Source organism: Lysinibacillus sp. fkY74-1 (assembly GCF_053165895.1).
Genome location: NZ_CP170173.1, coordinates 3,227,572 through 3,342,914, shown reverse-complemented (window position 1 = coordinate 3,342,914; position 115,343 = coordinate 3,227,572). Strand labels below are relative to the sequence as shown.

115 protein-coding genes, 1 tRNA gene, 4 pseudogenes, 1 riboswitch and 2 other annotated features (2 of these 123 only partly in view) are annotated in these 115,343 nt (G+C 35.9%); of the genes and pseudogenes, 96 read left to right on the top strand and 24 right to left on the bottom strand.

Annotation, left to right across the window (positions count from 1 at the left end; all coding sequences use genetic code 11):
* The 3 genes from trxA to ACE1MS_RS16425 all read left to right on the top strand — a co-directional run.
* Positions 1-40, top strand: partial view of a thioredoxin gene (trxA, locus tag ACE1MS_RS16435; protein ID WP_008179170.1) — the final stretch only. Its footprint begins 272 nt before the window's first position; the window shows 40 of its 312 coding nt (coding positions 273-312); the start codon falls outside the window, past its left edge; its stop codon occupies positions 38-40.
* Positions 41-158: 118 nt separating this feature from the next.
* Entirely contained in the window at positions 159-1,949 is a 1,791-nt protein-coding gene (gene uvrC / locus ACE1MS_RS16430; protein WP_012295566.1) for an excinuclease ABC subunit UvrC, read from the top strand.
* A gap of 95 nt (positions 1,950-2,044) precedes the next feature.
* Positions 2,045-2,223, top strand: a riboswitch (Lysine riboswitch).
* A gap of 131 nt (positions 2,224-2,354) precedes the next feature.
* Positions 2,355-3,581 (top strand): aspartate kinase, encoded by a 1,227-nt coding sequence (locus ACE1MS_RS16425; protein WP_036164424.1) that lies wholly within the window; start codon positions 2,355-2,357, stop codon positions 3,579-3,581.
* A gap of 90 nt (positions 3,582-3,671) precedes the next feature.
* Here ACE1MS_RS16425 and ACE1MS_RS16420 read toward each other — a convergent pair whose 3' ends face one another.
* Positions 3,672-4,106, bottom strand: a complete 435-nt coding sequence (locus ACE1MS_RS16420) for a YslB family protein (protein ID WP_012295564.1) — start codon at positions 4,104-4,106, stop codon at positions 3,672-3,674.
* Positions 4,107-4,378: 272 nt separating this feature from the next.
* On the opposite strand from ACE1MS_RS16420, the gene ACE1MS_RS16415 reads away from it, so the two are divergent.
* From ACE1MS_RS16415 to ACE1MS_RS16355, 13 genes are all read left to right on the top strand, one after another.
* Positions 4,379-4,987 (top strand): succinate dehydrogenase cytochrome b558 subunit, encoded by a 609-nt coding sequence (locus ACE1MS_RS16415; RefSeq protein WP_031419376.1) that lies wholly within the window; start codon positions 4,379-4,381, stop codon positions 4,985-4,987.
* Positions 4,988-5,054: 67 nt separating this feature from the next.
* Positions 5,055-6,809: a succinate dehydrogenase flavoprotein subunit gene (gene sdhA / locus ACE1MS_RS16410; RefSeq protein WP_012295562.1), complete on the top strand. Its 1,755-nt coding sequence runs from the start codon at positions 5,055-5,057 to the stop codon at positions 6,807-6,809.
* Between the two features lie 5 nt (positions 6,810-6,814).
* Entirely contained in the window at positions 6,815-7,594 is a 780-nt protein-coding gene (gene sdhB / locus ACE1MS_RS16405) for a succinate dehydrogenase iron-sulfur subunit (RefSeq protein WP_012295561.1), read from the top strand.
* A 253-nt stretch (positions 7,595-7,847) separates the two neighbouring features.
* A complete protein-coding gene (locus tag ACE1MS_RS16400) occupies positions 7,848-8,312 on the top strand; it encodes an acyl-CoA thioesterase (protein WP_031419375.1) in 465 nt (154 codons plus the stop codon).
* Positions 8,313-8,499: 187 nt separating this feature from the next.
* Positions 8,500-8,721: a helix-turn-helix domain-containing protein gene (locus ACE1MS_RS16395; protein ID WP_004226437.1), complete on the top strand. Its 222-nt coding sequence runs from the start codon at positions 8,500-8,502 to the stop codon at positions 8,719-8,721.
* A 74-nt stretch (positions 8,722-8,795) separates the two neighbouring features.
* Entirely contained in the window at positions 8,796-9,248 is a 453-nt protein-coding gene (locus ACE1MS_RS16390; RefSeq protein ID WP_025114538.1) for a MarR family winged helix-turn-helix transcriptional regulator, read from the top strand.
* A 10-nt stretch (positions 9,249-9,258) separates the two neighbouring features.
* Positions 9,259-10,056: a glutamate racemase gene (gene racE, locus ACE1MS_RS16385; protein ID WP_012295558.1), complete on the top strand. Its 798-nt coding sequence runs from the start codon at positions 9,259-9,261 to the stop codon at positions 10,054-10,056.
* A 131-nt stretch (positions 10,057-10,187) separates the two neighbouring features.
* Positions 10,188-10,934: a ribonuclease PH gene (gene rph / locus ACE1MS_RS16380; RefSeq protein WP_031419371.1), complete on the top strand. Its 747-nt coding sequence runs from the start codon at positions 10,188-10,190 to the stop codon at positions 10,932-10,934.
* 1 nt (position 10,935) lies between these two features.
* Positions 10,936-11,529, top strand: a complete 594-nt coding sequence (locus ACE1MS_RS16375; protein ID WP_012295556.1) for an XTP/dITP diphosphatase — start codon at positions 10,936-10,938, stop codon at positions 11,527-11,529.
* 12 nt (positions 11,530-11,541) lie between these two features.
* Entirely contained in the window at positions 11,542-12,045 is a 504-nt protein-coding gene (locus tag ACE1MS_RS16370) for a metallophosphoesterase (RefSeq protein ID WP_099805939.1), read from the top strand.
* A 124-nt stretch (positions 12,046-12,169) separates the two neighbouring features.
* Entirely contained in the window at positions 12,170-13,630 is a 1,461-nt protein-coding gene (locus ACE1MS_RS16365) for a protein adenylyltransferase SelO (protein ID WP_447402484.1), read from the top strand.
* 109 nt (positions 13,631-13,739) lie between these two features.
* A complete protein-coding gene (locus ACE1MS_RS16360; protein ID WP_080695228.1) occupies positions 13,740-13,904 on the top strand; it encodes a DUF2639 domain-containing protein in 165 nt (54 codons plus the stop codon).
* Between the two features lie 59 nt (positions 13,905-13,963).
* Positions 13,964-14,626 carry a YqjF family protein gene (locus ACE1MS_RS16355; RefSeq protein WP_031419368.1) on the top strand — a complete coding sequence of 221 codons (663 nt, stop codon included), beginning with the start codon at positions 13,964-13,966 and terminating at the stop codon, positions 14,624-14,626.
* A 24-nt stretch (positions 14,627-14,650) separates the two neighbouring features.
* Here ACE1MS_RS16355 and ACE1MS_RS16350 read toward each other — a convergent pair whose 3' ends face one another.
* Both ACE1MS_RS16350 and ACE1MS_RS16345 read right to left on the bottom strand, forming a co-directional pair.
* Positions 14,651-15,319, bottom strand: coding sequence for a hypothetical protein (locus tag ACE1MS_RS16350; protein ID WP_227256901.1), 669 nt, complete (start codon positions 15,317-15,319; stop codon positions 14,651-14,653).
* A gap of 74 nt (positions 15,320-15,393) precedes the next feature.
* Complete coding sequence (locus ACE1MS_RS16345) at positions 15,394-16,140, bottom strand: SDR family NAD(P)-dependent oxidoreductase (protein WP_447402483.1); 747 nt, start codon at positions 16,138-16,140, stop codon at positions 15,394-15,396.
* Between the two features lie 223 nt (positions 16,141-16,363).
* On the opposite strand from ACE1MS_RS16345, the gene ACE1MS_RS16340 reads away from it, so the two are divergent.
* Positions 16,364-16,437, top strand: a tRNA-Arg gene (locus ACE1MS_RS16340).
* A gap of 94 nt (positions 16,438-16,531) precedes the next feature.
* On the opposite strand, the gene ACE1MS_RS16335 is transcribed toward ACE1MS_RS16340, so the two are convergent.
* Positions 16,532-17,707, bottom strand: coding sequence for a tyrosine-type recombinase/integrase (locus ACE1MS_RS16335; protein ID WP_447402482.1), 1,176 nt, complete (start codon positions 17,705-17,707; stop codon positions 16,532-16,534).
* Positions 17,708-17,938: 231 nt separating this feature from the next.
* On the opposite strand from ACE1MS_RS16335, the gene ACE1MS_RS16330 reads away from it, so the two are divergent.
* Positions 17,939-18,151 (top strand): hypothetical protein, encoded by a 213-nt coding sequence (locus ACE1MS_RS16330; RefSeq protein WP_036164411.1) that lies wholly within the window; start codon positions 17,939-17,941, stop codon positions 18,149-18,151.
* 364 nt (positions 18,152-18,515) lie between these two features.
* Here the strand turns inward: ACE1MS_RS16330 and ACE1MS_RS16325 are convergent.
* From ACE1MS_RS16325 to ACE1MS_RS16310, 4 genes and pseudogenes are all read right to left on the bottom strand, one after another.
* A pseudogene (locus ACE1MS_RS16325) lies at positions 18,516-18,791 on the bottom strand (flagellin); the annotation flags it as partial.
* A 1,287-nt stretch (positions 18,792-20,078) separates the two neighbouring features.
* A pseudogene (locus tag ACE1MS_RS16320) lies at positions 20,079-20,510 on the bottom strand (flagellin N-terminal helical domain-containing protein); the annotation flags it as partial.
* 1,026 nt (positions 20,511-21,536) lie between these two features.
* Positions 21,537-21,788, bottom strand: a pseudogene (locus ACE1MS_RS16315) (tyrosine-type recombinase/integrase); the annotation flags it as partial.
* A gap of 364 nt (positions 21,789-22,152) precedes the next feature.
* On the bottom strand, positions 22,153-22,338 hold the full coding sequence (locus tag ACE1MS_RS16310; protein ID WP_080717375.1) for a tyrosine-type recombinase/integrase: 186 nt from the start codon (positions 22,336-22,338) through the stop codon (positions 22,153-22,155).
* 82 nt (positions 22,339-22,420) lie between these two features.
* Here ACE1MS_RS16310 and ACE1MS_RS16305 point away from each other — a divergent pair.
* The 3 genes and pseudogenes from ACE1MS_RS16305 (at position 22,421) to ACE1MS_RS16295 (ending at position 23,653) form a co-directional block, all read left to right on the top strand.
* Positions 22,421-22,966 (top strand): annotated as a pseudogene (locus tag ACE1MS_RS16305) (ERCC4 domain-containing protein).
* Between the two features lie 125 nt (positions 22,967-23,091).
* Positions 23,092-23,340, top strand: coding sequence for a hypothetical protein (locus ACE1MS_RS16300; protein WP_036164410.1), 249 nt, complete (start codon positions 23,092-23,094; stop codon positions 23,338-23,340).
* Positions 23,341-23,410: 70 nt separating this feature from the next.
* Positions 23,411-23,653 (top strand): hypothetical protein, encoded by a 243-nt coding sequence (locus tag ACE1MS_RS16295; RefSeq protein WP_198695927.1) that lies wholly within the window; start codon positions 23,411-23,413, stop codon positions 23,651-23,653.
* Positions 23,654-24,105: 452 nt separating this feature from the next.
* Here ACE1MS_RS16295 and ACE1MS_RS16290 read toward each other — a convergent pair whose 3' ends face one another.
* Positions 24,106-24,366 (bottom strand): hypothetical protein, encoded by a 261-nt coding sequence (locus ACE1MS_RS16290; protein ID WP_447402481.1) that lies wholly within the window; start codon positions 24,364-24,366, stop codon positions 24,106-24,108.
* A gap of 527 nt (positions 24,367-24,893) precedes the next feature.
* Between ACE1MS_RS16290 and ACE1MS_RS16285 the strand changes: the two genes are divergently transcribed.
* The 9 genes from ACE1MS_RS16285 (at position 24,894) to ACE1MS_RS16245 (ending at position 32,449) form a co-directional block, all read left to right on the top strand.
* On the top strand, positions 24,894-25,055 hold the full coding sequence (locus tag ACE1MS_RS16285) for a hypothetical protein (protein ID WP_447402480.1): 162 nt from the start codon (positions 24,894-24,896) through the stop codon (positions 25,053-25,055).
* Positions 25,056-25,160: 105 nt separating this feature from the next.
* Complete coding sequence (locus tag ACE1MS_RS16280; RefSeq protein ID WP_198696207.1) at positions 25,161-25,430, top strand: hypothetical protein; 270 nt, start codon at positions 25,161-25,163, stop codon at positions 25,428-25,430.
* Between the two features lie 1,187 nt (positions 25,431-26,617).
* A complete protein-coding gene (locus ACE1MS_RS16275; protein ID WP_198696208.1) occupies positions 26,618-27,226 on the top strand; it encodes a hypothetical protein in 609 nt (202 codons plus the stop codon).
* A gap of 14 nt (positions 27,227-27,240) precedes the next feature.
* The gene (locus ACE1MS_RS16270; RefSeq protein ID WP_036164402.1) at positions 27,241-27,426 is read left to right on the top strand and encodes a hypothetical protein; all 186 of its coding nucleotides are present in this window, start codon (positions 27,241-27,243) and stop codon (positions 27,424-27,426) included.
* A 512-nt stretch (positions 27,427-27,938) separates the two neighbouring features.
* Positions 27,939-28,856, top strand: a complete 918-nt coding sequence (locus ACE1MS_RS16265) for a hypothetical protein (RefSeq protein ID WP_447402479.1) — start codon at positions 27,939-27,941, stop codon at positions 28,854-28,856.
* Positions 28,857-29,489: 633 nt separating this feature from the next.
* Complete coding sequence (locus tag ACE1MS_RS16260; protein ID WP_289449652.1) at positions 29,490-29,888, top strand: hypothetical protein; 399 nt, start codon at positions 29,490-29,492, stop codon at positions 29,886-29,888.
* Positions 29,889-30,193: 305 nt separating this feature from the next.
* The gene (locus tag ACE1MS_RS16255; RefSeq protein WP_012295540.1) at positions 30,194-30,880 is read left to right on the top strand and encodes a DUF421 domain-containing protein; all 687 of its coding nucleotides are present in this window, start codon (positions 30,194-30,196) and stop codon (positions 30,878-30,880) included.
* A 314-nt stretch (positions 30,881-31,194) separates the two neighbouring features.
* Positions 31,195-31,809 carry a hypothetical protein gene (locus ACE1MS_RS16250; RefSeq protein WP_031419351.1) on the top strand — a complete coding sequence of 205 codons (615 nt, stop codon included), beginning with the start codon at positions 31,195-31,197 and terminating at the stop codon, positions 31,807-31,809.
* Between the two features lie 34 nt (positions 31,810-31,843).
* Complete coding sequence (locus ACE1MS_RS16245; RefSeq protein ID WP_036217306.1) at positions 31,844-32,449, top strand: hypothetical protein; 606 nt, start codon at positions 31,844-31,846, stop codon at positions 32,447-32,449.
* A 142-nt stretch (positions 32,450-32,591) separates the two neighbouring features.
* Here the strand turns inward: ACE1MS_RS16245 and ACE1MS_RS16240 are convergent, their stop codons facing one another.
* From ACE1MS_RS16240 to ACE1MS_RS16230, 3 genes are all read right to left on the bottom strand, one after another.
* Complete coding sequence (locus ACE1MS_RS16240) at positions 32,592-33,125, bottom strand: hypothetical protein (RefSeq protein ID WP_036162279.1); 534 nt, start codon at positions 33,123-33,125, stop codon at positions 32,592-32,594.
* Between the two features lie 120 nt (positions 33,126-33,245).
* A complete protein-coding gene (locus tag ACE1MS_RS16235) occupies positions 33,246-33,611 on the bottom strand; it encodes a hypothetical protein (protein ID WP_230584482.1) in 366 nt (121 codons plus the stop codon).
* A gap of 126 nt (positions 33,612-33,737) precedes the next feature.
* The gene (locus ACE1MS_RS16230) at positions 33,738-34,100 is read right to left on the bottom strand and encodes a hypothetical protein (RefSeq protein WP_447402478.1); all 363 of its coding nucleotides are present in this window, start codon (positions 34,098-34,100) and stop codon (positions 33,738-33,740) included.
* A 1,176-nt stretch (positions 34,101-35,276) separates the two neighbouring features.
* On the opposite strand from ACE1MS_RS16230, the gene ACE1MS_RS16225 reads away from it, so the two are divergent.
* The 19 genes from ACE1MS_RS16225 (at position 35,277) to ACE1MS_RS16135 (ending at position 53,964) form a co-directional block, all read left to right on the top strand.
* Positions 35,277-35,435, top strand: coding sequence for a thiazolylpeptide-type bacteriocin (locus ACE1MS_RS16225; RefSeq protein ID WP_080695225.1), 159 nt, complete (start codon positions 35,277-35,279; stop codon positions 35,433-35,435).
* 72 nt (positions 35,436-35,507) lie between these two features.
* Positions 35,508-35,681: a thiazolylpeptide-type bacteriocin gene (locus tag ACE1MS_RS16220; protein WP_012295531.1), complete on the top strand. Its 174-nt coding sequence runs from the start codon at positions 35,508-35,510 to the stop codon at positions 35,679-35,681.
* Positions 35,682-35,758: 77 nt separating this feature from the next.
* Positions 35,759-35,932 (top strand): thiazolylpeptide-type bacteriocin, encoded by a 174-nt coding sequence (locus ACE1MS_RS16215; RefSeq protein WP_012295530.1) that lies wholly within the window; start codon positions 35,759-35,761, stop codon positions 35,930-35,932.
* A gap of 348 nt (positions 35,933-36,280) precedes the next feature.
* Positions 36,281-37,093, top strand: a complete 813-nt coding sequence (locus ACE1MS_RS16210; RefSeq protein WP_422761800.1) for a hypothetical protein — start codon at positions 36,281-36,283, stop codon at positions 37,091-37,093.
* Entirely contained in the window at positions 37,062-39,539 is a 2,478-nt protein-coding gene (locus tag ACE1MS_RS16205; protein WP_447402477.1) for a lanthionine biosynthesis protein, read from the top strand. Before ACE1MS_RS16210 ends, ACE1MS_RS16205 begins: the two co-directional genes overlap by 32 nt.
* Positions 39,540-39,550: 11 nt before the next feature.
* Complete coding sequence (locus ACE1MS_RS16200) at positions 39,551-40,276, top strand: ABC transporter ATP-binding protein (RefSeq protein WP_012295527.1); 726 nt, start codon at positions 39,551-39,553, stop codon at positions 40,274-40,276.
* 12 nt (positions 40,277-40,288) lie between these two features.
* Positions 40,289-41,029, top strand: coding sequence for an ABC transporter permease (locus tag ACE1MS_RS16195; RefSeq protein WP_012295526.1), 741 nt, complete (start codon positions 40,289-40,291; stop codon positions 41,027-41,029).
* A gap of 5 nt (positions 41,030-41,034) precedes the next feature.
* The gene (locus ACE1MS_RS16190; RefSeq protein WP_200990579.1) at positions 41,035-42,459 is read left to right on the top strand and encodes a hypothetical protein; all 1,425 of its coding nucleotides are present in this window, start codon (positions 41,035-41,037) and stop codon (positions 42,457-42,459) included.
* Entirely contained in the window at positions 42,459-44,132 is a 1,674-nt protein-coding gene (locus tag ACE1MS_RS16185; protein ID WP_012295524.1) for a YcaO-like family protein, read from the top strand. Before ACE1MS_RS16190 ends, ACE1MS_RS16185 begins: the two co-directional genes overlap by 1 nt.
* 20 nt (positions 44,133-44,152) lie before the next feature.
* Positions 44,153-45,319, top strand: a complete 1,167-nt coding sequence (locus tag ACE1MS_RS16180) for a hypothetical protein (protein WP_200990578.1) — start codon at positions 44,153-44,155, stop codon at positions 45,317-45,319.
* An 11-nt stretch (positions 45,320-45,330) separates the two neighbouring features.
* Entirely contained in the window at positions 45,331-46,164 is an 834-nt protein-coding gene (locus ACE1MS_RS16175; RefSeq protein ID WP_012295522.1) for a thiopeptide-type bacteriocin biosynthesis protein, read from the top strand.
* Positions 46,165-46,188: 24 nt separating this feature from the next.
* On the top strand, positions 46,189-46,920 hold the full coding sequence (locus ACE1MS_RS16170) for a SagB/ThcOx family dehydrogenase (RefSeq protein WP_227256817.1): 732 nt from the start codon (positions 46,189-46,191) through the stop codon (positions 46,918-46,920).
* A gap of 19 nt (positions 46,921-46,939) precedes the next feature.
* Positions 46,940-47,782 (top strand): ABC transporter permease, encoded by an 843-nt coding sequence (locus ACE1MS_RS16165; protein ID WP_200990576.1) that lies wholly within the window; start codon positions 46,940-46,942, stop codon positions 47,780-47,782.
* 157 nt (positions 47,783-47,939) lie between these two features.
* Positions 47,940-48,530, top strand: a complete 591-nt coding sequence (locus ACE1MS_RS16160) for an accessory gene regulator AgrB (protein WP_012295519.1) — start codon at positions 47,940-47,942, stop codon at positions 48,528-48,530.
* Positions 48,531-48,545: 15 nt separating this feature from the next.
* Entirely contained in the window at positions 48,546-48,677 is a 132-nt protein-coding gene (locus ACE1MS_RS16155; protein ID WP_012295518.1) for a cyclic lactone autoinducer peptide, read from the top strand.
* A 109-nt stretch (positions 48,678-48,786) separates the two neighbouring features.
* Entirely contained in the window at positions 48,787-50,088 is a 1,302-nt protein-coding gene (locus ACE1MS_RS16150; protein WP_036162271.1) for a sensor histidine kinase, read from the top strand.
* Positions 50,089-50,097: 9 nt separating this feature from the next.
* Positions 50,098-50,841 carry a LytR/AlgR family response regulator transcription factor gene (locus tag ACE1MS_RS16145; RefSeq protein WP_031419338.1) on the top strand — a complete coding sequence of 248 codons (744 nt, stop codon included), beginning with the start codon at positions 50,098-50,100 and terminating at the stop codon, positions 50,839-50,841.
* 336 nt (positions 50,842-51,177) lie between these two features.
* Positions 51,178-53,130: an LTA synthase family protein gene (locus tag ACE1MS_RS16140; protein ID WP_036162269.1), complete on the top strand. Its 1,953-nt coding sequence runs from the start codon at positions 51,178-51,180 to the stop codon at positions 53,128-53,130.
* Between the two features lie 318 nt (positions 53,131-53,448).
* Complete coding sequence (locus ACE1MS_RS16135) at positions 53,449-53,964, top strand: DinB family protein (protein WP_031419335.1); 516 nt, start codon at positions 53,449-53,451, stop codon at positions 53,962-53,964.
* A gap of 156 nt (positions 53,965-54,120) precedes the next feature.
* Here ACE1MS_RS16135 and ACE1MS_RS16130 read toward each other — a convergent pair whose 3' ends face one another.
* Complete coding sequence (locus ACE1MS_RS16130; RefSeq protein WP_012295513.1) at positions 54,121-54,585, bottom strand: DinB family protein; 465 nt, start codon at positions 54,583-54,585, stop codon at positions 54,121-54,123.
* Positions 54,586-54,775: 190 nt separating this feature from the next.
* Here ACE1MS_RS16130 and ACE1MS_RS16125 point away from each other — a divergent pair, with 190 nt between their 5' ends.
* Positions 54,776-55,204 (top strand): NUDIX hydrolase, encoded by a 429-nt coding sequence (locus ACE1MS_RS16125; protein ID WP_036164375.1) that lies wholly within the window; start codon positions 54,776-54,778, stop codon positions 55,202-55,204.
* A gap of 68 nt (positions 55,205-55,272) precedes the next feature.
* On the top strand, positions 55,273-55,590 hold the full coding sequence (locus tag ACE1MS_RS16120) for a hypothetical protein (RefSeq protein WP_012295511.1): 318 nt from the start codon (positions 55,273-55,275) through the stop codon (positions 55,588-55,590).
* Between the two features lie 45 nt (positions 55,591-55,635).
* On the opposite strand, the gene ACE1MS_RS16115 is transcribed toward ACE1MS_RS16120, so the two are convergent.
* The 4 genes from ACE1MS_RS16115 to ACE1MS_RS16100 form a co-directional block, all read right to left on the bottom strand.
* The gene (locus ACE1MS_RS16115) at positions 55,636-55,827 is read right to left on the bottom strand and encodes a hypothetical protein (protein ID WP_031419331.1); all 192 of its coding nucleotides are present in this window, start codon (positions 55,825-55,827) and stop codon (positions 55,636-55,638) included.
* A 275-nt stretch (positions 55,828-56,102) separates the two neighbouring features.
* Complete coding sequence (locus tag ACE1MS_RS16110; RefSeq protein ID WP_031419330.1) at positions 56,103-57,599, bottom strand: serine hydrolase domain-containing protein; 1,497 nt, start codon at positions 57,597-57,599, stop codon at positions 56,103-56,105.
* Positions 57,600-57,768: 169 nt separating this feature from the next.
* Positions 57,769-58,890 carry a hypothetical protein gene (locus ACE1MS_RS16105; protein ID WP_012295509.1) on the bottom strand — a complete coding sequence of 374 codons (1,122 nt, stop codon included), beginning with the start codon at positions 58,888-58,890 and terminating at the stop codon, positions 57,769-57,771.
* Positions 58,891-59,171: 281 nt separating this feature from the next.
* Positions 59,172-60,179: a nucleoid-associated protein gene (locus ACE1MS_RS16100; RefSeq protein ID WP_012295508.1), complete on the bottom strand. Its 1,008-nt coding sequence runs from the start codon at positions 60,177-60,179 to the stop codon at positions 59,172-59,174.
* Between the two features lie 314 nt (positions 60,180-60,493).
* On the opposite strand from ACE1MS_RS16100, the gene ACE1MS_RS16095 reads away from it, so the two are divergent.
* The 7 genes from ACE1MS_RS16095 to ACE1MS_RS16065 all read left to right on the top strand — a co-directional run bounded on the left by ACE1MS_RS16095 (position 60,494) and on the right by ACE1MS_RS16065 (position 66,986).
* Positions 60,494-62,164 carry a spore germination protein gene (locus ACE1MS_RS16095; RefSeq protein WP_438821803.1) on the top strand — a complete coding sequence of 557 codons (1,671 nt, stop codon included), beginning with the start codon at positions 60,494-60,496 and terminating at the stop codon, positions 62,162-62,164.
* Positions 62,142-63,239, top strand: coding sequence for a spore germination protein (locus tag ACE1MS_RS16090; protein WP_198694863.1), 1,098 nt, complete (start codon positions 62,142-62,144; stop codon positions 63,237-63,239). The genes ACE1MS_RS16095 and ACE1MS_RS16090 overlap by 23 nt, the downstream gene beginning before the upstream one ends.
* Positions 63,236-64,426 (top strand): Ger(x)C family spore germination protein, encoded by a 1,191-nt coding sequence (locus tag ACE1MS_RS16085; RefSeq protein WP_281487005.1) that lies wholly within the window; start codon positions 63,236-63,238, stop codon positions 64,424-64,426. The genes ACE1MS_RS16090 and ACE1MS_RS16085 overlap by 4 nt, the downstream gene beginning before the upstream one ends.
* Positions 64,427-64,651: 225 nt before the next feature.
* The gene (locus tag ACE1MS_RS16080) at positions 64,652-65,068 is read left to right on the top strand and encodes a YugN family protein (protein ID WP_031419325.1); all 417 of its coding nucleotides are present in this window, start codon (positions 64,652-64,654) and stop codon (positions 65,066-65,068) included.
* A gap of 152 nt (positions 65,069-65,220) precedes the next feature.
* Positions 65,221-65,385, top strand: coding sequence for a hypothetical protein (locus tag ACE1MS_RS16075; protein WP_012295503.1), 165 nt, complete (start codon positions 65,221-65,223; stop codon positions 65,383-65,385).
* 63 nt (positions 65,386-65,448) lie between these two features.
* Entirely contained in the window at positions 65,449-66,516 is a 1,068-nt protein-coding gene (locus tag ACE1MS_RS16070; RefSeq protein WP_031419323.1) for a PQQ-dependent sugar dehydrogenase, read from the top strand.
* A 50-nt stretch (positions 66,517-66,566) separates the two neighbouring features.
* Positions 66,567-66,986: a universal stress protein gene (locus ACE1MS_RS16065; RefSeq protein WP_012295501.1), complete on the top strand. Its 420-nt coding sequence runs from the start codon at positions 66,567-66,569 to the stop codon at positions 66,984-66,986.
* Between the two features lie 82 nt (positions 66,987-67,068).
* Here the strand turns inward: ACE1MS_RS16065 and ACE1MS_RS16060 are convergent, their stop codons facing one another.
* The 7 genes from ACE1MS_RS16060 to ACE1MS_RS16030 all read right to left on the bottom strand — a co-directional run bounded on the left by ACE1MS_RS16060 (position 67,069) and on the right by ACE1MS_RS16030 (position 74,335).
* Positions 67,069-67,926 carry a DUF6612 family protein gene (locus tag ACE1MS_RS16060; protein WP_031419322.1) on the bottom strand — a complete coding sequence of 286 codons (858 nt, stop codon included), beginning with the start codon at positions 67,924-67,926 and terminating at the stop codon, positions 67,069-67,071.
* 255 nt (positions 67,927-68,181) lie between these two features.
* Positions 68,182-68,463 (bottom strand): cytochrome aa3 quinol oxidase subunit IV, encoded by a 282-nt coding sequence (gene qoxD / locus ACE1MS_RS16055; RefSeq protein ID WP_012295499.1) that lies wholly within the window; start codon positions 68,461-68,463, stop codon positions 68,182-68,184.
* On the bottom strand, positions 68,463-69,062 hold the full coding sequence (gene qoxC, locus ACE1MS_RS16050) for a cytochrome aa3 quinol oxidase subunit III (RefSeq protein ID WP_012295498.1): 600 nt from the start codon (positions 69,060-69,062) through the stop codon (positions 68,463-68,465). Before qoxC ends, qoxD begins: the two co-directional genes overlap by 1 nt.
* 1 nt (position 69,063) lies before the next feature.
* Positions 69,064-71,007: a cytochrome aa3 quinol oxidase subunit I gene (gene qoxB, locus ACE1MS_RS16045; protein ID WP_031419321.1), complete on the bottom strand. Its 1,944-nt coding sequence runs from the start codon at positions 71,005-71,007 to the stop codon at positions 69,064-69,066.
* A gap of 59 nt (positions 71,008-71,066) precedes the next feature.
* On the bottom strand, positions 71,067-71,972 hold the full coding sequence (gene qoxA / locus ACE1MS_RS16040) for a cytochrome aa3 quinol oxidase subunit II (protein ID WP_012295495.1): 906 nt from the start codon (positions 71,970-71,972) through the stop codon (positions 71,067-71,069).
* Positions 71,973-72,790: 818 nt separating this feature from the next.
* A complete protein-coding gene (locus tag ACE1MS_RS16035; RefSeq protein ID WP_036164365.1) occupies positions 72,791-73,633 on the bottom strand; it encodes a DUF2785 domain-containing protein in 843 nt (280 codons plus the stop codon).
* A 237-nt stretch (positions 73,634-73,870) separates the two neighbouring features.
* Positions 73,871-74,335 (bottom strand): hypothetical protein, encoded by a 465-nt coding sequence (locus tag ACE1MS_RS16030; protein ID WP_012295493.1) that lies wholly within the window; start codon positions 74,333-74,335, stop codon positions 73,871-73,873.
* A gap of 213 nt (positions 74,336-74,548) precedes the next feature.
* On the opposite strand from ACE1MS_RS16030, the gene ACE1MS_RS16025 reads away from it, so the two are divergent.
* From ACE1MS_RS16025 to pheA, 38 genes are all read left to right on the top strand, one after another.
* Positions 74,549-75,532: a DUF3196 family protein gene (locus ACE1MS_RS16025; protein ID WP_031419319.1), complete on the top strand. Its 984-nt coding sequence runs from the start codon at positions 74,549-74,551 to the stop codon at positions 75,530-75,532.
* A 119-nt stretch (positions 75,533-75,651) separates the two neighbouring features.
* Positions 75,652-76,941, top strand: a complete 1,290-nt coding sequence (tig, locus tag ACE1MS_RS16020; RefSeq protein WP_012295491.1) for a trigger factor — start codon at positions 75,652-75,654, stop codon at positions 76,939-76,941.
* A 513-nt stretch (positions 76,942-77,454) separates the two neighbouring features.
* A complete protein-coding gene (gene clpX / locus ACE1MS_RS16015; RefSeq protein ID WP_008180649.1) occupies positions 77,455-78,726 on the top strand; it encodes an ATP-dependent protease ATP-binding subunit ClpX in 1,272 nt (423 codons plus the stop codon).
* Between the two features lie 229 nt (positions 78,727-78,955).
* Positions 78,956-81,280 carry an endopeptidase La gene (lon, locus tag ACE1MS_RS16010; RefSeq protein ID WP_031419316.1) on the top strand — a complete coding sequence of 775 codons (2,325 nt, stop codon included), beginning with the start codon at positions 78,956-78,958 and terminating at the stop codon, positions 81,278-81,280.
* A 4-nt stretch (positions 81,281-81,284) separates the two neighbouring features.
* On the top strand, positions 81,285-81,866 hold the full coding sequence (yihA, locus tag ACE1MS_RS16005) for a ribosome biogenesis GTP-binding protein YihA/YsxC (protein ID WP_031419314.1): 582 nt from the start codon (positions 81,285-81,287) through the stop codon (positions 81,864-81,866).
* Positions 81,867-82,001: 135 nt separating this feature from the next.
* On the top strand, positions 82,002-82,175 hold the full coding sequence (locus tag ACE1MS_RS16000; RefSeq protein ID WP_012295488.1) for a YjfB family protein: 174 nt from the start codon (positions 82,002-82,004) through the stop codon (positions 82,173-82,175).
* A 145-nt stretch (positions 82,176-82,320) separates the two neighbouring features.
* Positions 82,321-83,979, top strand: a complete 1,659-nt coding sequence (locus ACE1MS_RS15995) for a hypothetical protein (protein ID WP_036162259.1) — start codon at positions 82,321-82,323, stop codon at positions 83,977-83,979.
* Between the two features lie 205 nt (positions 83,980-84,184).
* Positions 84,185-85,633: an S-layer homology domain-containing protein gene (locus tag ACE1MS_RS15990; protein ID WP_031419312.1), complete on the top strand. Its 1,449-nt coding sequence runs from the start codon at positions 84,185-84,187 to the stop codon at positions 85,631-85,633.
* A gap of 18 nt (positions 85,634-85,651) precedes the next feature.
* Positions 85,652-88,573 (top strand): S-layer homology domain-containing protein, encoded by a 2,922-nt coding sequence (locus ACE1MS_RS15985; protein ID WP_012295485.1) that lies wholly within the window; start codon positions 85,652-85,654, stop codon positions 88,571-88,573.
* A 196-nt stretch (positions 88,574-88,769) separates the two neighbouring features.
* Positions 88,770-90,134: a glutamyl-tRNA reductase gene (gene hemA / locus ACE1MS_RS15980; protein WP_012295484.1), complete on the top strand. Its 1,365-nt coding sequence runs from the start codon at positions 88,770-88,772 to the stop codon at positions 90,132-90,134.
* A 173-nt stretch (positions 90,135-90,307) separates the two neighbouring features.
* The gene (locus ACE1MS_RS15975) at positions 90,308-91,135 is read left to right on the top strand and encodes a cytochrome C assembly family protein (protein WP_031419310.1); all 828 of its coding nucleotides are present in this window, start codon (positions 90,308-90,310) and stop codon (positions 91,133-91,135) included.
* 18 nt (positions 91,136-91,153) lie between these two features.
* Entirely contained in the window at positions 91,154-92,086 is a 933-nt protein-coding gene (hemC, locus tag ACE1MS_RS15970; RefSeq protein WP_012295482.1) for a hydroxymethylbilane synthase, read from the top strand.
* Positions 92,076-92,837: a uroporphyrinogen-III synthase gene (locus ACE1MS_RS15965; RefSeq protein ID WP_012295481.1), complete on the top strand. Its 762-nt coding sequence runs from the start codon at positions 92,076-92,078 to the stop codon at positions 92,835-92,837. The genes hemC and ACE1MS_RS15965 overlap by 11 nt, the downstream gene beginning before the upstream one ends.
* Complete coding sequence (gene hemB, locus ACE1MS_RS15960; RefSeq protein ID WP_012295480.1) at positions 92,834-93,814, top strand: porphobilinogen synthase; 981 nt, start codon at positions 92,834-92,836, stop codon at positions 93,812-93,814. Before ACE1MS_RS15965 ends, hemB begins: the two co-directional genes overlap by 4 nt.
* A complete protein-coding gene (gene hemL, locus ACE1MS_RS15955; RefSeq protein WP_031419306.1) occupies positions 93,815-95,107 on the top strand; it encodes a glutamate-1-semialdehyde 2,1-aminomutase in 1,293 nt (430 codons plus the stop codon).
* 241 nt (positions 95,108-95,348) lie between these two features.
* The gene (locus ACE1MS_RS15950) at positions 95,349-95,795 is read left to right on the top strand and encodes a CoxG family protein (RefSeq protein WP_012295478.1); all 447 of its coding nucleotides are present in this window, start codon (positions 95,349-95,351) and stop codon (positions 95,793-95,795) included.
* 174 nt (positions 95,796-95,969) lie between these two features.
* Positions 95,970-96,650: a hypothetical protein gene (locus ACE1MS_RS15945; RefSeq protein ID WP_012295477.1), complete on the top strand. Its 681-nt coding sequence runs from the start codon at positions 95,970-95,972 to the stop codon at positions 96,648-96,650.
* A 273-nt stretch (positions 96,651-96,923) separates the two neighbouring features.
* Positions 96,924-97,181, top strand: a binding site (T-box leader).
* Positions 97,182-97,253: 72 nt separating this feature from the next.
* Positions 97,254-99,899: a valine--tRNA ligase gene (locus ACE1MS_RS15940; protein ID WP_012295476.1), complete on the top strand. Its 2,646-nt coding sequence runs from the start codon at positions 97,254-97,256 to the stop codon at positions 99,897-99,899.
* A 251-nt stretch (positions 99,900-100,150) separates the two neighbouring features.
* The gene (locus ACE1MS_RS15935; protein WP_031419303.1) at positions 100,151-100,549 is read left to right on the top strand and encodes a hypothetical protein; all 399 of its coding nucleotides are present in this window, start codon (positions 100,151-100,153) and stop codon (positions 100,547-100,549) included.
* Between the two features lie 137 nt (positions 100,550-100,686).
* Positions 100,687-101,967 carry a bifunctional folylpolyglutamate synthase/dihydrofolate synthase gene (locus ACE1MS_RS15930; protein WP_080717373.1) on the top strand — a complete coding sequence of 427 codons (1,281 nt, stop codon included), beginning with the start codon at positions 100,687-100,689 and terminating at the stop codon, positions 101,965-101,967.
* The gene (locus tag ACE1MS_RS15925; RefSeq protein WP_447402476.1) at positions 101,964-103,214 is read left to right on the top strand and encodes a bifunctional folylpolyglutamate synthase/dihydrofolate synthase; all 1,251 of its coding nucleotides are present in this window, start codon (positions 101,964-101,966) and stop codon (positions 103,212-103,214) included. Before ACE1MS_RS15930 ends, ACE1MS_RS15925 begins: the two co-directional genes overlap by 4 nt.
* A 179-nt stretch (positions 103,215-103,393) precedes the next feature.
* Positions 103,394-104,038 (top strand): hypothetical protein, encoded by a 645-nt coding sequence (locus ACE1MS_RS15920; RefSeq protein WP_012295472.1) that lies wholly within the window; start codon positions 103,394-103,396, stop codon positions 104,036-104,038.
* Positions 104,039-104,135: 97 nt separating this feature from the next.
* Positions 104,136-104,729 (top strand): Maf family protein, encoded by a 594-nt coding sequence (locus tag ACE1MS_RS15915; RefSeq protein WP_012295471.1) that lies wholly within the window; start codon positions 104,136-104,138, stop codon positions 104,727-104,729.
* A gap of 33 nt (positions 104,730-104,762) precedes the next feature.
* Complete coding sequence (gene radC / locus ACE1MS_RS15910) at positions 104,763-105,434, top strand: RadC family protein (RefSeq protein ID WP_012295470.1); 672 nt, start codon at positions 104,763-104,765, stop codon at positions 105,432-105,434.
* 591 nt (positions 105,435-106,025) lie between these two features.
* Positions 106,026-107,045: a rod shape-determining protein gene (locus ACE1MS_RS15905; RefSeq protein ID WP_012295469.1), complete on the top strand. Its 1,020-nt coding sequence runs from the start codon at positions 106,026-106,028 to the stop codon at positions 107,043-107,045.
* Positions 107,046-107,058: 13 nt separating this feature from the next.
* On the top strand, positions 107,059-107,973 hold the full coding sequence (mreC, locus tag ACE1MS_RS15900; protein ID WP_031419298.1) for a rod shape-determining protein MreC: 915 nt from the start codon (positions 107,059-107,061) through the stop codon (positions 107,971-107,973).
* Positions 107,973-108,497 carry a rod shape-determining protein MreD gene (mreD, locus tag ACE1MS_RS15895; protein ID WP_004226656.1) on the top strand — a complete coding sequence of 175 codons (525 nt, stop codon included), beginning with the start codon at positions 107,973-107,975 and terminating at the stop codon, positions 108,495-108,497. The genes mreC and mreD overlap by 1 nt, the downstream gene beginning before the upstream one ends.
* Positions 108,498-108,524: 27 nt before the next feature.
* Positions 108,525-109,193 (top strand): septum site-determining protein MinC, encoded by a 669-nt coding sequence (gene minC / locus ACE1MS_RS15890; RefSeq protein WP_012295466.1) that lies wholly within the window; start codon positions 108,525-108,527, stop codon positions 109,191-109,193.
* 1 nt (position 109,194) lies between these two features.
* Positions 109,195-109,992 (top strand): septum site-determining protein MinD, encoded by a 798-nt coding sequence (minD, locus tag ACE1MS_RS15885; RefSeq protein ID WP_012295465.1) that lies wholly within the window; start codon positions 109,195-109,197, stop codon positions 109,990-109,992.
* 88 nt (positions 109,993-110,080) lie between these two features.
* Positions 110,081-110,635 (top strand): peptidoglycan DD-metalloendopeptidase family protein, encoded by a 555-nt coding sequence (locus ACE1MS_RS15880; RefSeq protein WP_447402475.1) that lies wholly within the window; start codon positions 110,081-110,083, stop codon positions 110,633-110,635.
* Entirely contained in the window at positions 110,625-111,236 is a 612-nt protein-coding gene (locus ACE1MS_RS15875; protein WP_036217258.1) for a stage IV sporulation protein FB, read from the top strand. The genes ACE1MS_RS15880 and ACE1MS_RS15875 overlap by 11 nt, the downstream gene beginning before the upstream one ends.
* A gap of 45 nt (positions 111,237-111,281) precedes the next feature.
* Positions 111,282-111,363: a sequence feature (ribosomal protein L21 leader region), on the top strand.
* Between the two features lie 14 nt (positions 111,364-111,377).
* Positions 111,378-111,686: a 50S ribosomal protein L21 gene (rplU, locus tag ACE1MS_RS15870; protein WP_012295462.1), complete on the top strand. Its 309-nt coding sequence runs from the start codon at positions 111,378-111,380 to the stop codon at positions 111,684-111,686.
* 16 nt (positions 111,687-111,702) lie between these two features.
* Positions 111,703-112,059 carry a ribosomal-processing cysteine protease Prp gene (locus tag ACE1MS_RS15865; protein WP_031419295.1) on the top strand — a complete coding sequence of 119 codons (357 nt, stop codon included), beginning with the start codon at positions 111,703-111,705 and terminating at the stop codon, positions 112,057-112,059.
* Positions 112,056-112,355, top strand: a complete 300-nt coding sequence (gene rpmA, locus ACE1MS_RS15860; RefSeq protein WP_004226673.1) for a 50S ribosomal protein L27 — start codon at positions 112,056-112,058, stop codon at positions 112,353-112,355. Before ACE1MS_RS15865 ends, rpmA begins: the two co-directional genes overlap by 4 nt.
* A 342-nt stretch (positions 112,356-112,697) precedes the next feature.
* Positions 112,698-113,225: a Spo0B domain-containing protein gene (locus ACE1MS_RS15855; RefSeq protein WP_031419294.1), complete on the top strand. Its 528-nt coding sequence runs from the start codon at positions 112,698-112,700 to the stop codon at positions 113,223-113,225.
* A 5-nt stretch (positions 113,226-113,230) separates the two neighbouring features.
* Positions 113,231-114,520 carry a GTPase ObgE gene (gene obgE, locus ACE1MS_RS15850; protein WP_036162247.1) on the top strand — a complete coding sequence of 430 codons (1,290 nt, stop codon included), beginning with the start codon at positions 113,231-113,233 and terminating at the stop codon, positions 114,518-114,520.
* 24 nt (positions 114,521-114,544) lie between these two features.
* Complete coding sequence (locus tag ACE1MS_RS15845; protein ID WP_004226679.1) at positions 114,545-115,000, top strand: ACT domain-containing protein; 456 nt, start codon at positions 114,545-114,547, stop codon at positions 114,998-115,000.
* Between the two features lie 181 nt (positions 115,001-115,181).
* Positions 115,182-115,343 carry the 5' portion of a prephenate dehydratase gene (gene pheA / locus ACE1MS_RS15840; RefSeq protein ID WP_099805926.1) on the top strand. The gene runs 717 nt beyond the window's last position, so 162 of the gene's 879 nt are visible here — the first part of the coding sequence; its start codon is at positions 115,182-115,184; its stop codon lies beyond the right edge, outside the window.

Sequence of the window (115,343 nt, the reverse complement as noted above, 5' to 3'; positions counted from 1 at the left end):
AAAAGAAGCTTTAGAAGCATTTATCGCAAAACATGCGTAATGAATGAAGTTCACAAAAGCCGGACCATCAATTGATGTGTTCGGCTTTTTTTCGTTATATACTATAGAAAGATAAAATGATTTATTGAGGGGAATTTTAAGTAGGAGGCAGGTAGGTAATGAACGATTTAATCAAGCGTAAACTGGATATTCTACCAGATCAGCCTGGCTGCTATTTGATGAAGGATCGACAGGGGACCATTATATATGTCGGGAAAGCGAAGGTACTGAAAAATCGTGTCCGTTCATACTTTACAGGAACACATGAAGGTAAAACGCAAAGACTTGTAAGCGAAATAGAAGATTTTGAGTATATCGTGACATCATCAAATATAGAAGCACTTATTTTAGAGCTGAATCTCATTAAACTGCATGACCCAAAATACAATGTCATGTTGACCGATGATAAGACGTATCCGTATTTAAAAATTACGAATGAAAAACATCCTCGTCTAATTACGACACGTAAAGTAAAAAAGGACAAAGCTAAATATTTTGGACCGTATCCTAATGCCTATGCGGCAAGTGAAACAAAGAAGCTGTTGGATCGCTTATATCCACTACGAAAATGTGTGCAACTACCTTCAAAAGTTTGTTTGTATTATCATATGGGCCAATGTATAGCACCATGTGTGAAAGAAATTGAAGGTCACGTTTATCAGGAAATGATTGAGGATATGACGAAGTTTCTTAACGGTGGAGTTGAGGCAGTCAAAAAGGAGCTTGAAGTAAAAATGCTTGCGGCTGCTGAAAACTTGGAGTTTGAACGAGCTAAGGAGTTTCGTGATCAAATTGCTCATATAGATACGGTTATGCAAAAGCAAAAAATAGTATCAAGTGATACGACCAACCGCGATGTCTTTGGCTATGCTGTGGAAAAAGGATGGATGTGTGTACAGGTTTTCTTCGTTCGCCAAGGGAAGCTGATCGAACGGGATGTTTCTATTTTCCCCATCTATCAAGATCCAGAGGAAGAGTTCCTAACCTTTGTAGGACGGTTTTATGAAAAACCAGAACATATTAAGCCAAAAGAAGTCTTTATTCCACAAGCAATTGATGGTGCGATTTTAACGGAATTATTAGGCATTAAAGTTCTTACACCAAAAAGAGGTCAAAAGAAGGAGTTGGTGGATTTAGCGACGAAAAATGCTGAAATTGCAGTTGCCGCTAAATTCCAGCTTATCGAACGGCAGGAAGAACGTACTATTGGTGCATGTGAGGCACTAGGCGATGCAATGGGTATAACGACACCATTACGAATTGAAGCTTTTGATAATAGTCATATGCATGGAACGGACGCAGTATCTGCAATGGTTGTTTTCATTGATGGCAAGCCTGCCAAAAAGGAATATCGCAAATATAAAACTCGGACAGCAGCTAAGCATGATGATTATGGTGCTATGCAAGAGGTCATTCGCCGGCGCTATATTCGTGTTTTGAAGGAAGGTCTTCCACTACCAGATTTAGTGCTAATAGATGGTGGTAAAGGTCAAATGGAAGTAGCACGAGAAGTATTAGAGGATGAGCTAGGACTTGTTATACCTATTGCTGGTTTAGCAAAGGATGACAAGCATAATACATCGCAACTATTGTTTGGTGATCCGCCCGAGGTCATTGCCTTAAAACGTACAAGTGACGGTTTTTATTTATTACAACGAATTCAAGATGAAGTCCACCGTTTTGCGATTACCTTTTTACGTCAACAGCATGAAAAGCATGCTATCCAATCTGTGCTGGATCAAATTGAGGGTGTCGGTCCAAAACGAAAACAGCAGCTACTTAAACACTTTGGGTCCGTTAAGAAAATACGTGAGGCTAGTGAGCTGGCTTTACAGGAAGCCGGGATGCCAGCTAATTTAGCAAGTCATATTTATGCCTATTTTCAGCAGGAGTCATTGTCAAAGGAATAGACATATGCTAAGGTTATAAATAACATTGTTGTCCAATGTTAACAGCCCACTTGTTTTAATGAGGGCGAACATAAATTTAATACATTCACTTTTAAGGTGATGATAGAGGTGCAAGATTCAAAAGTAGCGCAATAGAGGATGAACAAATCCTAAGACATTGCGTGAAAGGGGAGCTTGCCGAAGTACAGTAATGTTGTTTCCACTGTTGTACTGGTTTTGCATTTAAGAAATGTAAGACTGTCGATTCTACAAGTTTCGGAGAGCTATCACACATGCGCAAGTTTCATTTATTGTACATGTTAGAGGCAGCTTTCACGTTTTGTGAAGGCTGCCTTTTAGTTTTCTAGAGGCTGTTTTACACCTTATATTAGGTGAATTACCAGACTGGAAAGGAGAACAAAAGAAATGTCTAGAATAGTGATGAAATTTGGAGGGGCTGCATTAGCATCACCCGAACAAATTCAAGAGGCTGTACGAAAAGCGATTGCTGAAAAAGATAGAGGTTTCGATGTGGTAGTAGTAGTAGCTGCAATGAGACAAACGATACAAGACGTGAAAATGAGCGTACTTCATTTCACAGATGATGTGTCAAAACGTGAATTAGACGCAGTTGTGTCTTCATGCTCTCAGCTATCAAGCTCAGTCTTTGCCATTGCGTTACAAGAAGCTGGCTATAATGCGGTGTCATTAACAGGCTGGCAGGCTGGTATTTACACGGATCATATGTATAGTCATGCACGGATAGATCATATCGATGTTAGTCGTATCGAAGAACATTTAATGCAAGGACAAATCGTCGTTATTGCTGGAGATCAAGGCATTGACAATGACCACAATATAACAACGCTTGGGAAAGGTGGGACCGAAACGACAGCCGTCGCACTTGCTGTTGCATTAGATGCCGAGCGGACAGACATATACACGAATGTTGACGGTGTGTATACAGCAGATCCACGCTTTGTTGTACAGGCACAAAAACTACAGGAAATTTCCTATGATGAAATGTTAGAGATAGCTCATTTAGGATCACAGGTCATACATCCACGTGCAGTTGAGTTAGCTAAAAAGTTTCAAATACCAGTTATCATACGCTCTAGTTTAGTGGAGTCAGTAGGTACTTTATTGAAGGAGGAAGTAGAGATGGAGAAAAATTTAATAGTTCGTGGTGTTGCCTTTGAATCAGATGTTATTCGTTTAACAATTGGCTATGATGCATATTCGGGTGCTTCATTAGCGGATATATTTTCAACTCTTGCTGAAAATCGCATCAACGTGGATATTATTGTTCAAGCCATTATTGATGGATTAAAACCAACTGTGTCCTTTTCAATTTTGAAAGAAGAATTTGCGGAAGCATTACGTGTTTTAGAGGACAGTAAAGTATCGCTTGGCTTTAGCTTTGCTGATTTCGAAATTGGATTAGCAAAAGTTTCTATTGTTGGCTCTGGTATGGTTTCTAATCCAGGTGTCGCTGCCCGTATGTTCGACCGGTTACGTCGTGAAAATATCCCTGTGAAGATGGTCAGCACCTCGGAAATTAAAGTGTCTGTTGTAGTTCCGCAGGATGAAATGATTCGTGCGGCAAATGCATTACATGATGAATTTAATTTAGAGCAGGCTCTTTACATATAATAATAGAAGAAACAGCATTTTCTGTCATTGTCCGAAATAAAAGGAAGGATTGTCATCCCGTTTATTGATTGGGGAGACAATCCTTTTTTGTTACTCTGTTGGGATCGTATGCATGATCCGTTCCTTTACGTCCCATTTGACTGTAAACATAACGTAATGTTGCTTTTCACGTTTTTCATCATAGCATTCTGTTAAATAGCCTTTAGCTAGCTGAATTTGTTCAGCTATAAATCCTGCCTCAAGTCTAAAGCTACGTTGTTTGATTTGTAATATTTCAGGGTCGTTTGTCAACTGGAAAATGCGTCCGTCTTTCGATTCTTTCATGAGCTCTAATGTACCCCAACAGGCATCTGCGAAAAATGCGATAAGTTCGTCTTGACTTTTACATGGAAACTTACGCGCAAGCTCTTTGCCTGCCCAATAAAGGACATCATTCTCATGTTTACCGAGTATAGAAGATAGAATATGATCGCGAATGATCTCATAACCAAAGGAAGAGATTGTAGGAGATGGAGTGTTTAACATTGTTATCCTTCTTTCTTAGAATTTTCTTAAAATTTAACGTTAATAAAGTAATGGTAGATTTTTCGAGAAAAAACGACGCATTATGCACTAGATTAGTTCTTTAATAAGCTCTATGAAAAACTTCGAGTTGCCTTGACGCTCGTAGCTCTTGAGAGTACAATAAACATGTCATAATATTGTACCATGATGAAATACACAGTCAATGAAGTATCATTTACAAAATGATGACTTCTTTTGTTGTGCTATTTTAAGTACTAAGGGGGGTAACAGTCTTGTCGAAAGATCGAGAGTTTTTATGGCGTCGCTTACATTCTCTACTTGGGATCATTCCAGTAGGTCTGTTTTTAACGATGCACCTGTTCATTAACTTTACAGCAACAGGCGGGGCAGATAGTTATAACGATGCTACCGCAGTAATGGAGAAGATTCCATTCCTTATCCTAGTTGAATGGATTGTCATCTATATTCCATTGATGTTCCATGCATTTTATGGAGTGTTCATTGCATTCACTGCTACACCAAACACAGGACGTTTCAGCACATACCGTAACTGGATGTTCTCATTACAACGTTTCACAGGTGTATTCCTAGTGATTTTCATTGCATGGCATATTTTCCAAACTCGTATTCAAAAAGCACTTGGCACACACGTTGATTACGACATGATGGCGAATATCGTTGCTAATCCATTCATGCTTGGATTCTACATTGTTGGTATTTTATCAGCAACTTTCCACTTATCTAACGGTTTATGGGCATTCCTAGTAAGCTGGGGTATTACACAATCTCCACAGGCTCAAAAGATTGCTACTTACGTAACAAACATCATTTTCGTAATTCTAAGTGTAGTTGGTATTGCTGCTATTTTAGCTTTTGTATAATTCCATAGAAAGCTACGATAGAGCAAATGCAATCAATGCAATTTTTTAAGAGGAGTGAGAAATAATCATGGCGAAAAGCAAAATAATTGTTGTCGGCGGTGGTCTTGCCGGTCTGATGGCAACGATTAAAGCAGCTGAAGTTGGTACTGAAGTTGATTTATTCTCATTAGTTCCTGTAAAACGCTCACACTCTGTTTGTGCGCAGGGCGGAATTAATGGTGCGGTAAATACTAAAGGTGAAGGGGATTCTCCATGGATCCACTTTGATGATACAGTATATGGTGGTGACTTTTTAGCGAACCAACCACCAGTTAAGGGTATGTGTGATGCAGCCCCTGGGATTATCCATTTAATGGACCGTATGGGTGTTATGTTCAACCGTACACCAGAAGGATTATTAGATTTCCGTCGTTTTGGTGGTACTTTAATGCACCGTACAGCTTTCTCTGGTGCAACAACTGGTCAACAATTACTATATGCGCTTGATGAGCAAGTTCGTTCTCATGAAGTAGCTGGTTTAGTAAATAAATATGAGCACTGGGAATTCCTTGGTGTTATTATCGATGAAGACGGCGTGTGCCGTGGTATCGTAGCGCAAGATATGCGTACAGAAGAAATTAAATCATTCCGTGCAGACGCTGTTATTATGGCGACTGGTGGCCCTGGTATTATTTTCGGTAAAACAACAAACTCTGTTATTAACACAGGTTCTGCTGCTTCTATCGTTTACCAACAAGGTGCTTCATATGCGAATGGTGAGTTCATCCAAATTCACCCAACAGCGATTCCTGGAGATGACAAAAACCGTCTAATGTCAGAATCAGCTCGTGGTGAAGGTGGTCGTATTTGGACTTATAAAGACGGTAAACCTTGGTACTTCTTAGAAGAGAAATACCCAGCTTATGGTAACTTAGTACCACGTGATATTGCAACACGTGAAATTTTCGACGTTTGTGTAAACCAAAAACTTGGTATCAATGGCGAAAACATGGTATACCTAGATCTTTCACATAAAGATCCACATGAGTTAGACGTTAAACTTGGTGGTATCATTGAAATCTACGAAAAATTCGTAGGAGATGACCCACGTAAATTACCTATGAAGATTTTCCCAGCAGTTCACTATTCAATGGGTGGATTATGGGTTGACTACAACCAAATGACTGAAATTCCTGGTCTATTTGCAGCAGGTGAGTGTGATTACTCTCAACACGGTGCCAACCGTCTTGGTGCGAACTCATTATTATCTGCTATCTATGGCGGTATGGTTGCAGGACCAAACGCAGTAGATTATGTAAAACATCTTAAAAAGCATGCAGAAGATATTCCACAAGAGATTTACGATGCTCGCGTAACAGAAGAACAAGCGAAATGGGATGCTATCATGAAAATGGAAGGCACAGAAAACGCTTACTTACTGCATAAAGAGCTTGGTGAAATGATGACTGCTACAATGACTGTAGTACGTTACAATGATCAGCTTGAAGATACATTGAAAAAACTTGATGACCTTACTGAGCGTTGGAACAACATCAACATTAACGATACGCAAAAATGGAGTAATCAAGGCGCACACTTTACACGTCAGCTTAAAAATATGTTAGTGCTTGCGAAAGTAATGACAAAAGGCGCATTATTACGTAATGAATCTCGTGGTGCGCACTATAAACCTGATTTCCCTAATCGTGATGACGAGCAATTCTTGAAAACAACAATGGCGAAGTTTGACCCAACTACTGGTAATCCAATCATCACGTACCAAGAAGTCGACGTTTCTTTAATCCCACCACGTAAACGCGACTACTCTGCGAAAGGAGACTAAAAGTTATGCAAATCGCAGCTAATACTGGAAGAATGGTTAAAGTAGAAATCTTACGTCAAGATACACAGGGCGGCAATAGCTACTGGCAAAAATTCCAAGTGCCTTACCGTCATGGTATGAACGTAATTTCTATTTTAATGGAAATTCAAAAAAATCCTGTTACTGAAAATGGTGAAAATACATCACCAGTTTCATGGGATATGAACTGTTTAGAAGAAGTTTGTGGTGCATGTTCAATGGTTATTAATGGCCGTCCACGTCAATCATGTTCAACACTTGTTGACCAATTGACTGAGCCTATTAAATTGGAGCCAATGAAAACATTCCCTGTTATTCGTGACTTACAGGTTGACCGTGAACGTATGTTTAACGCGCTTAAAAAAGTGAAAGCATGGGTACCAATCGATGGTACGTATGATTTAGGTGAAGGTCCTCGTATGCCAGAAGGTAAACGTCAATGGGCTTATGAATTATCTAAATGTATGACTTGTGGTGTATGTATGGAAGCATGTCCAAACGTGTCTGAAAAAGCTTCATTCATCGGGCCAGCTCCATTATCACAAGTACGTCTTTTCAACACTCACCCAACTGGTGCAATGATTAAAGACGAACGTTTAAATGCTATTATGGGCGATGGTGGCCTAGCGAACTGTGGTAACTCTCAAAACTGTGTTGCTGCATGTCCAAAAGGTATTCCTTTAACAACATCAATCGCTTCATTAAACCGTGCTACTACAGTGCAAATGTTCCGTAACTTCTTCGGTTCTGACCACTACGTAGATTAATATCGGACAAGCTGAACTCCCTTACACTTAGTGTGAGGGAGTTTTTTTATAGTGATATAAACATAGTTAACATGTTTCAAGAAAAAACCATACTATTTAAAGAAAAAGGGATTTTAGTAATAAAATAAGGGGAATTCGGTTTTTCCTATGATAATATAGTGTTTTCTTATATAATGAATAAGTATTCATTGCTGATTGACAGTCTAAACTGACTGAAAAGGATGGTAAATAAATGATAGGGGATGGCGTTATTATGAAAGCAAGCTATATTGGAAATTTACAAGAGTGGGAAAAGGGGTTTTCCTTTTATAGTGAGGCACGTGTACGATTCTCAGAAACAGATATGTATGGGCATATGAACAATACTGTAAGCTTTACTTATTTTGAACAGGCGAGAATTGATTATTTTCGACATATAGGTATTTTAATGCCATCAGTAGCTGATGAGAATGTGAGGAGTATACCGATTGTAGCTGATTTACAATGTGATTATGTAAAGCAGGTTTTCTTTGATGACCTACTAAGAATTTATACAAAGGTAGCGAAAGTTGGAAGTTCATCAATGGACCTTCATTATCTAGCAAAAAATCAAAAGGACGAAGTTTGCTTCACAGGTCGTGGAACAATTGTGCAAATGGACCCTCGAACAGGCAAGAGTGTACCGATTTCTAAAGAAGAAAGAGCGCACTTGATTGATTTGGGAATTATACCCAATTAGTGAGTTGCGTTACAACGTAAAAAATTATGAACATAGTAGGAATATTGTTTTACATAAAATTGTTGAAAATGTCGAAGCAATTTCCGAAATTTTTAAGGAAACATGTAATAATCATGCAAATAGCCGTCACCGCTTCAAGCCCCTTAACATAAGTTACAATACGTGCGGGGGAGGAGGGTGTAACTGAATGAATGGCTCTCATCATCGTTCTCTATTGACAAACCGAGAACGTGAAATATTTGCGCTTTTATTAGCTGAAAAAACAACGAGAGATATTGCAGAGCAGCTTGGTATTAGTGAAAAAACAGTGCGAAATCACATTTCCAATACAATTCAAAAGCTAGGTGTAACGAATCGATCTCAGGCGTTAATTGAGCTGTTACGCTTAGAAGAATTTAAATTAGACTAATGGACACTTGCTATTTCGTGAAAAAAACGACAAAATAGAACTATTCAACGTATCTTTAGGAGTGAAATAGTTATATGTCGGATGAAGTAACAAAACACTCACCTGAAACCGTTGCAACGGTTGAAAAGGAATTACGCTATATAGCGGCCATCGTGAAGCAAAAGGGAAGAGAAATTGTTTCCGACTATGCGATTACGCCGCCACAATTTGTTGCGTTACAGTGGTTAGAAGAGCTTGGTGATATTACAATTGGCGAATTATCAAACCGTTTATATTTAGCTTTTAGCACGACAACAGATTTAGTGGACCGGATGGAGAAAAATGAATTAGTCAAGCGTATGCGTGATGAAAATGACCGCCGTGTCGTTGTTGTTCATCTTCTCGAAAAGGGCGAACGTATTATTCAAGAGGTTATAGAAAAAAGACAGCAATATTTGCAAGAGATGCTTGTTGGTTTTAATGAGCAAGAAGTCGCGCAATTATCAAGCTACCTAGAAAAACTACATGTACACATGAAACAGGATTGAGGCGGAAAGTATGAATGCCCCGATAGGCGTTATTGATTCAGGAGTAGGCGGGTTAACCGTAGCAAAAGAAATTATAAAGCGATTGCCAAACGAAACGATTTATTACATTGGCGATACAGCAAGATGTCCATATGGTCCAAGAAGCCGTCAGGAAGTACGGAACTTCACTTGGCAAATGGCGAAAGCGCTAGAAAAAATGAATATTAAGATGCTCGTTATTGCTTGTAATACAGCGACTGCAGTAGCACTCGAAAGTTTACAAAGAAATATGCCTTTTCCGGTACTAGGCGTTATAAATGCTGGCGCACGTGCAGCTGTAAAGAAAACGAAGCGACATGAAGTCGTTGTGCTTGCAACAGAAGGAACAATAAAAAGTGGTGCATATGAAGAGGCCTTACTGTCACTTAATACGTCAACACATATTATTCCACTAGCCTGTCCAACCTTCGTTCCACTTGTAGAAAGTGGCGAATATAAAGGTGAATTTGCAACGAAGTTAATAGCAGAAGGCTTAAAGCCGTTGAAAAATCAACAATTTGACACGGTTATTTTAGGGTGTACACATTACCCTATTTTACAAAAACAAATTGAAGCTGTCGTAGGAGAAGAAGTGAATGTTTTATCTTCTGCGGAGGAAACAGCAAAGGATGCTCAAGAAATGCTAGCTTATAATGGCACTTTAGCAAATGCAAATACAGTGCCTGCTCATAAATTTTTTGCAACTGGTTCTGTTCCAATTTTCCGTTCAATCGCTGAAAATTGGTTGGAGCAAGGTACTCTCGACATAAGACGCATTACATTAAAATAAAAAATCAGCTTAGCAATGGGCTAGGCTGATTTTTGCCGTTTTCAGCATTTTACATAAACGTTGAGTACTTTTTTGAAGAAATAAATTATGTTAAGATGAGGGCGCGAAAGTTTTTAGGAGGAACAATAAATATGACAAGATTTGATGGAAGAATGGCAGATGAACTGCGATCTGTAAAAATGGATAGTGAATACCTAATACACCCAGAAGGCTCGGTTTTAATTCAAGTAGGAAATACAAAAGTAATTTGTACAGCAACAATTGAAGATAAGGTTCCTGGCTTTTTACGTGGGCAAGGGAAAGGCTGGATCACAGCAGAATATTCGATGCTACCTCGTGCAACCGCTCAACGTACACCACGTGAATCATCTCGTGGGAAGGTTAATGGACGGACGATGGAAATTCAACGATTAATTGGGCGTGCATTACGTGCTGTGGTCGATTTAGAGGCACTAGGAGAGCGTACAGTATGGATCGATTGTGATGTGATTCAAGCAGATGGTGGCACTCGTACAGCCTCCATTACGGGAGCATTTGTAGCAATGACACAGGCAATTGCTAAATTTGCAGAAGAAAAGCCGTTCGTTAAGTTCCCTGTAACAGATTTTTTAGCCGCAACTAGTGTAGGGATTGTAGAAGAGCAAGGTGCCGTTTTAGATTTAAATTATGTAGAAGATGTGGCTGCTGCTGTTGATATGAATATTGTTATGACAGGTGCAGGTCGCTTTGTAGAATTACAAGGCACTGGCGAGGAAGCAACATTCTCTCGGGAAGAATTGAATGAATTATTAGCTTTAGGTGAAAAAGGCATCCAGCAATTAGTTGAGCTCCAAAAAACAGCGCTTGCTGAACAAGCAAACATGGTCGGAGGGAAATAATATGAAACAGGTAGTCATTGCAACCAAAAATAAAGGGAAAGCAAAAGATTTCGAAGCATTATTTGGCCCACTGGGTTATGAAGTTGTCACAATGTTTGAAGTAGCACCAGATATGGAAATAGAGGAAACAGGTACAACATTTGAAGAAAATGCAATCTTAAAGGCAGAAGCCTTAGCGAAAAATCTTGGCACCATTGTTATTGCTGACGATAGTGGTTTAGCAGTGGATGCATTAAATGGTGAGCCAGGGGTCTACTCTGCGCGTTACGCTGGTGATCATGATGATGAGGCTAATATGGTGAAGCTGTTAGAAAATCTACAAGGTGTTGAAGATGACAAACGTACAGCTCGATTCTGCTGCTGTATTGCCATTGCAGGTCCAGATTTTAACACGACAACAGTATTTGGCACATGCGAGGGCGTCATTGCACATGAAAAACGTGGCACGAATGGGTTTGGCTATGATCCCATTTTCTTTGTCCCAAGTCTAAATCGTATGATGGCTGAGCTTACGCCAGAAGAAAAGGGCGCCATTTCTCACCGAGGTAATGCTATTCGTAAGCTGAAGGAGCAATTGCCGAATCTTATGAAATAAGAGGTGGTATACATGGAAATACTAATCATGAGCGATACACATGGCGACAGTCATGTGATCGACAAGGTCAGAAATTTTTATCCTGAAATAGATGTTCGGATACATTGTGGAGATAGTGAGCTTCCTTATGTGCACGATGCATTAAAGGGAATGAAAAAAGTACGAGGGAACTGTGATCGGGAGGAAGCTTTTCCTGAGGAAGAATTTTTTACGATCGAGGATGTAAAAATTTTGGTGACTCATGGCCATTTATTTAATGTAAAAAGTTCCATGTTGTCATTATCCTATCGTGCAAAAGAATTGAATGCCCAAATTGTTTGTTTTGGGCACTCTCATATTCTCGGTGCTGAAATGTTGGATAATATTTTATTTATCAATCCAGGAAGCCTACTAAAGCCTCGGGGTCGCAAAGAAAAAAGCTTTGCTATGCTAAAAATAGAAGATTCGACTTTTACAGTGGAATTTTGGACGGATGATCAGCAGTGTATGTCACGTCATACTTTCCAACGAAATTAATACGACCTAAAAATCCGCCTTACTCTTAAAGTAAGCGGATTTTTAGGTTGGATGGTAAAATTGACTAGGAATGAATGATGTTGAAATAGAAAAAATAAATGGAAAAGGTAACAAAGGAGAAAATATGGAAAAGACAATTGGCTGGAATCTAGACAATAGTTATGTACAATTACCAAGTATTTTTTATTCCGAAATGACATTAAACCCCGTTCCTTCACCTAAATTAGTCCTGTTAAATGAAACGGTTGTTGCGTCATTGGGATTAAATAGTCAAGCTTTAAAAAGAGAAGAGGGCATAGCTGTATTAGCGGGTAATAAAGCACCTAGTGGTAGTAATCCTATTGCGCAAGCGTATGCAGGTCACCAGTTTGGGCATTTTAATATGTTAGGCGATGGAAGGGCCCTTTTATATGGTGAACAAATAACACCCTCAAAGGAACGCATGGATATCGCGTTAAAAGGATCTGGAAGAACACCTTATTCCCGTGGTGGGGATGGAAGAGCCGCATTGGGACCTATGCTTAGGGAGTACATTATTAGTGAAGCGATGTTTGGGTTGGGGATTCCTACTTCTCGAAGTTTAGCGGTAGTGAGCACAGGTGAAACGATTATCCGTGAAACTGACCTACCTGGTGCTATCCTTACGAGAATTGCCAGCAGTCATTTACGGGTAGGGACCTTTCAATATGCTGCACAATGGGGAACAGACGAGGAGCTCCAGACCTTAGCAGATTATACATTAGAACGACATTTCCCCAATTATCTTGGGAACACAAATCCCTATCTTTATTTACTACAGGAAGTCATAAAAAAACAAGCATCCCTTATAGCAAAGTGGCAGTTAGTGGGCTTTATTCATGGGGTCATGAACACAGATAACATGACCATCAGTGGGGAAACCATTGATTATGGACCATGTGCGTTTATGGATGCCTACGACCCAGCAACCGTGTTCAGTTCCATTGACCGACAAGGACGTTATGCATATGGTAACCAGCCAAGCATGGGGGGCTGGAACTTAACACGGTTGGCAGAGGCGTTACTTCCTTTAATTCATGAAAATCAAGAGCAGGCCATTGAACTTGCTCAAGCTGCCCTAGAACAATACCCTCAGTTGTACGTTCAAAACTGGCTAAAAGGAATGCGAGCAAAATTAGGATTATTTGATGAAGAGCAAGACGATATGAAGCTTATAGAAGAACTTCTGCAGCTTATGCAACAAGACAAAGCAGACTATACAAATACGTTTATCGCCCTAAGTTTTGACCATATCGACAAAACCTCATTATGGCGGACTTCAGCATTTAAAGAGTGGCATCAAAAATGGCTCGCACGATTAGCGAGACAGCCACAAACAAAAGACATGTCCCAACAATTGATGCGCCAGCATAATCCTGCTGTTATTGCACGTAATCATAGGGTAGAGGAGGCATTGGAAGCGGCTGTAGAGAGGGAAGACTTTAGTGTGATGAATAAATTAGTAACAGCCCTGTCCCAGCCCTTTGCCCACACAAATGAACAACAGGAATATGCTTCATTACCAGAGACGTCTAGTCAACCATACCGTACTTTTTGCGGCACATAAGAAGACAACGAGAGGGAATGCTCCTCTCGTTTTTTTATTATGCCATGACACCATACCCAAACCAGGCGCATACCCTATGTATGAATAAAGGTAAAGGGGAATGGATTCGATGCACAAATATTCAAAAGGTTGGTTTGTAAAAGAGTTACGAGCATATGGCATTCTAGTACATCCACAACTTAAAAGTCATTTAGGGTTATTTAAAGAATCTGAATTACGAAATCTATATTATCGCTATGTAGAAATAGAAACGACAGAGCAGGAACAAAAATAGCCTTTATGGTTTGAATAACTCCTTTCTAGGAAAAAATGAGGGTAGAAAGGAGTTTTACTATGTGGATGATAGCACAGACATGGCAGGATGTACTATTTTTACATTGGCCGGTATCACCCCTAGAATTAGAAAAGCATTTACCTCCAGAAGTAGAGCTAGATTTATTTGCACATGATGCCTGGGTGAGTGCGGTTCTTTTTAAAGTGCATGGGCATCGCTTGCGATTTCTGCCACCTATTCCGGGCTTGAATACCTCCTTACAATTGAACGTACGAACATATATTGAGTATGAGGGCAAGAAAGGCATCTATTTTTTTCATTTAGATGTGACCAATTTTATCTTCTCAAAAATAACAGCATTGGGCAGTTTACCATATCGATACTCAAAAATTATAGGAACGCAAAGGAACAATGACAATACCTATACCAGCTATTACAAAACGTTGGACGAAAGATTAAGGGTGTCCTATACAATAGGGGATAACACTCAAACTAATTTTGATCAATGGCTAGTCGAACGTTATCATTCATGGGCAAAATGGAACCATACATTATTTCGTATTGATATTCAACATACACCGTGGGATTTACAACAGGCTGATGTGAAAATTCAAAGTAATACGTTAGCTTCTTTTATGAAGGGAACCTTTCAGGGAATTCAACCCATTGCGCATTATGCAAAGAAAAAGGAGACAAAGATTTTTCTTCCAGTGATTGAATGATAAAAAATATTGTAAGTGAGAGCATTAAAAGAGATAACAAAATTGCATGACGATAGCGCCCGCTATCATATCTGACATGGCAAGCGCCTCTGCCTCTATTTCATCAAATATGTCCACGTCGGCTTGATAATTTTTTTGAATCATGGTCACAGCTTCGTTTTTTGTTAAAGACAAATGCATATAAAACATCTTTTGTACGGCCTCCATACTTAAGTATGGATTAATCGTATGCAAAAATTGTGCAATATCGTCTGCATTACGATACCAATCTCTCTCTTTTGCCTCAGCCGTGGCAGTATCCCCTTTAGTCGCAGCAGTCACTAACTGAGCAGCAATAACAAGATGCTCTTTAATTAAAGCCGCATAACGATCTGCTATAGAGTCGCCATAAAAAGGGCGAAGGCAATTGCCCAAATCAGTCGCATTTCTTAACAAACGCTGCTGCACAAAAGGTAAATCTGGCAAATTGAAAACGATGCTAATAATCGTCATCCGTGTCCAATTCACATGCTCCATCCATAGTAATTGATTCATCGCCATATAATCTGCCTCAGTTTTACTAATGCAGTGTCGATGATCAGTTGAACGTAAAAAATGACGAATCGGTGCTGTATATTGTGTAGAGGGTGATTGGTACAACTGGCTTAATGAAAACCTACTTGAATAAGGGTACAAAACCTCGCTCCTTTTCATTTGTTCTCCTACATTAGCATACTCCTAAGCAGCTCTATGTATGAAAGCAATGAAGACAAAGGGAAGGTATGACATTAATCCTCGTACATCATTTTCTTTGTCATCCCACCGTCGACCGTTAAATTAATACCTGTAACGAAATCATTCAGCGGATTTGTTAAATAGAGACATGCTTGAGCAATATCCTCCGGTACACCCACTCTCCCTGACAAATGCTGCGCATGATCTATCGGACGAAGCTCCTCATAATTGCCAGTCTCAATCCACCCGGGCGAAATACAATTTACAGTGATCTGATCAGGACCAAACGATCGTGCTAAAGCATGAGTTAATGCCACAATCCCCCCTTTTGTAGCAGCATAGGCTTCAGTAAAAGGCTCAGACATCTCAGCCCGTGTAGACGCTAGAGATACAATCGAGCCACCTTTGACATTGTGCCTCATCACCTTCGCAGCCTCTCTTGCACAGAAAAAGGCACTCGTTAAATTCGTTTGCAAAAGATCATTCCATGCCTCCAACGTAATATCATAAGGAGATGTATGTTGTAACTTTCCAGCATTATTAATTAATATATGAATCGACCCATACTGTTCGACTGCTTGTTTCATTAATGAAACAATATCCTGTTCCTTCGCCACATCCGTATGAACAAAGATGACAGAGAAGCCCTGCTCGAGCAACTCTCTCTCTAATTGCTCACCTAAGCCCTTATTGATATCAGCAATCACCACCTTCGCACCCTGTCGTGCATATGCTAGCACAATCCCCTTACCAATCCCTTGTGCACCACCAGTAACAACTACAACAGAATCCTTAAACATCTATATACCTCCTATTGATTTCTAGTCAATATTCTAACAAAAATTTTTATGTTCTTGCTATCGATAAGGCAAAGACGTGGTATAATCTATATGGCGAAAACATATGATAAAACATAGATGAGGGAAACCTTGCCTACATAGTAAAATTATTGTTGACATTACGCCATATAATACATATAATAAATATTGTCCTTCCTATGGAATACATAAGAAACGACATCATGTCTCAGTAGCTCAGCAGGATAGAGCAACGGCCTTCTAAGCCGTCGGTCGGGGGTTCGAATCCCTCCTGGGACGTCAATAAAAGCCTTACAGCCACAACGGTTGTAAGGCTTTTTATTTTTATGCAAGAATGTATAATTCTTTGTTTGGTGCCCAAGAGGTGCCCAAATCAATCTTTATCATCAAAAAGTTTATCAAAGTGGGAACTGGCTCGCTGATCCGTTTCTTGTAAAAGATGTCCATAAGTATTCATGGTAGTTGTGATATTAGAATGACCTAATCTCGACTGAATAACTTTTGGATGTTCACCAGCATGAATCAAGAGGGTAGCAGAAGTATGTCTTAAATCGTGAGAACGAATTCTAGGTAAATCAGGATTCTTTTTCATAAAACGATCCCACCACTGACTTATTGAATCTGGTCGATAAGGTTTACCAAAATCATTTGAAAAAAGAAAAGTATGTCCTTCCCATACTCGTTCATCGCCAGCCTCTTCTAGTTGATATTTTTTCACTGCAGCCAGCGTTACTAAATCATTCATAATATTTGAAGGAATAGTAACTACTCGTTTTCTTTTACCTTTTGTTTCTTTTACGATAATTCCATCCCCAGTTAAATTAACTAAAGCTTGTTCTATTAATAAGGTATTGTTTTCGACGTTTAAATGTTTTTCTTCAATGGCAACTAGTTCACCTTGTCGAGCAGCACTTACCACGGCTAGTTCAACTAACAACCGTTTTTCAGCAGTCTCTCTATTATTTAATCGTTCAAACAATAATTTAACTTGTTCCTCGCTGTAGGCCTTACCTTCTTCATATTTGAGTTTTGGTAGCTTTATATTTTTACAAGGACTCTCCTCGATTAAATTCCACTCAACTGCTACATTCATAATACTAGCGAACGCCTTGTAAATATTATGAATAGTGGAAGGGGCTAACTCGCTTTCTTTGCCGTCTAATCTTCGTTTTTTCTTCTGTAAATCACCTACAAAAAATACTACATCTACTTTTTTAATATCCTTTAATTTGATATCACCGAAAATAGGGAGGATGCGTTTTTCTAAATGCGTACAATTATCATGAAATGATCGTGCACTATAATGTTGTTTAGCATAATTATCTTTCCATCGTGGAAAAAGATGATTTAATGTAATTGATTCAATATCACTAAAATAAACATCCTTATTTTGCTTCATTTCTTCTTCAAACAGTATTAGTTGGCGCATCGCTTCTTTTTCGCTTTTGGCTTCTACATTTTTAGTTTTACGAATACGGCGATTACCTCGATAACCTAAATCTGCGATAAGTTTGAATTTATTCTTACTGATTTTTTGTACATATCCCATTGCTAACAGCTCCTTCGAAACAGAGTACAACGTTATGTTAATAAAATAACCTATTATATTAAATTATCCTTCTTTCTAAATCATCTCATAGTTAGTGATAAAGTATTATTCCAATCGAGCATAATTTTATATTGCAAAAGCAATGAATATATCTCAACAAGCAGTCAACAAGGCAAAAAATAAAGCTATTGATGAAATTAGACTAAATGCTAGTAAATAAGGAGTATCACCATGGAAAATAAAATAGATTCATTAGAAGTAATCGAAATGATGCAACCAAAAATTAAGAAACTGTTATATCAAACGTCTATTGACAATAGAGAAGATTTGGAACAAGAGTTAAATTTGTTAATTATAACTTCAATGGAAAAGATTAAATTTAAGAATATGCCGAGCTTTTCTAAATTAATAAGTTTATTTGAGTACAGTGAAAAAGTTAGCTGATCTACAATTAAATGACACACATTTTATTGTGTTTTTCAATATTAATAAGCTGTTACGATTGTTAAATTGAGAGCTAGCATAGTAGAGAAAGTAAGAGATCCTAATTTTAATATGAAGACATAGTAATCTGCTTATATTATTACTTGATATAAGAGGGGATTTTTCAGCACTTATTATTTAACAAATACATGGGTTAATGTTAATCATGTATTAGTAACTAAAAACTAGAACTAAAAGATATTTTAATAAGATTAAAGACTAGCCAAGCAATTTGCCAGGCTAGTCTTTTTTATTTGTAAAGGTCACTGTTAAATAATGAGAAATTATAGTCATTATTAATGTACAATTATATTTCCAAGGTAGATCACTGTAGAAGTTGTAAAATTCCTTCTGGTTGTTTATTTGATTGAGCCAGCATTGATTGAATAGCTTGTAGTAAAATATTATTTTTTGTGAATATCATCATTTCTTTAGCCATATCAGTGTCACGAATACGTGATTCAGCTTGAGTTAAATTATTGGATGTATTACTAAGATTATTCATTGCTTGTTCTAGCTTATTATTATAAGCCCCAAATTCACTTCGATGAAGGGATACAGTTTCAATTGCTTTATTTATTATAGATATTGCTGAACCTGCGCTTGTTTGTGAAGTTAAATCTAAATCACTCAATTTTAAATTTGAAATTCTAACATCACATAGATTAATTTTCATATTCTGATTACTATTAGCACCTAACTGAAAATGTAAAATTCCATTAGGTGAACTGCTTTGGTTTGATTCATCCGGATTTTTTTCTATACTAAAAGATAAATTCTTTGTCTCGAACAGTAATTCTCCTACGGCATTACCAGAGAAATTGTTAATGATACCATCACCATGTTTAGTAAATACCAGATGGTTTGAAGTGTCGAATTCAGCGAATAAGTCAATACCCTTATTAATTAACTGGTTATTAATCTCATTTATTAATTGGTTTGGACTATAACTACCTATAGAAAGAACAATTGAGTGAGTGACTCCGTTAATATCAAAATTAAGCGTGTCGTTTTCACCAGATAGGATATTCATCCCGTTTGATAGGTCTACTCTACCTTGAACTGTAGTATTCGAAGAAGTAATACTACCATTCACTAATGAAGAGGAATCAATAAGTGTCCACCCATCTAAAATGTTTTGAAAAAGAGTATCTTTAGCATTTCCACCGAAATTTCCAAACGTATGATTGCCATCAGTAAGTTGGTATAACCCATCTTGATCTGATGAAGCGATTAATGTAAGTACAGTTCCATCTAGAGGAGGAGAATCTCTTAGATATAAAAACTGTGCTTTTACTGGAGCACCAGCAGCAGTAAATTGTTTATTTAATTCGTTTATAAATTGAGAGTTTATATTTTGGCCACTTTGATTAGGTCCGTAAATTGTGTATGCGCCTGGGCTTAAAGTAATTGAATATGTTTGTGAATCTATATCAAATGTTAAAGTATCATTCACTCCAGAGGTTATAGTAATACCTGGGTTTAGAGTAGGGTATCCATCTATTTTGATATTGCCAGTTCTATTGGAAGCTGAAATTATAGGTGATAAAAAATTAGCTCCGATATTCCCTTTGATACTATTAAAGATTAGATTTTTGTTTGAACTAACAAATTCAATGTTATTAGTTTTATCTGAGAATTTAGCTGTTAAGTCTATCTGATTATTGTTAAATACATTATTAAGTTCTTGTATAAAGTTATTTGCAGAATAAGTATTTGCAGGTATTTGAACTACTTTAGATACACCATTTATTTCTACTTCTAAAGTGTCATTAACGTTAGCTAGAACAGTGTATATTGGTTTATAAGTGAGTGAAGAAATTATTTTAGTAGCTACTTCATCGCTAGGATTTTCTGGGGAGGTAATATCACTCACCTTTTGATTTAAAAGATTTATTGTATTGAAATGTGTGTTATTTGCTATTTCGTCGATTCCGTTTTTCAAATGATTTATTTCATGTTGAATTTTTAAACGATCTTCATAGACCGAAGTATCGTTTGCTGCTTGTATTGCCAATTCTCTCATTCTTTGAAGCAAAGAATGCACCTCGTTTAATGCACCTTCAGCAGTTTGTAAGAGTGAAATACCATCCTGAATGTTTTTACCTGCCATATTAAGACCGCGAATTTGACCACGCATTTTTTCAGAGATTGCTAAACCAGCAGCATCGTCTCCAGCTTTATTAATTTTATATCCAGAAGACAGTTTTTCTAATACACTATTAGTCTTTTTATTATTTTGAGTTAATCTATTATTTGCATTTAGAGATGAGATGTTGTGTCTAATAATCAAAACAGATCCTCCGTTTATAACTTTCATTTAAAATAAAGTATATTTCTAATTTAAGATAATATTACCATTTACCCTTTATTTTTGTAACTATTAGATTAAAACTCCTAATTTATAAGAAATCTCCTCATTTGGTTGAAAGAAATAACGAGAAGGACTCCTAACTTGATATGAAGAAATAGTAACTTGCTATTACTTTATTGAGTCACCTAAGAACTTTTCCGCACTTATTAATTAACAAATACTAGGGTTAATGCTAAACAAGCTTTAATAAATAAAAACTAAATTTTAAAAGATATTTTAATTATACCTACAGGGACACCTTGAGGATTCACTGGCTATGATTATATAGTAGAGTCTTTTAAATGTTTTTTTTGTGGTTGAAATACGCTTTCATTTGATGGAGTTTTTTCATTGATTAAAGCATCCTTTAATTAAAGATAGGATGCTTTTTATTATCTCGATATTCACACAGCTATTCCACATCAAAGATCGTTTGAACCAGTAATGTACAAGGCTGTTTCAATGAATGTGAATCAGGTTGAAGTACTGCATATTGCATCTGGTCAAATGTATCATTGGAGGATTAAAGGTAGGTGCCCAAGGGGTGCCCAAACAAATACCAAAACGTATAAATAGAAGGAAATATTCAATAAGTTTTTAATATATCGGTTGATAAAAAGCTATAAATACAGGTTTTATAGTAATGTATAAAAGTTTAAAAACCTATTACCACAGCCTTCTAAGCCGTCGGTCGGGGGTTCGAATCCCTCCTGGGACGTCAATAACAAATCAAAGGTTGATGTTTAACCGAAATAAAAAGCGCTTGAAACCTTATGAAAATTGGGTTTTGAGCGTTTTTTGTTTGTATGGATATTTATAAGAATCGTATTGAATGACATATAAAAAATAAATTTGGTAAACAAAATGTAAACATGGTGAACAAAGAAATTAAGATGAATAAACATTAATCGCTATTGCTTCATCTCGTTCTTCCATTTCTTTTAATACGTGCGAATAGTGATCAAGGGTTGTTTGAATATCTGAATGTCCTAATCATTTAGAAACAGAATGATTATTAGCTCCTTTATAGATTAAGGCACTGGCATGCGTGTGTCGTAAACCATGAATGGAGATATGTTCGATTCCTAATGCATCTAATGTTTTTCGTAATAATTTATTAGCTCCTTCATTTTTTACTGTTTTTATGGAAGATTGTCTATAGAAAACCAAGTTGTTTTCATTTTCAGGTACCGCCAATATTAGTTTCTTAAATTCATTCATAACTTTCTTATTTATAGATGTTTTTCTTTCGGATTGTTCATTTTTTAATGGTCCAAAACCAGTTCCTCTTTTATAGTCCTATGCTCGGTAAACTTTTAATTGGTTTAGTTTAAAATCCAAACATCTGAAGTGAGTCCTGTTAACTCCCCAAACTGCAATCATGATACAAGCCCCAATAAAATTAAATGGTATGTGCTTGTGGAAGGCGAAAGGCGATAAAAAAAAGTTCTTTGTATAATTTTGCGCAATCATTGTAATTCAAATGTTTATCTTCACTCTTTTTAGCGTTATTAGTAGCGTTTAATTCTAATATCCTTCCTCAATTGCATCCCTTACATACGCTCTTATATGTGTATTGAGCTTTCTAAAAGTCTCCTTTGATTTACCTTTACCATTCATTTAAAAACATTTGGTAATCAGCTCGAGTAATTTTTTGAATCGGTTTATCTTTAAAATGTTCCTTGACCCGTTCAACAGAATTTGAATACCGGTTATAGGTGTTAATATGTTTGTTGGATTTATACAATTCAATCCATTCTTCAAAATAATTCGCAAATGTTTTTTCTTTAACAATTACTTGATTACCTTTTTAATAATAATACTTTTTCTGCAGCTTCTCTTTGTGCTTCTCCTTTAGTCGCAAAACCACCTTTTGAATGATTCATTATGCTTACACCGATACAGAGTTAAACAAAATCATGAAAACCATGACGATAGTGGTTGATACTCGCGAACAAGTAAACGGCCATATTCTTGAATATTTACGCAGCAAGGATGTATCTATTAAATTAAAAAAACTCTACCCTGCCTGGCGATTACACAGCTATGCTGCCGAAAAATGAGGAACTTGGTATCATGCGAGATATTTATTTAAACAGTAGAGAGTTGAACGGAAAGCTAGTGTAGACGAGATAGTAGGAAACTTAGGTAAGGACGAGCGTACATGCTTTGAAAATGAATTAATTCTAACTCAGAATATGCCATTCACAATCTTACTTGAAGATCCAGAAGGATATAAAAAAATTCTAAATGGGACCTACAGAAGTAAATACGATCGACTTGCATTACTTTGCTCATTGAATACTTTCAAAGCTCGTTACGGCTTTGAAATTACGTACTTAAATAATAAGTTTAGTGGGAATTTTATTTACTACCATTTCTATTACCAAATGAAGAACTACCTAAAGAGAGAGGTGTTCTAACTATCATGAACATGTGGAATGAGAACGAGGATTTATGATAAAAAATACATTTCTTAGCTGGCTAATAACCTCGAATAATTTAAAATATATCTTAGGTAATTTAATTAAAGTATTTGGAGGATATAATGGTAAGTTTATTTATTTTACAAGGTTTATCACTTTCGGGTGCTGAAAAGTATTTATTTGAAGCAGGTTATATAGAAGAAGAAACCATCGAGAAAAATAGCCTAGAATGTGACATTATCATAACTTATGTTTATGTACTTTATGATATAGAAGGCAAAGTTATAGATCGAGTTGGCTACGTTGAATATTGTTTTATTGATGAAGATGGTGATCAAGATGCATTTAAAGTTGAATGGATAAGATTATAATACTAAAAGTGTAGCAAGGAATGACTATAGCTCACTTTTAAAAAATAAACAAACAAGGTAGGTGCTGCACATGCATTATGAGTGGTTAAAAAACTATCAAAAATTAGAGGATGAAATTGCAGATATCGAATTTAATTTAGAATGTAGTAAAAATGAATTGAAACGTTGGGTGGAGGGCGACTTAACAAAAGTTAAATTAACTTCAGAAAGCCATGGTGCTCAATTAGATGAAATCATTGAAGCTGCTGAACGTGAATTAGCACATAAAATGAATGATTTAGATGAAATGAAAAATCTGATTAATACATTCTGAGGGTTAGATAATCAGATACTGTACAAGAAAATAGTTAAATTAGGTTTAAAGTCAAATATTTGGGGAGTTATAACTACCCTTACAATAATTCAGGTAGAGTGTGCAGCAGAAATGGATAAAAAATTCCCAGGGAAAAGTAATTGTGAGTAAGATAGTGTGGCAAAATAGAATGTAAAAGATGGAGACTACTAAATTGGTAGTCTTTTTCTTTAACTAAAATTGTTAATTTATTCAACCTTCTAGTATATAATTCTGTAGTGAAGGTTGATAAATATTGCATGATTACCCAATAACAAGATATATCGGATTCGCAATAATTGCACTAGCTGTTTTGGAAGTATTGGAAATTACGAATTTCAAACCTTTGTTTTTACTTGGGTTTTCTTTTTCTGCACTTCTACTAACATTTGTTGATTTTATTGAAATAAAAGCAGAAGAAAAAAATGATCCTTTCAAATATAGAAAAATAAAATTGGGTGTTTTAAATACTGTTTCAAAACTTCTCTATCATACCCCAAGAAATAACCTTTTTCGTTAGTAACTACACCTTTCTCATAAATTAACCCTAAGGAATCTTCCATTAATGCAATCTCTTCTAAATTCTCATTTTCTCTTGCATTAGTGTTTTCACTAAATACCCCTAGGATTGAAAACATAGCGATTGCTACTACCATAATAATTTCGAACAATCCATTTTTTATTATAAATGTCATATTATACCTATTGTTGTATATAATACCATTTCATTTTTTTATATTCAATGAATAATTAAATAAGAAAAATAGTGTAGACAACATTATTGTAATAATAATTTGTATAAACAAATTTATATTTGTTTGTAGCTGCATAATAAGTAATAATGCTACAAAGAAAAAAACAGATGCCCAAAACACTTTATTTTTTATTATACTTTTTATAGAGCTCAACTAAAAATCACCTCATTTTAATATAATAAATACCCAATTAATTATACACTAAATTATGTAATAAATGTTGTTTAATTGTATGGATCGGATCTTAATACCACATTCTTGGTAATAAATTCAATTGTTTAGTTATAAGTTAATTCACTAGTGTTCTAGCAAAAAAGTCACGACTCACATTGAGCGTGACCTACCACTTGTTTCCGATATATACGGACAAGCGAACGTGTTTTTTTGTAATTTTGTTAGCAAATTTCGGCGCGCTTTTTGATACTCCTAAAATTTCTGAACAACATACAGAAAAGGATGATGATACGATGAAATTCACAAGCACAACCGCAAAAGCTGCAGTACATGATTATATTCAACAAGCAGTCGATAAAGGATTGATTAATGAATCTTGGTTGGAGAAATTCGATAATGGAACTATGACTAGTGTTGATTTTGAAGGATTGAAGATTATCATTTTCACAACGTAGCGCTTAACAGCAGATGCCTGTTACCTTAATTGGTAATTGGCTTTTTTTTATTACTTATAAGATGGTATAATATAGGTATTAAAGGGAAATTAAGGATGTGAATTTATGAAATGTAAATACTTCTTATATATTATTTTAAGTTTGAGTATATTGAATGGATGTAGCAAGCATGATGAGTTAGAAAAAGGAAAAGCAACCGTCACTGAAGAAGGCGTAACCTTATTGGCTAAGTATGAAAATTTAACAAAAAAGTCGCAAAAAGCATTATTAGAGAATTTAGATGACAATAATATAGATTATGTAATTGATAATCAAGGATCTGTGTTTGTAAACATAAAAGTTATGGACAAAGCCATTTCGTGTTGCATGCAATAATATATAGATTTTATTACCACAGATTTCACTTGATAAAATACGAACCAAAATAAAAACTAAGATAACTTAATTGTTGTCTGATATCATCCCCTTTAGGTAGACAATGTTAAAAAAACTACAGTACACTGTAGATAACATTATACGTAAAGGGGATAATATCACCACCGAAGTGGTTGTCATAAAAGATTCGAAACACTCGTTTACAAAACGGGTGTTTTTTTGTGGGAAAACGTTGATATATCAATGTTTGTGTTAGTTCATTAAATTATTAATGCTGAATGTAATAGGGAGAGGGGGAAGTAGGAAAAGGCATGTACCCCAAAATCATTATGTTTTGATTTCCTTCGATTTTTCAAAATTCAAAGTGCTGATATCATCCAGGAGGTTAGATGCATGTATCTCATCTTTTTCGAATGAAAGGTAATCGTGTTTCTATTGGTGTAGAAATTTGTTACAGCAAAAGTGGTGATGTCGCTATAGGATTGCAGAGGAAAACGCTGTTCAATATATATCTGAGCTATTAAAGCAACTTGGTTGGGTCATTGAGCGAGTTAAGAAGCATCAGGATTGGAACGGCAAATATTGTCCGCACCGTATATTGGCAGAAAATCGTTGGAATAGTTTCTTGAAACGTATTGCAGAAGCAATGAAGCCGATGGAAATAAAAAAACCAACAGAAAAGGATGAGGATACTATGAAATTTACAAACTTAACAACTAAGACTTAGGTACATGATTATATTAAAAAATTTATAGGAAAAGGAAGGATAGATAAATAATGGTTAGAAAAATTCGATTCAGGTGCAATGAAAAGTGGTAATTTTGAAAGTTTTGAAGGTTATCATTAAATAGCGAAATAACTAGCTATCCTGAAATAAAATATTATTATCATTTTAAAACAAGAAATTTCAAGAAATAATTTTAAGTTTTTACTTTGGAGCAAAAATGTATCTTTTGGCTTATGAAGGGATAAAACAACGCCAATTCACGCCAGTAAATGAAGAAATAATTGGCGTGAACTGGCGTGATATGAAATGTACGCCATATAATTGGAATATGACCACCAAGAATTCGGTGGTAATACACCCTTGAAGTGGCGTTGTTGGCAATGATAGGATAATAATTACTCGAGGTAAGTTTAGCTATAGCTATTCAAAATATTATTATCTGAAAATAAGGTGGTTCATTATGAAATTTAAAAATATAATCTTAGCATCGACTTTAACTCTATCAATGATTTCTTTTTCTAACATACAGGATGCATCAGCATATGAAATAAGTAATCCATCAAATTTTGCAGACCAAGAATTTTTTTCTAATACAGTAGAAACAAATACAAGTGCAAATGATGTTGATATAATAAAGTTAAATAATAGTTCATTACAGATTAATATCACTAATGAAAATGTAAACGTTGACTTCAATGAAAATGGAGTAGTGACATTAACTAACGGTGAAAATTCAGAAGTTTTACCGACAACTGCAATTGATGTAAATGGAAATACTGTTAATTTAGTCTATAATGAAATTGAAAATGGGTTATTAGTTGAATTACAAAATGATACTGAAACAAATCAAGTATCGTTATCAAGAAGCAAAAGGAGTTTTAATCCAGTAAAATGCGCACTTGGAACTGCAGGAGCCTGGATAAGTGGAGGAGTTGCTGGCGCAGGTACTGGTGCTGCTATAGGCGAAAAATCGGGTGCAAATGGTAAAGCTGTAACAGGTGTTGGAGGTGCTATAGTTGGTGCTATAGGTGGCGGTATGGCTGGATTTGCTACATTCTGTACTGATTAATGAGGTGATGATTTTTGAATGAATGGTTTTCTAGACCGATGATATTGAGCTATCTTGTAATATGGATTCTGTTTATATTTTTACAATTTGCATTAGAAGCAGATTTAAAATGGATTATTTTTAATCCTTTAAATTTACTTTTTATATTTAATCTTATTACAGGTGTCACTTATCAAATCAAAAAAAATGATACTCAGTAATTAATTCGGAGTATAGACAAAAAGCTCAGGTACTCAATTAATTGATATGCTCCCTATTAGGTAGACAGATGAAAAAATAAAATCTGTTTATCTAAGGGGAGTCTTTTTTTGGGGGCGAAGCAAACATCCACTCGAGTTAAAATGACATATCCTTCAATTGTTTGAAGAAGGTAACTATTCTATCAACGAATTGTGTGAAAAATTTTCATTAAATCATCAAACTTTATATAGCTAGAAAATGAAATACGAGGCAAGTGGACGTGATGGATTACACAAAGCTACTTCATGTAAATTCTATTCAAAAGAGTTAAAGTTAGCGGCCATGGAGGACTACGTTCAACGGAATTATTCACAGATGGAAGTGTTAGCGAAATACGAGATTAGTAGTACCTCAGTTTTAAAAAGGTGGGTAAAAAAGTATACTAGTCATAGTGAATATTTTTCGTGCGGTAAGTACACCTAAACCAGGTGCAAATTTGATTATTGATTAAGAGGCGAGGATGAAAAATTTCATGGAAAAATTGCATTCGAACGGACATTCACTTATACAAAATGAAAATACACTATCTTTCGCAAGTTTTTCTGAAGAAGAGGATAAGACTTACTATTATCAATATAATGGTGAAAATCTAAGAGAAATATCAAAAAAAACGTATGTAGAAAGTAAATTTGGTGATAAATGGGGCAATATATCTAGTCAATTAGAGGAGTCAAATTATTCATACATCGAAAGTATAGCGAAATGCTGGATAAATGAAAAAGGAAAAAGAAAATTAATTAGTCTTAGTGAATACTATAATAATACATTTGGAGAAAATTGGGGAGATAACTATGGTTTTAATATCATACCTAATCATATTTTTTCTGATGTTACTAATTTTATGACATGTGTTATAAGAAATGAAACAATTTGTCTTCTGTGGCCTCATAATATCATACTGCACTTTAATGAGGATGATAAGCTTGTTCAATATATTTTGTTGGAAACCTCTGACTATTATGATACATTGTATAAAATTTGTTCAGATGGACAAGCAGTCTGGGGCGTATCTCCCACTTTGAATTCTGTTGTAAAATATAAATTTCCGAGTTTTGAAATAGAAAAAATCTACCACTATATGCCTGATGAAGAACTCTCACGAAAGACAGAAGTTATAAGTAATGAAATCAATGTAATTTATTGTGAAAATGAACTAACAGGTTTAAATTACCCAGAATATATTTCTTATATTGATGAGAAATTATATATTTGTGATATGGAAAATAAACGAATTGTAACGTTGAATCCAAACAGTGGAAAAATTGAACAGTATATAGCTCTGAATTCTAAACCGTTTGAGTTTTTAAAATATAAAAATCAATTTGTTATTCAAACAGACACAGGAATATATTTATTGAATAAGAATGAAAAGAAGGATTTTTCCGATTAGAGATTTCTCAAAAATGACCAGGCGCTCAATTAATTTTATTGAAAGTGTAGAAGTAACTGACGATGAAGAAACTGTTTCTTTGAAGTTAAAGATAGGCTATCGACTGTTTCCAATAATCAAGGTGGTGGTGTAGGTATCTCATGGATTTATGAGTATACAAATCCCGGTTCTTTTAATTTAACAAGTATTACTACTTCTGTTGTTATAGGAATTCTAGCCACAATTGCTACAGCACTAATAGCTACAATGACAAACAACGAGAAGAAAACTATATATTGTATTGAAGAAGATATTGGCAACCAGACTAAAACTGGCCACTAGTATACAAAAACTATACATTAGAAGTAACTTTTTATGAATACAGCACATATAAAGGGGTATATAACTTCTACAACAATATACCATCAATAGAATAATTTAATAATTTGATAAAATTAAAAAAATTCTTGAATCTACATTTCTCACAATTGCCCAAACAGAACACTGTTAAGTTCAAACTACACTTATTAGTTGTAATAAGTGTAGTTTTTTATTTACATTTTAATGTAATTTGTTTTGAGATTCTTTTTAGTCGAATCCACATGTAGTTGAATATGTAACTTTTGGTAGACAATTGGTGTCTATATAAAAGAGGTGGGTGGTTTGAAAATAAAAAAATTATTCTATGGTTTGATCGCATTAGCTTTATTCATGATTACAGGATGCAATATTCAAGGGGGAACTACAACCGTATCAATTGACAGGATAGATGCCGAAGAAGTTTTAACATTAGATTCTGATGCTGATATTTTTCAGTATGATGGAGTTATCTACAAAGCTAATATTGATTGGGTTGAAGAATTGTCTTTAACAAAAGATGTTCAAATCGGTGAAATAAAAACAAAAAATGATGCTAATACAGATTTTAGAGATGGGATGTCGAATAAACTTCCTGTTGGTACAAAGATTTTTTCCACCAAAGAACGAGGAGAGATTTTAATTGTTGAATCTAAAGGAGAAATCAAAAAATATCTTGCAATTGTTGAAGGGTAAACAAAATAACTTGTTCAACAAACGTGGTGCTTTAATTGAATAGCTAGAATGATGTATCCATCTCATACGAGGTGGTCTTTTTTTATTTATACAGTGCCAACTTAAAAGTTTTGATTCTTATAAAAAATAGGCGGGAGGAATATTCGTGTTAGATATCACTACTAGGAGGCAAAACGATTACCCTTAGACCATATTCTAAAAAACTTTCCTTGTTAATTCCTTTGCCATTTTATCTTTGTTGAGCCTAGGCTATTTGTGTAATTTCTTAAATACTTGACCATTCTATGATAGATAGGGGTGAAACAATGAACGATGTAAGCTACTTACAGATAGCGAGTGAAACAGTTATTACTTTTTTTGTCCTTCTAGCTCTTACACGTCTTTTAGGAAAAAAACAATTAAGTCATTTAACTTTTTTTAACTATGTAACAGGAATAACAATAGGATCAATGGCTGCAAATATGGTTGTTCTTAGTACAAAAGATTACACAAAGGATTTACTCAGCCTAGTAATTTGGTGTTCACTTACTATAATAGTCAGTTATATAAGTCTTAAGTCTGGAAAAATTAGAGTGATCTTTGATGGTCAACCTACCATTATTATAAAACATGGAAAGATAGACAGAAAAGCATTAAAAAGAACAGGTGTTAATATCGATGACCTGACGATGTTGATTAGGCAATATCAAATCTTTTCAATAGCAGAAATAGATTTCGCCATTCTAGAACCAAATGGTAGACTTAGTATTCTCAAAAAACCTGAATATCAAGGAACACAAAAAAGCGACTTACAAATATATCCTTCGCCGCCGACTTATTTACCTATTGAAATAATTGCTGATGGAAAATTATTACCGAAAAATTTATTGGAGGTTGGTAAAAGTAGAGATTGGTTAGAAAACGAATTAAGCAGGGCAAATATAAAAGAGGTCAAAGAAGTGTTTTATGCTGAAATTCAATCTGATGGAAGTTTATTTATACAAAAATTCTAAACAAAAGTAACCAGGCGCTCAATTAAAAATGAGTATCTGGTCACTTTTTTGTTTTTATTGCTGTTTGTTAATGATACCTAAACGCTGAAGTATTTTAATGCTGCATGGATCGAAGGGTTAGGAATTCCTTCTCAATCTTCGTCCATTCCATATAAGAAACCTGCTAATAATTACTTAGCCATATAGATACAGCTTCCTCCATTTCGGAACGGGTGTTTTTTATTGTAAAGCGTAAAATATGTAGAAATATGAAAATAGTAATAGATATTCCTTCATTATCCATGTATATTTGTGGAGAAGGGAGATTGAAAAAAATGAAAAAATTTCTTATTTTACCACTTACATTGCTATTAAGTATTTTGTTAATAGCTTGTAATCAGGATGATGATAGTGGGAAGAAAACAGATGGTGCTGATAAAGCATCCGAAGAACCATTAAAAGTTGATAAAGGTCTTATAAATGTTGAAGTCACAATACCAGCTACATTATACAAGGGGCAAGACATAGATTCTATTATTTCTGAGGCAAAAAATAGTGGCATTAAGGAAGTTATTAAGAATGAAGACGGATCTTTAACTTATAAAATGTCTAAATCCGAGCACAAAAAGATGATGAAGGAATTAAAAGAAAGAATTGTAAAAAGTGTAGAAGAACTTAAAACAAGCGAAGATTTTGTTTCCATAAATGATGTAACTTATAATAAATCTTTTTCTGAGTTTACACTGACAGTAAATAAAGAAAAGTTTGAAGGTAGTTTCGATGCAATTGCATCTTTTGGACTAGCTTTAGCAGGCATGTACTACCAGCTATTTAACGGTGCAGACATTGAAGATTATAAAGTCACAGTAAATTTAAAAGATGAAACAAATGGAGAGATATTTGACACGATGGTTTATCCAGATTCCTTAAATGAAAATAACAATAAGTAAGTTGAAGAGCACCTATAATATAGGAGGGGTTTTCATGAAAAAATTAGCATTATTATTATGGGTGTCTATGTTATTGGTGGCTTGTGGTCAAAGCGATAAAAATAACAATTCAGATAGTAATCCAAAAGAATCTGTTGGAAAAAATGCAGAAGAAGAAGTATCTGAAAATAATAATGAAAATGAAACAGAGGTAGAGGAAGTTCTGACGATTACTAAAGGAAACGCATTGGTAGTTGATAATTACGCAGAAATCACTATTAACAACAATGTTTTCGGTAAACAAATTTCACCGCCAAATCCAAACTCTATGTATACATATTACAAAAATGAAGAGGAGGGTGAAGTGTACTTAGATACTATTATTTCGGTAAAAAGTTTACTAACAACAGGTCAATCATCTGATGAATTTTTAAATGTGAAAATTATTTATGATGGAAAATATGAATATACAACTTTCTCAACAATAGAAGATCGAGGTGGAGCGGATTTCACGTTTACCAATATTACATCGATCGAGCCTTTGAAAACGGGTACTCTACATTTTATAGCTTCTGTACCAGAACAAGTGGAGAAGGATGGGAAACCATTAAAAGCAATCATTACAGTAAAAGGGAAAAAGTATGAACAAATAATTAGGTAAATAGAAATTATACTGTTCTTTTTTATTTCAATAGCCAAGAGAGTAAAAGTACTCCTCACTTTTAGTAGAACAAGGTTTACTACAACCAAACTATTCAAAGCGAGGAGCACTATCTGTTGAAATTATTAGTAGTAATTTCCCCTTACCAAACAAATCCGACTGGCCAATATGGCATTTTATAGAGGCCGGAAATATCATGCCTTTCCGCCATTTCTTCCATTTTGTCCATTGTATAAGCATAGGTATCTTCGTTTATTTTCTCGACCGACTCTGGAATACGGATATAGCCTGATAGCAATTCACCGATATGGTAAGCATGTTGAAAAACAGCTGCTTCTCCAACAGGTTTGTAATGAGGTATAAAATGAGGTATAACGATGGTGTGATCCAAGTTCACATCTTGTAGGGCACCAACGTTCATTGAAAAACCAACACCTGAATGATAAAAACCAACGACTTGAAAATCCATTACTTCAGAAATTAATTCCAAGGAAAATATATCGCCAATTTTATAAATATCCTTATACGCATTCCCCAACACAACACTAATAGGTTTGTTGGGTGCCTCAAGCGAAAAATCAGACTTTTGAAGGTTTCTGCCTTCTTCAATACTATTATCGAAGTGATTAAAAGTGCCTTCACCTAATAAAATTGTTTTTAATGGGGTTGTCAACACTTCATTACCTTCCTGATCAAGCGAAACAACATTCACTGGGTTTGAAATAATTTTATCGTTGCCAGCGGCTTGATACTCTTCATATCCTTCTACAAAACTTGTTTCGCCTTCATAATGTCCTCAATAAACTAAGGGGTATTCATTCACAAGAATATAATCAAAAGCTGTTTTTATTTCGTTATACATAGCCTTTACTTCTTCAATTGGCACAGATTTGATGCCATCTGGAAGTTCTTCAAAAGCAAAAACGGTTTTATAGTACGGTTCAAATTCAGGTATATCGGAGACGTAATTAATATAATCCTCGTAATCATCAAATGACTCAGGCTTAGGTGTCGTCGTTTGTGATTTTTCTGGTTCAACTGTGTTGGTTTGAGGTTGCTGTACATCTGGTATACTTACTTCATCTGTTGCGCTACATGCAGTTAAAACGACGAGGAATAGAATTTCGACAATTGTATAAATAGGTCTTATCAAGCGTAGCAATAAGTTTTTTCTCTTCATTACCAATTATAGAAAATACGAGGTGTCGCATCTGGAACTAGGCCTGTAGCTAGATAAGAAGTTGCATTGGCTCTAATCCCACTATTCAAATGGTTATTACCAGTAGTGTTAAGTCGACCATTGGACCAAACTTCTGCACGTGCAGTAAATCGTGGCTACCCAGCCAGATGCAAAATGGTCACCGCCATGCCCATGTGAAGAATCCACATACAACCGAACATCACTACCTGTAACTTTATAAGAATTTCTAGAGATACTCATAGTGTTGTTGTCTTGTGACGCACTATCACTTCCACCGCCAGCGGACTTATCCATTACCAACACTTTCCCATCCATAGTAATTGATTCTGGCAATTCTACCATAGTATTTGACTCTGGCAATTCTGTGGCAAAGGCAGGAATGCTTGAAAATATAATTCCAGAAACCACCATGATAGGGGTCATCTTGCTTATAAATTTTTTCTTTTTCATACGAATCATCCTTTCTTTTTTCACACTTTGACCTTTCGCTTATAAAACCTAAATGAATAATAATGTATATGGTAATATAAGAAAATTTAATATAATGATGTAAATTTATTTATACACCTAACCTGAAGATTGGCAGGAGTTACAGAGGTTTTAGCAATGGCAGTTTGGAGATAAGATGGGGCGGTCAGTTTATCTAAGTGGATTAATAGGAGCCCGTGATAATTGCTAAGTATTTTATATATAGCTACACAAACTAAAAACATATTAAGTATTGGCTAATGAACAACAAAAGATCAGCTACTCAATTAATAGTGAGGCTGATCCTTTTATGTTGACGAAAAGTTAAATTCATTTAAAAAAAATTTTTATGGTCCACAAATTGAGAAACAATTGTGCTCCTTGAAATTTTCATTCACCCAATAATCAATTTTATTGAAAAGTCGTAAGAATTGGATATCCGCTGTATTATTTAGTGAACATGCATTGAAAGCGATTTGATTCCATTGTTCTTGATTAACGCAGTTGGGACCAAAGTAATTGAAAGCAGGTAATACATCTTCTATAAATAAATGTAAAAAATCAAAGGCTTCTGTTGTTAGATAAATAGAAGTATCATGCCAATGTTTATTTTTAAAAGGACCTTGCATGAATTCAAAAACATCATGCCTTCCCTGTAAATTTTCTAAAGTATTTATTTTCAGTATATATTCCTCCAATGTAAGGTTAAGTTATTTTAGGGTAGAAAGTGAATTTAAAAGATTTGCATCTCTAAAAATTACTCTTTATGCCAATTTCTTTTCGTGTTGTTAAGGGATTTGTATTACTTACAAAAATAAATAAATGTCAATGTTGAGTCAAGATAATCTTATTGTTGAATTTTTATTTTTACTTATTCTAACATTACACGATTGTCCCGTTCATCCCTTAATTAAATGAAAAAGACCCGCTTAAGAATAGTGCTTAAGCGGTTTTTTTTATAAAAAACAATCAGGTTTACGTTGGTATGAATCAGCAGATACACCCCATTTTATTGACAGTTAAGATGGAAATTAGAACACCTATTTTAGTTAACTAGGACACCTAAGTATAGAGGAGCGGTTTGTATGAAAAGAATGAATAACTGTAGATTTCTCGAGTTATAGTGTGTATGTAAATAAATGAAAGGAGAAAAGAAAAATGGAAAAAGAACGGAATGCAAATGAATTCGATTTAGAAGTAGAATTATTAGATTTGGATGAAGTGTCAGCGATTCCAGAAACAACAGCAAGCAGTGGCTCGACAAGCTGTTCGGCATCATCGACATGTGGCTCAACATCATGCTGCGGTTCTTGTTAAATCATTTAGAGGAATTGGTGTAAGTTTTTATTGTAGTAGCCAAATAATCACTATTTATAGGAGGAACTAAAGATGAAAAAAGAGATGAATACTCAAACAGTAAATGCAAAAGAATTTGATTTAGAAGTAGAATTATTAGATTTGGATGAAGTGTCAGCGATCCCAGAAACTACAGCTAGCAGTGGCTCAACAAGTTGTTCAGCATCATCAACATGCGGTTCAACATCATGCTGTGGTTCTTGTTAATAAATTGTTTGGAAGATGTAGAGTCGGTTTCGAAAATAGTATAAACAACTAATTACTATTTATGGGAGGAACTAAGGATGAAAAAAGAGATGCATACTCAGGAAGTAAATACAAATGAATTCGATTTAGAAGTGGAATTACTAGATTTAGACGAGGTGTCAGCAATTCCGGAAACAACAGCAAGCAGTGGCTCGACAAGCTGTTCAGCATCATCAACATGTGGCTCAACGTCATGCTGTGGTTCTTGTTAATGACTTGAAAAATAATGGAGCGGTTGAAACAAACTATTGTGACAACCGCCCGATTATCTTCTATCTAAGAGTTGTATTTGGAGAATCCAACAGGGTAAAAAAAATACATAAGGGTGTGTTGCAATGTATCAAACCTGTATTTATAACTATGACAGTTCATTAGAACAATCATTGCTATTACTTATTGATGATATGTGGAATACAAATCAATATTTTGTGTCAAAGGGGTGGGAGGGTGGACCTCATATTCAGTTAGTTACAAAAAATAAAATATCGCAATCTGAATATAAAACTCTGAAAAAGAGAGTGCACCAGCTAATCGAAGAGAGACCATTGGATAAATCCTATATGGATCAAGTGAAGAAAAAATATGAACAAAGTTCCCTATTGATTTCTAATTTGGAAAATAAGAAAAGTGAACGTGCAATTCGAGAACACGGAGAAATAGACATACATCCTTATTTTTTGCAATTTCATAATGAACGATTAACTAATTTATTTATGAACGAACGATTCAGACATTACCAATTGCTACTGGATACTAGAAAATATATAGAAGCGCAGAATATTAAGCTAGATGAGCTGTTTCCACTTATTTTTTCAAGAATTTCAGATGTCTATCATGAAAAAAATAATAATAAAGGTTACTTTTCATTTGTCTCGCATGTTCATGGCTTCTTTGAGCTTTCTGCCAAGCAAGAGAAACCCTACAACGAAAATTTATTTGAGACACTTTATGTAGAAAGGCAATTAGGTTTTGAAATTGCAGAGAAAGCACATTCTCAGCTAATTAATAGATGGTATAAATATTTTTCAGAGTTTTATGGATGTTGTTTAAGTCAGGTGGACGAATTATTAGACGATCATTATAAAGCTGAATTGGCTCGTACTATAGAGGAATTAGAAAAAAATTTTAAAAATGATTTTCATAGGAATTTTGTTGCCTATTCAAAGAAAAATAACTTTATGGAAAAACCTGAAGCAACGGCCTATAGATTTACAGTCAATCTGCTGTATTTACTATTACCTTACTTTAATATAAGTGCCTTGAAGAAGCAAAAGTATATTTATATGGCTTACAGAGTAGTGGAAAGTAAAAAAGGGATGACTTGGAGGGAGGAGTTAGGACTTGACTATAACAGTTACTCAAAATCCATTTAGTATTTATCGAGGAACCAATACCTCTGATTATTGGTACTTTGAAATGCGAGAAAAAGCGAAGGAAATTCAGTCTGCTAAAGACGAGATTGACAATGTTCATGAACAAATTGAAAGAGAGAAAGAAATTGTAGTCAGTCAAATTGAAGAAGAGTTCTCTCTACAAAAGGATCCTAAGCTATTGAATCTGAAACGGGATGTTCATAATTTACGTAGCATTCGTTTAAGAAAATACTCAGGGCCAATTTTGTTGAAGCAACTAGTAGACCTTTTAGATCAATTAGAGTTGTACCAAGAAGCACTGCATCGACGTTATGAGGAAGCCGTATTGAAATCGAGGGAGATTCTTCAAAGAGAAATAGCGGATGAACAACTGCAAAAGACCGTTTTATTTTTTAATCAAACTATTTATAAGAACATTGAAAAGTATTTATCCAAACCGGTACAAACACATAATAAAAAAGAAAAAAAGTTGGACAATTTTATTATCAACTTATTAATGCGCAGCTCTATGAAAACTAGTCCGTTTTCTTACCTTACCCAAACGGGCTCTTCTGGTAATCGATTTTTAATAAAAAAGAAGGCAAACATCGAATTAAATCATGCTCTACTTTTTAGAATATTTTTGGAAGCTATTCGTACCGACGAGGAATCATTAGAAAAAATCCCTGTCCATGTTTCTAAATTTGGGCAAAGGAATTCTAAGATTTTCTTTGTCACGCAAGAGAATGTTCCACAATCTAAGAAAATATATGAAACAAGAGATAAGCTGGTTGAAATGGGGATTGCGGAAGAAGTAATTCAATTTCTAAAGAAAAAACAAGGGCAAACTATATTTTATAAAGAATTTGCTCAATTTCTAAGGGAAAAAGAACTTTATTCGGGGCATGAGTTGGATGTATTTAAAAAACTTGTTTCCACAAAAATAGTAGTACAAAAAATTTCAGTAAATGCTAAAAGAAATCTTGTAAAAGAAATGATTTCCTTTTTAAACGAACATGGTATTTGCGAAGAGCTATCACGCCAGCTTCAATTAATGAATGAAATGCAAAAGGAGTTTGAGCAGGCAGATACAAATGAGCGGTTAGTCCTTTGGAGAAAGATTGAGGATATGATTAAAAGTTTGAGTGAAACCATTCCGAATTTTGGTACGGAAATTCTATATGAAGATATCTTGTTTGATGCTCAGAGCAATAAGAGCAGTCTCAAAGATATTGAAAATAAGTTTTCTAATCGTTTTTTTGAAGAAATTACGGCATTTTTACTGTTATTTGATGTGAATATTCGTGTGCAATACGAAGTGGCAGCGCTATATAAAAAATTATATGGCCATTCGGAAATCAGTTTGTCTGACAGCAATTTATTAAACAATGTATTCTTCGAAAAATTGAGATACTTCTTCCCTTATTTCCAGGACATGGATTACCGATATGATGAAGCGATTGCACCTGAAGTAAAGATTTTGGATGATCTTAGAGATGAATTTAAGGCATTCTTTTCTCAATACTTAGATGAAAATCAAGCTGGAGAAATTGACTTTCAGGAACTAATACAACCTTTTTCTAAAAAAATTCCTAAATATATTAAATACGGCAATGAATTTAGTATGACCTTTTTTTATCAGCTTTTTCAGGAGAAAGTAATTTTAAACGATATTTATGATGGTCAGGAGAAATTTTTATCTAGATTTAAAGACTTCTTCGAGGACTTAAATAGTGATACACAGTATCAAGAATATATAGGGAAAAATTATTATGACAAAAATTATTACGAAGTAACAGAGCTGTTTGGATTTAATGGCGGCATTCATGATAGAAATTATAGTCAAAAATTAAATCTGGAATTTGGATATCAGAGATTCCATGATGTTGGGCATCCTCATATATCAGATTTTTCGGTTAAATATGATGAGAAAAAGAAAAAATTGATAGTGCTTGACCATCAGAAGAATGAAGCGAGAGTAGCCTATAAATCATCATTAGTTCCAGTGTTTCTCCCGGGAGTTTTATCTGTATTGCTACTTTTGTTTCAAAGCGGAAGAATCAACTTTGATATAAATTACTTTTTGAAAAAAAGAAGTGATATGCCAAGAATTATTTTTGAAAATATTGTGATGTACAGAAAGAAATGGACTATCAAACTCGAAGATTTAAAGCGTATCAGTAAAGAAGCCGCAGATGAAGTAGAGCTATATTCATGCATTAATAACTATTTTAAAGATCGGCATTTACCTGAAACTTTCTTTTTAAAGAAATATCGTATGGGTGAAGAAATTTCTGCGATGAAGCCATTGTTTATTGATATTACAGTACCAATACTATTCAAACATTTTATGAATGAAATTACCAATGAAGAAAGTCAAGATCCTACGTTCTTTATCGAAGAGGTGTTACCTGAATTTAAGAATGACCTTAGGGAATTTGTTGTGGAATATACGATTGACAATTAGGAGGGTGAACAATGCAGAATTTTAATGTAAAGGTAGAAAAACTAACAAAGAACTATGGAAAAAAAGCTGTTCTGAAAGGAATAGATTTTATTGCTGAAAAAGGTGAAATTATTGGTGTTATTGGAAAAAATGGTGCGGGGAAATCGACATTCTTAGAAATTTTAATGACCATTAAGGACTTCAATGATGGGAAGGTTGTTGTCTTTGGTAATAATTTAAAGGAAATTGATCAAGCCCAGCTCGGAAAAATTAAAAGCAATATATCCGCGGTTCTGCAACCTACACAGTTTTATAAAAAATTAAAAGTAAAAGAATTACTAGATCTTTTTAGATCCTATTATGGTAGCAAAGTAGATCTGAATGAAATTATTGAAGAGTTTGAATTGCAGGAGCATCTCAATACATTCTTTGATAATTTATCTGGGGGCTGGAAGCAAAAGGTTAGCCTAGCAATTGCTTTTTCTTCTAAACCGCGTTTGATTATTTTGGATGAACCGACTACTGGCCTGGATCCTCATATGCGAAATATATTATGGGAAAGCATCACAGGATATATTAAAAAAAATGATAGTACAGTGATTTTATCGACGCATTATATGGACGAAATCGAACTCTATTGTGATAAAGTTCTTTTCATTAATGACGGTGTAACCGAAGTATTTGATACGCCAGAAAATATACTAAAATCCGGTCATAAATCTATTAATAGCTTCTATCTTGATAAAATTGCCAAATAAGGGGGAGTAAATATGTTATTAACACAAATTAAATATGACTTAAAAATGTTCTTTAGAGAGTTATTTTATTTAGTCTTCACGGTTGTTGTACCGCCTGTCACATATATTTTAATGGGACAAATGTTTAGTAATGCAACCTATAGCGGAGGGATGAACTATGTTCAAATGTATACACCTTCGTTTATTGTCCTGATTAGTTTTTCAGTCGTATTTTTTGCCTTTGGTTTTGATCAGGTAATGAATCGTGCAGCTGGAATTGAAAAAAGACTTTTCATTACGCCCATCACTGATAAAATTCTTCTCATGTCCAGCATTGCTAAGTCATTCATTATTGCTACTGCAGGATTTTTCTTAATAACTTTAATCGGCTTACTTGTTTATGATTTGCAGCTTTCCATTGTTAATTTCTTGGTTTCATATTTAAGCTTATTACTCATTAATGCGGTGATGCTGGTTTATTCTCACGCAATTTATTCAAACTTTAAGGAAGTTAAAACAGCACTTATTTTGTCTATTGTGTTATTCCAAATTGTTATGTTCACTGGTGGCTTCTCTGTTCCAGTGGAAAGTCTCCCGAATTTTGTGAAGTATGTATCTTATGTGAATCCGTTCTATCATTTAAATAATATTTATATTTCAATTTGGAATGAGACATTTGAATTCAATCAAGATATGTTGATTTCAATCGGGTACACGTCAGCTCTTCTGATTATTTCATTAGTTGTCATTAAGTTCAACAATAAGAAGGAGTGAGTAATATGCTAATAAAGGCTCGAAGAAATATTCGTTATCATTATAATGAACCAGACTTATTTATATATGGGCCAAACGAACTAATAAAATTAAAACTAAGTGTTTCAGAATATGAAGATATCACTTCCTTGATTAGTAATGCCTATCAGGGAAGTGAAGAAACAGCACTTTTTGAAGAGTTTAGCCGCTACACAAAACTTATTCAATTTCTTATAAAAAAACATGTTTTTTATTTAATTGATCCGAAGGTCTATGATCTTCACAAAAGCAGCCTCTATTTACCATGGGTAGAAGAGCAATGTCTATCAGTAGAAAAAGGTTTGAGAGACATTGAGAAAGTTTATGTGAAAATTCCCACATCCTATTTTGGTGCAATTTGTCTCAGTGAATTATTGGCAGAAAATCATATTCAACATGAAATTGTAGAAGTTGAGAATATAGAAGTTTTTGCAGACGGGAAAACCGTTGTAAATTATTATATTGGGAAAAAAGAAGAGAGAATATGGATTACCACAAGAAAGCATACAAATTTTGAGTCCGTATCCGCTGAGGATATTTCAGAGAAACTTCTTGCAGGCTTCCTTTATTATGGCGTCATTATATCTATTGTTGCGGAAAGTGCCCCGGTATTCAATATTAATTCTCTTATGGAAGTTGAGAGGAAATTGGCGTTTGACGGAATTAAAAAGGTGGATTATCAAATTTCAGGACGAGCGCCTCAAGATGCTATCAAGAATTATAATTCACTTGAAAATTTTGTGAAAAAATATGATTCAAAGATAGTATCTTTTAATAAAAATAAAGAGTATTTTACTTACAACCAATCACCGTTGCAGATTATTACCGTGCAAACAGAAGACAAAGAAAATTATTACTTTGCAGATATTTCTTATGAAAGACTCGCACAGTTTCTCTCAGAGGCAGCATTTATCGAAATATTAAAAAATAGCTATTCAAAAGATCTTCTATTGAAGCAACAGGAAAAAGTTATCTATAGTACCCAACATAATAAAGCAGGGAAACTGTCCAGATTATATCTGAATGAGCTGGAAGAATCAGAGCTTATTATTAATTTAATGAATCAAGAAAAGCTATCTACTCATTTCTACCTTCAGGCATGTATTAGTGGGGGGTATTACTTGTATGCTGTAAATCATAATTCAGAAGCATTCATTTTTCAGCTACCCGTAAGAACAGCAGCCCAGTTGATAACAGTTTTACTGACTTGGATTAGTATGCATATGAATGCTGTATCCATTAAAGAATCATTCTTCCAATCCATAGACGTAAATGAGCTCCACTTAAAAGAAGGCAGCTCTTTCAATTGGGACATATCTCATCAACAAAATCTAGTAAGTGGACAGCAGACAACTGTGGGGAAAATTCTCAATGATCATGGTTTTGAATATGAACTTTTGGAGGTGGAGTGATGACCATACTAACAAACGTTGCTACGATTATTACAAACCAAAAGTATATTTTTGTACATTCATCCAAGAATGATTCATTCTTTTGCCTAAACTGCTTTAAGGAGCGAACAAAAGAACTGAAAAGCTACCAACAATATTTTGGTTGGCAAGAAGATGAGCCTAGCCACCTAGAAGCAGAAATAATTGCTACTCTCTTGCAAAAGCTTCAAACAAGTAATGAACCGTACCTTTATGAAATAAATCGAGATACATTGGAAATTCAAGCGAAAGCAACTTTCAAGCGAGGAGATTGTCACTGTAATGAAGATACTGCTCCACATAAACTTCAGGAATTGGATACGATGTTCGATGCAAAGGATAATCGGCAATTGAGCTTTGAACAGGTAAGAGAGAAGATTGAAAGAAACAAAAAACTAATCTATGCGCATCCATCGTCGATCGTGAATGCATTGGCTCGTTCTGGAGATTCTTATGGTACACCAATGGTTCAGACAGAAGTATTGTACAAGGGGATTTCAATGCTTTCCTATGGTCGGACAGGGACGTATGAGAAGTCAAAATATATTTCTATTTTGGAATCGTTAGAGCGCTATGCTACAGCGTTTCCTTATAAAAAGCAAAAAAGGTCAATGCGAGAAAAGGATTCAGAAGTGATCGACCTAACGCTAAGTGAAGTAATGGCGCAATGCAATTATGGCAATCCAGAAAATTATTCAGAAGATCAGCCACTGAATTATGAGAAAGTTTGGGCATTGCATAGTGAAAAAGATGTTTTGATTCCCGAGCAGCTAATTTATTATAACTCTCATGTTGTTTCTGATGAAAAAAGATTTATTTATGAAAGTTCTAATGGCAGTGCTCTCGGTTCAACAGAAGCAGAAGCTAGCCTTCATGCGATGCTAGAACTGATAGAACGAGATGCCTTTTTAGCTACTTGGTATGGACAAATTCCACCTGTCAGAATTGATGAATCAAGCATTCATTCTAAAAAAATCCAAGCTTATTTGGAATCCCTAAAGCAAAAAAATATTCGTGTACATTTGTTTGATATATCTATGGAAGTGAAAATTCCGACTATCTGGGTCCTATTAGAAAAAAAGGAGCCTAGGGAAAATGAAATGGCCTTTTACACAGCTGCGGCAGCTTCCTTTGATTTGGAAGAGTCAATAGAACGAGCATTAATTGAAGCTACAACAGCGATTACTGTATTTACAAATGTATTTAATAACGAGGATTATCAGACAAGAAAGAGACAATTATTGATGAATCCTCAATCGGTTCACAAGTTGGAAGACCACTTGCTGCTTTACTCAAATAAGGAGATGAAGTATGCATTTTCGTTTGCATTAAATACAGAGATGGTGTCTTCCTATGAGCAATTGGAAACAGGATATACAGCATATCAAGGGAAATTTTCCGAGGTTGTTCGAACGCTTGAGAAGCAATTGGTCGATATTTCTGGTAAAGCGTATCGGGCTACGATGGAAAACCCGAATTTATTTTCTGCAGGATTTGTTAATGTGAAATATGTAGTGCCTGGCATGCTGACAATGACTTTTGGGCATCAAAATAGACGAGTTGTCAGTCAGCGAATTGAAAAGGCTATTCAATATAAGAAGAAAGGGAAGCTAGATAAAAACTGGATAGAGAAAACACCACATCCATTTCCATAATTGAACGGGAGGGAATAAGGATGATTGATCAACAATATTTAGATCGATTCGGAGAGAATCGTTATAAGCAAACATTGTCTGTTGCACAAGTGGATGATGAACCGCTATTTAAAAATCATTTAGATGTGATTGACATGAAATTTTTGAAGGAGCTTGGTAAAAGTGATGGCTGGAGTTCCATTATTTACGATCTCTATTATTATTTAGAAATGATTCAGCGGATAGATTTTTTCAGCAAATACTATTTCCATTCTTTTTCTCCAAAAGCTAGAAATATAGATAGTCTCAAATTGGTATTCGTTCATAAAACGCATATGTTTGTATACAAAGCATTAACAGACAAAATTTATGTATATAACCAAGAGTATTTTAAAGGGTTGAATGCTGAAAGAGATTATCTAGTAATCGTAAATGACAATCGTCAGCTCCAAAAATTCTATGGTGAATTTTCTTTGATGCTAGGTTTATTGAATACAGGTCATTATCTTTATAATCTTGACTATGTTTTAAAGGGCCATCGAATTCGTCACCGAAAACTAACAACAGCTTCACTTGAAAAGGCTCGTGATTTTGTAACAATTCCGCTTGTACTGGAAATAGCTTTAGACCAAGAATATCATTTGAGTACAGTAGATATAAAAGAGCAACCGGAAACCGAATTTTTCAGGAGAAGAGTATCGGAGCAAAATATTAAAGGCGATTCAGTAGTAAAAAAGTTAATGTTAGCTACTACACATCATCAATTCCTAAAGGAATTCCTAGTAGCAGCACAGGACTATCCTGAAATAGGTTTGTGGACCTTTATAGATAATATTGCTGATCTCAAAAGTGGATTTTATCGGATTGGAGAAACATGTGAATTTATTCAACCGAAAGAAAAACTTATGTATAAGAAGATGTTGCAAGAATATCAAGATTTCACTAATTTGGAAGGCATGTATTATTGGATATTTTTTACCTTTGAGAAAACAAGACAAGATTATGATGACATTTTTTTAAGGATTGGTCATTTTGCACAACATTTATCTATTATTGCTGCGAAGTATGGAATGGCTGCTCGAGGGATTAAAAATTACAATGACAAAATAATAAAAGAGAAATTCAATTTAGAGAACAATGTACAGCTTGGCTACTCATTAAATCTTTTTAAGAGCTGGAATACAAGTCACAGTATATTTTTAAAATAAAGGAGAGCCTTATGTGGATATCTAAACATTTATTCATTCATGATTATGTGTTAATTGAAGAGTTTTTAAAAGAGTATTTGTTGCCATTTTTAGAAAGAGAAAAGGTTCGATATTTTTTCATTCGTTATTGGGATGGTGGTCCCCACATCCGTTTGAGATACCAAACTGCACAAGATATAGCAGAGAAAGTTGATAAAGATTTGGAGCAAATATTAGAGAGCTTTCACCAAAAACATAAGAGCCATTCATTTCAAGCTATTTCCTATGATGAGGCGATTGTTCAGACAGAAGGTATTGTACCAACTGCTCCATATCCGAATTTTTCAATTCAGACGATTGAGTATGTACCAGAGCTAAACCGTTATGGGGGAGAGACAGCAATGGCGCTATCCGAAGAACTATTTGTCCACTCGTCAAAATTTGCTGGACAAATAATTCAAAACCTTAATCGAACTCAGCGTTATGTGTTAGCGATTGATCTCATGTACAACTGTACAAAAATTGCTCAAGAATTAGGGTATATCGAGAAGCATGAGACAATGTTTCATGCATATCGTGAAATATGGACGCAATTTTCTCAGAATAAGGCCCCGGAGCATATATTCAAAGTGATTAACAACAGAATCGATCAATTGAAAAATGGCGAGCTTGCAATTGAATTCTATCAACCATATCTTAAGGTGTTCAAATCTTTGCTTGCTCAAATAAAGTTATGTCAAACAACAATGGAGCCAAAGTACGCCTTTTATATTGTCATTTCTCATCTCCATATGTTGAATAATCGATTAGGAGTATCTCCGGAATATGAATTCATTTTTTCAGATGCTTTTCTTAAAGCTGGATGATTTCTTAAAAAGGAGGACATTAATTTGTGGAATTTTAAAGGTGAGCGGAATATAGAGAAAAAATTCATGGATTATCATATGATGTCAATCAATGAACCTGAATTTACCAATACTCAAGTATATGCTCATAGACCGAGGGAATTACAGGCAAATGGACATTATCCGTTAATAGATTTAGAGTATACGATAGACGAAAATAATATATTTGAAAAAATTTTAGGGACAAGATATACGGCAAGGGAACCATTCAAAGCGAATGTCAAAGTCAATAAAAAGTTAATGGCGCAATTTACTCAATTGGCTATGATTGGTGGTGAAAAAGAAAATCGTACATACCCTTCTGGGGGGGCACAGTACTATGTTAACATTTATTTTTTATTCAATGAGCAATTGGTTGACATGGATTTGATAGAGCAGGGAAATATTATGCTACTGAATAGTGATACTCAAAAGCTATTAGTTAAACAGTACGTGTCGTGGGATGAAATTAGTAAAGCGTTTATCCAAAAGTATTTGGCTAATACCGCTCAGTTTGCTGTTGCTTTGAGCTGTGATATGTCTGGAATCTCTGGAAAGTATACAGATATCTCCTATAAACTAGTTCAACAGGAGGCTGGACATATTGGACAAAATATCCAATTAGTAGCGAATTACCTTGGATTGGAAAGTGTTCCCCTGGGTGGTTTTTATGATATTGAGCTATCAAAACTTTTGAGTGATCATCAAACATCCTTGTATGCATTTCTGATAGGATAGAAAGGAGCTGAGGTAGAATATGTATTGCTTAAAATTAAAATATCAAGTAAAAAAAATGAACGATTTCTTTATGATTCAGGATTGTATAACATTAGAAACAGTCATGGCCTTTAAAGTCAAAGATATTGAGTTTAATAAATTAAAAGAGATTATCTATCATGGAATAGATGAAACAACAGACTCTTCGGAGAATAAGCTTGGAAAACAGCTTTTGGAAAAGGACCCTACATTGTTTATCTCCTATGAAAAACAAAAATCCAGAGATCTTTTGAATCTAGTTAGGAGCTATACAGAATTTTTTACACCTTATTTCATTTCCACGGAAGCAATTGTTGAATACTTGATTTTTGCAGAAAAAATTATTGATACAGGGAAAATCTTTAACATTCAAGTCATATTAGAAGATAAATTCCCAAATGTTCAAGAGTTTCTGGAAAAATCGCCGTTTGTACAAACTGTCTATGATGATAAGCCTCAGGACAATATTGATCTCCTAATTGGAACACAAAAGAAAATCGCAGAAATGAATCCAGTGGAGTCTTTTTCAAAGTATGTACTGGCATTGAGTTGTCAGGAAAAAAGTTTGGAGATTGGTCCATTAATTAATACAACAAAGTTCGAAATCCCAAAATTTTCAATAGAAGGCGAGCAGAATGCAGCCATAATGCATCATGAAGAGTTATTGATATGTTTCTTCCTAGAAAGAATTCTATTTATTCAGTTATTTAATTTGTATAATAAAATGCGGCAAAATGAATTTTTCCCAACAAGAAACAAAGTCTGTATCAATCGTATGAATCTTCAAGGATACAGTGAAGCGGTTACGCTTTATCCCAAATATTTTGTAGAGTTTGTCGTATGATAAATTTCATGATTGTAAGGAAAATACTCGTAACTGTGTATTTTCCTCTTTTTTTTTTGCATATAAGTAATCAGAGTAGTAAGTTACTAAACATTTGAAAAAATGCTAGATAACAAAGCTATACTTTTATTGTAAAGACAAACAAGGAGGGGGAAAAATGGAAATACTGCTAAAAGGATTTAGGGAAGACGTGTTGGCAGAATATATGGTTAGGAAATTAAAAGCAAGACAAGATTTAACCAGAATTCAAGAACTGAAGTGTAAATTGGGTATTGAAGTCTGCCTCATTAATCTCGGGAAGGCCATTCCTGTTTATTTAACTGCATTTCTACTTCATTCAGTTTGGCTAACATTTATCTTTCACAGTGCTTATTTATTAGTACGGCTCTATGCTAGAGGTATTCATGCTAAAAAAAGCAGTACCTGCACGTTGATAAGCATTTTCCTTTTTGGAATACTACCGATCATCATACGAGATATTTCAATTTCAGAATCGATTTTCTGGATTGGCATTCTAGCTGTATATATCTGTCTTTATAAATATGCCCCTCAAGATACAGAAAAGAACCGTGTTAATGATAAAGCGTTGAGAGTAAAACTGAGAAATAGAGCCATTATTGGCTATTCGATTTGTGTAGCAGTAATGATTAGTACAAGCTCAGAAATAGTAATCAATCAAGTATTTTTTGGAAGTCTACTAGCTGTATTTTGTATTCTTCCGTTGACATATAAATTATTGAAAAAATAAGGGAGGAAGAAGAAAATGAAAAAAATCCAACATATGTTTGCAGAAGGTCTAACAAAGCTGTTTGTTGTAGTAGGAGGGTTGAGTGTTCATAATTTCTGTGTATTGTATTCCTTTGAACCAACAATTCCAGAAGAATTGAAGAAGTAATTTATGTGTGAAATGATAGATTTTCACTAAAAATTCTAAATTTTGCTAATTCCATTATCTATAGTATAATATTCATAATAGATGACTAAAGAGAGATGAGGATTAGTGAGTGATTCTATTAGCTATTGTTCAAGTTGCCATTCAGTGTATTTTAGTAGCTTTTGTCATAGGTAAACCTTTTTTTCGAAAGGAAACTATTTTTGCAGTCATATTGTTTAGTCTAATAATGGGTTGGCTATATCCATACCTGGATATTTTTGGTTCGCTCTTAATATTTGCGTTTGTTCTTGGTATGTTTAAGTATACATATCTAAAGTGGATACCTGCACTGTACTACGCATCAACAATAATGATTGGTATGATCCTCATTGATCATATAACTACTTTCATTTTGGGAAAAGTTTTAGATATTGATACAATCTCCTCAGAAACAAACGAACTCATTTTTTCAGCGGTATTACTTCATCAATTTATTACCCTCATCATTGGTATTATATTTATAAAGTTTTGGAAAAAAATCACTTTTAGAATTTTTGAAAAGGATGCAGAAGATAGGATTACAAAACGTATTTTAGCTTTCTTGGGTCTTTTTACGTATACAATTTATTTTACAATGATTGTTTATGTACGATTAACAGGAAATCAAAAAACGCTAGTATTGATGAATACGCTATACTTATTTATCTATTTCGTCATTTTTGCTGTTAGCTTGTCGTTCCTAGTATACACCTTCAGAAAGCAGCTAGAGATGAGGGAGAAGGAAATTGAGCTGAACAGTATACAAATGTACACGGAACAGCTAGAAAAAAACTATTATGAAATGCGAACTTTTCGCCATGATTACATCAATATCCTATCTTCTATGTCCGAATATATTAATAATCGTGATATGGATGCTTTAGAAAGCTATTTTAATGACAATATTATGCGTGTCAGTCAAGAGATTCGTGATAATGATTTTAAAATGAGGGGTTTGTCTGAAATTAAAATTCCAGAAGTAAAAGGTTTGGTTTCCTCCAAACTGATTACAGCACAAGAAAAGGGGATAGATGTGGTTTTTGAATGCCCTAACGAAATACATTATTTGAATATGGATAGTGTACTGTTGTGTCGCTGTATTGGAATTATTTTAGACAATGCCATTGAAGCAGCAGAAGAGATAGAGAAGGGTATGATACGAGTGGGGTTTGTAGAGCTCGAACAATCCGTGTCCTTTGTAGTTTGGAATACGTTTAGAGATACCGGTCATAAGCTTTTTCAATATTTCGAAGAAGGTTTCTCGACAAAAGGAGAAAATCGCGGATTGGGGCTGAACAGTCTGAAGAAGATGGTTGATCAAGAAAATATGACACAGTTGGATACAGTAATAGAGGATGGTTTTTTTAAACAGGAAATTGTAATTTTAAAGTGAGGGATTGAGATGATTGATGTTTTTATCTGCGAAGATCAAAAGGAACAAAGAGAAAGAATAGCCAGATATGTGTCAAATTATATAATGATTGAAAATCTGGATATGCAGCTGGTACTAACAACCGCAGATCCAGAAGAGATATTACACTATATTAATGAGAGTCAACGATCTGGTTTATATTTTCTTGATATCGACCTAAATCATGAGATGAATGGTATCACACTTGGCGCAGAAATCAGAAAAATTGATCCTATAGGTGATATTGTTTTTATCACAACACACTCAGAGCTTACTTATTTAAATTTCATTTATAAAGTAGCAGCGATGGATTTTATTATTAAGGATGATGTTGATTCTATACAGAGTAAAATTATAAGCTGTTTGAAGGTGACGAATGAAAGAAGGCAAGTGACGAACAAGGCATCCAATAAAAAATTCGTTCAAAGAATTGCTGATAAAATTATTAGTGTTAACTTTGATGAAATTATGTTTTTTGAGTCCTCTCCATTACATAAAGTTGTTTTACATTTGGATAATCGTCAAGTGGAGTTTTATGGGAAACTGAAAGACGTAGAAAAAGAGTATGAAGGTTTCATACGTTGCCATAATTCTTTTGTAGTTAATATCGACAATATTCAGGAAGTGGATTTTAAGAGGAAAGAAATATTAATGAAAAATGGAGAAATTTGTTATGGGTCAGCACGAATGATAAAGGCTGTACAGAAAAAATTAGAAATCAATGTTTTCGAATAAAGGTTGCTTGGCCCTCTCTTAATGTAAAATAGATGAACTTAAAGAAATTAAAAAAGATACAGTTATTATTTAAAATATCCGGTAAATGATAGTTAAAAAAACTAACATTTACTGGATATTTTTATGACAGCATTTGTGTTAATTAGTAATGATTATACGAATTGTCTATTGTGATACCTAACAACTTGACATAAGTCTAAATGGGGAGTACTATACATTGGTCGCGAAAAAAGCTATCGTGACCTAACATTATTTTAAATGCAACGTTAATACTTATAATCTCTAAGTTAATATACATCAAGATTCAATTCAATAAGTAAAAGGTAGGTGCAAGAAATGAGAAATCTAATAAGTAAAAAAGACGACCTATTGAACAACTTTTTTGGAATATATGTAGTAGCTGTTTTAATGTTATGGATTAAAACATATATCTCGCAACAAACACAATTTGACTTAGGCGTAGAAGGAGTTATTCAACAATTTCTTTTACTATTAAATCCATTAGGCTCAGCAATGCTATTTCTAGGATTTTCATTTATCTTTAGAGGAAAACGAAAATATACATCACTCGTTGTAGTGTACATGCTGATGTCAATCCTTTTGTATGCTAATATTGTTTATTACCGATTTTTTAGTGATTTCATTACATTACCTACACTTTCTCAAACGCAGAACTTTGGTGATTTAGGTGGTAGTGTTCTTTCTTTATTAAAACCATATGATATCTTATTCTTTGTAGATGTATTCGTAATGTTTTATCTACGCTTCTCAAAAAGAATTCAAAAAGATACTACACGCTTTGGATATAAAAAAGCGATGACGGTCATTACATGTGCTTTAGCTATTTCAATCCTTAATTTAGGGCTAGCTGAGGCTAATCGTCCGCAGCTATTAACAAGAGGTTTTGATAGAAACTATATTGTGAAATATTTAGGGATGTATAACTATACGATTTATGATTCAGTCGAAACGATGAAAGCATCCTCACAAAGAGCTTTGGCGGATAGTAGTGATATTACAGAAGTGATTAACTATACTAAATCTAACTATGCAAAGCCAAATGCAAACTATTTTGGTAAAGCAAAAGGAATGAACGTTATTTATTTACATTTAGAATCATTCCAGAACTTTCTTATCGACTATAAATTAAACGGTGAAGAAGTTACACCATTTTTAAATTCATTAGCAAAAGATCAAAATACATTGTATTTTGATAATTTTTTCCATCAAACTGGGCAGGGTAAAACATCCGATGCAGAATTTATGCTAGAAAACTCTTTATTTGGGCTACCACAAGGTTCTGCTTATATTACAAAAGCACAAAATACGTACCAGGCAGCTCCTAGCATTTTAAAAGATTATGGTTATACATCGGCTGTATTCCATGGTAATAACGGAAGCTTCTGGAACAGAAATGTGATTTATAAATCCTTTGGCTTTGATAAATTCTATGATGCTAGTTATTATAATACGGGCACTTCAGGTGACATGGCTGAATATGGGTTATTGGATAAACCGTTCTTTGAACAATCGCAAAGTCTTTTAAGTTCTTTACCACAACCGTTTTATACAAAATTAATTACGGTTGGGAATCACTATCCATATAAAATGAATCAAGACCTAGTAACAATCGATAAAGCAAATACTGGAGATGCAAGTGTTGATAATTATTTCCAAACTGCTCGTTATGCGGATGAAGCAATCGAACAAGTTTTCCAACAATTAAAAGAATCTGGTTTATATGATCATTCGATGATTGTTCTTTATGGCGACCATTATGGTATTTCAGATAATCATAACGCTGCAATGAGCCAAGTAATTGGAAAAGATATTACACCATATGAAAGTGCTAATTTACAACGCGTTCCATTATTCATACATGTTCCAGGTATGGAGGGTGGAGCTAACCATACGTATGGTGGGCAAACAGACCTTCTTCCAACGCTATTACATTTACTTGGAATTGATTCGCAACAATTTGTTCAATTTGGCTCTGACCTATTGTCAGAAGAGCATCATGAAATTGTGCCTTTTAGAAATGGCGATTTTGTCAGCCCTAAAATCTATTCAATTAATGAAAAATTTTATGATAATGAAACAGGTTTACCACTAGATGATAGTCAATTAGAGTCTGCGAGAACAATTAAGAATGAAGTAGATCTTAAATTGCAACTATCTGATAAAGTCGTGAATGGCGACTTATTAAGATTTTATAAGCCAACAGGCTATACGCCAGTTGATCCTTCCCAATTTAATTACTCCAAAGAAGACGATGTAGAATCGCATTAATGGTTAGCCTTTGCTAGGCAGGTTAAGAAAATGAGTAAGGTATCTAGGAGAGTATATAAAGTACTCTAATGATATCTTACCGTTAGCTTGACCTGTTTTTTTATGTTTGGTGATTCAACACTAAGCAAACTATATCAGTTAAACCTTACAGCCATTACGGTTGTAAGGCTTTTTTTTGCAGAAAGGGGGCTGCAATTTTAATGAAACTAACGAGTATCAGCAGTAATAACCTAAAAAAATTCTGAGAAAATGGAGGGAAACTATCCATAAAGGAAGAAGTAGTAGAGGGCTATTATATTTTTTTAGAGGGGGATTATTTTGCAATTATTGTTTAAATATAATTGGATGGTAAGAGAAGATTGGTTTCGTTGGTGTGAAGAGTTGAGTGAAGAAGAACTTTTAGAAAATCGAACAGGTGGTATGGGAAATATACTACATACACTCTTCCATATAGTGGATGTAGAGTGGAGTTGGATACGCGTTTTACAAGGTAAAGAGGATTTTCAGGAGAATTTTGATGACTATAAAAGCCTTGAGAAAGTTCGAAAATTAACAGCTGAATTTCATTTAGAAGTAGAAAGTTTTGTAAACAAATGGGATGCTAGTATGGAAGAGCGTTTACTTCATCTTCCATTAGAGGATGGAACAATTGAAACGCATACATGGGGTGAAATCATTCGTCATACCATTGCACATGAAATTCACCATATAGGACAATTATCAATTTGGTCTAGGGAAATTGGGAGAAAGCCAGTTTCTGCAAACCTAATTAGACGAGGTCTTTCTTCAGCATTTGTGGATTCAGTAGATGCACTCCAAGCAGACTCAAAATAAAAAGTCACTCAGTTGAGTGACAATTTCAAGATAATCTTTGAATGGATGAATTTCTAACAAAGAAAAGCAGACGAACCTCGCTCATTTGGGTGAGGTTTTTATAGAGTTTCGAACTTTTTTACAGAATGGCTTAGGCCAAAATCATCCATCAAATGTCTATCTTTTCATCTTACGAATATATGCTAATTGTCCAATATGGTAGGCATTATGTGTTGTGGCATTGGAAATGATAGCCCACCATTCCGCCTTCACTGGGTAACCATTTACAACAGATAGAAGTTGCTCCTCCTCAAGAAGCTCCTGCCACTGAAGTAGCGTTTTTAATAATTTATCCTTTAGCTCCAAAAAAGTCACCTTATCTCTCAATAGAAAAGTATCATGATTGCTTTGGACTTGTGGACTAGCTTGAACATGATTTTCAATGTATCTGATTTGCCAAGTTTCATTCCAATAAATGAGATGTTGGACAATTTCAGCAATACTATGACTGGTATTATCGGGTTTCCAAAATGCTTCTTCCTCAGATAGTCCTTCAACTGCCTCATGAAATGAAATATACCAGCTACGATCATTTGCATTTGCTAGAAGTTGGTCCAATAAAATGGTCTTAGCATCCATCATTCACATTCCATCTCCTTCCTATCATGCTTCTTACTAGTTTATCATTTTAATGAATGGCAAGGAAATTGTGCCAGATGAAATATGTAAATACGAGCTAAATTTGTACAAAACATTCTTTATTATCGTGAGTGCATTGATATAATAAAAAATGCACCTGTCGCACAGCTTGAAATGGGATTGGAGGAATCAGATGAAGAAAGAGCAAATTATAGCAAAAGCTATTTGTATATTTAGGAAAGAAGATGCAATACTTGTCTCTGAAGGCTTTGATGAAGTAAAGCAGACATTTTATTATCGACCAATTGGTGGGAAAATTGAATATGGTGAGACGAGTTCAAAGGCAATAAGGCGAGAAATATTGGAGGAAATCGAGGCGAGTATTACTAACCTAAAGCATGTAGTTACAATTGAAAATATATTTACATATAATGGTGATAATGGACATGAAGTAGTGTTTGTTTATGAAGCGGATTTTATTGAAATGTCCTTTTATGAAAATGCTTCTTTTTTTGGGGAAGAAGATAATGGCACACGCTTCAAATTGCTTTGGAAGCCCATTAGTGACTTCTCAAATAATAAATTAGTATTAGTTCCAAATGGATTATTTGAATTGCTCTAGCTTTACATAATGACTTGTAAAATCTAATGTAATGATCTTATGATGGCTAAGTTTAGTGAGGTGAGGATATGAGTAAAACAAGACTTTTTGTGATGTTCGTCTTATTTGCTTTTGTAGCCTTATTTGTAGCAGGTGTTTATTCTCTTAATAATGTACAAGTTGAAAGCACCTATCTTCTTGACGAACAAAACATTATGGAAAAAAATGGTCAATACTATTTGTTAATTGATGACCGAGAGTTGACTTTATCAAAGAAGTTTTACGAAAAAATACAATTAGAAAAGTACAATGAATATAAAATTAATTATGTATATAATCGTTTGGTCAATAATGATGGTGAAATCGTGAAGCTTAAAAGATATGGTGAACAGCCATGGGGGAAATAACGAAACACTTTGAATGTTCAACATTAATTTTACAGGGTAAGGAATTCACGGATATTCAAATACATCTGCAATTAATCTACCTATACCTCTAAGCAACCAAAATACTAATCTGAATGGGACTAGAAAGAGCTCTGGTAACCAAAAAAGCACATCAAGTAATAATTCAAATAGGGAGTAATTATTATTTACTTTCCTTTTTGTCGTTTTTCTTTTCTTACTTTGCCACCATTCCTTCATCAAACAACCTCGTTTTCTAAAAATAGTCGAATTTAAATAAATTTACGTGCTAGCTTTGATTTAGTTTCATTTTTGGAACGTTTGCCTTTGTATTCACAAGTGTCATAGCCAGTTACTCACTATTCGAGTAACTGGCTATATGAATAAGCTATAAAAGGAAGTTGAGTTAAAACTTGTTCTCGTTTAGAGTGGCCTATGTAGAAAATCCTATTAAATTCATCTTAAAAAGAGTCGGGCATCCTGATTATCTACATACTAAAACATTCCATAGACAATTAATCTAGCGCTTTCCTTTTTGTCATAATGAGTATAATCCCCCATGTTAAATATAGAATACAAGCCCATATAGTGCTATACAATAATACCGATATAGAGGTCGGTGCCCACACCTTAATAAATGCCCAATTTAAACCGCCAAGTAAAACTTCTGGTGCCAGAAAAATTGCGATTAACATGCTGGCAACAAGCATTGAATGGAGAGTTAATAATAGTATTCTCTTGGAAGCAAGCTTTGTCAATTGGCGTTGTTTTTTATAAATGCTTGAGGTCATTTTGATTACAAAATAGCAAAAGATTAGACTGATTCCTATAATAATGATACTTATAATCGTGGCGATTTTATCCAACTTTTGATAGCTGTTAGTATGTAGAGGAGTTGTTGTTTTACCTTCCCACAAATCCATAATCCCTTGTCCAATAGCAGTTGTCGAGCTTGTATTCATATTGGCTAAGATGGCTACCCCTATTTGCTCATCGGGCTGCATGATGAAATACGATGTAAAGGTTGGATTTTCTCCAGCATGGTAAATGTATGGCTTGTTTTCTTTTTCAACCACTGCCCAACCGGTAGCATAATAAGTATTTGTATCAAAAGGTTCTACCGTTTGGTCAGGGTTATGTGATTCTTTAATGGTTGTAGCATCAATTGAATAAATTTCACTATTGCCTAACTGTAATTTCAACCATTTTGCGATATCATTTGCGTTACTGATAATATAGCCAGCAGGGATATTTCCACGGTAAATAGGTGGTGTAAAAGGTAACTCTCTCATAAGTCCTATTTTATAACCAGAAGCCATATGAGGGAATGCTACTTGATGAATTCCTACAAACGATTGATACATACCAATAGGTTGTAAAATCTTCTGTTTGACATATTGATCATAGGGCAGCTTAGTTACTTGCTCTATGATTAGTCCTAACACATCATAATTAATAGTTGCATACTCAAAAGAACTTCCTGGTTTTCTATTTAATGTTTGATCTAGTAATGTTTTGACCGTTAATTCAAGGGCGTTTTTGGCTGTGCTTTCTGGAATTTGAACAATTGAATTAGAAGGAATTCCACTTGTATGCGACAGTAACTGCTGAATTGTTATGATTTCCTTTTTTCCATTATAGGTCAATGTTAACCATGGGATATACGTTTGAATATCATCCGAACGCTTTAGTAACCCTTGTTTTTCCAATTGAAGAATGGCAAGGCCTGTAAAGGCTTTAGATGTGGAGCCTAGCTCAAAAAGAGTATCTGAAGTGACGGGTGTTTTTGTTTTTATATTTGCATACCCAAATCCCTTTTGATATACGGTTACCCCCTTATCGACAATAGTGACAGAAAGGCCGGGGATTTTACTAATGGCTTGTTGCTCCTCAATAAAGAGTTCAATGTTACGAATTTTGTCATCAGATGCTGCATGCGCAAATTCTGGTAGCATTGTACAACATACTAGCATTACAGTCATCATCACAGTTTTTTTAATAAATTGTGTCATGCTCATTTCTCCTTAACTTATAAATTACTTGTTTCAACAACGATTACTATAACAAGCAAATTATGGTCAAACCATCGATTCACATGACTATTCAATGGAGTACATGACAATTTTGTCATGTACTAGAAAAGGGCTACTCCTTATAGTGAATAGGAGAGCCCCAAAAACATTATTTTGTTTGTTCTGGAAGTAAATCGTTACCGTGAATGATTAACTTCGATGCTGAGATTAGAATGTCTCTATTTGCCGAATAATAGGGATCTAAAATTTGATAGAAGGCTTCCCATTGGGCAGCAGCCTTTTCATCTTCACCTTTTTGATCTAAGGCATTTGCTTCCTCATAGAGCTGTTTTAATTTTGTGTAATCCGATTCGCTAATGTCAAATTCGATATCTGACATATATTCTTCAAAGGAAACAGGTTTGTAATATGAATTAATTATTTCATAGAATTGATCCCATAACTTGATTGAGAGCTCTTCGTTTTTATCTTTATCTGCTTTTTGAGCTTCCTCATAGAACGCCTTAAGCTTTACGAGATCCTCTTTTGTTATGTCTAAGTCCATATCAGCCATATATTGTTCAAAAGTTAGTGGAGGATATAGCTCTTGGAAGTATGGCTCTAAAATAGTAAAGATTTTATCTATTTTTTCTCCTGCCTCATCTGTTTTATCTTCTTTAGTGAATTTTACCCAGTCATTATAAAGTGCTTTAAGCTGTTCTTTATCTTGTTTTTTGATGACTATGTTTTGCTCAGAAAATGCAGCTTCGTTAATAAAATCTTCAAAAGGCTCAGGCTGCCAATTTGCTAATTCATAAGGTCTTGTAATGTTATTCATGGCTTGATAAACTCGATCCATTTCTTCATAATTCTCTTCTTTTTCTGCTTTTTTCATGTCAGTAAAGAGTTTTTCTAATTGAACTAACTCTTCTTTTGTGACTTCTTTAGGTAAGCTTTTTTTATACACATCAAAAGTATAGAAATCTGAATAATCTTCTACAATGCTTCCTTCAACAGCGATTTCCTGTCCTTCCACTAGCTTCAATTTTTCGATTTGCTTGTCAGAGAATTTGTGTAAGCCAATAAAATAATTTTTGCCGTCAGACCCTTTAATTGAGATGCCATCGCCATCAAAGTACTTAATAGTACCTTTTATTTTTTGTTCTACTTGTATAGTGACTTGTTTAGTTGTATCTACTGAAGTTGCACCAGCTTGAAGCGGGGTCATTACGGCCATTCCTAGTGTTAATGCGGAAGCTAAAATCCATGTTTTCTTAAACGGTTTTTTCATCTTTATTCATTCTCCTTTAGGTTAACTTCTGTTACCAATTATTAGACGTTTTACCAAACAAAAAAGTTTTATCTTTTTAAGAAAAATTTGAAAAGAAATAGTGTTTTTTTAAGACAAAAGAGCAACTCCTAAAATGGGAATGTCTCTTTTACAAAAAAATAAAAGCGTTGATTTTCACTACAGCGGTCGAGCTGTAGCACTCTAAAAAGATAAAAACCATCGAGCGTGAACTTTTCGATGGTTTTGGTCAATAATTTGAGGCATTTTTAAGTGAGCCTCCTTTATATTTCATCCTGGAAATAAATCTTATAAAATTTTCGATTTGTTGCCTCATCATAGCCAACTTCAATCAGTTCGTCTATTTGATCAATATGCTGAATATTGACTTGAATTTCAATATTGGAATCAAGCTTTATTTTACGTTTGTATTTTTTTTCAGCTTTTTCTAGTGCACTATCAGAAATAACTGTTTCATAAGGTTTGACTGCATTGACGAGGATATCTTTTTGGGTAGCATCCGCTTGATCAAATACGGTTTCGATGTAATGGTCCACTTGAAACTCATCTTCGTTTCTAAAGTAGTCCAATGTTTTATTTAAAAAGCCTAGCTTCTCTGTGTTCGAATAATTCTCTTCTTTTAAAATATACTTTTTGCATTCATTTAGCGCTAAATCTGTATTGTGATAATGTTCATCGGCTGCTTTAATGTTTAAAAATCGTTCCTGCCAGTATACGATATCCTCTTTTCGCTTCGTTTTTATAAAAACAACAGGGGGTTTCTCTTCCCCCATATCTACAATGATGGCCATATTATTAATTTTTTTCACGTTTATGCCATCAACACCATGAATGATCATCTTATTATTGTCATTTTTGACATCTAAAAACATCTCTTTTTCATCAATTTTGACAATGGCAATGACCTTTTTAACTTCATTTAATAGAAAGCAATTTTCAAACAAGCCAATAAATAGCTCTCCGCTTTTAATATTTGGGTGCTGGGATACACTGTGTAAGTGCTTCGCCATATTTTGAGATTGTTCAAGAAAGCTACTGTCCTGTTCGAATATTTTTTTTGAATAGGTAAAAACTTCATTAAGCGCAATATCTGTTTCATGGAAAAATTCATATTGCTGCTCAAGTTCTACTTTACTAAATGCAAGCTGTGTAAAGGCTGCTTCTAGCATGAGCTCTGGCTGTATATAATCCTCTTCTCCTAAAATTAGTGTCGTCTCGCTCAAAAAATGGATACTATAGTGAGCTAATTTACTTTCATTAACTTCTAACATTTATTTCACCTTCTAATTTTTCATAGTAGCTAGTATACCATATCTTATTTTCTAAATTTCAATGATTAGAAATAATAAAACGGGATGTAAGGACTTGGAAATTCATGGATTAGAAAACAAAAAATATACCCCAATGTCAGCACTCAGGCATATTGAGGCTGATTTTTTGTCATGGGAGGATGTTGATGTTTAGAAGTTTAAAATAGGACTGCTTAGATAAAAATATGTAGTAATTAATTCCTTGTGGATTGTTAAAGAGGGTGATCATCATGTGGGAAAGGGTAATATCCTATATACCACAATGGCAAGTTTTTATGCAGGGTTTTTTAGTATTCGTTATTCCATTTTTGATTTTCAAATTATTTAATGGTTTAATACTTGAAAAAAAGAATAATGGCAAGATCGACATGAAAGAATACACGAATCAAAAGGAAGTAGATCAGCCATCTAGCCAAGAAACAGTTGCCTCGCTAACGGGTGATTTTATCAAAGATTTTGAACAAATAAAACAAGAACTTGGGCATAATTGGGATGCCCACTTTAGAGAATTTCACATAGGAAATACTCATATTCGTGCGGCTATTGTTTATCTTGAAGGTCTAGCAGATAAAGGGCAAATCGAAGAGCATATTTTGACTTCGATGATGGAGCGTTTTTCGGACACATCCGCCACTGCTTTAACAGAAAACGGCAACATGCAGAACCTCATGAAAAATAATATACCTATCGGGGATGTACTAGAAGAATCAACGATGCAAGGAATAGTAAGTAAGGTATTAATAGGTTATACAGCTTTATTTGTAGATGGTATGCCTAATGCTTTATTACTTTGTACGATAAATGGCAAGACGCGTAATATAGAGGAGCCTATTTCAGAAGCGGTTGTTAGAGGGCCAAGGGTAGGCTTTACAGAAAGATTAAGTGACAATACAGCTCTTCTAAGACAGCAAGGTGAAAATCAGCAATTATCTATCATTCAGATGAAAGTGGGGAAGAGGGTAAAAAAAGAGTTAGTCATTGCCTATATGGATGAGATAGTGGATCCGGAGTTGGTGGATGAAGTAAAAAATCGGATACAAACAATCGACCTTGATAACCTATTAGAATCGGGCTATATAGAGCAGTTAATTGAAGATAATTTTCTGAGCCCTTTTACACAAGTGCAGAACACGGAGCGTCCTGATCGAGTATATGGGGCATTAATGGAGGGGCGGGTTGCCATTATATTAGATGGCACACCATTTGCTTTAATTGTACCAGTTACAATTAATATGCTACTACAATCTCCGGAAGATTATTATGAACGCTGGTTTGCAAGTTCGCTCATTCGGCTTCTACGATACTTGGCTGCTGCGATAACACTTTTTGGTCCATCCATGTATATTGCTTTTGTGTCGTTCCATCAGGGATTAATCCCAACTAAGCTAGCACTGTCCATGATGTCCACAAGGGAAGGAGTTCCATTTCCAGCGTTAATCGAGGCGCTTATTATGGAGGTAGCCATCGAAATTTTACGAGAAGCTGGACTTCGTTTGCCCAAGCCGATCGGTCCCACAATGGGTATCGTCGGGGGTCTTGTTATTGGAGAAGCAGCTGTACAGGCTGGAATTGTAAGTCCGATTATGGTTATCGTCGTTGCTTTAACCGCTATTTCGTCCTTTGCTATCCCTCAATATAACGCAGGGATTACATTACGAATGCTACGATTTGTTGCTATGTTTTTTGCTGCCATATTTGGTCTTTACGGGGTCATTCTATTTTTCCTTTTCCTGGGCAGTCATTTAGTAAAGCTGAAGAGTTTTGGTGTTCCTTATGTTAGTCCGACTGTCCCATATAGAGCAGGGGATTGGAAAGATTTTATGGTACGTATGCCATTAATGATGATGAAACGCCGACCAAAATTATTACAGCCAAAAGATTCTGTTCGTAAAGGGGAAATACGAGGAAAGGAAAACAGTAGCCATGATTACCAGTCCAAAAGATAACATTACGACGTCCCAAACAATGGTCATTATTATTAATTATATTCTTGCAACTGGCATCCTCACCTTGCCTCGTGCCTCGGTAGAGAAGGTAAAAACGCCAGATGTTTGGATTAGTGTTTTTTTAGGTGGTCTTATCGCCATGATTGCTGGAGTGATTATCGTCAAGCTAAGTCAACAATATCCAGACAAGACATTTTATCAATACAATCAAGATATTGTTGGAAAATGGCTAGGATGGTTGATTAGTGCACTTGTCATTACTTATTTCTTTACGATTTCTGCTTTTGAGGTTCGAATAATGGCTGAAGTAACCTCCCTCTTTTTATTGGAGGGAACACCCACATGGGCTATTATTCTACCTTTCTTATGGGTGGGGCTCTATTTGGTGAGTGGTGGAATTAATTCGATCGGTCGTTTATTCGAAATTATATTTCCCATTACCTTTGTGATTTTCTTACTTGTCGCTTTTTTAAGCTTAGGAATCTTTGAAATCGATAATCTTCGACCAGTTTTAGGGCTGGGAGTCGTTCCGATGCTGAAAGGAATAAAAACGGCAACATTAGCGTTTCTAGGTCCTGAGATTATGTTGCTCTTAGTGGCATTTATGTACCCATCTGATAAAAAGAAAGCAGTCAAAGTCGTCTTAGTGGGCATAGCGATTCCATTACTTTTTTATGTTATTACTGTTGTAATGGTGATTGGCGCTCTTTCCATCGAAGGGGTCATGACAAGAACATGGCCAACAATCGAACTCATGCGGAGTTTTGAAATTCCAGGATTAATTTTCGAACGCTTTGAATCATTTTTACTTGTTATATGGATTATGCAAATTTTCGCCACCTTTACCATTACCTATTATGCTGCCGCTCTAGGGTTAGCTCAGCTTTTTAAAAAAAGTATGCACCCTTTTCTATATGGATTATTACCGATTATTTATATTATCGCGATGACACCCAAAAATATAAATGACCTTTTTAAATTTGGCGATAAGATCGGTCATGCTGCTTTATTTTTATTTGGTGCACTACCCGTAACCTTACTCCTTATATCAAAATTGAAGGGCGATAAAACATGAAGAAACTCTATCCATTTTTACGTATTTCTCTAGTAATGATTGTATCTCTCCTACTTACTGGTTGCTGGAGTAGTAAAGAGATTGAGGATTTAGGATTGATTGTTGGTACCTCATTAGATTTAGCAACAGAAGAGGCTACCACTGAGGAACAAAAAGAGGCTAAATATGCTAATAGAACGTTACTCACCGTTACGAATCAAATGGTCACTTCTGAGACAACTGTTACAGGAATGAAAGATGGAACATTACGAGAAAAGGCATATAAAAATGTTTCTGAAACAGGGGATGTTGTTTTGCCTACATTACGAAATATGCTATTAAAGTCTGACAAACATTCATTCGCGGAGCATTCCAAGGTTACCATTATTGGCGAAGAACTTGCCAGCACCATTAACCTGCAACAGCTGTTGGACTTTTTTCTAAGAGAGCTGGAGATACGGCCAAGCGGATTGCTTCTTATTGCTCAGGGGCGGGCAAGTGAGACACTTGAAACAAATGAACCAACGAAAATTCCTGCCTTTCAATTGGTAGAGATGATGGAGGGGAATGAAAGAACAACCAAAATTTTGCCACCTATGACCATTGCAAAATTAGAGGGGAAATTATATTCTGATTCAAGCTTTTTATTACAAAACGTCGTTTCAGAAGATGGAGAAGTAAAATTTGTAGGTGCTGCTGTCATTGATGGGAAAACTAAAAAACTTCGAGGCTTTCTGGATGAAAACGACTTAGGGGGCATTGCATGGATCACGGGGAAAGGGGAAGGGGGGTTAGTGAAGGGGTTTGATAAAGAATCGGATTCACCTATCGTTTATGAAATAATGTCTATGAAAAGTAAAATCATACCAAAAATAGATGATGATCGTATTTCATTTACAGTGAACATTCAATCGGAAGGAAGAATTGCTGAACATTGGGTACTGTCAGACAAAGCATTTAATAATAAATTTTTAAAAAAAGCAGAGAAAACAATTGAGGAAGAAATTCAACGATTAGTGATGAAAACGTCGGAAAAGCTGCAACAGGAATATCAAACAGATGTTGCAGGATTCGGCAATAAATTAAGAATAAAGTATCCAAAAGAGTGGGAAAAGATAAAAAAGGATTGGGATAAAATATTTAGTGAAGCAGCTATAAAATGTGAAGTTTCCATAACCATCAAGGATTATGGAACGTCAGGTGATTAACGTATTAATCACCTTTTTATTTATTTCTATATATTGGAATTATAGGGAGGATTATAATATTCAATAATGTCTTTGAAAGACTGGTGCCAACTGCCGCAAAGCTGTTACAGAATATGTAGAAGCCGCTAAATATGTTTTAAATTGAACAATCTGAGTTCCTTTAAATAGTTTGTAATTCCTCTTTTTAGGATAGACTTTTATCAAGTGAAAGGAGGAGGTTTCAACATGCTACAGTTTGATTCAAAAATAGTTGGAAAAGAGATAGGCTATGGTTATTTGCGAGATCATATTATTCATCGCGGTTTTACAATTGGTGGGAATTGGGAGTATCATAAAGGGAGCTTCGACGCGGTACTATGGAGAGGCGGCGGCGAAACAATATATTTACGCGTGCCCTTTATCGTAACAGCAGGGGAATTAGACAATGAAGATGCCCAAATTCGATTTCAAAAGCCGTTTGTCATTAAACATGTTGCTAACGTTGGTTTAGATTATGATGAAGGTTCTCTACTGGATGCTACAGGTGCTAGCCAGTTCCAGACACCGCTTGATAAGGATGGGCATATTCATGATAAAAGTAGATGGATTCAGGCGGGTGAACAAGTTGTAGAAGAAAAAGTACTGCCTTTTTTTATCAACTAATTAGATAAATATGTATATTCTTTCGAGCGTTCTTATGTCTTTTATCCTTCCATTTTTGGGAACTTATAATCAAAAATAGAAAATAGAATTGTCGTAAGAATTTACCAACCTTATAATAGTGGTAGCAGACAACTACTATAAGAGGTGAGTTTATGGATAAAATAGCTATAGATGACTTTTATTATTCCTATCTAAAATTACGACAAGAACGACTCATCCATCGAAAAGAAGCTTATCTTAAAGTGCTAGAGCACACAAAAACATTTGGTGAAATAATTATGTTCGAAAGTATAAAAGTAAGTAAAAGAGACGTCTAGGGCGACGTCTTTTTCTATTTCAAAAAATAGTATTATTTTTATGACAGAAAAGGAGGAAACAAAATGAGGCGAATGATTCCGTTTTTACTGCTAGTCATTTTTCTATGTTTGGGCTGTACATCTACAGAGGGGAAGGATGAACGGAAGGTCATACAAGAGGAACCCTTAAAAGTCACTCCAAACGTTGAAGTAATAGCAGAGCAATTACATACACCATGGTCTATTGAAAAGAGTGATACAGCGTTATATGTAGCAGAAAGACCAGGGAATATTGTGAAGATTACGGAAGATGTAGTTGAAAGACAACAGGTTTTATTAAAGAAGGATTTGTCGTCAGCTCCAGAAGCAGGTCTCCTAGGATTTGTGTTAGCTCCTGATTTTACAACAACATATATTGCTTATGCGTACTATACGTATGAAGAGGAATCAGCGCAATTTAATCGGGTTGTGACATTAACGTTAATCGATAATAAGTGGCAGGAAACGGATCTCCTAATTGATCGAATACAGAGTGGTACATATCATCATGGTGGACGTTTAAAAATAGGTCCCGATAGCAAATTGTATGTTACTGTGGGCGATGCCACCCAGCCATCATTAGCACAGGATTTAGATGCGTTGGAAGGAAAAATTTTACGTCTCAATTTGGACGGTTCCATACCGAATGACAATCCCTTTCCTCGTTCTTATGTGTATAGCTATGGGCATCGAAATCCGCAGGGATTAGCATGGGCAACGGATGGTACGATGTACGCAAGCGAACATGGCAATGCAGCAAATGACGAAATCAACGTGATTGAAAAAGGGAAGAATTATGGTTGGCCGCTCATGGAGGGAACAGACAAACAGCAACGAATGGTTACACCTCTATTTACTTCAGGCCCATCAAAAACGTGGGCACCCTCTGGCATAACCGTAGTGAATGATCGATTATATGTTGCGGCACTAAGGGGGACAGCGGTGCTAACATTTGATATGAGCAAGCATAAACAAGATGTACTATTATCAGATTTCGGAAGAATACGAGATGTCTTTATGGATGATAGCTATTTGTACTTTATCAGCAATAATACGGATGGACGTGGCAATCCACAACCCGATGACGATAAACTATACAGAACACCGTTATGATATAATATTTGTGAAAACATGGAATGCCATGTTGAAGGGAGAGGACTAATATGGCTAATTATCTAAAAATCGCAGTAGCAATTGATTTCTCAGAACAATCATTGAAGGCTTTAGAAAGAGCGAGTCAATTAGCGATGCAACACAATGCTACTTTGCAACTAGTGAATGTAATTGATACAAAATCTTTTGGTGCGGTGTCAGCCTATGATTTAAAATATGCAGAGGAATTGAAGAAAGAAAACAAGAGCAAAATGGCAAGCTTGGAAGAGCAAGTGGTTCAGACCGGTGTTCAAAGCGTAGAGTCAGTTGTAGAAACGGGTTCGCCAAAGGGGATTTTGACACAGCTTACGAATGTTGATTTGATTGTATGTGGAGCAACAGGGTTAAATCGAATGGAAAAAATGATGCTAGGGTCTGTAGCAGAAAAAGTAGTACGTCATGCTCATTGTGATGTATTAATCGTTCGATAATTTTACGGAAATCTTCGTCATATTTATATGGATAATAACACAACAAACCTGCTTGTCATCTATATACAAGCAGGTTTGTTTTTTATTCGATTGTTTGTGCGTTATCTACTATGTTTTGAGGAATATCAATTGTTTTAAGGTGATTGAAATCAGTATAAGTAACGACTGATTTTGTATTCATTAACAATTCATCACCTTCTACTGCCATTTTCAAATCAAAATTCATATCCATTTTGTTTGTATCGAAAGTCTTTTTATCGATGTGTAGCACATAGTTGATTTTTTCAATTGTTAGTTGATCCATAGGGTTTTCTTCTAATCCCATATCCTGCATTGATTTATTAATCTCAGAATCAATTAGCTCTTTAAATTTATCACCTTTTGCTTCTAATGTAAGGACGTATTCTTTATCAGTTTGTTCAAATGTAAAATCTTTGATGAACTTTTTAAGTTGTTCTAACTGTTCCTTTGCATCAGCAGAAGCAGCCGTTTGATCTAAAATAGCATCAAAATTCTCATCAGGAAGTTTTAACCAACTGTCTGTAGTCACATCTTTCATGAAAAGGCCAGCGTCTTTTTTCATATACATTTCAATAGGCATGTCCGTTGTTTCTTGGCCTTCACTCATCATATCTGGCATTGACATTGAGCCTGATAAATGCATAGCAAGTGGATCAACGATAATGTCCATTTCCATTTTAGAGTTGATAGAGAATTCCATAGCCTCTTCGCCAGCTCCAACCTTTGTTACCTGTGTCATGTCCATATTAGCACTAGCACTTTTAATATCAGCCTGGCGATCCACTGCTTTGTCATACACTTGTTCTAAAGTGAGTTTGCTTTTTTCGGTTGTGTCTTTCGTAGGTGTGGCACTTGAATTACAAGCAGCAAGCGTTAATGCTAGTGTTCCAACTGCTAATACTTTAAAAATCTTCTTCATTACTTTCATCTCCTATTCTTGGTAAAAAACACTATCTACTAGTATACGCCCAAGAAAAGGAAAAGTTTCGTTATTTTATAAAATGAATCTAATTCCTTAGTAATAAAACAATAATCTTGCAACAACGACCAGTGACAAGCATGAAAATTATTAAAAAAGCTGTCACTGACCAATCGAATAATGCGAAAGGCCGTGACAGCTTTTAGAGGAGCTTTTCTTCAACAAGCTCGAAAATATCTAAATGAAATTAATTACTTAGTAACCCCAGATCATGGCGAACAATGTACCAATGATTGTTACAACACCTACAAATACTGAATATAAAATCGTTGTATATAACGTTTTCTTATCTTCAGATTCACCGATGTGCATAAATAACACTAATTGTACAGTTGCTTGTGCAAGGGCAGTGACAAGTAAAATAGCGAATGCCATTTTATAACTCATATCAAAGGTTACAACGGCTAAAGCGACAAGTGTCAGTAATAGTGAGAAGCCGAAGCCCATGACATGTTGTTTTGGGAATAATTCCTTCATCAGCTAATCAGTCCTTTCAAATAGACGAAGCTGAAGATGAAAATCCAAACAACGTCTAGGAAATGCCAGTACAATGAGAAGATAAACGCTTTGTTCGCTGTTTGTGGATTTAAACCACGTTTAGCTACTTGGATAATGATAGCTAGTCCCCAGAAGAAACCAAATGTTACGTGGGCACCGTGTGTTCCAAGTAAAGTCATTAATGATGACAAGAATGCGCTTGTTTGAATTGTCGCACCTTCATGTACATAAGTGATGAACTCATCAATCTCAATAGCTAAGAAACCTAGTCCAAGTAAAAGGGTAATGATGAAGAAAGTCATCATTGCCTTTTTACGACCAATACGCATTGCATGAACACCCAGACCAATGGTGAAACTACTTGTTAATAATAAGAATGTTTCCCATAGTACTGGTGTTAACTCAAAGATTTCGGCACCATTCGGGCCATTACCTGTCCGTGTGTGAAGTGTGAAATACACAGTAAACAATGTGGCAAATAACACGATCTCGGCGCCAAGGAATATCCAGAAACCAAAGATTTTTAGGCGATTTTCCTCTGTACTATATTCTAATGGAAGTGAAGAATCGATTTTCATATTATTTATCACCTCTCAAGCTTTTCTCAGTTGCCATAACTTCCTCAACTGAAATATAACGACCATGGTCTTTTTCGAAAGAACGATGGATCATGAAGCCAAATACACCAAGCATACTAATGATGGCTGGAACCCATAGATTAAATACAGCGAAGAATGCTGCAAGGAAGAAGAATCCACTCATCCAGAATGGTGTGCCTGTATTATTTGGCATGTGAATTTTTTCAATTTTACCTGCTGTAATATCGCGACCTTCTTTTTTCGCGAACCAGAACTCATCTAAGCGAGTAACAGTTGGAACTACTGCAAAGTTGTATTCTGGTACTGGAGAATGAGTAGCCCATTCAAGTGTACGACCATCCCATACATCTGCCTTTTCATTGCGAGGCATATGTTTCCAGCTGTAGTAGATATTATAAACGATCAACGCAAAGCCGACTGCAAGTCCTAAAGCACCAACGAATGATAACATGTTCAATGGTCCATAGCCTGTTGATTCTGAGTAAGTGTACATACGACGAGCATAGCCATCTAAACCTAAAATGAATAATGGGAAGAATGTTACATTGAAGCTGATTGCAATAAACCAGAACGCAGTTTTCCCTAATTTTTCATTTAAACGGAAACCGAACATTTTTGGCCACCAGTAGTGATAACCTGCAAGTACACCGAATACTGTACCTGGAATTAAAACGTAGTGGAAGTGGGCAACTAGGAACATCGTATTATGATATTGATAGTCAGCACTTGCCATCGCTAACATTACCCCTGTAACCCCACCAATTGTGAAAATTGGAATAAAGCCAAGTGCATAAAGCATCGGTGTTGTAAATTGAATTTTCCCGTGCCTCATCGTCAGTAGCCAGTTAAATATTTTAACACCAGTAGGAACGGCGATTGCCATTGTCGTAATAGAGAATACGCTGTTTACCATTACCCCGTGACCCATTGTATAGAAGTGGTGAGCCCAAACTAAGAATGATAGTAAAGAAATGACAACCATACTCATAACCATTGATTTATAACCATACAAGTTTTTACGTGCAAATGTTGCAATGATTTCTGAGAAAATACCGAAAGCAGGTAGAATAACGATATAAACTTCAGGATGTCCCCAAACCCAGAATAGGTTGGCCCAAAGCATATCCATACCGCCGTCTTGCATAGCAAAGAATTTTGTACCGAATTGACGGTCTAACATCATAAGAGCAAGCGCTACAGTTAATACTGGGAATGCGAATACAATAATTACGTTTGTAATTAAAATCGACCACGTAAACATTGGCATTTTCATTAATTTCATACCAGGTGCACGCATTTTAATAATGGTCGTGATGAAGTTAACACCTGTCATCAATGTACCAATACCTGATAATTGAAGTGCTAAAGAATAATAGTTATTCCCTACAGTCGGACTAAAATCCGTACTTGCAAGTGGGAAGTAGGCTGTCCAACCAGCATCTGGCGAACCACCGATAATGAATGATAAGTTTAATAAACCCGCACCTGCTGCAAATAACCAAAAGCTGACAGCATTTAGACGTGGGAAAGCAACGTCACGTGCACCGATTTGAAGGGGGATGACAATGTTCATTAAACCAATAACAAATGGCATAGCCATAAATAAAATCATTAATAAACCGTGTGTTGTAAAAATCTCATTATAATGTTGTGCATCAAGAAGTCCGTTATCCGGAACTGCTGTTTGTGCACGCATTAACAGTGCATCGATACCACCGCGGAATAGCATTAATAATGCTACAGCGATATACATAATCCCGATTTTTTTATGGTCAACAGTTGATAGCCAGTTTTTGTAGAAATAGCCCCATTTTTTGAAATAAGTAAGGCCAGCTACGATAACGACTGCTCCAACTACGATACTAATAGCTGCCGCTAAAATCATCGGTTCTTGCATTGGATGGAATAATTCTTCCATACTCATTGGATGCGCTCCTTTCAAAATTAAAAATTAATATTCTACTCGTTCAAGTTAAATGTAAATTAATGACCTGAATGTTCATTATTCATATCTTCTTCAGACATGTCACCATGATCCATGTCACCCATTTTCATGTTTTTACCATGTTCCATTGGGGCAGGGCTGAATTCTAAGTGTGTAGATGAGAAGCTTTGGCGACCAACATGCTCAGCCTTTAAAAGCTCATCAAATTTTTCTTCTGTTAATGGTTTTTCTTTTGCTTTAACATCAGCTACCCATTTGTCGAAGTCTTCTTGTGTCATAGATTGTGCTTCAAATTCCATTTCTGCAAATCCGCGTCCATTGAAGTTAGAGTTACGTCCCATGAATGAACCCACCTCATCTGCAGCAAGGTGAATGGTTGTTAACATATCACTCATGGCATATTTTTGACCTGCTAATTGAGGAATCCAGAAACTTGTGATCGGACCAAATGAGTATAATTTAAACTCAATTGGACGATCCACTGGAATGTTGACATAGTTAACTGTTTCAACACCTTCTTCAGGGTAACTAAAATGCCATTTCCAGTTTGATGATGAAGCATAAATTACTAAAGGTTCTTTATCGTCATATCCTGCTGGCTGAGCCTCTACAGTAGATGTTGTTCTTACAGTTACAACGGCCAAGAATGCAACAATAATAATTGGAATTACTGTCCATGTGATTTCTAGAAGATGGCTACCCTCTTCATGAGGTGGCTCATAATCAGCAGCTGTTTTAGATGCACGATATTTAGTTAGCATAAAGGCTAAAAGCACATACACGACTAGTAATATAAAGGCCATTGTAATAATGGATAAAATAATTGTGTTTGATAATGTTTCGGCATTTGGCCCTTTAGGATTGAACACTGTTAATGGCTCACATCCAGAAAGAAGTGCAAGAGCACCCAATGCTACAAACATTAAACTTAATTTTTTCTTCATGTTTGACTCCTTTCTATAGAACGGCTATTCATAAAATTCATGTGTTTTTTGTCAGTTCACATTTATAAATAGTGGATACTGAGGTCACCTCTTTTATCTTGGCGTACCAATCAACAACTTAAGAATTTACAATGGCATGGTTCAATATGAAACATAAATCTTGAAGTTGATTGGTCTAATGCAAGCGTTAGCAAAATCAATGATTTGTGCAATCGTTTCACATACGTACATGTCTATAACGATTGTCACATCTTGTCGTTGTTTGCACATTGGATTATACGCCCTGTTTTTAAGAAAAAACATAATTTTGTTATGAAAAAGATAGTAAAGATACATTGAATTTGAACATTTTTTGAACAAAAATCGTTATTTTAGTATTGGTATTTTAAGGTTTTGTTCATTAAACACTGTGGAAACGTTGAAAACACTGGATTCTTCATGTTTAACTAAGTAAATAGTTTTTTTTATGAAAAATTGCATTTCACATTTTGGACGCTGTTTTGTAATAAAATCAGTATCTCATCGGGCATAATTATGTTTTTTATTTGCCTTTTTTATATAAAAGGAGTAGCTAAAGAGTCTTTGTATGGAAACATTAGGATGAACTATCAATGAAAGGAATGATTGAAAAGGGAATAAATGGGGAGTGTTATTAATTATGTTAATATAACAAATAGTTTTCTTGATTATACATAAATTTACATATCCATATTCTGTTTGAAAAACAAAAAGCAAACTAAGAAAAGTCTTAGTTTGCTAGTATGGTAGAAATTTTTCATGTTTTTGAGAAAGAAACGTATTGAATCAGCATTTTTTAGTCAGTCACCAAGCTTTAGCCATTTGGCTACTTGTCCATAAATTGTATTTTGTAATAGAGGGGCTTTATTATTCATTTTTAAAGAAAAATATAATGTCTTCATGAAGTTTAATGTACAAGTACGCCCACTAAAAAAGCTTTCGTTATAACCTTGAGTCATTAAATGCATTTCAAATTTGTCAAAGGCTTGTTCAACAAATTCAATCAAAGCTTCCTCCGAGTAATTTTGTTGTAATAAAGCATCTACGATGTTAATTAATCGCTCTTCTTCATCGTTAACATAGACTGTACCTTTCCAAGTGGCAAGCTTTAGTGCATGTAAAATGGACGGAGCATATTGCAAATCGAATTTTGGGTGTTTAATGGTCATGGCGGCTAAATCAGCTCCATGTGAAATACTATGTGCCCATCCTTTATTCTGTACGTAACCTCTTGTATCTTGCTCTAATAATAGATAACGTCCAATTTTTTTAAAAAACGGTTGCAACTCATCGTCCTTTAAAACAAGCATCTCGGCATCCTTTGCAAGCAAACCTGCAATAAGCAATGCAGAGAATGACCTAGTAAAGACACTGTCTGTTGGCGCTTCTCCGATATGTAAATATAAGGAGTTATCACTAGTTGCTGTTTCAAATAAAAATTGTAATTGTTGTGTGCTTAATAAATTATCACTCAGTAAATTAATAAACGTACGATAAATTAAATGATCGCGCAATTCAGCATCAGTTGAGCCAATATGAATCATCATTTCCTGTAAGAGCCATTCTCCTTTGTCCTTCATCATTGCCTGACGTTCATGCAGTGTCATGGTAGAAAAAGATTGTAGTGTTTCTTTTAAATTCATATTTAAATGTGCCTCCATCATAAGGATTGTTCTATTATTATAGCTCTTTTTTTAAGCAAATCGACCAATTTGCAATCCTGATGGACGGTAAGTATACAAATACTTTAATGTTGAGAGTTGCTATAATATTATTTCCAGAAGCTATAGAAAGTTGTTATGATAGAAACGCAACAAAATGGAAATGCTTAAATAGGAGTAACAAAAAAAGACATACCGATGAAGTATGTCTATCTCTACCTATATTATGGCGGCTGACTTTATACCGATTGGCCACTCAATCAGTGAGTGTTGGTTTGTCTTCAGCTCAACGAGAATATTGGTATTTTTTATAGCATCAATAAGCCATTCACTGTAATGACGATTCGGCTCAGGATGTTGTAAAATTTGATGCATATCTTTTTTGTCAACATGTAACAGTTTGTCATTACATTCAATATTTACTTTTTGAGGAATTATAGAAAGAGTTTCATTTTGATGTCCAATTGCAATAGAACCGGGGATTGTTCCAAGAATACGTAAAAGATAAGTGCTAGCCTCTTGCGTGTAAACATCAATTTTTGTACGTGTTAAAAATTCAAATTCAATCGGACTATCTTGAGTAGGTCCGTCCGCTGTAGAAAATGAAATGACTTTAATCGATAATGCCTCGAATGCAGGTGAGATACAATGGTCAAATTCTGTGATTGTATCTAGTAATTGCATGTATTCCACTCCTTGTTAAGAACTTGATTTTCTGGATGCAGACAACCGTGTAGAAAGTCTGCAAGTTGTAATAGATTTTCGACTAATGTAATTATAATACATTTTATTACAAAATATGAATGTAAAAACAATTATTTTTGTAAAAAATAAGAAACTTGTGGATATTTTTAGTAAATAATTGAAAAGAAAAATAGAACGGAGGAGGTGAGGGGAATGACAAAACGTAAGCGTCATGTCATTAAACATGACAATATTGTTGTTTTTCCAGGAGCTGTCCAAACATTAATACGTGAAGGGCATATGTTTGCAGAAAATTATCAATATGAGAAAGCTATTGCAAGTTTTGAAAAGGCCTTTATATATGAAACGGGTGATGAATTTGCACTTAGTGCTTATGCCTTTGCTCTATACGAGTTAAAGGATTATGACAAAGCGAAAGGTGTTTGTGAACAGCTTTTTGCCATGGGGACAACCATGTATGTGGAAGTCATGGAATTGTACATTACAATTTGTATGCAGCTGAAGGAATACCATCAAGTAGAGACGTTAATCACAACCCTCCTTGAGGAAAGCGTACTGCCAAGTGATCAAGTGGAGAAATTTGAACGATTAAAAAACCTTAATAGAGAAGTATCTAAAAATCTTGAAAAAAAAGAAAATGTGCAACAGTTTATTGAGGAGCAGGAATATGAACTAGAAAAATTCAGTGCACTAACAGCCAATGAGCAATCTATAAAATTACATCGTCTGATGGATACCAATGTAAGGCAATTAAAAACGGCATTGCAAGAAATTATTGAAAGTTCGACCGTTCATCCTTTTGTCCAGAGCTTGGCTTTAATCTTATTAGTTGAACAGGAAGTTTCAATGGATATTATGGTTTCGAAATTAGGGCATTCAAAAACGATAAACCCAGCACAACTATCGTTACCTAATCAATTACCACAATATGGTGAAATAAAAAATATAATTGAAGATAAGTTGGCACAAGACCCAACGACGTTAGAAATGGTACAATATTTAATGGCGAAACATGCTATTGTCACATTTCCCTTTGAATGGCATCCTTTTGTGGCAGAGGATGTAGCCTATAGTTATATAGATTTTGTATCATCAATGCTAGGAAATGTGAAAGAAATGGATGATGAAATCGTAGACTTTTTACAAATGTTAGAAAAGCTAACAGAACTACATTAGGCATGAAAAAAGTTGAAACTATACACATCTATGTTATACTAAAATGGTTGTCAAAATCGTAGTTACGAATGAATTGTCTAACATCCTAAACTTGATTATTTATTTGGAGGTATTTATACATGTCAGCAAAATGGGAAAAACAAGAAGGTAATATCGGTACTCTTACAATTGAAGTACCAGCTGCAGAAGTAGATGCAGCAATGGACCAAGCGTTCAAAAAAGTTGTAAAACAAATTAATGTACCAGGTTTCCGTAAAGGTAAAATGCCTCGTAAAATGTTCGAACAACGTTTTGGTATCGAATCTTTATACCAAGATGCATTAGAAATTATCGTTCCTGATTCTTATGCAAAGGCAATCGATGAAGCTGGAATTATGCCAGTTGATTACCCAGAAATCGCAGGTACAGAAAACTTTGTACATGGTCAAGATTTCTCATTCACTGCACAAGTAACAGTTAAACCAGAACCAAAACTAGGTGACTACAAAGGTCTAGAAGTAGCTAAGCTTCCAGTTGAAGTAACTGATGAAGAAGTAGATGCTCAAATTCAAGAGCAATTAGCTCGTAAAGCTGAACTAGAAATTAAAGAAGATGAAGCAATCGTTGAAGGCGATACAGCAGTAATTGATTTCGAAGGTTTCGTAGGTGACGAAGCTTTTGAAGGTGGTAAAGGTGAAGACTACCCACTAGAAATCGGTTCAGGTTCTTTCATTCCTGGTTTTGAAGAGCAATTAACTGGTGTGAAAGCTGGCGAATCTAAAGATGTAGTTGTTACATTCCCAGAAGAATACCATGCGGCTGAATTAGCAGGTAAAGAAGCTACTTTCAAAGTAACAGTGAAAGAAGTTAAAACAAAAGTTCTTCCTGAATTAAATGATGAATTCGCAAAAGAATTAGATTCAGAAGTGGAAAGCGTAGAAGCTTTACGCGCTAAAATTAAAGAACAAACTGCAGCACAAAAGGTAGCTGAATCTGATGCAGCTCTTCGTGATGAGCTAGTAGAAAAAGCTTCTGAAAATGCTGAGTTTGAAGTACCAGCAGGTATGATTAACTCTGAAACTGATCGTATGTTACAAGAGTTTGGCCAACGTCTACAAACACAAGGTATGAACTTAGATTTATACTACCAATTCTCTGGTCAATCAGAAGAAGATTTACGTGGTCAAATGAAAGAAGAAGCAGAAAGCCGTGTACGTGTATCTTTAACACTAGAAGCGATTGCTGAAGCTGAAAAAATTGAAGCAACTGAAGCTGATATTGAAGCAGAATTAGAAAAAATGGCTGCTCAATTCAACATGACTAAAGAGCAAATCACAGGTGCTTTAGGTGGTACGGCAGTACTTGAAAACGACATCAAAATCCAAAAAACAGTTGAGTTTTTAGTAGAAAACGCTAAAATTACTGAATAAGATTTTATGTAATTAGATAGCTAAAAAAAACAAGGTACGGCATTAAACCGTGCCTTGTTTTATCACATCAACTAAAAATCAGTCCCCTTAAAGTTTAGTACGACTCACTTTACACTTCACATACATAGTATTGTTTTTATTTTTACACGATGCTCATTTAACTTCATTCTGTAAGATCATAAGGACATTAACAATCAACATATCTTCGAATGAACAAAGCCTTTGTAGATGAATGTAGTAGATTTATAAATAAAAAGCTATGTAGCTGATCGAGAAATCAGTAGTTGATGACAGCTTGAATCTTATGTGTCAGTAGTGAAGAACCGAGACCTTAGGTAACGAAAGGTTACGCAAATGGGTTCCTGAAAAATATGCTGCAGACGGCGAAGGAAGTAAACAACATGACGTTATAATCTACTTGCATGAATGCGAAGGCGTAAATGATGCAGACAATTTATTTGATAAAGGTTCAATAATCTTGTAAGATTGTTGCTTGAATAGGGGTGAAACATATTGTTCAAATTTAATGATGAAAAAGGCAATTTAAAATGCTCATTCTGTGGAAAACCACAAGAACAAGTACGTAAATTAGTAGCAGGTCCTGGTGTGTATATTTGTGATGAGTGTATTGAGCTTTGTTCAGAAATCGTTGTTGAGGAACTAGGTGTAGAAGAGGAAATCGAATTTCAAGATATTCCAAAACCAAAAGAGATTCTAACGATTTTAGATGAGTATGTAATTGGACAAGAGCGTGCTAAAAAAGCATTAGCAGTTGCGGTTTATAATCACTATAAACGCATCAATACAAACAGTAAAATTGATGATGTAGAATTGGCAAAATCGAACATTGTGTTAATCGGCCCAACTGGTAGCGGTAAAACTTTATTAGCTCAAACGTTAGCACGTATATTAAATGTTCCATTCGCCATCGCGGATGCTACTTCATTAACTGAAGCAGGATATGTTGGTGAGGACGTTGAAAATATTTTATTAAAGCTAATCCAATCAGCAGATTATGATATCGAACGCGCTGAAAAAGGTATTATCTATATTGATGAAATTGATAAAGTTGCACGTAAGTCAGAAAACCCATCCATTACACGTGATGTTTCTGGCGAAGGTGTTCAACAAGCACTTCTTAAAATTTTAGAAGGAACTGTTGCAAGTGTTCCACCACAAGGTGGCCGAAAACATCCTCATCAAGAGTTTTTACAAATCGATACAACCAATATTCTATTCATTGTAGGTGGAGCATTCGATGGTATTGAATCCATCATTAAACGTCGCCAAGGTGAAAAAATAATTGGATTTGGATCAGATCCGAATATAGTGGACGTAGATGAAGGTTCTATCATGTCTAAGCTGATTCCTGAGGATTTACTGAAATTTGGTCTAATACCAGAGTTCATTGGTCGATTACCAGTACTAGCTAGCCTAGAGCAATTAAATGAAGCTGCACTTGTACAAATTTTGACGGAGCCTAAAAATGCACTAGCTAAGCAATATCAGAAAATGCTTGAACTAGACGGTGTTGAGCTTGAGTTTGATGAAGGTGCGCTTGCGGAAATTGCGAAGGAAGCAATCGAGCGTAAAACAGGTGCACGTGGTCTTCGTTCAATAATTGAGTCAACGATGCTTGATGTAATGTACGAACTGCCTTCACGTGAAGACGTAAAAAAATGTATCATTACTGCAAAAACAATTACGGATAAAGAAAAACCGAAATTGCTTCTTGAAGATGGCACTGAACTCGATGAAGGTAGCGACACAAAAACTTCAGCATAGCGTATAGAATTGGCTGTCTACCGTTATGAGATAAAGAGTAATTAGCTGACTTCGATTGTGCAATGTTCGCACATATCGACAGTCAGCTTTTTATTCATTCTTACATATTGGCCAACTGACTTGTAGAAATTTTTGGCTCGTTTCAATAACTAGTGTGAATCAGTTTTTTAAACACATACTAGTAGCGCGGGAATTGAACATGAAAATTTTGACGGAGGTGAATACCCGCATGGTAACTATACAAAAAACAACAAATGTACCATTATTACCTTTACGTGGACTTTTAGTATTCCCATCGATGGTGTTACATATTGATGTGGGTAGAAATCGTTCTGTAGCGGCGCTAGAACAGGCAATGTTAGAGGACCAGATGATTTTATTGGTAACACAAAAGGAAATGCACGATGAACAGCCAGAAGAACAAGATTTATATGCGATTGGTACAATGGCTTATGTCAAACAAATGTTAAAATTACCAAATGGTACGTTGCGAATTTTAGTTGAAGGAGTTGCGCGTGCTTCTTGGAAAAACTATCATGCGCTAGAAAATTATACATTGGTTGATATTGATGTAAAAGAGGATTTGTTGGATAAGGATGTGGAAACGCAAGCTTTAATGCGTACACTCTTAACGTATTTTGAAAAATATGCCAAATCATCTAATAAAATAACAGCCGAAACCATCAACACTGTTGCAGATATTGAGGAACCTGGACGTTTAGCAGATATTATTGCATCACATTTGCCTTTTAAAATTGCAGATAAGCAAGAAGTATTGGAAATGCTAAATGTAAAAAAACGACTAGATCACTTAATTATTCGTTTGCATGATGAGCAAGAAGTACTCGATCTGGAAAAGAAGATTAATTCAAAAGTAAAGCAATCGATGGAGCGCACGCAAAAAGAGTACTATTTACGTGAACAGATGAAGGCTATCCAAACAGAGCTTGGCGATCGTGAAGGAAAAACGGGTGAAGTAGCCGAATTACGAAAATCCATTGATGAGTCTGGGATGCCAGAGTCGACAAAAGAAGTGGCACTAAAAGAATTAGATAGATATGAAAAAATTCCAAGTGCTAGTGCCGAGAGTGGCGTTATCCGAAATTACATCGATTGGCTCATTTCATTACCTTGGACAAATGCAACTGAGGATCGTATGAGTATCGATCATGCTGAGAACATTTTGAATCGTGATCATGCTGGCTTAGAAAAAGTTAAAGAAAGGGTTCTTGAATATTTAGCTGTACGTCAGTTGAAAAATTCACTTCGTGGCCCAATACTTTGCTTAGCGGGACCACCAGGGGTGGGGAAAACTTCATTAGCTCGCTCCATCGCGGAAAGCTTAGATCGTAAATTTATTCGTATTTCATTAGGTGGGGTTCGTGATGAATCTGAAATTCGTGGGCACCGTCGTACGTATGTCGGCGCTATGCCAGGTCGTATTATCCAAGGAATGAAAAAGGCTGGTACCATTAACCCGGTATTTTTATTAGATGAAATTGATAAAATGTCTAATGACTTCAGAGGAGATCCTGCAGCAGCAATGCTAGAAGTTTTAGACCCTGCGCAAAACAATACATTTAGTGATCACTATATCGAGGAAACATATGATTTATCTAATGTCCTATTTATTGCCACTGCCAATGATTTAAGTAGTATTCCAGGGCCATTGTTAGATCGTATGGAAGTAATTTCTATAGCGGGCTATACAGAAATTGAAAAAGCGCAAATTACAAATAATCATTTAATTCCTAAGCAATTGAAAGAACACGGTTTGAAAAAGACACAAGTTGTTATTAAAGATGAAGCAGTAATTGATATAATACGTTATTATACACGTGAGGCTGGGGTACGTGGTTTAGAACGTCAAATTGCTACGCTATGTCGTAAAATTGCCAAAATAATTGTCTCTGGTGAGAAAAAACGAGTGACGGTTAGCTCAAAATCCTTACAAGAATTGCTTGGTAAACACCGTTTCCGTTATGGACAGGCTGAAAAGGAAAATCAAGTAGGGGTTGCAACTGGTCTTGCTTACACAACAGTTGGTGGCGACACGTTACAAATTGAAGTATCCTTAACCCCTGGAAAAGGCAAATTGCAACTAACAGGTAAGCTGGGAGATGTCATGAAGGAATCAGCTCAAACTGCTTTATCCTATGTTCGAACAAAAATGGAGCAGCTTCAAGTAGATCCAGAATACTTTGATACACATGATATTCATATTCATGTTCCAGAAGGTGCTGTCCCTAAAGATGGACCATCTGCAGGTATTACAATGGCAACAGCCATTGTCTCTGCAATTCTTAACCGACCGATTCGCAGGGAAGTAGGGATGACAGGCGAGATCACATTACGTGGTCGAGTACTACCTATAGGTGGTTTGAAAGAAAAAACATTAAGTGCTCATCGTGCAGGATTAACGACTATTATTTGTCCAAAGGATAATGAACGCGATATAGAAGATATTCCTGACAGTGTCCGTGAGCAACTTACATTTAAACTAGTGTCATCGGCAGATGAAGTATTAGCCTATGCACTGGACGGAGGTATTTAGAAAAATGAAAGTCCATAATGTCGAAATGGTCATTAGTGCGGTAAGACCAGACCAATATCCAGAAGATGGACTGCCAGAATTTGCATTAGCTGGTCGTTCAAATGTAGGGAAATCTTCCTTCATTAATCGAATGATCGGACGTAAAGCTTTAGCGCGTATTTCGTCAAAACCAGGTAAGACACAAACACTTAACTTCTATAAAATCGAAGAACAATTATTTTTTGTAGACGTTCCAGGTTATGGTTATGCTAAGGTTTCGAAATCAGAGCGTGAAGCGTGGGGAAAAATGATTGAGCGTTACTTTACAGGGCGCCAAGAATTAAAAGCAGTTGTACAAATTGTTGATTTGCGTCATCCTCCAACGGCAGATGATCGCATGATGTATGATTTTTTAAAGCATTATAATATTCCTTGCATTGTGATTGCAACAAAGGCAGATAAAATTCCAAAAGGTAAATGGGATAAGCATAAAAAAATTGTCAAAGAGACATTGGAGATGGAAAAAAATGATCCACTTATTGTCTTTTCTTCAGAATCAGGCCTTGGTTTTGAAGAGGCTTGGCGAACTATCGAAAATAGAATGTAAAAAAAAGCATCTATTGGTTCTATTGATTAGGACTGTAGATGCTTTTTATTTTTGTATAAGGTATGGAGAGAAAGTTGGAGAATATACTTGAGAAATTAAATATTTGACCGATAAGGTAGATAGGAGGTGGACTGTATGGATATAGCAGCTTTATCGATGGCAATGAATCAAGCAACACTTATGCAAAATGTATCTTTAGCTGTAACAAAACAAGCGATGGAGATGCAACAGCAAAACACAGAACAATTAGTTGAAATGTTAGATGCTCCACATCCGACAGCTGGACATACAATTGATGTTCAGGTCTGAGCAGGAAAGGTAGCTTTAATTGAAAGCTACCTCTACTTTTAAAAATTAACGGGTAGCGATAGAAATTGTAACTTTATGAATGAGAAAAACTACCAATAATACGATATACTATTCATGACTAAATTTTAGCAAGGAGGCAGCAGTTTTGAAAAAGTATTCATACATACTATCGATTATGTTACTAATGGTTCTAGTTTTTTCCTTTAACCAAACAGCTAAGGCAGCCCAACTAGTGACTGGTACCTTTGTCGATGTAACATATTCAGAATATACAAAACCAGATGGCACGATTGAAAAGCAGCTTAGTAAAGTGACATTGCAAAATGATCGAGGGCGTACTGTAACCTACAATATCAATAAGAACACTCGATTATTTATTAATAATACGTCCACAACTATAGAAGGTTTTAAACTGGGTATGGAAGTGGAAGCTGACATTTCTTTAAGAAGTGTGGTGGAACTACGAGGGAAATCAAATTTACCAACAGAAACGAATGTTCCATCGACTGGAGGCAACAGTACAACAATTGCTGGTGTTGTAACGAGTATTGATCCTAATGGATTATTTATTATGGTAAAACCAGATGTTGGTGCAGAATCTATCTATTATATAAATAAAGAAACCGTTTATCAAAAAAGCTCATCAGCAACAGATATCAGTGCACTGTATGTTGGAGATCGAATTAAATTGAGCTTGAAGAATAAAAATACTTCTATCGTTACTAAAATAGCGATAAGTGAAACGGGTACTCTAGTAGAAAACCTATATAAAGGCGAAATACAAGCGGTAAACCCTAATGCCAATAAATTAACTGTCAAAAATCAACATGCTTTTGTTAACTGGCAGTTTGGCTCTAAAATTACTACAGACCTTTCAACGATGCCTTTTACTTCCAAGGTGCCAATATATGTTGGAAATACTAAAGTAGAGAAGGGTCAACTTAAAAATTATATTGGTAGTGAAGCATACTACGCGACTGTAAAACAATTTGGAAAAGAAGTTATAGAGAAAATTGTAGTATTAAAAAACAATGAACGCACTTATTATGAACCAATGCTATCTGTGGATACAGATTACAAACTGTTAAAGCTTAAAACAGCGGGTTCAATGTATTTCCATAACGGAACTATTTTAATTCGTAATGGACGTTTAATTGAACCAACGGGGCTTATGGCTTATGGTACTGCATTTGTGATTGCAGATGGTGCTGCCCGTGATCATTATGCACAGGTAGTGCAAGTGACGAGTGATAGCTTTATGTCACCAAACTTAGCTGGTCATGAATTATATTATGGACGATTATCTCAAGCTGATGGATATCTGATTGAAATTGATGATGCTATGAAAATTGAATCCAATGTTTTCAAGAAAACGGATCGTACTGTACTTTCTGTAAGTAATTCAACAAAGGCAAAAGTTGATGACGGAAATAGAACCTATAGTGTTATGCCTGATATTGAACTTTATTTATCCGAGGGCCGTTATGGTTACTTCTATGTGAAGGATGGCCATGTACAAGCACTTCACATTTTAGATAATGCGAAGCCTGTTGCACCATTAATGCTTACAGGGAAGTTGCAATCTGTGAAATCAACGTACCCTGCTGTCATTAACGTTAAGAGTGTTAGTCAATGGCAAAATGGCCGTTGGTATGAAGCAGGTGAGATGATTAATATGAATATTGATCAAGCGACACTGATAAAAGCAGGCAAAGTGATTCAGGCCTCTGATTTACAGCCATCGGATCGTTTAGTTGTATTATCGGATCGCTTTGTGAAGGGACATTTTATTTTAGTAGATTAATGTAAATAACAAATTAAAAAATCTGCGAGTCTAATGCGAACAGTATTAGCAAAAAAGGCGATGTATTCCTGATTAAAAAGAATTCTTCGCTTAGGCTTATAGGCTAAAATTGTCAATACTTTCGAAGGATAAGCAGATTTTTGTTTTAGAGTTTAAAGCTAGCATCATGATTCACTTTATGTACAGTGAAAGAGAGGATAAACGCATGCAAAAACATTGGTCAAAATTAGTGTTAGTCGTTCTGGCTATTTTTGTCATTAATTCGATTACGCCATTCAGTGCTTCTGCTGCTTCATTAGAAACAACGGGTGCCGTGAAAAATGAATATACATATGAGGAAGCGATATTTCTTTCAGGGTCACCTGTTATTTTTAAAGGAACAAGCAAAGATATTAAAATTTCACAAAAAGAATCCAAGGGCAAACTAACTGAAACGTATAGTATGAAGTTAACTGGCAACAATGGCGCTACATTAACAAGAAACATTGCCTATGAGTCAGATGTTGTGGATTATGCAAGTATTGGTCAGAAAACTTCTAATGGAGAGGTTAAGAAATATACTGAAAAAATTACTATCGGATCGATTACTTATTCTTTAGTCGATTATCAATTTTCCCAAGGAACTGTTACAGATAATCGCGCAGCTTCTGATTATTACTCGGGAAATGTAATTTCGAGAAAGACCTATGCTTATGAAACTGGCAAAGGGAAAAATGCGGTTAAAAACACGATTACAATTGAAACTGATAGCAGACATGCAGGCTATGAAAACTTTTGGGGTGCAACTGAAACACAAATTTCAGAGTCTGTTTATACATTTAGTGATGGTAAGACAAGCCATGTGAAAAATCGTGTATCTACAAGTAAATCACGTGTCTTGAATTACGAGGAGAATCTAGGTACTTTAGGCAGCTTCGAAGGTGGATATGCTGTTGTCAGTGAAAAGGATGTTATATCGGAATACACTTATAATTTAGCTTCAGGACAAAAAGGCACACTAGATTTAGATACAGAATATATGCCAACTATTGAACGCCTTATTATTCCTAAATTCCGGGATTTAACAAACCATTATGCGAAAGAAGCAATTGAAAAACTTTATTCTCTAGGTATTTATTCGGATTCAAGCAATTTCTTCTCACCTAAAACGCCAATGAAACGTATTGATTTTACTACAGCTATTGGTAAAGCAGTTGACTTACGCGTGTTTGAAGAGAAGAAATCAAGAAAGGCTCCTACTGCAAGTGTCTTTAAGGATTTAAAAAGATCGACTAAAGACTATTCCTATATTGAATCAGCCTTAAATAAAGGAATCATTAAAGGGGTTTCTGCCGATTATTTCATGCCTGATGGTGCTATCACAAGAGCACAGGCTGCTACTATCTTTGTTCGTGCCTTAGGACTAGAAAATAGAGCGCCGAATCCTGGCTATTTAACGAAATTTACTGATGACAATCAAATTCCGAACTATGCAAGAGATGGTATCTATATCGCCAATGAGCTTGGATTGATGATTGGCGATTCTGCTGGACGTTTTAATCCAAATAAGCCGCTATCTCGTGCAGAAGCTTCCGTTGTCCTAGAACGATTCCTGAAATATTTGGAGGACGACTTAAAACAAAACTATCGTGATGACATATTGTTCTTTAACTAAAGAAAGGGCTGAACTACCATGACATATATAAAAAAAGCATGGCTTACTATGCTGTGCTTCATGCTTCTCTTGATGACAGCAACACCTGTTGTTACACAAGCAGCAACAACAATTAGAGATGTTCCGACAAATAGTAGCAACTATAAAGCCATTTCTTGGGCTGTTGACAATGAATTGATGTCTTTGAACAATGCCAATAACTTTTTACCAAATGAGCAAGTGACAGATCGAGAGCTTGTCCTTATGTTTGCTAAGCTAGACCGCAACTACGCATTATCTTATATCGATAGTGTGGCTTATAACTTTTATAGTGACTTTTATTTACCGTTTAATGGAACGCACGTAAATGCTAATCGATCAAAAGCGATTACTCGGGGTCAATTTGCACGAATATATGCTGCTTTTAAAGGTGTGGATTTAGATGAACCACAGGCAGTTCAATATTTATATTCAAATAATTTATCTACAAGTAGTTCAGGCAAAAAGACATTTGCAAGCTTTAATCCATCAACAAAATTAACGCGTGGTGATGTCGCAACATTCTTATACAGAGCAGTTCAAAATGGTAACTTTGCAGTACAAGGATTAACACGTAGTGCGGCTGGCCGTGATAATGATAGCATTACGTTACCACCAGGGTTTATGGGCTCCAATAGTGCTGATTTTGAAGAACCAAAGGATAATTCCAATGATTTTACTGGACCCGAGTATGTAAATAATGCATTGCAAAGTATTGTGGTGGAAAAACCTGATTTAATTGCGAATGAAGTGGATTCAACACTTGTGACGGTATCGTTAAAGGCTTGTAATGGTGATCCTATTGCGGATGATAAATCCTATACATTCCGTGTGACTTCAAATTACGGTACGATTATCGATACTTCCGGTGAAGCAGTTAGAACTGTCCAATCTGATGGTTCAACTGTGTCAGCTATTGTTGTAGCACCAAAATTAATGAAATCTGCTCGTGACATTATTTCCTTTGAATTAGTTAATAACACTGATCCAGCAATGAAGTGTCTTGTTGGGCAAAAATTAAAAGCAGAGGTGCGTTATTCACCACAACCAGAATTGCGTATTGATTACCAAGTATATGATCCTACAAATACAGATGATGATAATGGCAATGTGACACCACCATATGTCCCATATGAGAAATTGCCAGAGTTCTTCACACAAAACTTAATTGATGTGTACGCACCAGTTCCATTGAAGTATGATGGGGATAAAAAGCTATTTAGTATTGGGCAGCAAACTAATGTAACAGACGCTTTAGGTAATGTACAAAATGTCTATTTACGTTACGGAGGCTCAGATTCTAGATATCCAGCCCTAGGCTATGAAAATGCTATTTTACAATTTGAAAACTACAATATTTCTGTTTATCTATTTGAGGAACTTTTAAATCGTCGTTTGGATAACTCTGTAACATCCCCAGCTAAAACAGAAATTATGTATATGATTTCTGAAGATGGTCGTCCGATTTATCGTGTTCAAGGTATTGATGATGCTATCGCCTCTCAGGTAGAGAACATTAACCCAGTTGGAGCCATCATCCAGCTTATGAACCATATGCCAGAAGAAAAAAAATTGACACTAGAACATTACGATAGTGTCATGAAAATTTATTCTATCTTTACAAACTTAAGTAACTATGATCGTACGGTACTATTAAAATATCAAGGCGGGAAGCTACTAGGACAAGTAGAGGCCTATAAAAAACGAGTAGAGGCATTGAAAGAAAGTGCAGATGCTGCTTCTAGACCATCTGGCAAGGATCGATATACAAAAGTCATGGTGACTTTAGTTCGTCCTGGTGGAGAACCTGTTACGGATTATCAAGGAACAGTGAAAATTAAGTTTGATGGAGTAGAAAAAACAGCTTCATTTATTACGAATACTTCAGATCCATTAAACAATACAGGTAGTCCAGGTACGGCTGTTGCATACTTTGATTCCATTATTTATGGGAAATCCAAAGTAGAAGCAACCCTTGTCAATCCAATAGACCCTCGCTATGCAACGATTTTGAAGGGTTTAAAAGATAAAACAGTGACGAAAGATATTTTCACTAATCCGAACTTCAGTAAAAATTCATGCTCATTAGCAACAGAAATGGCTTATGTAGTGGATTATTCTTCTTCTATGAAGGCTGTTGATCCAACGAATTATCGTGGTAAGAAAATGATTGAATTCATCAATCAATTGAAGGCGAAAAATAACATTGTTATCGAAACCAACACAAAGGCAACAATTCTTGGTGAGGGTACAACAGATGCGGTATTGAAGAAGGACCTCTATAAAGCATCTAAAGATAAAGGTGCTACAGATATTTTTGCAGGTATTGATATTGCATTAACGAAATTCTCAAACGATACAAAAACAGCTAAGGCTATTGTGGTTGTATCTGATGGAAAAACAAGCAAATCAAAAATGATAAAAGCTATTAATGATGCGAAAAAGCAAGGTGTAAAAATATATACCGTGAGTATGGGCAAGAAATCACAAATAAATGATGCTACGTTAATGCAACTGTCTACAGAAACAGGCGGAGCTTATTATCATGCGCTTGATAATTTACAATTGCATCAGGTGTTCCAAAAGTTGATTGATGCTATTTTATGTAAAACTCCAGCATCAAGCTGTATCAATCCTGATGATTTATTTGAAGAAGCCAATGTGTCATTACGAAAAGGCTATCTCACAATGAGCGCTCGTATTGATGGTAATTGTCCAAACGTTGCGAAGATTAATGTACGTTACAAATCAATTAGTGGAGATGTACAATTCGAGTTGCTAAAACGTAGTGATCATGTGTTTATGTTAACGAAAACAGTACAAACTATGCAGGACTTTAAAGTTAGCAATGAGATTGACTTAATCGCATACGATAAAGATGGAAATATTATTTCAATGAAAACTGTTTCCATCACAAATTAATGGAAAAAACTGCCGCCATCTAGGGGCAGTTTTTTAATTTGAAACAAAACGTATAATTTGTTACACTTAGTTTATAATAATTCTAATGTAGGTAACGGAATGCGGTTCTTCATGACATGTTCACAAATTATAGATGAACTATTGTCGAACTGTGCTATAATGAGATTTGTGAATTAGAACGTGTGAGGTGTTATTCATGCATACCATCGTAGTAGGCTTGAATTATAAAACAGCGCCTGTTGAAATAAGAGAGAAGTTATCATTCATTGAGAGTGAACTACCTCAGGCAATGGAAGCGCTGCAAAAGCAGAAAAGTATATTAGAAAACGTTATTGTTTCGACATGTAATCGTACAGAAATTTATGCTGTTGTGGATCAATTGCATACTGGACGTCATTTTGTGAAACAATTTTTAGCAGATTGGTTTGACTTGCCTGTGGAGACATTTTCTTCGTATTTAACAATTCGTGAAGAGGATGAGGCAGTCGAACATTTATTTAAAGTGACAGCTGGGATCGATTCAATGGTTCTAGGTGAAACACAAATTTTAGGGCAAGTAAAAAAAAGCTTTTTAAGTGGACAAGAGATTGGCACGACAGGAACGGTTTACAATCAACTATTTAAACAAGCGGTAACATTTGCAAAGCGAGCACATAATGAGACAGCTATCGGCGAGAATGCGGTATCCGTTTCTTATGCAGCAGTAGAATTAGCAAAGAAAATTTTTGGCTCTTTACAACGTAAGCATGTAGCTATTCTAGGTGCAGGGAAAATGGGGGAGCTTGCGATTGAAAATCTCTACGGCAGTGGAGTAGGAAAAGTAACCGTGATTAATCGTACGTTTGAAAAAGCGGAAAGCTTAGCCGCAAAATTCCATGGTCAAGCTAAATCTATGAAGGAATTACAATGTTCCTTATTAGAAGCAGATATTTTAATTACATCGACTGGTGCAACAGATTATGTCATTGATTATGAGCTGATGCAATTTGTCGAACGTTTGCGTAAAGGAAAACCGTTATTTATGGTAGATATAGCTGTTCCTCGTGATATCGATCCACGTGTTGGGGATTTACCAAATGTGTTCTTGTATGATATTGATGATTTACAAGGAATTGTCGAAGCCAATTTAGCTGAGCGCGAACGTGCTGCCGCTGATATTACCGATATGATTGGGCATGAAGTGATTCAATTTAAAGACTGGGTGTCAACACTTGGTGTCGTACCTGTGATTTCTGCATTACGTAAAAAAGCAAATCGTATTCAAGAAGAGACGATGACTAGTATCGAGAACAAAATGCCAGATTTAACGGAACGTGAACGTAAAATTTTAAGTAAACATACAAAATCAATTATTAATCAATTATTAAAAGAGCCAATCTTACAGGCTAAAGAAATGGCCAATTCTCCAAAAGCAAATGAACAGTTACGTTTATTCCAACAAATTTTTGGTATAGAAGAAGCTGTGGAAGCTGAAGTTCAAGAGATGACGAAGCAAGAGCTTGAGCGTAAAGAACGCGCACAGGCAACTCAAACTTCTGCTGAACCAAAGTATTCTTTCTAAATTATCTATTGCGTTTTGTACACTGAAGCTGTACGAAGTGGTTTTATGCAATTGGATTCTCTACTGATATTACATGAGGCGTTTTCGTATCTGTATGGTAAACTTAGGATACGAAAACGTTTTTTGTTTTCTTATTTCAGCATTACAATTTCACTACAAAGAAGGGATGTCTATTGGCGGATTTGACCATGACAAGGCTTTATGAGGTGATGATCGTCTTGTATGCAATCAGTCTAGTTTTTTACTTTACTGATTATTTTTATAAGCAAGTACGAGCAAGGCGCATTGCTTTCTGGCTTGTTTCATTTGTATGGATGATTCAAGGTGCCATTATTATTTTAACGTTTGTGGAAACAAAACGCTTTCCGATCTTATCTTTGTCTGAGGGGATCCTCTTTTATTCCTGGTTACTTGTGACGTTATCCATTATCCTGCACTGTATTGCAAGAGTAGACTTGCCGGTATTTATTATAAATATATTAGGATTTTTGTTCGCTAGTATATTTACGTTTATGCCTAAACGTCCTACTGGGACTGTCGGAGATACTTTAATTTCGGAAATGCTTTTTATTCATATATCATTTGCAATTTTGTCATATGCAGCATTCACTTTAACATTTGTGTTTGCCATATTATATCTAGTTTTATATCGTTTATTGAAGAAGAAAAAGTGGTCGCATCTATGGACAAGACTGCCATCTTTACAGCAAACGAGCAACTGGATGAATGTATCATTCTTTATTGGGATCCCAATGCTATTTATAAGTTTAATATTAGGGTTTGAATGGGCATTATTAACATTAGAAAGTCTTTCGATTTTCGATGCAAAAATCATAGGGTCCTTCATTATTTTAATTTTGTATTGCTTTATCTTATATGTGAATCGCAAAAGCAAGCTGACAGGTACAACTTATGCATGGGTACATATTTATGCCTATCTATTAGTTGTTGTGAATTTCTTCTTAGGAAGTAGTTTATCGCGATTCCATTTATGGTATTAGAGGAAAGGTTGGAGACTGTTGAGAAAAATTATTGTAGGTTCTAGGAGAAGTAAGCTAGCACTAACGCAAACAAATTGGTTCATTAATGAATTAAAGGCTGCTGGTGCTCCATTTGAATTTGAAGTAAAAGAAATTGTGACAAAAGGTGATCAGATTTTAGATGTACAGCTTTCAAAGGTAGGCGGAAAAGGATTGTTCGTTAAAGAAATTGAACAAGCCCTTTACGAAAAAGAGATTGATTTTGCTGTCCATTCTATGAAAGATATGCCTGCTGTATTGCCGGAAGGTTTAGTAATTGGCTGTATTCCTCCACGTGAAGATGCACGTGACGCATTTATTTCGAAGGGACATGTTAAATTTTCTGAACTACCTGCAGGAGCTGTAGTCGGGACAAGTTCTTTACGTCGTAGTGCGCAGCTACTAACAGTACGTCCTGACCTTGAAATTAAATGGATTAGAGGGAACGTTGATACACGTTTAGCTAAGCTTGAGACCGAAGAATATGACGCGATTATTTTAGCAGCAGCCGGTTTAAAACGACTTGGTTGGAGTGAAGATGTTGTCACTGAATTTTTATCAGTGGAGGATTGCCTGCCAGCCGTAGCACAAGGTTCTCTTGGTATTGAATGCCGTGAAGATGATACCGAGCTACTAGACGAGTTAGCTAAATTAACAGACCAATTAACATGGCAAGAGGCACATGCAGAACGAGCATTCTTGGCGGCTATGGATGGCGGGTGCCAAGTACCAATCGCTGGCTATGCCACATCAAATGGGGAAGAAATTACTTTAACAGGCCTTGTTGCTGCACCTGATGCATCAGTTGTATATAAAGAAACAGTAGTTGGTTCGGACGCACAAAAAATAGGGGAAGAGCTGGCTACTATTTTAACGAAGCAAGGAGCCTTCGATTTAATTCAACGTGTGAAGGCAGAGCAAGATGCAAAATGATTTACCTTTAAGAGGTAAAACGGTACTTTTAACAGGTACATCTAAAACAACAGCTATTGTAGATGATATTGCAGCTTTAGGTGGCCATGCAGTAATTGCCCCATTAATTGAAACATGCGAACGTATGGACAACAATGATGCAAAACTAATGAATAGTGCGCTTCAATTTGACTGGGTTATCTTTACGAGTCAAAATGCTGTTGATGCCTTTGCTAATAAAATGGGACGGCATCAAATAAGTGCCAAAAATTTTCGCGCAAAAATTGCTTCCATTGGCACTAAAACAACTACAGCGTTAGAAAATCTAGGATTTCAAGTGAGCTTTATGCCTTCCGTATTTAGTGCTGATATTTTCGTCAAGGAATTTCCAAATATAGCTGGTGACCATCCAAGTTGTCTGTTTATTCGTGGAGAAAAGGCGAAAAGTACGTTGAAGGATGGACTGCCCTTTAATTTAAAAGAATGGACAGTTTATGAAACGATAGAACGACAAGATCAAACGTTAGCTATTATTAATTGCATTCAGCACAATGAGGACGTCACAGTGATTTTTGCTAGTCCTTCAGCTGTAGATGTATATGCAAAAAGTGTAGCGGTACATGTTGGATGGCAGGCTACAAGGGTTGCAGCCATCGGTCATATTACGGAAGCGGCTCTTGAACAATACGGTGCAACTGTGGATATTATGCCGAGTGTATATACAATGCAAGCAGTCATCGAAGAATTAATGAAAGTAGGGGACAAATCATGACAAAACTACAATTTCAAAGACATCGTCGTTTGCGTGCCAATGCAACGATGCGATCAATGGTAAAAGAAACATACTTACATAAAGAGGACCTGATTTATCCTATTTTTGTAATAGAGGGCGAAAATATTAAAAATGAAGTACAGTCTATGCCTGGTGTTTTTCAATTTTCATTAGATAAACTAGAAGCAGAAATTGATGAGGTTGTTGCATTAGGAATCCCAGCTGTCATTTTATTTGGTTTACCAGCTGAAAAAGATGCTGTTGGAACTGGTGCATTCCATGATCATGGTATTGTCCAAGAAGCGACTCGCTTAATTAAAACGCGTCACCCTGAGCTTTTGGTCATTGCGGATACATGCTTATGTGAGTTTACGGATCACGGTCATTGCGGCCTAATTGAAGGCGATCAAATTTTAAATGACCCTTCATTAGATGTTTTAGCTCGCACTGCAGTATCACAAGTAAAGGCAGGCGCAGATATAATTGCTCCGTCTAATATGATGGATGGTTTTGTTGCGGCGATTCGTGCTGGGCTTGATGAAGCCGGCTTTGAACATATTCCAATCATGTCATACGCGGTGAAATATGCGTCAAGTTACTATGGCCCATTCCGTGACGCGGCGGATGGTGCACCACAATTTGGTGATCGTAAATCATATCAAATGGACCCATCAAATCGATTAGAGGCATTCCGTGAGGCAGAATCTGATATTGAAGAGGGGGCGGATTTCTTAATTGTTAAGCCTGCCCTAAGTTATTTAGATATTATCCGAGATATGAAAAATAATTATCCATTACCACTAGTAGCGTATAATGTTTCAGGTGAGTATGCGATGATTAAAGCAGCTGCTATTAATGGTTGGATTGAAGAGAAAAAAGTTGTGCTTGAAACATTATTAGGTATGAAACGTGCAGGCTCTGATTTAATTATTACGTATCATGCAAAAGATGTTGCACGTTGGTTGGAGGAGAAATAAATGACACGCTCTTACGAAAAATCAAAACAAGCCTATGCTGAAGCTGTTCAGTTAATGCCAGGAGGTGTTAACAGCCCTGTACGTGCATTCAAATCAGTAAATATGGACCCTATTTTTATGGAATCTGGCCATGGGGCTATTATTAAAGATATTGATGGTAATGAATATATCGATTATGTATTATCTTGGGGACCACTCATTTTAGGACATACTCATCCAGAGGTTGTCAAAGCAATTGCTGAAACTGCGGCAAAAGGCTCTTCCTTTGGTGCACCAACCTATACAGAAAATCGATTAGCTCAATTAGTATTAGATCGATTACCAGGCATGGAAATGATTCGCTTTGTTTCTTCAGGGACAGAAGCTACGATGTCTGCATTACGTGTAGCACGTGGTGTTACAGGTCGTGATAAGATTTTAAAATTTGAAGGATCGTATCATGGTCATGGTGACTCATTATTAATTAAAGCAGGATCTGGAGTTGCCACATTAGGTCTTCCTGATAGCCCTGGAGTACCAGCAGATGTTGCTCGTAATACGTTAACGGTAGCCTATAATGATTTAGAAGGCGCTAAAGCTGTTTTTGAAAAATTTGGTGCCGAGTTAGCAGCAGTTATTGTAGAGCCAGTTGCAGGGAATATGGGTGTTGTACCACCACAATCAGGTTTCTTAGAAGGTTTACGCGAATTAACATCTACACATGGTTCGTTATTAATCTTTGATGAGGTTATGACGGGCTTCCGTGTCGATTATGGTTGTGCACAAGGTTATTTTGGAGTTACACCTGATATAACGACGTTAGGGAAAGTAATTGGCGGCGGCCTTCCTGTAGGAGCCTTTGCCGGTACAAAAGAAATTATGGAGCAAGTAGCACCAGCCGGTCCAATTTATCAAGCAGGTACACTTTCAGGAAATCCATTAGCTATGACAGCAGGCTATGAAACGTTATCACGTTTAGATCGCAGTACTTATGAATACTTTAAACAACTAGGCGATCAGTTAGAGGCTGGTTTCCGCGAAGCGGCGACGAAATACAATATTCCTCACACTGTTAATCGTGCGGGTTCAATGATTGGCTTCTTCTTTACGAATGAAGAGGTAATTGATTTTGCAACTGCAAAATCATCGGATTTAGCTTTATTTGCTGAATACTTCCGATTGATGGCTGAGGAAGGAATTTTCCTACCACCATCTCAGTTTGAAGGGTTATTTATTTCGACAGCTCATACGGAAGAACATATTGCTAAAACAGTAGCTGCATTCCATAAAGTGTTTGCTCAATTGGCTAAGTAAAGTTTTATAGGGCATGCTAGAAAAAATCTAGCATGCCCTTTTTATATAAGTTAGAAGTCATTGTAGTACTTGAGCAATAAAAGAACAAAAGAGAAAATATAGCATATATTAACTACCAGGGACAATCATCTATACTGGATGAAGGACCTGCTTTTGTCAAAATTATATCTTTCAGCATAGCCAAAATGTGGACGATATCGTTTATAATATAGCTATTCATAAAAGAAAGTAGTGAATTAATATGGCAACAGGCACACATACAGTCGAAGTACCCGTAGGAATTGAACATGTATGGGATTTCGTCAGTGATATGGAGAAATGGGCAAAGCTTGTCCCAGGTTATAACGCACATGAAATGATTGATGACAAACATTCAACATGGACTTTTAAAGGAAATGTTGGAGTTCTGAAAAAAACAGTAGAAGTAGAAATTATTATTTTGGAGTGGGTAGCCCCATCTAAAGTAACATTTGAACTAAAAGGTCTTTCTGATAATTTTACAGGAAATGGCTATTTCCTTGCAGAAAGCATCGATGCTGAAAATACAAAAATGACAGGCTTCTTAGAAGTGATTGCTGGTGGGTTAGCTGGCCCTGTTTTAAACCCGATTTTCAAGCCGATTGTACCAAAGGCAACACAAATATTAACAGATCGTGTAGCGAATAAAATTAAATTAGTACATGTTTAACGGATGTTAGTACATTCATAAAAATGGCATGCTAGAAGTAATGTTCTAGCATGCCATTTTTATACTAATTGCCTCTTTTTTATACTGTTCAATAGGAAGCTTTCTAGCATACTATCCCCTTATAAGACATATGATGCAAAGGGAGGGATTATTATCGAACACAAAACATGGAACATGAGCGAAACATTTTGTTTTCCTGGGTACGGTTGCCCAACAGAAATAGCGGCAGTGCAAATTAAGCCACAGTGGCAAGCAATGCAGTTAGAGGATTCACTTCGACTAATAGGCATATATCATATCACCGCACATGTACGCTTCGATTTTCAAAATATGCAAGCTTTTACAGGCGATGAGGATTTAATTTCAATTGATGCCCTAGATGTCCAAGGAGATACAGGTTATTTTGAGTATGCCGTGCCATTACATGTCGATTTACCAAAAGAATCAGACCTGAAGGATATAATGGTCAAAGATATTCGACCGAGCTTGACGAATCAGAAATGTCAGCTCGAGTGGACAGTCACAAGCGTTTTTAACGAATATGAGCCAGTTGTTGAAAATGACCATGTGATCGAAAATCAGCCCTTTACTGCCAGTGCCTTTGAACATGAAGAGACACTTGCTGTGCTGGAAGAAAGCACGCAAGTGAAAAAACAAACTACCGCAGTAGTAGCGGCTTCACACCAAGAGAAGACTACAACAGTTGACCAAAAAACAATTTTGAGAGAATCCTCAAGTCATATTGTTGTACGTGAGTCCAGCTCTTGGCATGAAGTGCCTTCTATGATTTGGGATCTAACAGAAGAATATACACCGCTTAAAGTTCGTGTATCAAATGATGTCTTTCAAAAGTAAATAGCTGAGAAGTAGCAAGAGTAATAAGAAAATTAAATCACCGGATGTTGGAACAATAATGACACGAATAAACTGAAAACAACAAATCGGCACGATAATCGTTCTACAGTAAAAACGAACTTGCCTTATCCAAGGTGGTAAAAGCCAGGGGTTATACTTGCGTCGACGCATTTGAAAATTCACTTCCTTTTCTATTTACTTTACTCTTATTAAAAGATGACTAAATCACTTGAAAAATTACACGTTTTTGCGGTACAATAAGGAAAATTAAATACAGATGCTATGATAGGGAAGAGTAAATTATGCTTACATTTTCAGAGAGGAAACGGTAGCTGAGAAGTTTCTATTTGTACTTAATTGAAGGTAGCCCTTGAGCAGCTTTAGTGAACTAACAGTAGTTAAAGCCGGTTAAACACCGTTACCGAATTAAGAGCCAGTAGATAAGGCTGAGAAATGTATTCGATGATCATTTTCTTAACCGCTGCTGGAATTAAAGGTGGTACCGCGAACTAAAACTCCTTCGTCCTTTTAGACGAGAGGAGTTTTTTTATTTGGTAAAGTGATTGCTTTATCAATAGTCTTCAAACATTAGGAGGAGTCAATATGACAGAAAACATTTCAATGCCAACTAAATATGACCCACAGTCCATTGAAGCCGGTCGCTATGAATGGTGGCTACAAGGGAAATTTTTTGAGGCGCAGCCAGAAAGCGGGAAAAAACCTTATTCAATTGTTATTCCACCACCGAACGTAACAGGTAAATTACACCTTGGTCATGCATGGGATACGACTTTACAAGACATCCTCATTCGTATGAAGCGTATGCAAGGATATGATGCACTTTGGTTACCAGGTATGGACCATGCCGGTATTGCTACACAGGCAAAAGTAGAAGCAAAGCTACGTGAGGATAATATTACACGTTATGATTTAGGACGTGAAAAATTCCTCGAGAAGACATGGGAATGGAAAGAAGAATATGCTGGACATATTCGTGATCAATGGGCAAAGCTTGGCCTTGGATTAGACTACACACGTGAGCGTTTCACACTTGATAAAGGTCTTTCAGAGGCAGTTAACACAGTATTTGTTCAATTATATGAAAAAGGCTTAATCTATCGTGGTGAACGCATTATTAACTGGGATCCGGCTGCTAAAACGGCATTGTCTGATATTGAGGTTATTTACCAGGATGTGCAGGGTGCCTTCTATCATATGAAATATCCTTTGGCTGATGGCTCAGGATATGTAGAGGTTGCGACAACACGTCCTGAGACAATGCTTGGCGACTCTGGAGTAGCTGTTCACCCGAAAGATGAACGTTATCAGCATTTAATTGGTAAAACAGTTATCTTACCGATTGTAGGTCGCGAAATTCCGATTGTAGCTGATGACTATGTTGATATGGAATTTGGAACAGGGGTTGTAAAAATGACACCTGCACATGATCCAAATGACTTTGAAGTTGGTAATCGTCACAACCTTGAGCGTATCCTTGTGATGAATGAAGATGGCACAATGAACGAACTTGCTGGCAAATACAACGGTATGGACCGCTTTGAATGCCGTAAACAAATTGTTGCTGATTTACAAGAAGCAGGCGTGTTAATACGCATCGAAGAACATATGCATTCAGTAGGGCATTCTGAACGCTCTGGTGCTGTTGTAGAGCCATATCTTTCAGCACAATGGTTCGTTAAAATGCAACCACTTGCAGACTCTTCATTAGAGCTTCAAAAAGACCAAGAAGGTAAAGTAAACTTTGTTCCAGCTCGTTTTGAAAACACTTATTCTCGCTGGATGGAAAATATTCGTGATTGGTGTATTTCTCGTCAATTATGGTGGGGCCATCAAATCCCAGCTTGGTACCATAATGAAACAGGTGAAATTTACGTAGGAAAAGAAGCACCGGTTGATGCAGAAAATTGGACACAGGATGAAGATGTACTAGATACATGGTTCTCTTCAGCACTATGGCCGTTTTCTACAATGGGCTGGCCAGACGAGGCAAATGAAGAATATAAACGTTATTACCCAACAAATACACTCGTAACAGGCTATGATATTATTTTCTTCTGGGTATCTCGAATGATTTTCCAAGGTCTTGAATTTACAGAACAACGCCCATTCAAGGATGTATTAATTCACGGATTAGTACGTGATGGTGAAGGGCGAAAAATGAGTAAGTCACTTGGCAATGGTGTAGATCCAATGGATGTTATTGAGCAGTATGGTGCAGACTCATTACGCTACTTCTTAGCAACAGGTTCATCACCTGGTCAAGACTTACGCTATACTACTGAGAAAGTAGAGGCTGTATGGAATTTTTCGAATAAGATTTGGAATGCATCCCGTTTTGCACTTATGAATATGGATGGAATGACATATGATGAAATTGATTTAACAGGTGAAAAATCAGTTGCTGACAAATGGATTTTAACACGCTTAAATGAAACAATTGAACGTGTAACATCTCTGGCAGAGCGCTATGAGTTTGGTGAAGTTGGTCGTGAGCTTTACAATTTCATTTGGGATGATTTCTGTTCTTGGTATATTGAAATGGCGAAGTTACCACTTTATGGTGAGGATGAAGCTGCTAAAAAGACAACTCGTTCTATTTTAGCGTACGTACTCGATCAAACGATGCGTCTATTACATCCATTTATGCCATTCATTACAGAAGAAATTTGGCAACACTTACCACATGATGGAGAATCAATTACAGTAGCTGCATGGCCAACAGTACGCACGGATCTTCATTTTGCTGACGAATCAGATAATATGAAGCTCCTAATGGATATTATACGTTCAGTTCGTAATATTCGTGCGGAAGTAAACACGCCAATGAGCAAAAAAGTGCCGTTGTTTATCTCTGCGAAAGATGCTGCAACAGTGGCAGTACTTGAAGCGAATAAAGCTTATTTAGAGAAATTCTGTAATCCAGATACGTTAACAATTGGTGAAGGTTTAGAGGCACCAGGTCAATCGATGACAGCAGTTATTACAGGTGCCCAAGTTTTCCTACCACTTGTTGGGCTAATTAATTTAGAGGAAGAAATCGCTCGTCTTGAAAAAGAGTTAGAGAAATGGGCGAAAGAAGTAAAGTTAGTGACAGGTAAGCTATCAAATGAAAAGTTCGTATCGAAAGCACCTGAGGCATTAGTAAATGTTGAACGTGAAAAATTAGCAGATTATGAAAGTAAGCACGCGGTTGTATTAAAACGTTTAGAAGAACTAAAAAATATGTAATAGTTGAGCAATGGATGACAATAAAGTCATCCATTGCTTTTTTTATATGGAGCAAAAGTTATGCGTTGAAATGGGTAAAAATATATAGTACTATTTAGAATAATTAGTCTAATAGGTTAGGGTGTTTATTAATGTAGTAGGAAACAAAACCTAATATGATGTTGTGTAATCGAGAAAAATGATCTGTAATGAAATAGCTATGGCAATTGAACGTTTTTTTGCGGGTTTGAGGTATGAATGGAGATGTGAAAATGACAGGTAATATGACAACCTATATTACGAAAGTCAATAAAGCATGTGATGACTTAGATTTTGTTAGTGCAAGGGTATTAATTGAAACAAATCTAGTAAAATTATCAGAAGCGAAAAATTATCGTTTATTAAATACCAGTGCGCGTGTGCTTATTAAACATGTATTAGCAAATAGGCAAACTCAACAGGAGTGTACAAAACTATCACGGGCAGATATGTTAATCATCAATAGAATAAATGAGTATTGCTCGAATTTTGATATTTCAATGTTAAAAAGAACATTAAAAAATTCTTTTGAATTAGTACAACGTCCTGATGTTATACCTTTATTAAACAATGATGCAAGAATTATTTTGGACAATATGGGTGCTCTGCTAGGGACTCACCAAGTACATTAACCGAATTACTTATCAAACACGCAGTAGCTAGCTGTGTGTTTTTTCTATTTTTTTGTCATTAATCTATGTTATTAAATGTTACTTGTACTAAAATAGAGATATTGCAGTAAGAGGGAGTGTTTCTTTTGTTTAACACAATGAACGAATGTACGGAATTTATTTTTACCCTAAAAGCCGTTGACCATAAACGTGCACCGCTTGTACTAATGAAAGAAGTACTAGCACATTTAGAGAATCCTCACAATAAACTACGCGTGATTCATGTGGCCGGTTCGAATGGAAAGGGTTCTACAGTGAATGCCCTTAGAGAAATGCTACAACACGCTGGGTACCAAGTAGGGGCATTTACTTCCCCACATTTAGAGCGAGTTAATGAAAGGATGACCATTAATGGTGAGCCGATAACTGATGAACAATTTTTATACTATTTCAATAAACTAGCTAAGATTATAGAAGAACAGTATAATGGAGATTTTCCAAGCTTTTTTGAAGTAGTAACACTAGTAATGTTTCAATTTTTTGCCGATCAGGGAATTGATATAGCGCTTATTGAAACGGGGCTTGGAGGGCGTTTAGATGCAACCAATGTCGTGTCGCCACTACTAGCAATTATTACGACAATTTCACTTGAGCATACTGCCTTTTTAGGTGATACATTTGCCAAGGTTGCCTCTGAAAAGGCTGGCATCATAAAAAAGGGTGTTCCGGTTGTTATAGGGGTTAGCAATGAAGAAGCATTAGCTGTTATAAAACAAACAGCAGATGCACAACAGGCTCAATGCTTCATTTTAGGACAAGATTTTACTGTTTCAGATATTTTACAAGGTACAGACGTTCAGCAATTCACGTATGAAAAGAGTAATATTGTAATGACTGATATAGCTTTAAAAATGGCTGGTCCCCATCAAATCAATAATGCAAGCCTTGCCATTACAGCAATCCTCGCATTACGGGAAGAGGGAGCCATTACCCTGTCAGACCAATCCATTCGGCATGGACTTCTATATGCACATTGGGCTGGTCGCTTCGAACAATGGCCACAAAAAATTGTTTTAGATGGTGCCCATAATTCAGAGGGGACTGCTGCACTTATCCAAACACTTAAAAATGTATTTCCAAAAAGCCATTATCGTTTTGTGTATGCAGCATTAGCAGATAAGGATCACGCAAATAGTATTGCACTAATGGATGATGTTGCAACGTCAATTACTTTTACACAAATTAACCTACCCAATGCAATGCCTGCTAAAGATTTATCCATATTATCAACGAATGCCAATAAATCGTACCATGAGGATTGGATGGAATCTGTACAAACTGTACTACGTGAAAGAGCTGAAGAGGATGTTGTTGTGATTACCGGTTCTTTATATTTCATAGCGAATGTTCGCCAGTGGCTACAGGAGGAAGGACGATGATACCGGGATTCAATCACTATAAAGAGAAGTGGGCTGTCCACAGTGATGATGTCATAAAACCTGGTCTTGTGGCGATGGAGGAGGCTTTGCTATTAGTTGGAAACCCTCAGCAAGCCTTACATGTTGTACACTTGGCAGGCACAAATGGGAAGGGCTCCACATTAACCTTTCTTGAGGCTCTCGCCAAAGAACATACATTACGAGTGGGTAAATTTATGTCACCTTGTATAGTCGATGTGCACGACCAAATTCAAATAGATGGTCAACCTATTACCGAAGCTGATATGGATGCCGTTTTTCGACAAATGCATGCAGCCGGTTTAAGTGGGAAACTAACAGATTTTGAACTTTTGACTGTGGCAGCATTTTTATATTTTGTGAATAATGATGTTGATCTTTCATTGATTGAAGCGGGTATGGGGGGATTATTGGATAGTACGAATGTGGTCATACCCATCGTCTCCATTATCCCAAGTATAGCTTTAGAGCACACCCAATTTTTGGGCAATACAATTGACAGTATTGCGCGCCATAAAGCAGGTATTATTAAACAAAATCGCCCTGTCATTATCGGTAATTTGCCAGAAGATGCCAAGCGTGTTGTTTATGCAGAGGCTGCTCAGAAAAAAGCCAACGTATATGAAATAGGTCAACATTTTTCAATATCCTCATCGACTGAAGGAGAATGTTATTTAAATGACGGACGAAATGTCCAATTCTCCCATCTAACACGTTCAATGAAAGGGCCTCATCAGGCCAATAATATGGCACTTGCTATCTCAGCATTCCTTGAAGTGGCAGCATTTTTTAATGTGCCTGTGAAAAAAACAGCAGTTCGAGAGGCTGTGAAAAAAGCGGCTATTTTAGGCCGTTTTGAAGAAATCATACCATTTGTTATTGTCGATGGGGCGCATAACCCAGCCAGTGCTGAAACATTAGTAGAAACGATAAAAAATGAGTTTCCAGGAGAGCAAATCACATTTGTTGTGGGCATACTAGCAGACAAAGATGTTCAACAAATTCTTCGACTGTTAGAGCAAGTTAGTGATGAATTTTATTTTGTTGATTTTGATAAACCAAGAGCGATGGCTGCGCAAAATTTGCTGGGTCTTTCCAAAGCAACATCTAAAAATATCTTAGTGGATTATGTGCAATTTTTACAGGTACAATCAGACAGCAAGCGAAGAACGGTTGTATCTGGCTCATTATATTTATTAACGGCAGTACGAAATAGCTTAAAAGTATGAAATGACTAGGGCTCCTAATAGGAAGTCCTAGTTTTTTTATGAATGTATGCCGCTTTTGTTATGAATCAAATCTCATTAAATTCGCATTTACACCACTAATTCTACATATACTTTTATATATTGAAATCTCGTTTTATTGAAACGTGTACGGATAGGTGGAAGGATGAGGTGATAGATGGATGAAAATTGTAAGTCATGTGATGAAAAAACAAATATTTCGGGCAATGATTATTGGTGGATTTGTGGGTTTGTTAGGTGTAGCCATTTTTTTAGGTGTTTTACAAGCCAGTACCCAGTTACCGATAAAGAATAAGGGTAGTGATGTGGCAACTAATCAATCACAATCAGAAACCATTCCAACTGCCGGTGAGACAACCAGTACATCTAATGCACCTATGTTTTATGCTAGTCAAGCAGGCGTATATTCTAACTATGAGAGTGCAAGTGCATTTGTTGCTGAGTATCCTGCATTAAAAGAGAGCGCCATTATTGAGGTTGATGGTAAGTTTTATGTTTGGACAAGCATGGTAAATGAAGAAAGTCAGCTTAAATTTTTACAGGAACCCGCAACCTTTAAAAAAGCATTTAGTGTTAGTGGTGAAAGCTGTAAGGAGCCAACTCTTGTAGAACTGCCAACAGCATTAGCAGACAAAAAAGCTACAAAATTAAATTTTAAGGAAAACGGGAAGGATTCAACTTTACCTGAGGATTGGCAATCAATTGGAGCGGCTGCCTCTACTATTTCTAACGATGTCAGCGTCATCCGTTTGCAAGTTTTTGCTCATTATCAGGCGAAAAATACTTGTCTCCAAGTGAAATTTTAAAAGTAAAAGATAGTAAATCATTATTATCTTGATTTTTAGAAAATTTTCAAATCGAACATTCTTCTGTATCATAAGGATAAGGAAGGATGGTCGGATCATGTTAAAAACAAACCACAAGCTTATACTTGCCTCTGCTTCACCAAGAAGAAAGGAATTGTTAGAAATGTTAGCACTTCCGTTTGAGGTCATGACAAGTGAAGTTGAAGAAACAAGTGTACAAGCAAGTTCCATGCAGGAATATGTAAAAGGAGTAGCCCTCTTAAAAACACGAGATGTAGCGAAAAAAGTATCCAATGCAACAATCATTGGTGCTGATACAATTGTTGTCGACAATGATGAGCTGCTACATAAACCAAAATCTCGTGAGGAAGCTATTGCTCATTTATTACGTTTATCAGACCGTAAACACGTCGTGATGACAGCGGTCGCTATTATTGAACCTAATGGGAAGGAAAACCTCTTTGTGGAAGAAACCACAGTTGTTTTTCATCCTCTATCGAAGGTATTGATTGAAGCCTATGTCGATTCTGGAGATCCTTTCGATAAAGCAGGAGGCTATGGTATTCAGACGTTAGGCACACTTTTAGTGAAACGAATTGAAGGAGATTATAACAATGTTGTAGGTTTACCACTTGCAGCGTTGTTTTCGCAATTGGTCAACCTACAAATAGTCCAATATGCGAAGGAGTGAGCATTTTTGCTAGATAAAGCTTTACCTACTTTGATGTTACGTGATGTTCATTTGGAGGATCGCCCGCGTGAAAGACTAATGCGACAAGGGGCAGAAAGTCTATCCAATCAAGAGCTAATTGCTATTTTATTGAGGACTGGCACAAAAGAAGAATCCGTTCTTGTCCTCGCGAATAGAGTATTAACTGTTTTCGAACGTCTCCATTATTTAAAACACGCTACCATTGAGGAAATGGTCGCTATTAAAGGAATTGGTGAGGTAAAGGCTATTCAATTATTAGCCGCCATTGAACTTGGTCGACGACTCGCTCAAAAACAAAATGATGAAAAATTTACAATTCGTTCTCCACAAGATGCGGCTGCTTATTTAATGCCTGACATGACTTCTCTTAATCAGGAACATTTTGTTGTTCTTTTTTTAAATATCAAAAACCAAATCATTCACAGACAAACGATTTTCATTGGCAGCTTAAATGCCTCTATCGTGCACCCACGGGAAATTTTTCGAGAAGCAGTGAAGCGATCTGCTGCTTCAATTATTTGTGCGCATAATCATCCTAGTGGAGTACCAACTCCAAGTGAGGAGGACATTGAGGTCACAAAGCGAATTGAAGAGGCTGGTTATATTATGGGGATTGAATTAATTGATCATGTAATTATCGGCGATCACCAATTCATTAGTTTGAAGGAAAAAGGGTATTTTTAACTCTGCAAGAAATTTGCAGAGTTTTTTAGTTTGATTAGATGTCTTAGGAGAGCTTTACAATCAAATTTGAATATCTTATCGCTATGACAATAGAGGCATTTTCCTAAAATTTTTGTATTTTTTTGTGGTTTAATGGCGAACCTTTTTCGATTCAAATCGTTAATGTATTCTAGAAACTGATATTATCTTCACAAAAATTGGTAGCTTGATACACATTGTCTTATGAGAATAAAAATTATATGCTAATCTATACGTACTATTTTTAGTTTAAGAGGGAATTAAAATAGTATCTTTTCTGCGAGATAAAGTATGTGACACTACAAATTCTTGCGCTTTTCCGTTATAATGAAGGGTATGAATTTTATCTTGATTCAGGAAAGACTCCCATCGAAAATGATGGTGAGCTAAATAAGTGTGTAGTTTTTTCAAGGTGTGAAACACTAACTGATGAAGATAAAAACTTTGGCGGAGTGTTATGGGTTTTGAGGAGGAGTCAATTGTATTTTTATACAATTCAAATTCCTATACATGACTGTCAAAGATAATGGATGTCAATGAAAGTATGGCTTAAATAGAAAGGGAGTACACAATTTGTTTGGACTAGGAAGCAAAGATGTCGGGATTGACCTCGGCACAGCGAATACATTAGTGTTTATTAAAGGAAAGGGAATCGTTTTACGCGAACCTTCAGTAGTAGCAAAAAATACGAAAACGGGAGATATCGTTGCCGTTGGTAATGATGCTAAAAATATGATTGGTCGTACACCTGGCTCAATCGTAGCAATTCGCCCAATGAAAGATGGCGTTATCGCTGATTTCGATATTACGACAGCAATGATTCAGTATTATTTAAGAGAAGCCTCTAAAAATTCTGGCGGCAATTGGAAAAAACCAAATGTTATGATTTGTGTGCCTTATGGTATTACTTCAGTGGAACAACGTGCGGTTATTGATGCAGCTCGACAAGCGGGCGCAAAAGAGGCTTTCACAATCGAAGAGCCATTTGCAGCGGCAATCGGATCAAATTTACCAGTATGGGATCCAACAGGGTCAATGGTAGTTGACATCGGCGGTGGTACAACAGAAGTAGCTGTTATTTCACTAGGCGGTATTGTAACAAGTGAGTCCGTACGTGTTGGTGGGGACGCAATGGATCAATCTATCATTTCATATATCCGTAAAACGTATAATTTAACAATTGGTGAACGTACTGCAGAAGCGGTAAAAATGGAAATTGGTACGGCATTAGCTGAAGGACCAGAAGAGAAGATGGAAATTAGAGGTCGTGACCTTCTAACAGGTTTACCAAAAACAATTGAAATCTCTTCACAAGAAATTTCTGAGTCATTACGCGAAGCAGTTGCATCAATTATTGATGGCGTTCGAAAAACATTAGAACAGACACCTCCCGAATTATCTGCGGACGTGATGGAGCGCGGTATCGTATTAACTGGCGGTGGCGCACTATTAACAAACTTAGATAAAGTGATTAGTAAAGAAACAAATATGCCAGTATTTATCGCAGAAGATCCTTTAGACTGTGTAGCAATTGGTACGGGTAAAGCTTTAGATCATATGGACTTAATTCGTCAACAACAGGTTAAAGGGTAAGGAGGTTTAGGCAATGCCACATTTTTTTTTCAATAAGAAAGTAATTTTGCTGCTCGTAGGCATGGTTTTTCTTGTGGCATTGATTAGCTTCTCATTACGTGATCGGACGAATGCTACTTTACCAGAGCAAATTATTAAAGATACTGTCGGCGTCGCACAATCGCTTGTTGCGAAGCCGGCGAATTATGTTAATGGTATTTTTAATAGTATTGACTCCCTCTTAAACACGTACGAAGAAAATAAACGTTTAAAAGCACGCTTAGAAGATTTTGCAGTTGTACAAGCTGAGGCTACGGATTTAAAATCAGAGAATAAAAAGCTTCGTGAGCTTTTGGATAAAAGTGAGAGCTTAAAGGCGTATAATCCTATTCAAGCAACAGTGATTGCTAGAAATCCTGACCAATGGGAAGAGAAAATCATTTTAGACAAAGGATCTTCTCATGGAGTTCAAAAAAACATGGCAGTTATGACGGCGAAGGGGCTAGTTGGGAAAATTACACTAGTGACGCCTTTCACTTCTGAGGTAGAGCTTTTAAATACAAATAATCCTAACTATCGTGTTTCTGCAATGGTGTTAGGTGAAAAAGAAGCATACGGTTTAATCGAGGGCTTTGATGAAGAACGTAATGAACTCATTATGAAGCGAATCGATTCTAGTTTTAAGGTTAAAGAAGGCGAGCAGGTAGTTTCTTCAGGACTCGGAGGTATTTTCCCTAAAGGTGTCCCTATCGGAGAAATTACAGAGGTTAGTACAGATGATCACGGCTTAACAAAAATGGCGTATGTCAGACCATCTGCTGATTTTTCGATTTTAGAGCATGTTGTTATTGCTAAGCGTACATCTACAGTTATTGATGGTTCAGATGGTAGCTCAACGAACGAAGATTTAACAAACCCGCAAGATACGAATGAAGAGGAGGCGGAATGATGGTTCGTTTTCTCATTCCTTCTGTGGCGGTTTTACTATTCTTGCTAGAACCAGAGTTTGCGATGCTTTCTCCAATTGAAATTAAGGGGGAAGTGTATTTTCTAGTACCGCGTTTTTTAATCTTATATCTCATTTTTATCTCCATCTATTACAGCCGTCAACGCGCGGTAATGTATGGACTTTTTTTTGGTGTCTTGTATGATGTGTTTTACATTGATATTATTGGATTATATTCAGTTCTATATCCACTTATATGTTTTTTAGCAGGGTCTATCGTGAAAGTTATACATCAGCACTTAGTCGTAACAACAACTATTTCAGTTGTGTTAGTAGCCATTTTAGAATTTATACTCTATCAATTTTTCTTCTTGATCGATTTTACAGCAATACCTTTAGCAGATTTCTTACGTTCACGACTACTGCCAACAATCATTGCAAATGCTTTATTTTTAATGATTCTTGGTTGGGCCTTCAAGTATCTAATTAATGCGCGTGTCTTACAGAGAGCACGTGAGGTTTCTTAACAAAGAACAACGTGAGGTGAGGCATTCATGAAAAAACAATTAGTTAATATGAAGGGAACGAAGGACGGATTTGTACTGCGTCTTGACGACCAATGTGCTTATAGCGATTTAGTAGAAGAATTAAAGAAAAAAGTGTTAGAAGGCGGTATCGATGGTAAAGTAGATGTACAATTATACTTAGGCTATCGATACTGTACTGATGAACAGATCGATGAACTTATCCATATTGTGCAAGAAACAGAGCAACTCATTGTAGCGAGTGTACAAAGCGAAGTACTGACTGTCCATGAAAGCAACCAGAAAATGATTGAAAGTCAACAAGATACATATTTAGGTGTGGTCAGATCAGGGCAGATTCTACGTTCGTCTGGGGACATTATCATTGTAGGAAATGTCAATCCAAACGGTCGGGTTGAAGCTGGTGGCAATGTGTATGTCTTAGGTAAACTAAAAGGAATCGTGCATGCTGGTGTACAGGGCAATAAGGAAGCAATCATTGCTGCCTCTCAATTTGAAGCTACGCATATTATGATTGCTGATCAAGTGGAAGCAATGTCAGATGAGCATGTGAAAGAAATTAATCAAGCAGAAATGACTTGTGCATTTATTGGTTACGATGGACGCATTACGTACGATCAAATTCACGCCTTAAAAAATATTCGACCATTGTTAAATGTGTCTAAGGGAGGAAGCTAGTGTGGGAGAAGCGATCGTCATAACTTCGGGTAAAGGTGGTGTCGGAAAAACAACGACATCGGCTAACCTTGGGACTGCATTGGCTCTACAAGGTAAAAAAGTATGTTTAGTTGATACAGATATTGGCCTGCGTAATTTAGATGTTATTTTAGGCCTAGAAAATCGTATTATTTATGACCTAGTAGATGTAGTAGAAGGGCGCTGTAAAATACATCAAGCATTGATTAAAGATAAGCGCGTGGATGATAAACTATTTTTATTACCTGCTGCTCAAACGACAGATAAAAATGCTGTTACCCCTGAGCAAATGAAGAGCTTAGTAGAGGAATTAAAAAGGGACTATGATTATGTATTAATAGATTGTCCGGCAGGTATTGAACAAGGCTATAGAAATGCCGTAGCAGGTGCAGATCATGCGATTGTTGTCACAACACCTGAAATTTCTGCTGTTCGAGATGCAGATCGAATTATTGGTTTATTAGAACAGGAAGACATAACTGCTCCTAAGCTCATCATCAATCGTATTCGACAACATATGATGAAGAGCGGTGACACTTTGGATGTTAATGAAATTACAACCCATTTGTCTATCGATTTATTAGGAATTATTGTTGATAGTGAAGGTGTTATTTCATCTTCCAATAAAGGAGAACCAATCGTAATGGACCCTGCTAATAAAGCATCTTTGGGCTATCGAAATATTGCACGTCGTATTCTGGGCGAATCGGTTCCATTAATGGCTATTCAAGATGAGCAAAGAGGTATGTTTTCAAAACTTAAATCATTATTTTCAAGATAAATTAAAACCTTTTCGTGCAATTGTGCGAGAAGGTTTTTTGCATGTTTGGACATGCAATCACATATAGTGTGGAAAAAAGGATGAGGGCTTGTTTAAAAAATGGAAATGGTTTATCACGATACTACTTGTGGCAGCAACTATGCTTGTAATTCGTTTAGAAGATCAGGGTGTAGTTGATACTCCTATTCGAAAAATGGTAACAACCTCGGCAGATTTAACGTACTTAAGTGAGCTAGGGCAAAGTTGGTTCGACCAAGAAAATGAAACCATTACAGTATCTAGTGATGTCGGGCAAGCAGATCTTTTAACATTTGCTAATGCCCAGGTTTTTAAAGAGGGATATTTATTGCAGTACGATGTTGGTTTACCAGTTTATGCCGGACAGAATGGTTTAGTCGTGTTCACAGGTCATACCAAATATACTGGTAAGACTATGACCATTAGTTATGATGATGGTACAACCGTCTCTTATGGCATGCTAGATAGCTTAGCACAGCTTCCGTATACATCTATACAGGCAAATGATTTGATTGGTATGAAAGAAGCTGGGCAACTTTATCTTTCCATTGAAAAGGGAGATAGCCATTACGATTTAGAGCAAATTGTACAATGGTTGGAAACGATGGAGACTAATGAAGATTAAATTACATCTTCTTTGTATTCCTCTCGTATTTGTCATGATTTTTAGTGGACAACTTGCTTATTACGCTATTATTTTTTTCTCGCTATTGTGGCATGAAGCAGGTCATTTATTAGTAGCTTTACTGTGCGGCGTAAGAGTGAAATCATGTGTTATTACACCTTACGGGGGGGAAATACAATTTGAAAATCCAGCGGTTGTGCAAGCATCGTCACTCCTATGGATTGCATTAGGAGGACCAATCGCTACTATCTTGGGGATTGGCCTCGCTTTTTTTATGCCTGAACTAATTGCAGGTAAGCTTATTAGTGTTCAACTTGTGCTATTATTAGTGAATATGATCCCCATCCTACCATTAGATGGTGGTAGGATATTGTTAGCGTGGTTATTCTTAAATTTTCCAAAAGCTCAAGTGGTGGAAGTGTATTATTGGCTGTCCTTCATAATGGCCACTACATTATTTCTGATAACTTTAAATTTCCTACCGCAATCTATTTTTTTAGCAATTATTTGTTTATTCATTTGGTTACAAGTTTTAAAAGAATGGCGTTACCGAAAATATCGTATAGCTTTTGAAAAATATGTTATGAATAGATTGACTTAAAAAAAGCCGTGTGGTAATATTTTAATGTTATTGTTTGTAGCACCCGTGCTACTACAACCGCTCTGGGAAGGTATAAGTATCTTACTATAAGATCACCTTTATAAAACAGGCGAGTCTGAGTTTAAGAGGAGGTGCAGTAAAATGTACGCAATTATTGAAACTGGTGGTAAACAAATCAAAGTAGAAGCTGGTCAAGAAATCTACGTTGAAAAATTAGGCGTAGAAGCTGACGAGGTTGTAACTTTTGATAAAGTTTTATTCGTAGGTGGCGAAAACGTTAAAGTTGGTGCTCCATTCGTAGATGGTGCTACTGTAACAGCGAAAGTTGTTAAAGAAGGCCGTGCGAAAAAAATCGTTGTTTTCAAATTGAAAGCTAAAAAGAACTACCGTCGTAAACAAGGTCACCGTCAACCTTACACAAAATTAGTTGTTGAAGCAATCAACGCTTAATAGTGAGGTGTAGCGAATGATACAAGTTACGATTCATCATGATGAAAATAGACATGTGTCAGCATTCGAATTTTCAGGACATGCTGGGTACGATGAATCTGGGAAAGATTTAGTATGTGCAGGAGCATCTACCATTGCCATTGGTACGGTAAATGCTATTTATGCATTATTACAAATTCAACCAGAAGTCGAACAAGCTGCTGAAGGTGGAGGCTATCTTAAGGTGGATCTTCCAACAGATTTAGAGCCTGAAGTAGATGCAAAACTACAGTTAATTGTTCAAGTAATGACTGCCCAAGTGTATTCTATGGTGCAGAATTACGGACAATACATCCAAATCAACTACAACCAAGTAGGAGGTGGAACTCGATGAAATTATTATTAGCATTAGACCTTCAACTTTTTGCATCGAAAAAAGGGGTAGGTTCTACTAAAAACGGACGTGACTCTGAGTCTAAACGACTTGGTGCTAAACGTGCTGATGGCCAATTCGTAACTGGTGGTTCAATTCTTTACCGTCAACGCGGTACAAAAATTTACCCAGGTACAAACGTAGGTCGTGGTGGTGACGATACACTATTTGCTAAAGTTGACGGCGTTGTTAAATTCGAACGTTTAGGTCGCGATCGCAAACAAGTATCTGTATACCCAGCACCACAAGAAGCTTAATCTTTTATAAGATATCATAAAGCGGAGGACTGCATTTATTGCAGTCCTTTTTTTGGCTAAATTTCAGCCTCTTTCAACAGACGACTGTAGAATTAAACGTGGATCAATAGCTCAAGGTGATGACGGTTTTCATTTTATTTCAGTAGAGTTAAAACCATCGAAATAAAGGAATTCTGTCTATGGTAGCCATGCCTTGAGGCAAGGACTAATCAACATCTTGTTGGTCCAAAGCAAACTGATTCTTTATTCAAATATGCTCAGGGATAATTGAATAAAGAATTAAGGGAAAAATACAGCAAAACTTGTTATACTAGTAAAGATAACTTTATTGGAGTGAATGGGATGAACAATCAATCACTAACCATTAGTGAAGTATTACGTTTTGCAAATCATGATTTTGTGAATCAACTGCAATTGATTCGCATGAATTTAGATTTAGGTAGAGTTGATGAATCAAAGGAACTTATTCAGCATTTTTCAGAACAGTTAAGAGTGTTTTCTATCCTCAATCGACTACAATTACCACAAACAATTGAATGGCTCCAAACAGCAGGATGGCGTTTCCCTTCCTTCACTTGGAAAATAAACGGCGAGATAAAAAAGCCTGTGACCAATGAGATTGATCAGGAAGTTGTAGATTACTTAAACAAAACAGTTATGCATGTTTATGATACATTAGATCCATTTACAGAGCAGATCCTAACGCTTGATGTACGTGTTGACGATCATACATTTGCCGTGACATTCACGCTAAATGGGTTATGGAGTGCTGATGCATTCACCGAAAAAGGTTTGAAACAATTCGACATTCAAACAATTGAGCAGACAAATACACGCTGGCAATATGTCTTGAGTGCAAATAGGGAGTGAACTAAATGTTTGTCGATCACGTAAAGATTTATGTTAAAGGTGGAGACGGCGGAGATGGCATGGTTGCCTTTCGCCGAGAAAAATATGTACCGAATGGTGGTCCAGCTGGTGGAGATGGTGGACATGGCGGGAATGTCGTATTTGAAGTAGAGGAAGGCTTACGTACGTTAATGGATTTCCGCTATAAACGCCATTTTAAAGCACCGCGTGGCGAGCATGGTATGAGTAAAGGCATGCACGGTAAAAATGCGGAAGATTTAATTGTTAAAGTTCCACCAGGTACAGTGGTTATGAATGAAGAAACAAATGCTGTTATTGCTGACTTAGTCGAGCATGGGCAAAGAGCCGTTATTGCGAAAGCAGGGCGAGGTGGACGTGGAAATTCTCGCTTTGCAACACCTGCCAACCCAGCGCCAGAACTTTCTGAAAAAGGTGAGCCAGGACAAGAATTAAATGTTATATTAGAGTTAAAAGTTTTAGCAGATGTAGGATTAGTTGGTTTCCCAAGTGTTGGTAAATCAACACTTTTATCTGTTGTTTCTGCTGCTAAGCCAAAAATTGGTGCGTATCATTTCACGACAATTGTACCGAACTTAGGCATGATTGAAACAGATGATCACCGAAGCTTTGCGATGGCAGATTTACCAGGGCTAATTGAGGGAGCTCATGAAGGGGTAGGATTAGGCCACCAATTTTTACGACATATTGAACGTACACGCGTTATTGTCCATGTGATTGATATGTCAGGAATGGAAGGTCGCGATCCATATGAGGATTATTTAACAATCAATGAAGAACTAAAACAATATAATCTTCGGTTAACAGAGCGTCCACAAATTATTGTAGCCAATAAAATGGATATGCCAGATGCAGAGGAAAACTTAACAGCATTCCGCCAAAAGGTAGGGGAAGACGTTCAGATTTTCCCAATTTCTGCTGTTTCTCGTCAAGGATTAAAAGAGCTATTGTTTGCTATTGCGGATCTATTAGAAGTAACGCCTGAATTCCCACTGTATGATGAAGTAGAGGAACAATCAGACGCAACGGTTATGTACAAGCATGAGGCAAAAGGTGAAGATTTTGAAATCACTCGTGACGATGATGGTACATTTATTATTAGTGGCTATGCCATTGAACGTTTATTTAAAATGACGGACTTTAGCCGTGAAGATGGAATACGTCGTTTTGCTCGTCAATTGCGTGCAATGGGTGTGGACGAGGCTCTACGTGAACGTGGAGCACAGGATGGCGATACAGTTCGCCTACAAGAGTTTGAATTTGAATTTGTCGATTAAGACATGAGTTTTAGGGGGAAGCGTATGAAGAATGTTGCGAATCAGCGATATTATTTAGTTCGTGAGGATGTTTTAACGGATGCAATGCAAAAAACTTTGGAGGCGAAACACTTATTATCAAGTGGTTCAGTATCTTCCATTTGGGATGCGGTAAAGCAGGTGGATTTATCGCGAAGTGCGTTTTACAAATATCGTGATGCGGTTTTTCCTTTTCATTCAATCGTGCAGGAACGCATTTTAACAGTCTTTTTACAGCTTCAAGATAGAAAAGGAACACTTGCTAAGCTTCTAGAAACTGTGACAATTACACATTGTAACGTATTGACGATTCATCAAACAATCCCTATTCAGGGACGTGCCAATGTTACATTATCACTAGATGTAACAAGTATGACATGTGATCTTGATGACCTAATCCAGCAATTAAAACGGTTAGATTTTGTTGAGTCAGCGGAAGTCATTAGTTCTGGTGCTTTATAATCATAGTAAGGTGTTCGATCCTTTAATTTTTGACAAAAATGACAATTATCGTGTTTAATAATCCATATGCTCTTGAAGCACTGGAGTAATAATACGATACCAAAGCTCAAATAAGGAGCTGTCCCTCAGTGATACATCATCGCTAGGGACTGCTCCTTATTCCATAAAGGAGGTTTTTGCAATGACAAAGCAACAATGGAGAAATCGAATCGCATATTTAGGACCGGAAGCATCATTTACATACTTAGCAACAAAGGCTACTTTTCCAAATGAGTGGCTTGTACCCTGTGCAACGATTCCTGAATGTATTGAGGCAGTAGCAGAGGGAAAGGTAGATCTAGCC

Coding starts and splice junctions, on each gene's coding strand:
- ACE1MS_RS15875 (WP_036217258.1), top strand. CDS start 110,625: ATGAAGATTAAATTACATCTTCTTTGTATTCCTCTCGTATTTGTCATG.
- ACE1MS_RS16000 (WP_012295488.1), top strand. CDS start 82,002: ATGGATATAGCAGCTTTATCGATGGCAATGAATCAAGCAACACTTATG.
- ACE1MS_RS16130 (WP_012295513.1), bottom strand. CDS start 54,585: ATGATGGATGCTAAGACCATTTTATTGGACCAACTTCTAGCAAATGCA.
- ACE1MS_RS16330 (WP_036164411.1), top strand. CDS start 17,939: ATGGAAAATAAAATAGATTCATTAGAAGTAATCGAAATGATGCAACCA.
- ACE1MS_RS16145 (WP_031419338.1), top strand. CDS start 50,098: ATGATTGATGTTTTTATCTGCGAAGATCAAAAGGAACAAAGAGAAAGA.
- ACE1MS_RS16180 (WP_200990578.1), top strand. CDS start 44,153: ATGATTGATCAACAATATTTAGATCGATTCGGAGAGAATCGTTATAAG.
- ACE1MS_RS16200 (WP_012295527.1), top strand. CDS start 39,551: ATGCAGAATTTTAATGTAAAGGTAGAAAAACTAACAAAGAACTATGGA.
- ACE1MS_RS16230 (WP_447402478.1), bottom strand. CDS start 34,100: ATGAAAAAGAAAAAATTTATAAGCAAGATGACCCCTATCATGGTGGTT.
- ACE1MS_RS16275 (WP_198696208.1), top strand. CDS start 26,618: ATGAAATTTAAAAATATAATCTTAGCATCGACTTTAACTCTATCAATG.
- lon (WP_031419316.1), top strand. CDS start 78,956: ATGGTAACTATACAAAAAACAACAAATGTACCATTATTACCTTTACGT.
- ACE1MS_RS16095 (WP_438821803.1), top strand. CDS start 60,494: ATGCAGGGTTTTTTAGTATTCGTTATTCCATTTTTGATTTTCAAATTA.
- tig (WP_012295491.1), top strand. CDS start 75,652: ATGTCAGCAAAATGGGAAAAACAAGAAGGTAATATCGGTACTCTTACA.
- ACE1MS_RS16210 (WP_422761800.1), top strand. CDS start 36,281: ATGGATCAAGTGAAGAAAAAATATGAACAAAGTTCCCTATTGATTTCT.
- ACE1MS_RS16250 (WP_031419351.1), top strand. CDS start 31,195: ATGAAAAAATTTCTTATTTTACCACTTACATTGCTATTAAGTATTTTG.
- ACE1MS_RS16100 (WP_012295508.1), bottom strand. CDS start 60,179: ATGTTAGAAGTTAATGAAAGTAAATTAGCTCACTATAGTATCCATTTT.
- ACE1MS_RS15920 (WP_012295472.1), top strand. CDS start 103,394: ATGAAAATTGTAAGTCATGTGATGAAAAAACAAATATTTCGGGCAATG.
- hemB (WP_012295480.1), top strand. CDS start 92,834: ATGACAAAACTACAATTTCAAAGACATCGTCGTTTGCGTGCCAATGCA.
- yihA (WP_031419314.1), top strand. CDS start 81,285: ATGAAAGTCCATAATGTCGAAATGGTCATTAGTGCGGTAAGACCAGAC.
- ACE1MS_RS16290 (WP_447402481.1), bottom strand. CDS start 24,366: ATGACATTTATAATAAAAAATGGATTGTTCGAAATTATTATGGTAGTA.
- minC (WP_012295466.1), top strand. CDS start 108,525: ATGAAAAAACAATTAGTTAATATGAAGGGAACGAAGGACGGATTTGTA.
- mreD (WP_004226656.1), top strand. CDS start 107,973: ATGGTTCGTTTTCTCATTCCTTCTGTGGCGGTTTTACTATTCTTGCTA.
- ACE1MS_RS16280 (WP_198696207.1), top strand. CDS start 25,161: ATGAAATGTAAATACTTCTTATATATTATTTTAAGTTTGAGTATATTG.
- ACE1MS_RS16175 (WP_012295522.1), top strand. CDS start 45,331: ATGTGGATATCTAAACATTTATTCATTCATGATTATGTGTTAATTGAA.
- ACE1MS_RS15855 (WP_031419294.1), top strand. CDS start 112,698: ATGAACAATCAATCACTAACCATTAGTGAAGTATTACGTTTTGCAAAT.
- sdhA (WP_012295562.1), top strand. CDS start 5,055: ATGGCGAAAAGCAAAATAATTGTTGTCGGCGGTGGTCTTGCCGGTCTG.
- rpmA (WP_004226673.1), top strand. CDS start 112,056: ATGAAATTATTATTAGCATTAGACCTTCAACTTTTTGCATCGAAAAAA.
- ACE1MS_RS15940 (WP_012295476.1), top strand. CDS start 97,254: ATGACAGAAAACATTTCAATGCCAACTAAATATGACCCACAGTCCATT.
- ACE1MS_RS15965 (WP_012295481.1), top strand. CDS start 92,076: ATGCAAAATGATTTACCTTTAAGAGGTAAAACGGTACTTTTAACAGGT.
- ACE1MS_RS16365 (WP_447402484.1), top strand. CDS start 12,170: ATGGAAAAGACAATTGGCTGGAATCTAGACAATAGTTATGTACAATTA.
- qoxC (WP_012295498.1), bottom strand. CDS start 69,062: ATGAAAATCGATTCTTCACTTCCATTAGAATATAGTACAGAGGAAAAT.
- ACE1MS_RS16400 (WP_031419375.1), top strand. CDS start 7,848: ATGAAAGCAAGCTATATTGGAAATTTACAAGAGTGGGAAAAGGGGTTT.
- ACE1MS_RS16420 (WP_012295564.1), bottom strand. CDS start 4,106: ATGTTAAACACTCCATCTCCTACAATCTCTTCCTTTGGTTATGAGATC.
- uvrC (WP_012295566.1), top strand. CDS start 159: ATGAACGATTTAATCAAGCGTAAACTGGATATTCTACCAGATCAGCCT.
- ACE1MS_RS15865 (WP_031419295.1), top strand. CDS start 111,703: ATGATACAAGTTACGATTCATCATGATGAAAATAGACATGTGTCAGCA.
- hemA (WP_012295484.1), top strand. CDS start 88,770: ATGCATACCATCGTAGTAGGCTTGAATTATAAAACAGCGCCTGTTGAA.
- qoxD (WP_012295499.1), bottom strand. CDS start 68,463: ATGAAGGAATTATTCCCAAAACAACATGTCATGGGCTTCGGCTTCTCA.
- ACE1MS_RS16295 (WP_198695927.1), top strand. CDS start 23,411: ATGCATTATGAGTGGTTAAAAAACTATCAAAAATTAGAGGATGAAATT.
- ACE1MS_RS16160 (WP_012295519.1), top strand. CDS start 47,940: ATGGAAATACTGCTAAAAGGATTTAGGGAAGACGTGTTGGCAGAATAT.
- ACE1MS_RS16060 (WP_031419322.1), bottom strand. CDS start 67,926: ATGAAGAAGATTTTTAAAGTATTAGCAGTTGGAACACTAGCATTAACG.
- ACE1MS_RS16075 (WP_012295503.1), top strand. CDS start 65,221: ATGGATAAAATAGCTATAGATGACTTTTATTATTCCTATCTAAAATTA.
- ACE1MS_RS16190 (WP_200990579.1), top strand. CDS start 41,035: ATGCTAATAAAGGCTCGAAGAAATATTCGTTATCATTATAATGAACCA.
- ACE1MS_RS16215 (WP_012295530.1), top strand. CDS start 35,759: ATGAAAAAAGAGATGCATACTCAGGAAGTAAATACAAATGAATTCGAT.
- ACE1MS_RS15930 (WP_080717373.1), top strand. CDS start 100,687: ATGAACGAATGTACGGAATTTATTTTTACCCTAAAAGCCGTTGACCAT.
- ACE1MS_RS15945 (WP_012295477.1), top strand. CDS start 95,970: ATGAGCGAAACATTTTGTTTTCCTGGGTACGGTTGCCCAACAGAAATA.
- mreC (WP_031419298.1), top strand. CDS start 107,059: ATGCCACATTTTTTTTTCAATAAGAAAGTAATTTTGCTGCTCGTAGGC.
- ACE1MS_RS16115 (WP_031419331.1), bottom strand. CDS start 55,827: ATGAAGGAATGGTGGCAAAGTAAGAAAAGAAAAACGACAAAAAGGAAA.
- ACE1MS_RS16265 (WP_447402479.1), top strand. CDS start 27,939: ATGGAAAAATTGCATTCGAACGGACATTCACTTATACAAAATGAAAAT.
- rph (WP_031419371.1), top strand. CDS start 10,188: ATGACAAGATTTGATGGAAGAATGGCAGATGAACTGCGATCTGTAAAA.
- ACE1MS_RS16120 (WP_012295511.1), top strand. CDS start 55,273: ATGAGTAAAACAAGACTTTTTGTGATGTTCGTCTTATTTGCTTTTGTA.
- ACE1MS_RS16030 (WP_012295493.1), bottom strand. CDS start 74,335: ATGCAATTACTAGATACAATCACAGAATTTGACCATTGTATCTCACCT.
- ACE1MS_RS16065 (WP_012295501.1), top strand. CDS start 66,567: ATGGCTAATTATCTAAAAATCGCAGTAGCAATTGATTTCTCAGAACAA.
- ACE1MS_RS16085 (WP_281487005.1), top strand. CDS start 63,236: ATGAAGAAACTCTATCCATTTTTACGTATTTCTCTAGTAATGATTGTA.
- ACE1MS_RS16070 (WP_031419323.1), top strand. CDS start 65,449: ATGAGGCGAATGATTCCGTTTTTACTGCTAGTCATTTTTCTATGTTTG.
- ACE1MS_RS16125 (WP_036164375.1), top strand. CDS start 54,776: ATGAAGAAAGAGCAAATTATAGCAAAAGCTATTTGTATATTTAGGAAA.
- ACE1MS_RS16090 (WP_198694863.1), top strand. CDS start 62,142: ATGATTACCAGTCCAAAAGATAACATTACGACGTCCCAAACAATGGTC.
- ACE1MS_RS16425 (WP_036164424.1), top strand. CDS start 2,355: ATGTCTAGAATAGTGATGAAATTTGGAGGGGCTGCATTAGCATCACCC.
- radC (WP_012295470.1), top strand. CDS start 104,763: ATGTTACGTGATGTTCATTTGGAGGATCGCCCGCGTGAAAGACTAATG.
- ACE1MS_RS16225 (WP_080695225.1), top strand. CDS start 35,277: ATGGAAAAAGAACGGAATGCAAATGAATTCGATTTAGAAGTAGAATTA.
- ACE1MS_RS15935 (WP_031419303.1), top strand. CDS start 100,151: ATGACAGGTAATATGACAACCTATATTACGAAAGTCAATAAAGCATGT.
- ACE1MS_RS15845 (WP_004226679.1), top strand. CDS start 114,545: ATGAAGAATGTTGCGAATCAGCGATATTATTTAGTTCGTGAGGATGTT.
- ACE1MS_RS15985 (WP_012295485.1), top strand. CDS start 85,652: ATGACATATATAAAAAAAGCATGGCTTACTATGCTGTGCTTCATGCTT.
- ACE1MS_RS16390 (WP_025114538.1), top strand. CDS start 8,796: ATGTCGGATGAAGTAACAAAACACTCACCTGAAACCGTTGCAACGGTT.
- ACE1MS_RS16105 (WP_012295509.1), bottom strand. CDS start 58,890: ATGAAAAAACCGTTTAAGAAAACATGGATTTTAGCTTCCGCATTAACA.
- ACE1MS_RS16350 (WP_227256901.1), bottom strand. CDS start 15,319: ATGAAAAGGAGCGAGGTTTTGTACCCTTATTCAAGTAGGTTTTCATTA.
- ACE1MS_RS15915 (WP_012295471.1), top strand. CDS start 104,136: ATGTTAAAAACAAACCACAAGCTTATACTTGCCTCTGCTTCACCAAGA.
- ACE1MS_RS16155 (WP_012295518.1), top strand. CDS start 48,546: ATGAAAAAAATCCAACATATGTTTGCAGAAGGTCTAACAAAGCTGTTT.
- rplU (WP_012295462.1), top strand. CDS start 111,378: ATGTACGCAATTATTGAAACTGGTGGTAAACAAATCAAAGTAGAAGCT.
- racE (WP_012295558.1), top strand. CDS start 9,259: ATGAATGCCCCGATAGGCGTTATTGATTCAGGAGTAGGCGGGTTAACC.
- ACE1MS_RS16370 (WP_099805939.1), top strand. CDS start 11,542: ATGGAAATACTAATCATGAGCGATACACATGGCGACAGTCATGTGATC.
- ACE1MS_RS16110 (WP_031419330.1), bottom strand. CDS start 57,599: ATGACACAATTTATTAAAAAAACTGTGATGATGACTGTAATGCTAGTA.
- ACE1MS_RS16360 (WP_080695228.1), top strand. CDS start 13,740: ATGCACAAATATTCAAAAGGTTGGTTTGTAAAAGAGTTACGAGCATAT.
- ACE1MS_RS16035 (WP_036164365.1), bottom strand. CDS start 73,633: ATGAATTTAAAAGAAACACTACAATCTTTTTCTACCATGACACTGCAT.
- ACE1MS_RS16300 (WP_036164410.1), top strand. CDS start 23,092: ATGGTAAGTTTATTTATTTTACAAGGTTTATCACTTTCGGGTGCTGAA.
- ACE1MS_RS16255 (WP_012295540.1), top strand. CDS start 30,194: ATGAACGATGTAAGCTACTTACAGATAGCGAGTGAAACAGTTATTACT.
- ACE1MS_RS16285 (WP_447402480.1), top strand. CDS start 24,894: ATGAAATTCACAAGCACAACCGCAAAAGCTGCAGTACATGATTATATT.
- ACE1MS_RS16140 (WP_036162269.1), top strand. CDS start 51,178: ATGAGAAATCTAATAAGTAAAAAAGACGACCTATTGAACAACTTTTTT.
- ACE1MS_RS16345 (WP_447402483.1), bottom strand. CDS start 16,140: ATGTTTAAGGATTCTGTTGTAGTTGTTACTGGTGGTGCACAAGGGATT.
- ACE1MS_RS16080 (WP_031419325.1), top strand. CDS start 64,652: ATGCTACAGTTTGATTCAAAAATAGTTGGAAAAGAGATAGGCTATGGT.
- ACE1MS_RS16335 (WP_447402482.1), bottom strand. CDS start 17,707: ATGGGATATGTACAAAAAATCAGTAAGAATAAATTCAAACTTATCGCA.
- ACE1MS_RS16355 (WP_031419368.1), top strand. CDS start 13,964: ATGTGGATGATAGCACAGACATGGCAGGATGTACTATTTTTACATTGG.
- ACE1MS_RS16245 (WP_036217306.1), top strand. CDS start 31,844: ATGAAAAAATTAGCATTATTATTATGGGTGTCTATGTTATTGGTGGCT.
- ACE1MS_RS15925 (WP_447402476.1), top strand. CDS start 101,964: ATGATACCGGGATTCAATCACTATAAAGAGAAGTGGGCTGTCCACAGT.
- ACE1MS_RS16395 (WP_004226437.1), top strand. CDS start 8,500: ATGAATGGCTCTCATCATCGTTCTCTATTGACAAACCGAGAACGTGAA.
- ACE1MS_RS16195 (WP_012295526.1), top strand. CDS start 40,289: ATGTTATTAACACAAATTAAATATGACTTAAAAATGTTCTTTAGAGAG.
- ACE1MS_RS15990 (WP_031419312.1), top strand. CDS start 84,185: ATGCAAAAACATTGGTCAAAATTAGTGTTAGTCGTTCTGGCTATTTTT.
- sdhB (WP_012295561.1), top strand. CDS start 6,815: ATGCAAATCGCAGCTAATACTGGAAGAATGGTTAAAGTAGAAATCTTA.
- ACE1MS_RS16220 (WP_012295531.1), top strand. CDS start 35,508: ATGAAAAAAGAGATGAATACTCAAACAGTAAATGCAAAAGAATTTGAT.
- ACE1MS_RS16185 (WP_012295524.1), top strand. CDS start 42,459: ATGACCATACTAACAAACGTTGCTACGATTATTACAAACCAAAAGTAT.
- qoxB (WP_031419321.1), bottom strand. CDS start 71,007: ATGAGTATGGAAGAATTATTCCATCCAATGCAAGAACCGATGATTTTA.
- ACE1MS_RS15950 (WP_012295478.1), top strand. CDS start 95,349: ATGGCAACAGGCACACATACAGTCGAAGTACCCGTAGGAATTGAACAT.
- qoxA (WP_012295495.1), bottom strand. CDS start 71,972: ATGAAGAAAAAATTAAGTTTAATGTTTGTAGCATTGGGTGCTCTTGCA.
- ACE1MS_RS16375 (WP_012295556.1), top strand. CDS start 10,936: ATGAAACAGGTAGTCATTGCAACCAAAAATAAAGGGAAAGCAAAAGAT.
- ACE1MS_RS16025 (WP_031419319.1), top strand. CDS start 74,549: ATGACAAAACGTAAGCGTCATGTCATTAAACATGACAATATTGTTGTT.
- ACE1MS_RS16165 (WP_200990576.1), top strand. CDS start 46,940: ATGTATTGCTTAAAATTAAAATATCAAGTAAAAAAAATGAACGATTTC.
- hemL (WP_031419306.1), top strand. CDS start 93,815: ATGACACGCTCTTACGAAAAATCAAAACAAGCCTATGCTGAAGCTGTT.
- obgE (WP_036162247.1), top strand. CDS start 113,231: ATGTTTGTCGATCACGTAAAGATTTATGTTAAAGGTGGAGACGGCGGA.